Genomic DNA, 88,335 nt, shown 5'->3' with positions numbered 1-88,335 from the left:
CGAGGCTCTCGGGAAACAGGGCTGTTTGCGTCCGATCAGCCTCTCCGATGTATCGACCCATGGTTCTCTCCACGTCGTACGCCAGCAGCCGACATGATGCGGCCGTGCCGCGTTTTCACACAGCCTCAGCCTTAAGCGGCCCGTCGGTCTGCTTTGACAAAGGGCCGGGGATAACTGGGCAGCGGCACTCACAAGACCGACGCTGCCCAACCCGACGCGCTCAATGCGACGTGCACCACTCGATCGCCTCTTCCAGCCGATCGTCACCCCAGAAAATCTCGGTCCCGCATGCAAACGTAGGCGATCCAAAAATTCCCAATTTCCTCGCCTCACCTGTTTCAGACACGTATTTGCCACGCACGGCGTCGCCATTGGCCCGCGCGATGACGGCTGCCGGATCTTGCCCAATTCGCAGCAGGATGGCCGAGAGGTTTTCAATTTCGCCGGGGTCCTTGTTTTCAAGGAACCAGGTGGCGTAGGCGGCTTGGGTAAAAACTGGGCACCAGCCCTCCATCGCCGCCAGCGTCGCAACGCGGTTGGCAAGTTCGTCTGCGTCGATGGGATAGTGTGACGATGCCGCCTTGAATGGCACGCCGTGGCGCAAGGCCCGCCGCTCGATATCTCGCCACATGTACTTGAGCTTGGCCGGCTTGTTGGCAAACGGAATGTTGTTTTGTTCCCGCATGAGGGTGCGGACGCTGAAGGGACGCCAGCGCAGGATGACGTTGTGGCGCGCTGCAATGTCCTCGGCGCGGTTGACGGCCAAATAGGTGTACGTGCTTCCAAGGAAATAGAAGAAGTCCAGGTGGTTTCGCATGGCAGGGCCCTTTCGTGGTGGCAAGCGGGGCCGGGTCAGCCGGCTATCGCGTCGTAGCCGCTTTCGGTGAACTGCACCAGACAGAACCCGTGTCCGAACGGGTCGGCGAAGGTCGCCAGATGACCCCAGGCGAAACCGGTGACCGGTTGCTCCAGCGTGGCGCCGGCTGCCAGCGCCTGCTGCACGGCGGCCTGGATGTCGGCGACGACGAAGTCCAGGTGCACCGGCGTCCAGTGGCGCCGATAGTCGCGCCGCTGGGCGGTGCGGGGCGCGGGTACCGTGCCGGCGCTCTTGCGCAGCAGGTACAGCGGCGACGAGCCGCCCAGCAGTTCCACCACGTCCGGGCCCAGCCGGCGGCCGCGTGTCAAGCCGAAGGCGGCGCCGTAGAAGGCCGCGGCCCGCTGCAGGTCGTCCACGTCGATGTTGACCAGGATTTGCACGGCGGGTCCTCCTGAGGTCCGGGCCAGCGCGGTGCATCCGCTCGCGCTCGCCCACGGTTGAACAAGCCCTTCGCATTCTCGACACTCGGCACACGGGAGGTTCCTCACCAGCCTGAAAAGGGGAACTCATGAACGACCGCCTGCAACTGCTCTTCTTGGGAAGCGCCGGGGTTGGGGCCCGGGTGCGACGCGAACTCCCAGGTCCCGCCTGGGAGCTTCTGGCGCTGCGCGCGGTGGACGAGTTCGCGGCTGCGCTCGCGCGGGGCAGGCCGCCGCTCATCCTGCTGGAACATGCGCCGCCGGCATTCGACGGCATGTTGGCGCTCGCGCACGCCCGGGCGGCGTGCCCGGAGGTGCCTATCATCGTCCTGTCGTCCGACACGCTCGACGAAGGCGCCGTCGTCGCAGCGGTCAAGGCAGGGGCCACGGACTGCGTGTCCCTCGTTCATCCAGGGCGCCTCGCACAGGCTGTCCGGCAGGTGCTGGGCGGCGTGCCGCAGGCTTCCCTGCCACAGCCCGACGTGGCGCGGCCCCCTTCCGACGCCAGCCTGTTCCGGCTGTTCATGCGCCACCTGCCCGGGGTGGCGATGATCAAGGACGCCGAGGGTCGTTACGTCTTCGTCAATGACGTGTGGGAGACCGTCTACAAGCGCAGCCCGTCGCAAACCTTGGGGCGGCGCACTGACGAGGTGTGGCCCGCGGAGGTGGCGGCGCAGTATTGCGCCAACGACCGTCGCGTGTTCGAAGGCGAAAGACTGGTGCGGGAGATCGAAACCGTCCCCCATGACGACGGGCTTCACCATTGGCTGAGCCACAAGTTTCCGATCGTCGAGCCGGGCGGCACGGCAACCCTGCTGGGGTGCGTGGCGATCGACGTGACCGACCGTGTGCGCGCCGAAGAGAACCTGCGCCGGGCCAACCGCGTCCTTGGCATGCTGAGCGGCATCAACTCCGCCATCGTGCGCATCCGCGACCGTGACGCGCTGTTCCAGGAAGCCTGCCGAATTGCCGTCGAGCTGGGCCGGTTCAAATCGGCGTGGGTAGCGATCACCCATCGGCGCACGGGCGCGGTTGAAATTGCCGCGGCCGCGGAGCAGAACCTCACGGACGCTGCGCCTTGCCAACGCGTCCAGTCGGTCACGCGCAGCGCGCTGGTGGACAGGGCGTTGCGGGACAAAAGGCCGCTCGTGAGAAACGCGGACGAGCTTGCTGCCGATCCCGCCTTGCGTGAATGGGCCGCGGACGGCCGCTGCGCCGTCGTGCTGCCGCTGCTGGTGGCCGGGGAAGCGCTGGGCCTCATCGGGCTGCTGGCGTCCGAGGCCGATGTCTTCAACGACGAGGAGATGAAAATTCTCGCGGAGCTGGCCGGGGACGTGGCCTTCGGCCTGGACCACATCGACAAGGAGGAACGGCTCGCGTATCTGGCCTATTTCGATGCGCTGACCGAATTGCCCAACCGCACACTGTTTCTCGACCGACTGAACCAGCAGTTGCAGGCGCGCCAGGCGGGGCGGGACATGCTCGGCGTGGTGGTCTTCGACATCGAGCGTTTCAGCAGCCTCAACGACAGCCTGGGGCGCCATGCCGGCGATGTGCTCCTGCGCCAGTTCGCCGAGCGGCTCACGGCGGTCCAGCGCGCCGGCCAGGATGCCGACCATGTCGCCCGCATCAGCGCGGACAGCTTCGCCGCCCTCGTGACCCCGGTCCGGGAAGAAGGCGATATGGCCCGCATCCTGGAGCAGGATTTTCTGGGGGCGATCAGCAAGCCGTTCCTGGTCGGCGGGGAGGAATTGCGCATTTCCGTGAAGGCCGGCGTGTCCCTGTTTCCCAATGACGCAGAGGATGCCGAAACCCTGTTCAAGAACGCGGAAACCGCGCTCAAGCGCGCCGAGGCCAGCGACGAGCGCTACCTGTTTTACACGCCACAGATGCAGGCGCGAATCGTCCAGCGGCTGTCCGTCGAGAACCGCTTGCGCAAGGCGCTGTCGGCGGGGGAATTCGCATTGCACTACCAGCCGAAAATGAGCCTGGGCAATGGACGCCTGGCCGGGCTGGAGGCGCTGATCCGCTGGAACGATCCCGAACATGGCTTGCGGGCAGCGGGCGAGTTCGTGCCCATCCTGGAGGAAACGGGCATGGTCATGGAAGTGGGCGAATGGGTCTTGCAACAGGCCGTCGCCGACTATCTCGGTTGGGTGGCCAAAGGCCTGCACCCGCCTCGTATTGCGGTCAATGTGTCGCCGGCGCAACTCAGGCGCAAAAGGTTTCTGGCAGAGCTGGCGCAACTCATCAACGGCGGTGCGAACGGGTCGCCCCGCCTGGATCTGGAAGTCCTGGAAAGCACGGTGATGGAGGACGTGGATGAATGCGCCGCCATACTCAGATCCGTGCGGGATATGGGTGTGGGCGTGGCCATCGATGATTTCGGCACCGGCTACTCGTCGCTGGCCTATATCGCCAAGCTGCCCATGACCGCGATCAAGATTGACCGCTCCTTCATCAAGCCGATGGCCCACGACCCGGACGATGTCACGGTCGTGAACACCATCATCTCGCTGGCCCACGCCATGTCGGTGAAGGTGATTGCCGAAGGCGTCGATTCCGACCAGCAGTCCTACCTGCTGAAGCTCCTGCGCTGCGACGAGGCGCAAGGCTTCCTGTTCAGCCCGGCGCTGCCGCCGGAGCGGATCGAGACGATGCTGGCGGCGGCGTGAGCGGCCGCTCCGAAAGCACGACGGGCGCCCCAAGGCGCCCTGCAGCCATCACTGCGGAAAGGCTCACTTGATGAACCGCACCTCCTCGTTGATGCGCTGGAGGATGGGCTTCTTCTTCTCGTTGAAGCGTGCCTTGTTCTCGTCGATCAGGTTGCGGCCCTTGGTGTCGATGGAAATGATCAGCGGGCCGAACTCCTTGACGCGGTTGACCCACAGCGTTTCGGGCATGCCCAGGTCCTTCCACTGCGCGTCCTCGATCTTCTCGACCTTGGTGGCGGCCAGCACCGCGCAGCCGCCGGGGAAGATGGCGTGCACGGCCTTGTTCTCCACGCAGCCCGCGGCGGTTTCGGCGCCCATGCCGCCCTTGCCCACCACCAGCTTCACGCCGGTCTGCCGGATGAACTCCTTCTCGAACTTCTCCATGCGCATGCTGGTGGTCGGGCCGATGGAGACCATCTCGTAGCTGCCGTCCTCCTTCTGCTTCACGATCGGGCCGGCGTGGAAGATGGCGCCGCCCTTGAGATCCACCGGCAGCTCGCGGCCGAGCTCGATGAGGCGGCGGTGCGCCACGTCGCGGCAGGTGACGAGCGTGCCCGTGAGGTAGACCACGTCGCCCACGTTGAGCGCTTCGAGGTCTTCGTCCTTGATGGGCGTGGTCAGGATCTTGATTTGGCCGCTCACAGCACGACTCCTTGGTGCGAGATGATTTCGTGGGACAGGTCGGCGTTGACCTTGATGCGCCCGCGACGGTGCGCCCAGCAGCCGGTGGACACGGCCACGCCGATGGTGGAAGGGTGGCGCGCCGAGGACTCGATGTTCACGCCCATCACGCTGGCGTTGCCGGTGAGGCCCTGCGGGCCCAGGCCGACCTCGTTGAGGCCGTCCTCCAGCAGCTTCTCCATCTTGGCCGCGTTCGGGTTGGGGTGGCACGAGTCCACCGGGCGCAGGATCGCCTTCTTGGACAGCCGCGCCGCCGTCTCGGCCGAGGTGGACACGCCCACGCCGACCAGCATCGGCGGGCAGGCATTGACGCCGCGCGAGGTGATCACGTCGAACACGAACTCGGCCACGCCCTCGTACCCTTCGCCGGGCATCAGCACCTTGGCCGCCCCGGGCAGCGTGCAGCCGCCGCCGGCCATGTACACGTCGATGGTGACGCTGTCGCCCTGCGGGTCGATCTCCCAGTCCAGCCAGGGAATCTTCGAGCCGGTGTTGGTGCCGGTGTTCTTCTCGTCGAAGGTTTCAACCGCGTTGTGGCGCAGCGGGCCTTGGCGCGTGGCCTCCAGCGTGGCGTAGTTCAGGATCTCCTCCAGCTCGCCCAGCAGCGGAAAGCGCGCGCCGGCGTTGATGAAGTACTGGATCACGCCGGTGTCCTGGCAGCTGGGCCGGTCCAGCTTGTCGGCGGCCTCCTGGTTCTCCTTCATGGACTGGTACACGGCCTTGGCCAGCGGGTGGGTTTCCCGCTCGCGCAGGTCGGCCAGCTTGTGGGTCACGTCGGTGGGCAGCCGCTTGCCGATGTAGGACGTGAACTTCCACATCACGTCCTTGAGGTTGGCGACCGCGGTGTCCCGGTCTTCGATGTTCACCATGAATTGCTCCTGGGATAAGGGCACGGCGCTGCCCGCCTGGGCTGTCGGCGCGGTGCGAAAACGTTGAGTGCTTGACTTGCTTGCCCGAGCCGTGCGGGCTGCCGGCGCGGCGGGCCGGCTTACTCGATGACGACCTTGGCGTCCTTGACCAGCCTGGCGAACTTGGCCGTCTCGTCCTTGATCTGCTGGGCCATCGCTTCCTGGGTGTTGCCGATGGGCTCGGCACCGATCTCGTCCATGCGCCTGCGCAGCTCAGGCGCCTGCAGCGCCTTGACGATCTCGCTGTTCAGGCGCGCCGTGATGTCCTTGGGCGTGGCCGCGGGCGCCAGCACGCCGAACCAGGTGCCGATGTCGAAGCCCTTGAGGCCGGCCTCGTCCAGCGTCGGCACCTCGGGCAGGGCGCTGGAGCGCTTGGCGGTGGTCACGGCCAGGGCGCGCAGCTTGCCGCTCCTGATGTGCTGCAGCACGGGCGTGACGGTGTCGAAGGACAGGTTGATCTGGCCGCCCAGCAGGTCCGTGGTCAGCGGGCCGCTGCCCTTGTAGGGCACGTGCACCAGGTCCACGCCGGTGAGGGTCTGGAACTGCGTGCCGATGAGGTGCTGCGCGGTGCCGTTGCCGTTGGAGCCGTAGGTCATGCCCGGCTTGCTCTTGGCCAGGGCGACGAACTCCTTCACGCTCTTCGCCGGGGTGCTGGCATTGATCACCAGCACGTTGGGCACCAGCGCCACCGTGGACACCGGCGCGAAGTCCTTCTGGAAGTCGTAGGGCAGCTTCTTGTAGATGCTGGGCGCAATGGTGTGGTGCACCGCGCCCATGAGCAGCGTGTAGCCGTCGGGCCTGGACTTGGCCACCATGTCCGCGCCCAGCGTGGCGCCCGCGCCCGGCTTGCTCTCCACGATGACGGTCTGGCCCAGCGCCTGGGTCAGCCGCTCGGCCAGGGCCCGGGCGATGACGTCGGTGGTGCCGCCGGGCGGGAACGGCACGACCAGGGTCACGGGCCTGCTGGGCCAAGCCTGCGCCGAGGCCGCGTTGATGCACAGCCCAAGGGCCGCGGCACTGCAAGCCTTCATGAAGTGCCTGCGGGCGATTCCGGTGCTCATGCCTGTCTCCTGTCGTCTTGATGGAGACGGACTGTAGAAACCGCATGGGTCGCCGGATCGCCTTGGAATTCAAGGCATCGTTAACCTGAACTCAACAATGAGGTGATGGTGAGCGGCCGCGCGGCGGGCGTGAGTACGGCTTGACGCGCGGCGCCCTGCGCGGCACCGGCGTGCGAACCGGGCAGGGGCCTTCAGGCCGCGGCTTTTTCCAGCGCCATGCCGCCGGCGAAGTGGCGCAGCCGGCGCGCCTGGTCGGACGCGTCCCTGCGCCGAGCCGCGTACTCGCCCGCCTGCAGCGCCTGTTCGCTGCGCTGTGCCGCCTGGGGCAGCCCGAGGTCGGAGATGTCGGTATCGACCACCGCCTGCAGCATCTTTTTCGTGGCCGGGCTGAGCTGGCGCATGAGCTCGCTCAGGAACGGGCAGGCGGCAAACAGCGCCACGCGGTCGAAGCGCCGGCCGGCCAGCTCCTGCTCGAAGCGGCGGGCCACCAGGGCAGCGAACTGGCGCATGCGCCTGCGCAGGGGGTCCAGGGGCCGCGTGGGCGCATGGCCCTCGCCCAGGCCACCGTCCTCCCAGACGCTCTGGTTGGCCGCAAGTCGCTCCGGGCCGGGCATCGAGCGGCTCTCGGAGCGCAGCACGGTGTCGAGGACGACCAGCTCGTCCTGCGCATCGGTGCGGGCCAGCAACCGGGCTTCGCTGGCATTGGCAATCAGGATCAGGTCGCAATTCATGGTGTTTCTTGCAAGGAGGTATGCGGGAAATTCGTCAACCTCTGTCCCGGTGAGCAAAAGAGCTGCCCAGGCTCCCTCAGATGGGGCTGGCGGGCTGATCGACAAGGGTCGGGTACCGGGCTTGCGCAAGCCTCGCTTGCGACACGGGCGGCTCAGCCGCCTGGTGCCACCCCGATCTTGTCCTGGGTCCGCAGCTCGAAATCACGGGCGTCGTGGCGTTCATGGAGCTGCTCCTCGGGCGCACCCCAGGTGCGGTTCACCATCCGGCCGCGGCGCACCGCGGGCCGCTGGGCGACATCGTGTGCCCAGCGCAGCACGTGCGCGTAGGACTGCGCGTCCAGGAACTCCGCCGCCCCGTACACCTGGTTGGTGACGAGCGCCCCGTACCACGGCCAGATCGCCATGTCGGCAATGGTGTACTCCTCCCCGGCGACATGGGCATGTCCGCTCAGCTGGCGATCGAGCACGTCCAGCTGGCGCTTCACTTCCATGGCATAGCGGTTGATCGGGTACTCGTACTTCTCGGGGGCGTAGGCATAGAAGTGGCCGAAGCCGCCGCCCAGCAACGGAGCGCTTCCCATCTGCCAGAACAGCCACGACAGGCACTCGGTACGCCCGGCAATGTCCTTGGGAATGAAGGCGCCGAACTTCTCGGCCAGGTACAGCAGGATGGAGCCCGACTCGAAGACCCGGATGGCCGGATCGGTGCTGCGGTCGAGCAGCGCAGGAATCTTGGAGTTGGGATTCACCGCGACGAAGCCGCTGCCGAACTGGTCTCCCTCGTTGATCCGGATCAGGTGGGCGTCGTATTCCGCCCCTTCGAAGCCCAGCGCGAGCAGCTCCTCCAGCAGGATGGTGACTTTCACACCATTGGGCGTCGCCAGCGAGTAGAGCTGCAGGGGATGCCGGCCCACCGGCAGCGCCTTGTCGTGGGTGGGTCCGGCCATGGGCCGGTTGATATGGGCGAAGGCGCCGCCGCTGGGCGCTTCCCATTTCCATACCTTTGGCGGCGTGTACGCTGCGTCTGCCATCGCGAATCCTCGTTGGTTGAGCGGGTCAACCGAAGCCGGGTTCCTGCTCCCGGGCGTTCCTGACCGCTGGGGTGGTGCTGCAACCAGTATGCCGCTGCCTCGGAGCTGCCACTGTCGCGGGGCAGGAGGGGCGAGCAACGAGAATGCGGCCATGCCGGCCCGATGTCCTTCCAGTGCGTCGCGGCCGGCCAACGGCGCCCAGGCGCCCAAGACATCAGGACCCGCATGCAAGACAAGCAGACCCTCGTGCTCTACCACGGCAAGTGTGCCGACGGCTTCGGTGCGGCCTTCGCCGCCTGGCTCAAGCTGGGCGACTCGGCCGACTACCGGCCCTGCGTCTACGGCGACCCGACGCCGGAGGTGGCCGGCAAGGACGTGTTCATCCTGGACTATTCCTTCGACCCCGAGGTGCTGCAGGCGATGAGCACGCGGGCGCGCAGCATCACGCTGCTGGACCACCATGTCTCGGCGCAGAAGCGGCTGCAGGGCCTGAAGCTGGCCTGCTGCGGGCGGCTGCATTTCGACCTCAGCCGCTCCGGCGCCGTCATCGCCTGGGAGCATTTCCACCCGGGCGAGCCGGTGCCCTACCTGCTGCGCGCGGTGCAGGCGCGCGACCTGTGGCGCTGGGACGTGCCCGACGCGCGCCCCTTCCTGGCCGCGCTGGACCTGCTGCCCCTGAGCTTCGAGGCCTGGCGGTCGGTGCTGCAGCTCAGTGAGGAAGAACGAGCCCGGATGGTGGAGCGCGGCGCCGCGATGGAGGCCAAGTTCGAGGCGCTGTGCGCGTCCATCGCCGAGCAGCCGGCGCCGGTCCGCATCGACGGCGAGGCGGGGCTGATGGTCAACGCCCCTTCCGAGTTCGCCAGCACCGTGGGCAGCCTGCTGGCGCAGCGCAGCGGCACGTTTTGCCTGATCTGGCGCATCGACCACCAGGGCCGGCTCAAGTGCAGCCTGCGCTCGGTGCAGGGCTTCGACGTCGAGCGCCTGGCCGCGCGCTTCGGCGGCGGCGGGCATGCGCAGGCGGCGGCGTTCATGCTGCCGGGGGAGCGGGTGGTGGAGTTGCTGCGGGGCGAGCTGCGCTCGGCGCACGCGCTGCCCGCTGAAGCCGGCGTGGCCTGATTCAGTCAGTCCGCGCGCTGGCCTGCTCAGCTCCCGCGAGCGCCGGGGTCCAACCAACGCTGCATTAGATTCGGCCCATGCCGCTGACCAACCACCCCGTCTCTCCAGCGCCGCCCGCGCCGGCACGCAAGGCCCGCGTGCGGCCCGTCCGGGCGCCCCTGCCGGCCATCGATGCCGCCCGCTGCACCGGCTGCGGCCGCTGCATCGCCGTCTGCCCGGTGCACGTGCTGAGCTTCCACACCGAGCGGTGGACCAAGTTCGCGGTGCTGGTGGAGGCCGATCCCTGCACCGGCTGCAGCCTGTGCGAGGCCCGCTGCCCCTTCAACGCGATCACGATGCGCCCGGCGGGGGAGGTGCGTCCGCACGGCGCCTGAGCGGCTGGCCCGCGCCCCGGGCACAGCGGCTGCCGCGCCTCTGGTGGGTTCAACCGGGAGCACGCCATGCTGTGCAGCATCAAGGAGCTTGCCGGCCTCCCGCTGGCGGCGACCGATGGCGACATCGGCCACGCGACGGAGGCCTATTTCGACGACTTGCGCTGGGTCATCCGCCACCTGGTGGTGGACACCGGCGGCTGGCTGACGGGGCGCAAGGTGCTGATCGCGCCGCAGGCCATCCAGGGCATCGACCGCGCCCGGCACCGCATCGAGGTGGCGCTGGCGCGGGGGCAGATCGAAGCCGAGCCGGACATCGACACCGCGCGCCCGGTGTCGCGCCAGCACGAGATCGCCATCTACGACCACTACGGCTGGCCGTACTGGTGGCAGGGTGATTCGATGGTGGACACCACGGCCCATGCCCTGGCCGGCATGGTGCTGGCGCCGCCATCGCCCGGTGCCGGCCTGCCACCGGGGGCTGCTGCGCAAGTGGAGGCAGAGAGTGCCCAGGACGACCCGCACCTGCGCAGCAGCACCGAGGTCGTCGGCTACCACGTCGCGGCACGCGACGGCGACATCGGGCACATCGCGGACTTCCTGTTCGACGAGCGCACCTGGGCCATCGCCTTCGCGGTCGTGGACACCGGCCACTGGCTGGCCGGGCGGCAGGTGCTGATCGAGCCGCGCTGGATCGAACGCATCGACTGGGCCGGCAGGAAAGTCTGGGTGCAGCTCACGCGCGCGGCGGTGGAGTCCAGCCCGCGCTACCGGCACGGCGAGCCGCTGCAGGAGGAGCAGTTCCGCAAGGTGCAGCGGCACTTCGAGAGCTCGGAGTGAGCCTGAGCGCGTGCCGGTGCGGCCTGCCGGATCGGCATCAGGTGAGTTGCGGCAAGGCCCGCAACAGCGCCCAGGGGTAGATCCCGCGCTCATGTCCGTCGCTGAACCGCAACTGCAGCGCATAGAGGCCCACGGGCACGGCATCGGTGAGGCGCACGCCGGCGTCGGGCTCGACCAGATCGCCGCTGCGCGTCGCGACACGGCAACCGGCGCAGCAGCAGGCGGCGCGCAGGGCAGCGGCATCCAGCTCATGCACCGCGCCGTCGGGCCACTGCAGACGCAGCCGCTCGGGGCGCAGCTCGATGGCGCCGGGCACCAGCGGCTCGGCGCTCATCGCTCCGTTCCCGCCGGGGCGCCCAGCCGCTGCAGCGCCGAGCGCGCCGCCTTGCGCACCTCGGGGTCGGGATCGCCCGCTGCGACGTTCAACGCCGGCACCGCCTGCGCGTCGCCGATCTCGCCCAGGGCGATGGCGGCCTCCTTGCGCAGGTTGCCCGCCGGGTGCAGCAGCGCGGCGGTGAGCGGGCGCAGGGCCTCGCGATCGCGCAGCCGGCCCAGCGCCCGCGCGGCGCGCAGCCGCACCTGCCAGTAGTCGTCCTCCAGCGCCGCGCGCAGCGCCTGGGCGGCAGCCGGCTCCTCCAGACGCAGCTTGCCCAGCGTGGTGGCCGCCTCCTCGCGCACCGGCCAGGCGGCGTCGCGCAGCGCGGCGCACAGCGCCGGCAGCACGAACGGGATGTCCTGCGGGCCGGCCAGGCCCAGCGCGCCGGTGGCGGCGCGGCGGACCTCGGCGTCCTCGTCCTCCACGGCGGCCTGGGCCAGGGGCGGCAGCGCGGGCTGGTGCCGCAGCCAGCCCAGCACGCCCACGGCTTCGCGCCGCACCGAGGCTTCCGGTCGTTCCAAGGCCGCCAGCGCGGGCCCGGCGGCTTCGGCGACACGCAGCTCGCGCAGGCCGCGCAGCGCCGCGGCGCTGACGAAGGCATCGGCATGCGCGGCATGGCGCACCAGGCGCGCGCCGGAGTGCGGGTCCTTCAGCTCGGACAGCGCCAGCGCCGCGGCTTCGCGCACCTCGCGGACGTCGGAAAGCGCCTCGGCCAGCGCGTCCACCACGTCGGCGTCGCTCCAGGCGGCCAGGGCGCGCGCGGCCTCGGTGCGCAACGTGGGCTCGGGGTCGCGGCGTAGCACGGCGGTCAAGGCGGGCAGCAGCGCCTCGTCCTCCAGGTCGGCGGCTTCCAGCAGCGCGACGCGGCGCTCGGTGGCATCGGCGCTGGTGAGACGGCGCTGCAGCGCCGCCAGCTCGGAATCGGTGTCGGTGGGAAAGGCAGTCATGGGGTCGGGCGGCGTAACGGGATGCGCAGGCAGGTGGCGGCGGGCTGCCGTCGCTCAGCGCAGCAGGTAGGGGATGTCCACGTGCACGGCGCCGGTGGGGCAGTCCTTCTCGCAGGGCATGCAGTACCAGCACTCGTCGAACTTCATGTAGGCCGAGCCCTTGACGAGGTCGATGGCCAGCACGTCGAGCGGGCACATGTCCACGCAGACAGTGCAGCCCTTGTGGGCGATGCATTTGTCCGCATCGACGGTGACGGGCACTGCCGCGGGATGCAGCGCGATGGGGGCGATTTGCATGGAATTTCCTTGTTTCTTTTGCTCGTGAAATGACCCGTTCGTACTGAGGTATCGAAGTACGAATCCGTCAGGCTGCAGTGGCCGCGCCACGGCAGGGGCCGTTCACCCTTCGATACCTCAGGGCGAACGGAATACTTTGCTGACAAGCAGGAAATCGAATCAGGCGGCCACGGCTTCGGCGGCCGGGATGCGCAACTGGTGGTAGGCGTTCTTCTCCGTGTTGGCGATGGGCACGATGTAGGGCTCGATGGGGCGCTTGAAGCTGACCATGCGGCCCTGCTCGTCCTTGCGCAGCTGCGCATGGCAGAACCACTCGGCGTCGTTGCGCTCGGGGTGGTCCACGCGGGCGTGGTAGAGGCCCCAGCGGCTCTCGGTGCGGAACAGCGAGGCGCGCGCCGCCATCTCGGCGCAGTCGCGGATGGCGTGCACTTCGAGGGCGCGCATCAGCTCGTGCGCGTCGTTGGCCTTGAGCTCGTCGAGGTCGTGGCGGATGCCTTCGAAGCGCTCCAGGCCGATCTCCATCTTGCGCGTGACCTTGGGCGGCTGAAGGTAGTCGTTGACCATGCGCCGCAGCTTGTATTCGACCTGGTTGGGCGGCAGGCCGCGCTCGCGCTGCAGCGGTGCCCACACGCGCTGGCGCTCAAGGGCCACCTGGCCGGCATCGACGGCGGCGAAGTCGTGCTCGGCGCAGAAGCGCGCACTGCTCTCGCCCGCGAGCCGGCCGTACACGAAGGCGCCCAGCATGTAGTTGTGCGGCACGCAGGCCATGTCGCCCGCGGCATGCAGGCCCGCCACCGTGGTCTGCGCGTGCTCGTTGACCCACACGCCCGAGGCCGAATGCCCACTGCACAGGCCGATCTCGGAGATGTGCATCTCCACCATGCGCTCGCGGTAGTCGGTGCCGCGCCCGGCATGGAAGCGGCCGCGGCTGGGGCGCTCGTTGGTGTGCAGGATGGTTTCGATGGTGGAGATGGTCTCCTCGGCCAGGTGATCCAGCTTGAGGAACACCGGGCCCTTGCCGCCCTGCAGCTCCTGGAAGAACTCCCACATCATCTGGCCGCTCCAGTAGTCGCTCTCGATGAAGCGCTGGCCTTCGGCGTTGGCGGTGAAGCCGCCGAAGGGACCGGTGACGTAGGCGCAGGCCGGGCCGTTGTAGTCCTTGATCAGCGGGTTGATCTGGAAGCACTCGATGCCCGAGAGCTCGGCGCCGGCGTGGTAAGCCATCGAGTAGCCGTCGCCGGCATTGGCCGGGTTCTCGTAGGTACCGAACAGGTAGCCCGAGGCCGGCAGGCCCAGGCGCCCGGCCGCGCCGCAGCACAACACCACCGACTTGGCGCGAATGACGTGAAAGTCCGCCGTGCGGCAATCAAAGGCCATGGCGCCGGCGATGCGACCGTCTTCCGCCGTGAGCAGCCGCGTCGCCACCAGCCGGTTGGTGATCTCCACCCGCGTGCGCTTGAGTTGACGGTACAGCACCTTCTTGATGTCGTGCCCCTCCGGCATGGGCAGCACGTAGGTGCCCATGTGGTGCACCTTCTTGACGGCGTAGTCACCGGTCTCGTCGCGCTCGAAGCGCACGCCCCAGCGGTCCAGCTCCTCGATCATCGGGAAGCTGTTGCGCGCATAGGCCATCACCGTCTTCTGGTTGACGATGCCGTCGTTGGCGATGGTGATCTCGCGCACGTACTGCTCCGGCGTGGCATGGCCGGGGATGACGGCGTTGTTGAGGCCGTCCATGCCCATCGAGATCGCACCGCTGCGCTTGACGTTGGCCTTCTCCAGCAGCAGCACGCGCAGCGCCGGATTCGCCTGCTTGGCCTTGACGGCCGCCATCGGTCCGGCCGTGCCGCCGCCGATGACGAGCACGTCCACTTCCTGCTCAATCGTCTCCATATTGCTGTCTTTCCTTGGGTGTCAACGTCGTTGCAGCCGCATGCGGTACTGGAAGGTGTCCGAGCGGCAGTAGAGGTGTTCGTAGTCGATGGGCCGGCCCTCGCGGTCGTGCGTGAGGCGCTCGATGTGCAGCATGGGTGCGCCGGGGGGCAGGCCCAGCAGCGCGGCGGTCTGCGCGTCGGCGGACACGGCGTCCAGCGCCAAGTCGGCATGGCCCAGCGGCGTGGCGCAGTCGTTTTCCAGGATCAGGAAGATGTCGCGCGTGGCCAGCTCGTCGCTGCGCAGGCGCCGGCCCAGGTGCAGCGGAAGCCAGGTGACATCCAGCGACACCGGCCGGTGGTCCAGGTGGCGCACGCGCCGCACTTCCGTCACCGGCGTGCCGACGTCCAGCCGCAGCCGCTCGGCCACGCGCGCGTCGGCCGCCACGGTCTGCAGCGACAGCAGCCGGTTGAAGGTGTCGTGGCCCAGCGGGCCCATGGCCTCCGCGAAGCCCTGCAGCCGGCCCAGCTCCTGGAACGGCTTGCTCTGCGCGACGAAGGAGCCCTTGCCCGGCACCTTGAAGATCAGGCGCGCGCTTTCCAGGTCGCCCAGCGCCTGGCGCACCGTGATGCGGCTCACGCCGTACTGCGCCATCAGCGCGCTTTCGGACGGGAGGCGCTCGTGCGGCTGCCAGGCGCCGCACAGGATGCGCTCGCGCAGCTCCTCGCGGATGCGGCGGTGCAGCGTGGGCTGCGATGCGGCCGGCACGGCGGGTTCGGAGCGGACGGAACTGGTCATGACAGGTTGGGAGCAGCCGGGCGTCGTGTTGTCTGATGCCGAGGGACTGTAGGAGTCCGGACGGCGCCGGCCAACGAATGAATTCCATGCTGCATAGCCAGTGCCGGCATAAGCGGCATGGGCGTCGGAGTGATGTTGCCAAGGCAACAGAGCTGGGAATCGAGGGCACCCGCAAAGCAAAACGGCCCGCCGAAGAGGCGGGCCGTTGGCCGGTGAGGGTTAAAGTCAGGCGCTCAGCGCTGCACGCCCCAGCGCCGTACCGTGACGCGCTCCAGCGTCGAGAACACCAGGTTCTCGATCACCAGCCCGATGACGATGACGCAGGCCAGGCCGGCGAAGACGCGGTCGGTGTAGAGCTCGTTGCGATTCTGGAACACGTACCAGCCCAGGCCGCCCTGGCCGGAAGTGGCGCCGAACACCAGCTCGGCAGCGATCAGCGTGCGCCAGGCGAAGGCCCAGGCAATGCGCAGGCCCGACAGGATGGAGGGCAGCGCCGACGGAATCAGCACGTGCACCACCAGCCGCAGGCCCGTCAGCCCGTAGTTGCGCCCGGCCATGCGCAGCACCTCGGGCACGTTCTGGAAACCGGCGTGCGTGGCCAGCGCCAGCGGCCACAGCACCGCGTGCACCAGCACGAACAGCAAGCTCTGCCGGCCCAGCCCGAACCACAGCAGCGCCAGCGGCAGCAGCGCGATGGCCGGCAGCGGGTTGAACATGGCCGTGAGCGTGGACAGCAGGTCGCGCCCGAAGCGGGTCGAGGCCGCCAGCGCCGTCAGCGCAAAAGCGGCAGCGATACCCAGCACGTAGCCCTGCAGCAGCAGGCCGAGCGAGATGCCGGCCTTCTCCAGCAGCTCGCCGCTGGCCAGGCCCTCGGCGAAGGCGGCGGCGGTGGCGCCGAAGGTGGGCAGCAGCAGGTCGTTGTCGGTCCAGCGCGCCAGCGCCTCCCACAGCAGCGCCAGCAGCGCGAGGATGGCCGCGCGGCGCAGCAGCGTGTTCTGGCGCAGGCGCTGGGTCCAGGGCAGCGCGCGCTCCATCGGCGCGGCGGTGTAAGGGGCCAGCTCGAACTCCACCTCGGGGCGGATGGGCGCGTCGGCCGCGGCCGGGGTGGCGAAGGCGTTGTCGGCGGTGGTGTCGCCTTGTCCGACCGGACGCGGCAGGGATGTGAAAACTGCGCTCATGCCGCGGCTGTCTCGGGTTGTGCCGTCTCTTCGAACAGCAGGTGGTGGATGCGTTGCGCCTGGGCCTGGAAGGCCGGGCTGCCGACGCTGTCCAGATCGAACTCGTGCGCGTGCAATTCGGCCCGCACGCGGCCCGGGTGCGGCGACAGCAGCACGATGCGGTGGCCCACCACCAGCGCCTCCTCGATGGAGTGCGTGACGAAGACCAGCGAGCAGCGCACCTGCGCCCACAGCGCCAGCAGCTCCTGCTGCATGCGCCGGCGCGTGAGCGCGTCCAGCGCGGCGAAGGGCTCGTCCATGAGCAGGATGCGCGGCTGCATCGCCAGCGCGCGGGCGATGGCCACGCGCTGCTTCATGCCGCCGGAGAGCATGTGCGGGTGCGCGTCAGCGAAATGGGCCAGGCCCACCTGCTGCAGCACGCGCAGCGCGCGCTGCTCGGCCTCGGCCCGACCGGCGCGGCCCGAGGCCAGCAGCGGGAACATCACGTTGTGCTTGACGGTCTTCCAGGGCGGGAGCTGGTCGAACTCCTGGAACACCATCACGCGGTCGGGCCCGGGGCCGGTGACCGGCGCGCCGCCCAGCGTGATGTGGCCCTCCCGGGGTGCGAGGAAGCCGCCCATGGCCTTGAGCAGCGAGGACTTGCCGCAGCCCGAGGGGCCCAGCAGCACCAGGCGTTCGCCGGCGTGCAGGTCGAAGCTGACGCGGTGCGTGGCGCGCACCACGCGGCTGCCCGCGACGTATTCCAGGCTGACGCCGGCAACCTGCAGCAAAGGCGTCGTGTCCATGGCTGGGTCCTTCCTGAAGCTTCAGTTCGCGCCCGCGTTGTGCGGGTCGTCGAAGAAGTAGTCGCGCGCCGAGGCGGGCTTGTTCTTGATGGCGCCGACCCGGTGCATGAAGTCGGCCAGCGCGTACGTGTTCTGCGGCGCGAGCTTGAACTGCACCTCGGGGCTCTTGACGATGTCGAGCACGAGCTTGCGGTCCACCTTGCTCTTGTTGACGCGCAGGAACAGGTCCGCCGCGGCCTCGGGATTGGCACTGATCCACTGCGCGGCCTCGGCCAGCGCGGCGGTGAAGGCACGGTAGGTCTTGGGGTTCTCGGTGCGGAATTTTTCCGTGGTGTAGAGCACGGTGGCCGAGGCCGGGCCGCCCAGCACGTCGTAGCTCTTGAGCACCACCTTCGCGGCCGGGTTCGCGGCCAGTTCCTGCTCCTGGAACGGCGGGTTGGCAAAGTGCGCGTTGATCTCCGTGCCGCCCTTGGTGATGGCGGCGGTGGCCTCGGGGTGCGGCAGCGCCACGCTGATCTTGTCGAGCTTGTTGTGCTGCGCGTCGCCCCAGGTCTTGGCCGCGGCCATCTGCAGGATGCGCGACTGCACCGACACGCCCACCGCCGGCAGCGCGATGCGGTCCTTGTCGCTGAAGTCGGCGATGGTCTTCACCGCCGGGTTCGTGCTCACCAGGTAGTACGGGAAGTTGCCCAGCGAGGCCACGCCGCGCACGTTCTGCCGGCCCCGGGTGCGGTCCCACAGCGTGAGCATCGGGCCGACGCCGGCGGCGGCGATGTCGAGCGAGCCCGACAGCAGCGCGTCGTTCATGGCCGAGCCGCCGGAGAGCGTGACCTGCGACACCGTGATGTCCAGGCCATGGGCCTTGCCGTGCTTCTCGATAAGCTTCTGGTCCTTGGCGACATCGAGCAGCAGGTAGACGATGCCGAACTGGTCGGCGATGCGGATCTGGCCCTCGGCATGGGCGCCGGCGGCGGAGAAGCCCAGCAGGGCGGCGGTGCCCAGGGCGGCGAGGCGCTTGCGGATCGGTTGCATGGGAAACGGGTCGAAGTGGACGTGAGGATCGGTCTGGAGCGAGGCGGGACGTCAGACCGGCACGTCGCCTTCGATGGTGGTGCGGTGCAGCCGGCGGCGCAGGTGGTCGGGGCAGCCGGTGGCCAGGTGCACGACCGAGCGGTTGTCCCAGAACACCAGGTCGCCCGCGCGCCAGCGGTGGCGGTAGACGAACTCGGGCTGGGTGCTGTGGCGGAACAGCTCATCGAGCAGGGCGCGGCTCTCGTCCTCGGGCAGGTCCAGCACGCGCGTCGTGAAGTGCTCGCTGACGAAGAGCGCGGGGCGGCCGTTTTCCGGATGCGTGCGCACGACGGGGTGGACGGCCGGCGGCACCTCGGCGATCTGTTCAGGGCTCAGGTTGGGGCGCCAGGGGCTGCGCTGCTGCAGCTCGGCGTAGCGCGCCAGGTACCAGTGCTCGGCGAAGCGGCCGGTCACGGCCTGCTTCAGCGCCTGGGGCAGCGTCTCGTAGGCCAGGTGCTGGTTGGCGAACAGGGTGTCCCCGCCTTCGGACGGCAGCTCCTGGGCATGCAGGAACGAGCCCAGGCTGGGGCGAGGCTTGTAGGAGAGATCGGAATGCCAGAAATGGCCAGCGTCACCCAGGCCGATGGGCTGGCCGTTCTCGATGACGTTGGAAACGATCAGCACGTCCGGGTGGCCGGGCAGGGCGAACTGCTTGAGCACATGGCGCTGCAGTGGGCCGAAGCGTGCACTCAACGCCACCTGCTGTTCGGGCGTCAGCGAGTGCTGGTCGCGGAAGACCAGCACATGGTGGTCGAGGTGGGCGCGGTGCAGGCGCCGGAAGCCGTCGTCGGACAGCGGGCGTGACAGGTCCAGGCCCAGGACCTCGGCGCCCAGCGGGCCGGAGAAGGAGCGGATTTCGAATTCGGCGTGCAACGACATGAGGTGCATCAACAACTGCTTGGATGCGCCGCAGTCTAGGAATCGCCTTGCGTGCACGGAACGAAGCAAGACGAATGAGCTTCGTCGGTTTGCGCAGCAGGCCCATGACGGGAGGCGTCGCGCGCGGGGCGGGCCGGTTCAAACGACTTCCTACAGTCCGGTGTGCCGGTATTCAACATGAAAACAACATACACGTCTCTTCTGCAACACCATCAAAGGCACAGACTCCGTGAAACGCGGGCCCACCCATACAAGGAAAAATAAGGGCAAAACAGAGAAGGGAAGGCCGTAGTCAGGCTGGGAACGTCCCGCGGTGAACGAGCTGTATGGGGTTCAATATGCGTGTATGTTGTTGCTGTGGTTGCCAGCCTGCCCTCCTGCGTACGACTGGCGCGCCGATCGCGGAATGCTCAGTGGCCGAAGGCGAATGCGCCCGGAATACTCAGGCCACTTGGCAAAGACCGGCGGACCGCTTCACTTGTGCGGACGGCGTCTCTTCATGCCCCGTGCGGTATCCGTTGCCGCCGGCCCTAGCACACACGGCCCTCCGCTTCAGGGGGAATGCCCCGCATTTCCCTCTATTTGGGGTTGCCGCACGGCCCGGAACTGCGGTGTGGCTTTGACCGCAACGCGCCGGCACTCTTGCCTCTGGTGACGCACGGGCGGGGAGAAGGCATTTCAGGCGTCGGAACGGCAGGCCGCCCAGGCCGGTCCGCTCCAGGCCGCTGCATCACGACCAGCAGCGACCGCCGGCATCTTGGCCCGCCGGGTCCTCCATCCCTTCCTGTCCGCACGAGTTGTCAACCGACGGCGTCGCACGCACGACGGCGTTTTTCTCGGCTATTGGGCTGGAGCCACGCAAGGAGGGAATCATGACTGTGATCGCTGTGATCGGACTGGGGTACGTGGGCTTGCCGCTGGCGGTGGAGTTCGGCAAGCAGGCGCGCACGATCGGCTTCGACATCGCCACCGAGAAGGTGGCGGCCTGCCAGCGCGGCACCGACCCCTCGCGCGAGCTGCCCGACGCGGAGATGCAGGCGGCCAAGCATTGCGTCTTCACCAGCGACCCGACGCTGCTGGCCGAGGCCGACGTGATCATCATCGCCGTGCCCACGCCGGTGGACGAGGCCAAGATCCCCGACTTCGGCCCGCTGCTGGGCGCCAGCGCGGCCGCCGGGCGCCACATGAAGCGCGGTGCCATCGTGGTGTACGAGTCCACCGTCTACCCCGGCGCCACCGAGGAGGTGTGCATCCCGGTGCTCGAGCGCGAGTCGGGCATGAAGTGGAAGCAGGACTTCTTCGTCGGCTACAGCCCCGAGCGCATCAACCCCGGCGACCGCGAGCACACCCTCACCAAGATCGTGAAGATCGTCTCCGGCGACACGCCCGAGACGCTGGAGCACGTGGCGCAGATCTACGAGCGCATCGTCGTCCCGGGCGTGCACCGCGCCTCCTCGATCAAGGCCGCCGAGGCCGCCAAGGTGATCGAGAACACCCAGCGCGACCTCAACATCGCGCTAATGAACGAGTTGGCCATCATCTTCGACAAGATCGGCATCGATACGACCGAGGTGCTGGAGGCAGCCGGCACGAAATGGAACTTCCTGAAGTTCAAGCCCGGCCTGGTGGGCGGCCACTGCATCGGCGTGGACCCGTACTACCTCACGCACAAGGCCGACATGCTGGGCTACCACCCGCAGGTCATCCTGGCCGGGCGCCGCATCAACGACGGCATGGGCAAGTTCATCGCCGAGCAGACCATCAAGCAGATGATCGCCACGGGCAGCTACATCAAGGGCGCGCGCGTGAACGTGCTGGGCCTGACCTTCAAGGAAAACTGCGCCGACCTGCGCAACTCCAAGGTCGTGGACATCGTCCACGAGCTGCAGAGCTACGGCGTCGAGGTCTTCGTCACCGACCCGCAGGCCGACCCCGACGAGGCGCTGCACGAGTACGGCGTGCGGCTGCTGAAATGGAACGACCTGCCGCGCGCCGACGCCATCGTGGCGGCCGTGGCGCACCGCGAGTTCACCGAGCTGCAAATGGAAGACCTCAACCGCAAGCTCGTGCGCGGCGGCGCCTTCATCGACGTCAAGGCCTGCTTCGACACCAGCGCCCTCCAGTCCGCCGGCTACCGGCTGTGGCGGCTCTGAGCCTTGCGGGCAGGGGCGACGCCCGTACCGCGTTGCCCGTGCCCTTCAAGGCCGACGCCGCGGCTCAGCGGCAGGCCTGAAGGCTCTCGGGCGCCCGCCACGCGCCCGACGCCGCCCGGTCCGCCAGGACAGGCGCTTCACTGAACGACACCGCCGCCGCCACGCGCGCCGGCGCTTCCACGGGCCCCATGTGGCCCAGTCCCTGCAGCCGCTCCAGGCTGCCCCGCGGGCACAGCTCCGCCAGCCGCTCGGCAATGCGCAAGGCCGGCTCGGGCGAACGGGTGCCCACCAGCAGCCGCACCGGCATTTCCAGACGCCGCCACGCCCGCAGCGGCACCTCGTCCGTGAACAGCGCGCCGAACTCGGCGTCCACCTTGGGTATGTACGCCGCGATGGCCGCGCGCCGGCGCTCGCTGCAGGCGGCCCAGGCGCCGGCACCGCCCCAGTAGTCCACGAACAGCGCCGCGGCCTCGTCCACGCGCTGCGCGCGCACCAGCGCACCCACGCCGTAGCCGAAAGCCAGCACCGAGGTCCACAGGCGTTCCGTCCCGGGCGTGCGCAGCACGCCGAAACGCACCGGCTCATAGAGGGTCAGGCTGCGCACGCAGCCCGGTTTCATCAGCGCCAGCTCCAGCGCCACGGCGCCGCCATAGGAATGGCCCAGCAGGTGCACGCCGCCGGGCCGCTCCAGCAGCCCGGCCAGGCGCCGCGCCTCGTCGCCCAGACTCACCGGCTGCGCCGAGCGCCAGCCGCCGCTTTCTCCGTTGGCGCCATAGCCGATCAGCCCGGGCGCCACCAGCTCGACCGAAGGCGGCAGCTGCTCACGCCAGGCGTCCCACTGGCGTGCGCCGCTGGCGCTGCTGTGCAGGGCGAGGACCGTCGTCCGGGCATCGACGGTGGCGGAGGACGAAGCGGTGCGGGACATCGGGACGCTCCTTCAGGCGTGTACGGGTCCTGAGTTGCACCGGCGCGCGGCGCGGTTCACTGGCACGGCCGCGGCGCGCCGCCCAGGGCCGGTACGCCCGCACCGCGGCCGGGACAAAGGCGCGGCGGCCCCCATCGGCGGCACCATGCAGCCATGCGCTGGTTTCCATGGCTGCTTCTGGGGACGTGGCTGGCCGGGTCGGCCCAGGGCGCCGGCTTGCGCCGCATCGAGCTGCTGGACGCCGCCGGTGCACCGCTGGCCGCAGTGGTGGACGGCAACACCGTGCGGCTGCGCGCGGTGCTGGAGCAGCCGGCCCGGCGCGCCACGGCCGTGGCGTTCCGGCTCGATGGCGAACAATCCGTGGCGGCCTGCACCGTGCTGCGCGCCGCGCGCAGCTGCACCAGCGCCGGCGTGAGCACGCTGGGCTGGCATTGGTCGGGCGAGCAGCCGCGGCCGCGCCGCGTGCTCCAGGCTGAGTCGGCCGGCGGCGAGCGTGCCGAGCTGCCGGTACCGGTGGCGCCGCGGCCCGTGGTGCTGGTGCATGGCTTCATGTCCGACCACCAGACCTGGGAGGCCTACACCGCAGCCGACGGCTTCCTGGCGCGGCAGGGGCTGTCGGGTTTCGCCGTGGGCGACGGCCGCGCCGAGGGCGCGATGGACACCGGCGCCCTGGCCCGGCTGCGCAGCCCGACCCGGACGCTGCCCGAAAACGCCGCGGCGCTGCAGCGCTACATCGCCGGCGTGAAGCGTCGCACCGGCGCGGAGATGGTGGACCTGCTGGCGCACAGCATGGGCGGACTGGTGTCGCGCTACTACGTGGCGCGGTTGATGCAGGGGCGCGACGTGGCGCAGCTGCTCATGTTGGGCTCGCCCCATGGCGGCTCGGAATGCTCGGAGCTGGCCTCCGCCCTGGGCGTGCTGCAGCCCGCGGCGCTGGAGCTGCGGCCGGCCTTCCTGCGCCAGATCTTCAACCGCGGCGTGACGCGCCGCCACGGCGTGCCCTTTTACATGCTGGCCGGCGACCCCATCGCCGAGGGCTACCGCGCCCCCTGCAGCGGCGTGCCCAGCGACAGCGTGGTCAGCGTGGAAAGCGCCTCCGCCATACCGGGCCGGGTACAGCGCCTGCCGGTGCTGCACACCGAGATGACCGCCTCGCCGGAGCTGTTCACCCGCTTCGTGCTGCCGCTGCTGCGCCAGGGCCCCGGCGAGGCGGCCGCGCCGGAGGACGACACGCCGCCGGCCGCGGACGCCGCCGAGCCCGCGGCTCAGTTCACGCCGGTGGCGACCGGGCGGGTGAGCGCGGGCGGCAGCGTCGAGATCGAGGTGCAGCTCGACGCGGTGGCCGTGGCCGGCTTCGCGCTGTTCGACCCGAGCCGCTCGCTGCGCGTGACGGTGCGCGGCGCCAGCGGGCGCGTCATTGCGCTGACCGCGCAGGAGCATGGCCTGATGCGCGTGGACGACCCGTCCTCGCTGCTGACGCTGGGCTACGGCTTCCAGCGCCCGCGCCCCGGCCCCTGGCGCGTGACGCTGCACGCCCCGCGCGAGGCCACCGAGTACGCACTCTCGGCGCGCGTGACCGGCGGCGCGGTGCTGCGCGCCGGCGCCAGCCCGCTCACGCCCACGCGCGGGCAGGCGGTGACGCTATCGGCCACGCTGGAACATCCGCAGCGCGTGCCCGAAGGGGTGGCGATGCGCGCCGTCGTGCACCGCCCCGACGGCAGCACCGAGACGCTGGACATGCCCGGCGACGGCGCGCAGCGCAGCGTGCGCTGGCGGCCGGCACAGCCCGGGCTGCACGGCATCGACATCGCGGCCAGTGCCCGCGCCGGCGAGCTGCGCATCGAGCGCATGGGTTTCCTGGCCGTGGAGGTGCGGCCTTGAGGCCAGCCTGGCCGGCCGCCAACGAAAAAAAGCGGGCCCGAAGGCCCGCCAAGGAGAAGCTTCCGAGCCCGCTGCGGCGCGCTCAGAGCTTGGACACGCAGGAGGTGTAGGTCGTGGGGCAGGTGGAGACCAGCCCGCCGGTGGCGTCCTTGGGGAAGCCCGTGGACTTGAAGAACTCCTGCACGCGCGGCCAGGGCGTGGGCGTACCGGTCAGGGAGCGGGTCCAGAACAGGTAGTTGGCGTTCAGGCGGGTGCGGCCGAAGTTGTAGAGCGCGCTGATCGCGGGCGGGTTGTGCACGCCGTTCTGCGTGGTGGTCAGGTAGTTCTCGGGCTGCACCGACGGGCCCACCGGCACCTTGCCCTTGGCCAGGTCGTACAGCGGGAAGACGTTGTTGTTGAGGTCCCGGTCCTCCAGCAGGATGTCCGGCCCGCCCAGCGCCACCTTGTTGTTCACCATGCTGGTGATCAGCCCGGGCATGTAGGTGACCGGGAAGTTGATGAACTGCATCACCACCGTGTTGGGGAAGGCCTGCTTCGTGGCGGCGTCCACCTGCGCCAGGTTGCTGAAGAAGGTGCTGCGCTGCTCGCTGGTCAGCGGCACCGCCATCTGGCCCATCGCCGTCTCGTTGAAGGTGATGCCCTCGAAGGCGTTGTGCTTGTTGTAGCGCGCGCCCAGCGCGGCGGTCAGGGCGATGAGGCGGTCGCGCACCTTGGCGTTGTGCAGCGCGGCGTTCTCGCCGTAGCGCGCGTTGGCCCCCAGGGCGGTACGGGCGGCGATCAGGATCTTGTAGGCGCCGCCTTGATATTCCGGCGTGTACATGTAGGCCGGCACGGCGCGCCCGCCCGCGTTGAACGCCTTGGTGCCGACCATCACGAACAGGCGCTTGCCCTGCGCGGCCACCAGGCCCAGGTCACGGTCGATCTTGGTGAAGTCGTAGACGCCCTTGTCGGTTTCGAGCTGCGCCCAGTCATAGCGCAGCAGCAGGCCCTTGACCTGCGGGAAGGGCTTGATCTCCGCCAGGATCTTGGCAAGGGTCTGCGGGTCGCGCTTGCCGGAGGCGATGTAGTGGCCGGGGTTCCACTTCACGCGGGCGTCGGTGGCGAGTTCGCGCACCGCCATCGCGCTTTCCGTGGTGGCCTGGGGCTGCTGGCTGGCCAGGAAGGCCTGCGCCGTGGCGGCGTCGTACTCCGTTTCCCAGGCGTCCACGGCGGCCCGGCCGGCCATCAGGCTCTCGGCCGCCGCGTCGCCGCCCGTGGCCGGCGCCACGGCCTGCGCCGTTTCCGTGACGGCCAGGGAGGCCTCGGCGGCCGCGCCGGTGTCGTCATCCGCGCCGCCGCCGCAGGCGGACAGCATCACCGCCATTGAGAACAACGAGCCGGCCAGCGCGAAACGGGTGGGCAGGGAAAACTTCAGGATGTTCATGGCCGAAAGGACAAAATGTTTTCGCAGGGCGGCCTCCATCAAGCCGGAGTGATTTGCACCCCGGTCAGGATCTCGAAGCCGATATTGGTGAATTGGATTCCCGCTTGGCTTCACGCTGGAATCAGCGAGTTTTCAAGCGGCATGCCTGCTGTTTCGGCGACGTGCGTGGTGAGATAAGGCGACGCGATGTTAATGGATGTTTCTCAGGTAACTTGATGCGCCATTCATCACTGCTGTTGATTTCCATGGCGCCGGTCTCAGGGCGGCATATCGGCGCATCACGATGGATTTTCCAAAGACGCTTTTGCCCAGTTCTGACCTCGGCGGATACAAGAATTTCTTGATACCTGCGTAACAGCGGGGCTCGTGCAATCCATCACGAAATTCAGAATGTCCTTGAAACAGAATGAATTTCGATATCAAGCCACGCCCCGTGGCGGCGACCAGATCAGTAATCACCGCAGCCACGGTCGTGCAAAACATCGCTCGCGAGCCCGGCACGGCCTTGGCCGGCGAGTTCAATGGCAACGCCATGCGCCCGGCCCAACGCGCTGCCGGCACAGCCGACGCCACTGACACCCCGGATGCGGGGCGAGCCCTGCGCTGATGCTTGCACGCCACTGGGTCAAACCCTGGCATGACCGCCTCTGAAAATACCCAGGAGCGTTGATCAAAAACAAGCGCCCAATGGGAAGCAGGGAAAATCCCGAGAATTGTTGTTTTCCCACCAAACTTGACGCCGTTATCTGGGATTATTCAGCGATTGCCGCGTCCAAATACCTCAAAAAACCCCTCATGAAAGTAACAACCCGAAATTCAGTCCCGTACTGGACATTTTTTCACGCACCGTTACGCTGAACTCACGAACCAAGGACATGCATGAGGAGGCAGCATGAACCTGAAAGGCGCGGCGATTTCCCTGGCCAGCTTGGCCATTCTTCAAACCGCATGGGCGGCGCCCGACGAGGCGGAGCGCGCAAAAGCCCAGCGGGCTTATACGGTGCACGAGCTCGGTTCCGTGGAGGGAGGCTTGAGTGACGCGCGCAGCGTCAGCAGCAACGGCAAGGCGGCCGGATATGTCACCTTCAATATAGACGGCAGTTTCAGGCCGGCGCTGTTCGAATTGGGCCGCCTGCCTACGCCCATTTATACCGACGGCCCCGGCAAGGCCACCGGCGTGAATGCCGGCGGGGAGGTGGTCGGCTGGTACCAGCAGGGCGGATCGACGCAGGCCTTCCGCTGGAAGAACCAGAGCCTGACGACGCTGCCGGGCCTGGGCGGTGGCAGCAGCCACGCGGCGGCCATCAACAACCGTTCCGAGATCGTCGGCTGGTCCGAGGCCGCGCCGGGCGTGGTCCACGCCGCCTACTTCTACAACGGCAAGGTCCACGACCTGGGGCGCTGGGGTGGCGTGAACGCCCAGGCCACCGCCATCAACGAGAACGGCGACATCGTTGGCTTCCGCGAGGTGGTGGTGAACGGCGCGACGGTCCGGCAGGGCGTGCGCATGGTGCGCGGCCGGAAGCCGGTGCTGCTGCGTCCGCCCAAGGGCTTCGATGCGCTGGTGCCGCTGTCCATCAATGAAAAGGGCGACGTGGCCGGCTACCTGCACAAGGCCGGCGGGCTGGCCTTCGAAACCCAGGCCTTCACGCTCATCGGCGGCGACTTCGAGCGGCTGTCCACCGACCGCTGCTGCACCGGCTTCCCCTCGTCCGCCAACGCCATCAACAACGCGCGCCAGAGCGTGGGCCAGAAGTTCGACGGCAACGCCGACCCGCGCCAGCGCGCACGCTTGTGGACGGCGGACGGCCAGCCGGTGGCGCTCGACGCCCTGCCGGAGGCCTTGGCCTCGGGCTGGTACGCGCTGGGGGAGGCCACCTCCATCAACGACCGTGGCGTCATCGTCGGGGTGGGGCAGACGGACCAGCGCAACGTGCGTGCCTACATGCTGGTGCCCAAGAAGTAATCTGAAGCGAGTTCAGGCAAACCAAGAGCGCCGGCCAGCCGGCGCTTTTCTTTTCCCGGCCGGGAAATGGAACAGCACAAGAACGGGCCAATTCCTGCGGTCCAGGCTGCGTACCGTTCCTCGTTCAGCCGACTTTGGCTGGACAGGCAGTCTGCGGCCATGCCGAATTCCTGCCTGAAGGCGTGGCGATCCTGCCGCGATTCCTAATCTAGGCTTTCGTCGATGCATTCAGCTGCCCGGCCTATTCGTCGTCTCATTCGGCTTCTTGATCGACGCAGCAACATTTCCCCGTCATGCCCGCGCAGAGCCATCCCCCGCGCAGGCACGGGCGAGCATTCACGCCAACCGGGTGCCGCTCGGAATTCATGGACACCCGCCACCCGGCTGCGCAAGGGCAGGCTTTGCGGGTGTGACGAGCTTATTTCAGCAAGAAAAGCGAATTGGAATCGAGGTCCGGCATTTTGGAAGCCGGCCGGTGCACCCGTGGCGCGTGACACACGCTGTTCATGCATGCGGCCTGCAACAGCGTCATCACGCACGCGCCGCCGCGCGGCTTTGCTCCCGGCATGGTCCGTGCCCCGTTTTGCGCAAGGCCACCGGCCCCGCGCCGGACCTTGGGTTTCCCGTCTTCTCAACGCCGCACCCGCACCATGAGCGCATTGCCTTCCGATGAATCCCTCTGGCAGAAGCTGTCGCAGGACCTGATCGACGACTACGACGAAGAGCTCGAACTGGAGTGGGAGGACGAACGCGGCCTGCCCGCCGCGGAGCGCACGCCCGGCCAGCTGCCGCGCAAGCGCTACTTCACGGAGCTGTTCCGGCTGCAGCGCGAGCTGGTCAAGCTGCAGGACTGGGTCGTCGCCCACCGCCACAAGATGGTCATCCTCTTCGAGGGCCGCGATGCTGCGGGCAAGGGCGGCGTGATCAAGCGCATCACCCAGCGCCTGAATCCGCGCGTGGTGCGCACCGTGGCCCTGCCCGCGCCCAACGACCGCGAGAGCACCCAGTGGTACTTCCAGCGCTACGTCACGCACCTGCCGGCCTGCGGCGAGATCGTGCTGTTCGACCGCAGCTGGTACAACCGCGCCGGCGTCGAGCGGGTCATGGGCTTCTGCACCGAGGACGAGGTCGAGGAGTTCTTCCGCACCGTGCCGGAGTTCGAGCGCATGCTGGTGCGCTCGGGCATCCAGGTCGTGAAGTACTGGTTCTCCATCAGTGACGAGGAGCAGCACCGGCGCTTCCTGGCGCGCATCCACGACCCGCTCAAGCAGTGGAAGCTCTCGCCCATGGACCTGGAGTCGCGCCGGCGCTGGGAGGACTACACCAAGGCCAAGGAAGAGATGTTCGAGCGCACCCACATCGCCGAGGCGCCGTGGTGGGTGGTGCAGGCCGTGGACAAGAAGCGCGCGCGGCTGAACTGCATCCACCACCTGCTCAGTCTCGTGCCCTACCAGGAAGTGCCACGCGAGCCCATCGAGCTGCCCGCGCGTGAACGGCACGAGGATTATTTCCGCGTCCCCGTGCCGCCCGAAATGATCGTGCCCGAGGTGTACTGAAAAGCGTGAGGCCCGCCGGCCGTGCCCGGCCGGCGGCGAATCCTTGCTGCCGCCTGGCGGCGCTCGCAGTTTTTCAACCCAACATATGCCTAGAAAATGTTGAAAAATTGCCGTCGCAAATCCAGGATATATTCACGCCCGCGATGTTTCACATTGGCGCCACGGCGACGCATTCAATACCCGGCCACGCGGCTGGAAATCATTTCTGATTTCCTTTTCCCCAAAATGCCGTGGCGGTGCCATGCCAGCAACCAGTGACCACAGTGAGATTTTCTGATTTCAAGATCGGGCAGCGCCTGGGCGCTGCCTTCGGGCTGCTCGTGCTCATGACGATGGCCTGGGCCAAGCTGGGTTTGCAGCAGCTCCGGAAAATCCAGGACGACCTGGACACCGTGGTCAACGACAACCACGTCAAGAGCGAGCTCGCGCACCAGATGAACGAGTCCAGCTCAAGGGCGAGTCCAGCACGCTGGTGCAGCAGGGGCAACCGCTGCTCAAGGACAGCGTGAAGCTGCAGCAGGCGGCCGACGACCAGGCCTACCGGCCGGCGCAGGACCGGGTCACCCTGGTGCCGGCCGCAACGGCTGCCGCTGCGGCATCGGCACAGCGCGCCGCAGCCACCGTGCCCGAGGCCGTGCCCGCCTGAAGGGAACAATGGCACCCGGCCGACGGCCTGGGCCGCAAGCGCTGCGGCGGCGTGTCGGTGAGGACATGGGTGCGCGCACATGGATCTGGAGACGAGTCTTTTCAAGCTGGCGCTGGCGCTGGGCATCGGGCTGCTCATGGGGCTGCAGCGCCAGCGCGTCGATTCGCGGCTGGCGGGCATCCGCACCTTCCCGCTGATCGCGCTGTTCGGCGCGCTCATGGCGCTGTCGGCGCCGGCCTTCGGCCCCTGGCTGGTGGCGGCCGGGCTGATCGCGCTGGCGCTGCTGCTGCTCATTGCCAACCTCATCAAGCTGCGCACGCAGACCGATCCCGGGATGACCACCGAGGTGGCCGTGCTGCTGTGCTACGGGCTGGGCGCCTACCTCGTCATCGGCCACACCGAGGCGGCGGTGGCGGTGGCCGGCACCGCCGTGCTGCTGCTCTACATGAAGGACCCGCTGCACCGCGCCATCGGCGCGATGAGCGAGCGCGACGTCATGGCGGTGATGCAGTTCGCGCTGGTGACGCTGGTGGTGCTGCCGGTGCTGCCCGACCGCACCTACGGGCCGTACGACGTGCTCAACCCGTTCCGCATCTGGCTGATGGTGGTGTTGATCGTCACGATCAACCTCGCCGGCTTCGTCGCCCACAAGCTCAGCGCGGGCCAGACCGGCGCGCTGCTGGCCGGCGTGGTGGGCGGACTGGTCTCCAGCACCGCCACCACCGTGAGCTACGCGCGCCGCAGCCGCAGCGAGGCGAGCGACCCCGCGGCCGCCGCGCTGGCGGCGCTGGTGATCGTGGTCGCCTCGGCCGTGTCGCTGCTGCGCGTGACGCTCATGGTCGGCGTGCTGGCGTCGGGGCTGTTCCTGGACATCGCCTGGCCGCTGTGCGCGCTGCTGGGCGGGCTGGTGCTGCTGTCGGCGCTGGCCTGGTGGCGCGGCCGGCGCCGCGAGGCGGGCACGATGCCCGAGGCCGGGAACCCCGCCGAGCTCAAGCCGGCGCTGGTGTTCGGCGCGCTGTACGCGGTGGTGATTCTGGCCGTGGCCTTCGTCAAGGAGCGCTTCGGCGACGCCGCGCTGTACCCGGTGGCGCTGCTCAGCGGCCTGACCGACGTGGACGCCATCACCTTGTCCACCCTCAACCTGGCGCAGGCCGGGCGGCTGGAGGCCGAGGTGACCTCGCGCCTGATCCTGCTGGCCGTGCTGGCCAACATCGCCTTCAAGGGCGGCTGCGCGCTGCTGCTGGGCTCGCCGGCGCTGCGCCCGCGCATCGCGCTCTATTTCGGGCTGGCGCTGGCCGGCGGCGCGGCACTGCTGCCGCTCGGTCGCTGAGCGGCGCGCGCGAGCGGTTACGCTCTGCGCCCTTGGCGCGGCCCGCGGGCCGGCCGCCCCCGGCGCCGTGCCGCCGCCCACACGACTTCCACAAGCACCCCATTCCCGGCATGCCCATGCATCTCCTGCGCTTGCTCCCGGCCGCCCTGGCGACCGCCCTCACTCTCGGCTGCGCCGTCAAGGAGCCCGCCGTTGCACCGTCCACCATCACGGTGAAGGTCATCGGCTTCAACGACTACCACGGCCGCCTGCAATCGCCGGGCACCATGGGCGCCCACGCCGGCGTGCCGGCGGCGCAGCGCCCGCCGGTGGGCGGGGCCGACGCACTGGCCGCCTACGTGGCGCGCATGAAGGAGAGCAACCCGCTGCACGTGGTGGTGGGCGCGGGCGACGTCATCGGCGCCTCGCCGCTGATCTCGGCGCTGTTCTATGACGAGCCCTCGGTGGAGTCGCTCAACCACATCGGGCTGGACTTCAACGCCGTGGGCAACCACGAGTTCGACAAGGGCGCGGCCGAGCTGCTGCGCCTGCAGCGCGGCGACTGCAGGCTGCGCGACGGCGCGCCCGACCCGCGCAGCTGCCGCGGCCTGGGCTCGGCGGCGCCGGGGCGCTTCGACGGCGCCCGGTTCCAGTGGCTCTCGGCCAACGTGGTGGACAAGGCCAGCGGCCGCACGCTGCTGCCGGCCTACGGCATCAAGAATTTCAACGGCGTGCCGGTGGCCTTCATCGGCATGACGCTCAAGGAGACGCCGGCCGTGGTCACGCCCACCGGCATCGCCGGGCTGGAGTTCCGCGACGAGGCCGACACCGTCAACGCGCTGGTGCCGCAGCTGCGCGCGCAGGGCATCGAGGCCATCGTGGTGCTGGTGCACCAGGGCGGCGAGCAGCCCGAGGGCAGCCTCAAGGACATCAATGGCTGCGTGGACGACCTGCGCCAGCCCGACGGCGGCGACTCCGACCTCGGCCGCATCGTGCGGCGGCTCGATGACGCGGTGGACCTGGTCATCAGCGGCCACACCCATGCCGCCTACAACTGCTCGGCCCGCACCGTGGACCTCGCGGGCAGCCCTGCCAGCCCGGTGGCGACGCCGCGCCCCACCGGGCTGCCCAACCGCGCCGGGCGCCTCGTGCCCGTGACCAGCGCCGGCTCCTACGGCCGCGTGCTCACCGACATCGATGTGAGCCTGGACCCGCGCAGCCGCGACGTGGTGGCGGTGGCACCGCGCAACGTGCTGGTGGACCGCAGCGATGCGGCGATCCAGGCCCGCATCGAGTCCCGCCCGGCACTGCGCCAGGTGGTGCAGGCCTACGACGCGCTGGTGGCGCCGCTGGCGGCGCAGGTGGTGGGCAGCATCACCCGGGCGCTGCCCGCCGTGGCCAACGCCGCGGGCGAGATGCCCGCGGGCAACCTCATCGTCGATTCGCAGCTCGCCGCCACGCAGCCGGCGGCGCTGGGCGGCGCCGTCATCGCCTTCATGAACCCGGGCGGCGTGCGCGCTCCCGGCTTCGACTTCGCCGGCGCGCGCTATCCCTACGACGTGAGCTACGGCCAGGCCTTCACCACGCAGCCCTTCGGCAACACGCTCATGACGCTGGACCTCACGGCCCTGCAGCTCAAGAACCTGCTGGAGCAGCAGTTCGAAGGCTGCCTGGGCCAGACCACGCAGCGCGTCATGCAGGTCTCCAACGGCTTTGCCTACAGCTGGAAGGCCGGCAACCCGCCGTGCAGCAGGATCACCGAGGTGCGGCTCACCCGCATGGACCTCAACGCCACGCCGCCCGTGCCGCTGGCCGCGCCGGAAGTGATCGTGCGCGACGGCGTGGTGCAGCAGCCCGAGCGCGTCTACCGCGTCACGGTCAACAGCTACATGCAGGGCGGCGGCGACAACTTCAGCGTGCTGCGCGAGGGCCGCAACGTGCTGGGCGGCGGCCAGGACATCGACGCCCTGGTGGCCTACCTCAACGCCCACAAGGCGCCGCGTGCACCCTACGACCCGAGCATCCCGGCGCTGCGCGCGCCGCGCATCACGCGGCTGCCCTGAGCCCGGAGCGGGCTGGCGCGGGCCCGCCCACGCCGGCCCGCCGTTGCCGCGACGGCCGCAGGCCGTCCAGCGGCAAGGCCATGAAGCGCCCCGCAGAACAGTGCAGTAATGCACGGCGCGGGTCCGGCCGAAGCAGCCGGACGCTTCACCCTGCCGGGCAACGGCCGATGCGCCGTCCCATGAAGTTCCGCAGTCTGTCCATCCGGACAAAAATCATCCTCGCCTCCATGACGACCGTCGTGCTGTCGGTCTCGGCGCTCACCGCCGCCAACCTGTGGAGCGCGCGCAGCACGGCGCAGGCCACGGCGCAGCAGCATGTGCAGGCCCTCAGCGAGGGCTACGCCAAGGCCCTGGGCGACTGGGTCGCCGCCAAGACCGAGGTGGCGCGCGCCATGGAGCCGCTGCTGGCGGCCGAGGGCGCGCCGCTGCAGGCCGGCCTGGTACAGGCCCAGAAGTCCGGGGGCTTCGACACCGCCTACGTCGGCTGGAGCGACAAGCGCCACGCCTTTTCCAATCCGCAGAACCTGCCCGCCGACTACGACCCGACCGCGCGCCCCTGGTACCAGCAGGCCCGGGCCGCCGGCCGCCCCGTGCTGACCGCGCCCTATGCCGACGCCGGCACCGGGCGGCTGATCGTCACCTTCGCCGTCCCGGTGAGCCGCGACGGGCAGCTCGCCGGCGTGGCGGCGGGCGACATCTTCATCGACGGCGTGGTGGCCACCGTCAACGCCATCAGGCCCTCGGCCCGGAGCTTCGCCTACCTGGTGGACAGCCAGGGTCGCGTCATCGCCCATCCCGACAAGGCGCTGACCCTCAAGGACGCCGCGGCGGTCGCGCCCGGCGTGGACGGTGCCCGCATCGGCCGGATGCTCGGCAGCGGCGCGCAGGAGTCCGTGCAGTTGCCCGGCGGCGACTACTGGCTCAGCGCGCGCCAGGTGCCGCACACCGACTGGAGCCTGGTGCTGGCCCAGCACCAGGGCGATGCGCTGGCCGGCGTGGGCGCGGCCGCGCGCACGGCCCTGGGCCTGAGCGCGGTGCTGCTGACGGTGACGGCCGCGGCGATCGCCGCGCTGACCAGCCTGCTGCTGCGGCGCCTGACCAGCCTGCGTGAAGCGATGCAGGAAGTGGCCTCGGGCGACGGCGACCTCACGCGCCGGCTGGACACCCGCGGCGACGACGAGCTCTCGCATGTCGGGCAGTCGTTCAACCTGTTCGTCAGCAAGATCGCCGCCACGCTGGGCAGCATCCGCCAGACCACCGACTCCGTGAACACCGCCGCCCGCGAGATCGCGCACGGCAACCAGGACCTGTCGGAGCGGACCGAGCAGACCGCCTCGGAGCTGCAGCAGACCGCCAGCGCCATGGAGCAGCTGACGCAGGCCGTGCAGCAGACCGCCGCGGGCGCGGCCTCCGCGCACCAGCTGGCCGACGGCGCCACCGCCGCGGCGCGCCAGGGCGGCGAGCTGGTGTCGCAGGTGGTGGCCACGATGGGACGCATCAACGGCAGCTCGCAGCGCATCGCTGACATCATCGCGGTGATCGACGGCATCGCCTTCCAGACCAACATCCTGGCTCTCAATGCCGCCGTGGAGGCGGCGCGCGCGGGCGAGCAGGGCCGCGGCTTCGCCGTGGTGGCCGGCGAGGTGCGTGGCCTGGCGCAGCGCTCGGCCCAGGCCGCGCGCGAGATCCGCGGCCTGATCCACGACAGCGTCGAGCGGGTCGGCGACGGCAGCCGCCTGGTGCAGGAGGCCGGCGCGGCAATGGAGCAGATCGTGCAGTCGGTGGAGCGGGTTTCGCAGGTCATCGGCGAGATCACCGCGGCCACCAGCCACCAGAGCGGCGGCATCGGCCGCGTCAGCGCCACGGTGTCGCACCTGGACCAGATGACGCAGCAGAACTCCGCGCTGGTCGAGGAATCGGCCGCCGCCGCGGCCAGCCTGCGCGAGCAGGCGCATGCGCTGGCGGGGGCGGTGGCGGGGTTCAAGCTCTAGAAGGCACGGCCCGCAGGAGGGCGCGGTGGACGGCTAGGAGGAGCGCTCTTCCCGCGGCAGGCTGCTCACGCGCCGCAGCGGCTCCAGCAGGGCGCTGCCCGCGGGCGGCACGCACAGGCCGATGCCCACCGACAGCGCTTCGCCCTCGGCCAGCGGCCGGTACGCCACGCCCCGGCGGCGCAGCGTGCGGAAGGTGGAGGGGAGCAGGGCGATGCCCTTGCCCGCCGCCACCTCGGCCATCAGCACATGGTGGTCCACCGGCTCCTTCAGCCACTGGCGCGGCTGCAGCCCGCTGCGTGCGAACACCGCCCGGCAGTGATCGAAGAACGCGGGCTGCCGGCGCCGCTCGAACCAGAACAGCGCCTCGCCGCAGAGCTGCTCCAGCCGGATGCGCCGCCGGCGGCTCAGCGGGTGCGTGGCCGGCAGGGCCACGCACAGCGGGTAGCGCTCCAGCTCCTCCACCTGCAGCCCCGCGCACTCGGCCGGCAGGGCGATGAAGGCCGCCTGCAGCCGGCCGCCGCGCAGCTGCCGCACCAGCTGCGGCGAGCTGCCGAAGCACAGCTCGATGCGGGCCCCCGGCCATTGCGCCTGCAACCGGCCCTCCAGGTCATCGAACCAGGAAGGCGCGACGGCCGTGGTCAGGCCGATGCGCAGGGCGCTCACTTCCGCCGCCCCGGTCAGCGCATCCCGCGCCTCCTCCAGCAGGCGCAGGATGCGCAGCGCCCGCGGTAGCAGCAGGGCACCGGCTCGGGTCAAGGCCACCACGCGGGTGTTGCGCTCGAACAGGCTCACGCCCAGCCGCTGCTCCAGCTCGCGGATGCCGCGGCTCAAGGGCGGCTGCGACATGTGCAGCACCTCGGCGGCCTGCCGGAAATTCAGCGTCTGCGCCACCGCGACGAACAGGCGCAGTGCACGGGAATCGAGTGGGTTGCTCATACCGATCGGGTATCAACGAATCCGCAATTCTCTTTCCGAGACCGCGGCTCCACAGTGGGCGGCTTCCTGATCAACCATTTCGAATGGAGACCGCAATGGAGCTTGAAAACCCGCCCGGCACCGACCGCTACCAGGCCGGCCTGGACTGCCTGCAGCGCGTGGACGGCCCGCAGGGCCTGGCCGTGGTCGAGAGCCTGGCCCGGTCCTTTCCCGACTTCGCCCGCTACCTGGTCGAGTTCCCCTTCGGCGACATCTACGCGCGGCACCAGCTGGGCTTGCGGGAACGCGAGATCGCCACGGTGGCGGCCCTGACCGCGCTGGGCACGGCCGTGCCGCAGCTCAAGGTGCATGTGCATGCCGCGCTGCACGTGGGCTGCGACCCGGCCGAGATCGTGGAAGCCGTGATGCAGATGGCGGTCTACGCCGGCTTCCCGGCAGCCTTGAATGGCCTGGCGGTGGTCCGGGAGGTCTTCGCGGCACAAGGCATCGCGCTGCCCCTGGCCTGAGCGGTTGCCAGCGCAACATTGGACTGCCGCCACACCACGCCGGACATGCGGCGGCATGAGGTTGTACCGATTACAACTCTGATACGTACGAAGTGTTCTGAGCCGCTTTCTGACGCTGTCGTATCAAACCGCGCCCATCACACCCAAAATTCGGCTTCATCAATCCATAGATTCCCTCCCGTGCCGCTCCCGGGTCAGGCTAACCCGGTGATGCCCGTCAGAAAAGCGCGCCGGCGCAAGACGCCGGCGCATGCGTGCACAGGTGCCGCAGCCGGCCAAGGCCGCGCTTCGGTACCGGGGAAGGAATCGATGAAAGAGTTTTCCATCACCAACGGGGCGATGGTGGCCACAGCCGTGGCCCTCGTGCCGGCCGCGGCGCATGTCGCCGAGCCCATGCAGGGCACCGGACCGGCGCCATGGCAAGCAGGCCTGGCGCTGCCGCTGTTCTCGGGCCTGGGCTATGGCAGCGTGGCGTACCTGCAGGACCGCCTGGGTGCGTTGCGGCGGCAACCATGCGACACGGCCCACGAGGACGCGGCGCTGGATGCACTGCGCCAGGCCAAGGCCTGGCCGCGCCTGTGCGTGCTGGTGCCTTCACACAAGGAGGAGCTGCGCGCCATCCGCCAGACGGTGGTGTCGGCAGCGCTGGCCGAGTACCCGTCCAAGCGCATCGTCGTGCTGCTCGATGATCCGCGCTCGGGCCCATCCGCCGACCACGCGGCGCTGCAGGCCAGCCGGCAGTTCATAGAGGCGCTGCAGGCCCGCTTCCGCGACGCCGCCCTGGGCTATCAGCAGGAACTCTCGGCCTTCGTGGCGCGCGCCGACGCCGGCCGCCTGGATGGCGCCATCGAAACCCGCCGCCTTGCCGGGCTGTACGAGGGGTTGGCGGACTGGGTGTCGGCGCTGGCCGAGCCCGTGGGCGATGGGGCGCGTGCGCACGGGGATGCCTGCTCCGACCAGGCCGTCGTGGCCGCCGCGGCGCAGTCGCACCGCCGCCATGCGCGTCGCCTGCAGGCCGGCGCCCCGCTGGAGCGGGACGCGCTGTGGCATGAGTACCGCCGGCTGGCGGCGCTGCTGCAGCTGCGCATCACGGCCTTCGAGCGCAAGCGCTACGGCAACCTCTCGCACGCGCCCGGCAAGGCGATGAACCTCAACAGCTACATCGGCCTGCTGGGGTGCAGCTTCAGGGAACAGCTCGGCCCCCAGGGCTGCCGCCTGGTGGAGTGCGAGCCCGTGCAAGCCGACCTGATCGTCCCGGAGGAAGACCTCCTGCTGACGCTGGATGCCGGCTGCCTGGTGCGGCATGACCACCTGCTCAAGCTGGCGGACGTCATGGTCCGCGACGAGCGCATCGCCGTGGCGCAGACCGGCCTGCACGCGCTGCTGCGGGTCCGCGCGCTGCGCGACATCCGGCAGACGGTGAGCGAGCGGGGCTTCGAGGTGCCGGTGTTCATCCAGGACGCCACCGTGATCGAGGACACCGGCTCGACGCTGGCCCTGGCGGCGACGGGCGCGGCGCCCATGCCCGGCTCTTGACGCCGCACTTCCCTGCAGCGCTGACAGGCGCCGGAGCCCGATGTTGCCCCGGCCCTGTCAGGACCTGTCTTTGATTGGATTGAATTGATGCGTGATCTTTTCTCGCGCCTGGCATGGCGCGGTTCGATGTTGGGTACGGCCATGCTGCTGGCCGCCTGTGGCGGTGGAGAGGCCGAAAGCGACGACGCTGTCGCTGCCATGCCCGCATCGGCTCTGTCGGCGTCCGAGAACCGGCAGGCGCTCGCGACCGAAAGGCCGCAGGCCGCCACAGCCCAGGAGTCGGGCAGCGACGCCGTGATGTCCTTCGACCCCCAGCCCTGGGAGCTGGAGGAGGACGAGGCCACCTCGCAGGCCTTCCTGACCAGCCTGCAGCCGAGCAGGCAGGCCGCCGAGGCCGCGAGCTGGACGCGCGTGAAGTGGAATCCGGGGCACTACGTCGCGCTCAGCCGCCGGGGCGAGGCCGCGCTGCACGAGGCGCTGCGCGAGATTAAGCACCTGCCGCACGTGAAGGGACTGCTGCTGCGCTACGGCTGGCGCCAGCTGGAGCCGCGCAAGGGCGAATACCAGTTCGCGACCATCGACCGCGACCTGGCGCTGGCGCGCTCCTACGGCAAGCAGCTGTTCATCATGGTGGAGACCAAGGCCTTCAAGGCCGGCGTGCGCGCGGTGCCGGACTACATGCACACGGCCGAGTACAGCGGCGGCGCCTACAAGATCCGCATCAACGCCAAGTCCACGCTGGGCTCCCCCAAGACTTATGGCGAGAACGCGGCGCTGCACAACCCGAAGGTGCGCGACCGCCTCATCGCGCTGACCACCGCCCTGGGCCGGCGCTACAACTACAATAACAACTTCGAAGGCATCACCTTCAACGAGACGGCGATGGGCCAGATGCTCCAGCCCTTGAGCAAGCGCCAGACCACCGACTTCTTCACCCACCTCGCGCAGGTCAACAAGGCCACGAAGCGCGCCTTCCCGAACACGGTGGTGATGCAGTTCATCAACTTCCCGCAACCGTACATGGCCGGGCTGGTGAGCAACATGCTGTCGTCCTCGGTGGGCCTGGGCGGGCCGGACACCTTCCTCAACGACCATGACCTGAACCGGCTGACCTACCCGTTCTACGACAAGGCCCGGGGCAAGGTGCCCATCGGCCCGTCGGTGCAGCCGGAGAACTACTTCGCCCGCTCGCACAACGGTCCGCACGCGCCACCGCGGGTGCAGGAGCTGCACGCCTTTGCCCAGAACCGGCTGCACGCCAACTACCTGTTCTGGAGCAAGACGCTGATCCAGCCGCTGGTGCCCTACAGGAGCGTGCTGCGGATGTTCAACTCCGAAGCCTTCCCGCGCGGCCACACCGGCGGCCTGAACGCGGACTGCCCCGCGTCGTTTGGCACCTGCGTGCGCAAGCTCTGATACCGATTCCACTTTGGTCGTGAAATGACCCGTTCGTACTGAGGTATCGAAGTACGAACCCGGGAGGCTGCGATGGCGGCACCACGGCAGGGGCCGTTCATCCTTCGATCCGGCCAGAGGCCGGACCCGGCCCTGAGGTACCGAAGGGTCAGGACGAACGGAATTACTTCACTCAGAAGCGAGAAGTGGAATGAGAAATGGGCCCGCCTCAGCGCTGGCCCTTGCGCCAGGGCCCCTCGATCACCAGCGTGATGCCCGGCGTCTGGATGTTCACGAACATGAAGCGGCCGTTGTGCGAGAAACAGCCGCCGGCGAACTCGCTGCCGTTGAGGCGGTTCTCCGCGACGCGGAACAGCTCGCCCTGGGCGCTCACGCCGACGATGTTGTTGCCCCCGCTACCGTCTTCGAACATGTAGAGGCGGCCGTCCGGACCGACGGTGATGTTGTCCGGCGCCTCCAGCACCGTGCGGTCGGTGGACTCGACCACCAGCGTCAGCGTCTGCGCCGCGGGGTGGTAGGCCCAGATCTGGCCCGCGCCGGCATCGCCGCCGCTGGTGCAGCAGAAGTAGATCAGGCCCTGGCCGGTCCAGGCGCCTTCGCCGCGCACGAAGGTGGCCGCGCCCAAGGCCTGGCCCTGGGCCCGAGTGCTGTTGGCGAAGTCGTTGTTCACCGGGTCGGGCTCGGGAATGGTCACCCATTCCACCGGCAGCGGCTGGCCCAGGCGCTCCAGGAAGCCCTTGCCGGTGCTCACTGAACCGTTGGAGCCCTTGAGCTTCAGGGCCTGCAGCGTGCCGCCGGCCAGCAGCTGACCCGGCTGCCTGGGTACGTAGCGGTAGAACAGGCTGTCGCCCGTGTCCTCGGTCAGGTAGACGATGCCGGTGTGCGCGTCGGTGGCCGTGGCCTCGTGGCTGAAGCGGCCCATGCCCACGATGGGCACGGCCTTGGTCGGGCCGTCGGCCATGGCCGGCACCTCGAACACGTAGCCATGCCGCTGCTGGTAGGTGGTTGAGGCCGCGAGCGCCGTGGTCTCCTCGCAGCTCAGCCAGGTGCCCCAGGGCGTGGGGCCGCCGGCACAGTTGTTGTTGGTGCCGCCCAGCGAGGCGTAGTGGCGCAGCAGCCGGCCCTGCGCGTCGAGCACCAGCGTGGTGGTGCCGCCGTTGGCCCAGGGGTCGAACTTCAGCGCGTCGGGCACATCCACGCCGCGCGGGTTGCCGAACTTGCTCTCGCGGTTGCTGAGCTCGTGGTTGCGCACCAGGATCGTCGTGCCGTCGCTGCCGCGAAAGCAGGCCATGCCGTCGTGGTCACCGGGCACCAGCGTGCCGTCGCTCAGGGTCTGGCCGGTGCAGGAGATGGCCCAGTAGCGGAAGCCCTCGGGCAACGCCAGCAGCGGCTGGCCGCGCAGGTCCATGGTGCCGGGCACGAACAGCTCGGCGCTGTTGAGGGGCAGGGACGGCTTGAGCGCGCCAAAGCCCGGGCCGAAGGCCGGCGCCGCGCCGGCATTGCGGCCGTACAGGCTCGCCAGCGGCGCCACCATGGCGCCGGCACTGAGCAGCTTGAAGAAGTTGCGGCGGGAAGCAGTCATCCGGGAATCTCCATTGAACGCTGGGTCGCCGGGGCCACCGTGCCCCGTGCGCTTGACCCAAGTTAAGGAGCCCTCGTGACGTTGCCGTGACATCCCGGGCCGCGGTCACCGCCTGCAACAACCTGCGGCGCCGCGCCACTGCCGCCTTCCTTTCGCCATGGCTTCTTCTGGATCGGGCGCTTCCAATGACCCGCAGCGCGCGCGGCAAGTTGAAACTGCCCGCCGGCACCACGCTGCGGGACGGTTCCGACAGCGGCCGGTGCCGCCAACGACAGGAGGCCCGCCATGGCTGACGACTGGCTGATCCGCGATGCCCGCCCCGCCGACTTGCAAGGCATCGCCCGGCTCTACGAGAGCTCGGGGCTGGACGAGGTGGGCAGCACCGACATCGAGATCCTGCGCGTCAACCTGAAGCGGCTGATGGCGTGGCCCGGCGCCCGGGTGCTGGTGGCTGCCGGCAGCGACGGCACGCTGCTGGGCACGCTCACACTGTTCACGCTGCCGCTGCTGGCGCACGGCGGTGCGCCCGCCGCGCTGGTGGAGGACGTGGCGGTGCACCCGGCCGCGCAAGGCCGTGGCCTGGGCCGCGCGCTGGTGGCGCAGGCGCTGCGCCTCGCGCGCGCGGCCGGCTGCTACAAGCTGGCACTGAGCTCCAATGCCAGGCGCCAGGGTGCGCACGCCTTCTACGAGCGGCTGGGCTTCCAGCGCCATGGCGTGAGCTTCGTGATCGATCTCGAAGGCGGGGCCGCATGAGCCGGCCGCTGGTCGCAGGAACTACGGCCGCGCACGCTGGGATAGCGCTTCCAGAGAACCGGCCCGGATTGTTCATTCCAAGGCAACTTTTAGGCCCTTCACCGGCCACTTTCTGAAAGATCCGTTGACCCCAGGTTGACAATTTCCTGGATTCGCACGTTGCCGCCGCGGCAGGGCCCGGTACACCGTGCAGTCAGCGGCAACCGGGGCAGGCGCGCGAGCTTGCGCAGGCTGGCCGTCTCGAACGACTGGATGAACACCGGCCTCTCGCGACTCTGGCAGCTCCAGAGGAGACGGCCGGCATGGCCGCCTGCGTCATCACCTTGTCATCGGCCTGCACGACAAGGGCGGCGCCGACGCGGCGCGCCGGCCAGGAGAATCTCATGATGAAGAATCACGCCCATGACATCCCCCACGCTGCGCACGAGCACGGACCGCTCGACTACGAGCAGGCCTTCGAGGCGCTGTGGCAGCAGAGCTGTCTCGGCCGCTTCTCGGTGGCCGACGTGAAGGAAAGGCTGCACGACCTCAAGGAGCGCTACGGCACCCGCCGCGGACGGGCCGACGACGCGCCCGGGCCTTCACCACTGAACTGAGCCCCCGGGCGGGCCGCGCCCGCCCGAGCGCCGTGCGGCGAAGAACCGCCTCCGCCCCGGTACCGCACACCCCATCGGCCAGGCTGGTGTCAGCCAAGCATCAGCCCTGAGCTCCCCAGGGTTTCCCCGGGACGTTGTCCGTAAAATTGCCCCTTCTGGACAACAGGTCCTGGGGAGTCATCAAGGTGGAATCCAGCAAGATCACCGTTTACAGCTTCGATGTCTTTGACACCGAGGGCCGCAGCTACATGCCCTTCAAGGCCACGCGCGAGGACATCGCCCACCGCTACCGCGGTACGGTGATCGAGGGCACGGGCGAGCAGGTGCCGCTGTTGGCGCTTGACAAGGAGGGCCGCTACCGCCGCTGGCCCGAGGGCTGGGGCGAGCAACACCTGGAGCGCATCGCCTGATACGCCCGGCGGCGCCAGCCGGCCGCACGCAGCGCCCGGCACGGCGGCCGAAGATGGTTGCGAAGGTCACGGTCTCCTCTTCTGGTTACCCAGGCTTGACGGGAAGCCCGTCGATCTGAGCGAAACTGCCGGGTTGGCGTCCCACCGGGCGGTGGGCGAAGGCACCAGGAGAAGGAATGAAGGTATTGGTTACCGGCGCGGCCGGTTTCATCGGCATGGCCACAGCGCAGCGGCTGCTGGAGCGCGGCGACGAGGTCGTGGGCGTGGACAACCTCAACGACTACTACGACGTCAACCTCAAGCTGGCCCGTCTGCGGCTGCTGGAGCCGCATGCCAGGTTCCGCTTCGTCAAGCTCGATATCGCCGACCGCGCGGGCATGGAAGCGCTGTTCGCGGCTGAAGGTTTCGACCGCGTGGTGCACCTGGCCGCGCAGGCCGGCGTGCGCTATTCGCTGGTCAACCCCCATGCCTACGTCGAGAGCAACCTCGTAGGCTTCATGAACGTGCTGGAGGGCTGCCGCCACCACCAAGTGCAGCACCTGGTCTACGCCTCCAGCTCCAGCGTCTACGGCGGCAACGTCAAGATGCCGTTCTCGGAGTCGGACGGCGTGGATCACCCGGTGAGCCTGTACGCCGCCACCAAGAAGTCCAACGAGCTGATGGCGCACACCTACAGCCATCTCTACGGCCTGCCCACCACCGGGCTGCGCTTCTTCACGGTGTACGGCCCCTGGGGCCGGCCCGACATGGCGATGTTCCTGTTCACCAAGGCCATCCTGGAGAACCGTCCCATCGACGTGTTCAACCATGGCCAGATGCGGCGCGACTTCACCTACGTGGACGACATCGTCGAGGGCGTGATCCGCGTGCTGGACCGCGTGGCCACACCGGATGAGGCCTTCGACCCCGCGCAGCCGCACCCGGGCCGCAGCCACGCGCCGTACCGCGTCTTCAACATCGGCAACCACGAGCCGGTGCCGCTGCTGGAGTTCATCGGCTGCATCGAAGAGGCGCTGGGCCGCCAGGCCGAGAAGCGGCTGCTGCCCATGCAGGACGGCGACGTGCCGGCCACCTACGCCGACGCGGACGCGCTGCGCGAGTGGGTGGGCTTCGCGCCGCGCACCAGCATCCGCGAGGGCGTCGGGCGCTTCGTGGCCTGGTATCGCGAGTTCTACGGCGCCTGACACGCCCGCAGAACTGCGCCGCCTGCGACGGCGGCCGGGGCCTCAGCCCACCGTCCCTGGATTCGTCACCAGCAGCGACTGCCCCATCGAGGGCACGCCATGCTCGTCGAACACAAACAGCAGGTAGTAGCCCGGCAGCAGCCGGTTGACGTCGGCCGGCAGCGTGGCGCGCAACTCGGCGCCGCTTTGCTTGAACTCCAGCGCCATGAAGCGCTGTTCGTGGTTGAAGCTGTGCGTGACCGAGCCGCTGCGCACCAGCGTCAGCCGCGTGGCCTGCACGCCCGGGGCCAGCTCTACGCGCAACTCGCTGCCGGCGGCAAGCTGGGTGGGTGAACGCGCCACCGCCGGGCGCGGCGCGAAGCGGCCGGAACCGTCGCGTTGGAACAGATAGGGCGGGAACCAGATCTCGCCGTTGAGCTGGATCAGCGGCCCGGGCGCGCCGCCGCCGCCGGTGAGCACGCTGCCGTCGGGCAACAGCATTGCGGCGGAGTGGTAGAGGCGGGGCTGCGCGGCGTCGGCCGTGCGCGTCCAGCGGCCGGTGGCCGGGTTCCACAACTCGGAGTGGTAGTGCTCGTCGCCCAGCTGGTTGGCGGTGACGGAGCCGCCACTGAGCCACACCTGCCCGTCGGCCAGCAGCGTGGCATTGCCCCACTCGCGGTGCGCGCTAGGCGCCTCGGCGGGCTGCACCACCGGCTCGCGGCCGTTGATGTCCACCACCACCGCCTGCCGCTCCCCGCGCAGGGCCAGGATACGGCCGGGCTCGAACATCACGGCCGGCATGCGCTCGTTGGCCTCGGGGACGGTGTCGCGCAGCTGCCTGAGCTTGCCCTGGCCGCGCGGATCGAGCCGGAACATGCGCCCGTCGTGGCCCACGATGAACACGTCGCCCTGCGGCGCCACCCAGGCGCGTGGGTAGTAATAGCTCTCCGCGCGGCTGCCATAGGCGCGGTGGCTGCGCGCGGCCGTGAGGCTGCGCCAACCGCTGCCGGGCGTGTAAACCTCGGGGGTGTTGGCGACGCTGCGCTCGTAGAAGGTCCAGCGGCTGCTGGCGTTCTTGATCAACCCGCCCAGCACCAGCCGGTCGCCCGAGGGCATGACCACCAGCGTCGGATACCAGCGCCGGAAGGCCATGCCTTCGGCCTTGCGCATCTCGTTGCTGCGTGGATCGAACACGTTGACATCGGCGTTGCCGTTGTTGAGCGGCCGGCCGCCGACCTGCTCGTCGCCGCCCAGCAGCGTCACCGTGCCGTCGGCCAGCAGCGACTGGGCCGAGCAGAAGATGTCCGTGCCGGTGACGTTGGGCAGCGTCAGGAAGGCCTCCGGCCCGCCGCCGGCCTTCGGGTCCCAGACGGCGTAGTGCAGCGCCGCGCCCTGGCGGCCATTGCGGTCCGTGCCGTAGGCCAGCACCCGGTGGTCGGGCAGCAGCACCATGTGGATCGGGATCACCGGCCAGGCGAAAGCCGGCCCGAAGGCGCCTTCCACATGGGCGCGGGCGCTGCCCTCGGCCGGCAGCACCGGCCCGTGCGTGGCCACGGCACCGTGCGGCACGGCATGCGTTTCCTGCCGCTCGGCATTGCCGTAGCAACCGGCCAGCGCCGCCGTCAGCACCGCCAGCAGACCGTGGCCCAGGGCACGGCGGGACAAGGCGTTCATCGATCGCGGGTTCATGGCTGTGCCTGCATGAATGAATACCTGTGAATCAGCACCGCAACGGTGCCAACCGAGATTCGCCAGCCGTCCGTGACAATTTCTTACCAACCTAATTGAGCCCGGACTACTGAATTCGCGACTGCTGCGGAGATTTACCGATTTTTGCCCGCGCACTGCCCAGGGCCCTCAGTTTTCTCCGCGGCCAGACGATCAACCCGTATCCATGCTGGAACCCCTCCGGCAACGGCCCGCACTGCGGACGCTGCCATCCCCATTCGTGCCAGGCACGGATTCACACGCGACTGTCGACGTGAATAACCCGTGCCCTGCCAAAGATAGCAAACTGGAAAACACCGGATCGTGAAAGCCACGGCATTTCTCGGCAGGCTGATTTTTACTGCCTCGCTGATTGCATCCCAGAACTTCGCTTTGGCCCAAATCCAGGAAAATTTCAATACCTGGACTCAAATTGCGGCCGGGAAAAATCTCACCCCCGCCGTGGCCCAGGCCGGCGACCTGGTGCGCGACTGGGCCGCTCCCGATGGGCGCCGGGTCCGGGTGGTGGTGCAGTCGCCCCGCGTGCCCGCCGCGCCGGTGACCGTGGTGCTGCCGACCGTGCCCGCCGAGCAGGACGCGCGGCCGTACTTCGAGGCCGCGCTGGCGCAGGTGCGGGCCACCAAGGCCTCGCGCCTGGTCGTGCCCCCGGGCCGCTACGTGTTCCGCACCACGGTGCAAACGCCCTCGACAGCGCCGGCGCCCGTCACCGGCCACCTGCTGCTGCAGGACCAGGACGACCTGACCATCGACGGCGCTGGCGCCACGCTGGTGTTCATGCAGGACGCCCACGGCCTGATCGTGCGCGGCAGCCGCAGGTTGAAACTCTCGAAGCTGACGCTGGACTACGGGCTGCGCACGGCCTCGCTGGGCACCGTGGTGAGTGAGGGCAGCGCGAAGCGTGTGCGCATCGATTCGCGCTTTCCGGTGACCGCCGCCAACGCGGTGCACTACGTGATGGAGCGCGACGCCGCCACGGGCCTGTGGCCGGCCGGGGCGCCGCGCGCCATCCTGCCGCCCGACAGCGCCACGCCGGCGGTCTACGTCGGCAACCAGACCTACGCCTCCAGCGCTTTCAGCGCGCTCACCGTTGGCAAGCAGGTCGTGGTGCTGCACCAGTACTACGGCGGCACGGCGCTGCGCATCGACGACACGCCCCAGGCGCGCCAGGCAGAGGACATCACCCTCGACGGCCTGACCGTGCACTCCGCGCCGGGCATGGGCATCGTGGCCTACGGCCTCAAGCGCGGGCTGGCGATCCTCAATTCGCGCATCGTCCCGCGCGCCGACGGCAGCAACCCGGTGAGCACCAGCTACGACGCCGTGCACGTGATCCAGAGCGGCGGCGACGTGGTCATCAACGGCAACACCATCGCCGGCCAGGGCGACGATGCCATCAACCTCAACAGCCCCATCCACCCGAGCGTGCGCATCGACGCGGGCGCGGGCAGCCTGGTGCTGGGCAAGTACTCGCGCTTCATCTCCGCAGGAGACACCCTGGCCTTCTTCGATGACCAGGCGCGCTACCTCGGCCAGCGGCGAGTGGCTGTCAAGCCCACGGCCCTGGGCGGGCTGGACTACCGGGTGAGCCTGGACGCGCCGCTGGACGCGGCCTGGAACGTGAGCGTGGCGCGCGACCTGTCGCTGCTGGGATCGCGCTACGTGGTCGCCAACAACGTCATCGAGCGCTGCCACTGCCACGGCCTGCTGGCGCAGTGGCCCAACGGCCTGGTGGAGCGCAACACCTTCCGCGACCTCAGCGCCAACGCCATCCGGCTGCTGACCGACGTGGGGACGTGGAACGAGGGCGTGGGCGCGATCAACGTCATCGTCCACCACAACACCATCACCCGCTCCGGGGCGGACCTGTCCGCCACCGTGCCGTCCTGGGGTGCGATCACGGCCTACGGCGGGACCGCCGGTGGCCAGCTGGCCACCTCGGCGGTCAACCGCCACCTGCGCATCAGCAACAACACCATCGAGCAGTCGCAGCAGGGCTGCATCACCGTGGCAAGCAGCCAGTCGGTGGTCGTCAACGACAACCGCTGCATCGATACCAACCTGCGCAACCCGGGCACGCCCAGTGTGGTCGTCACCAGTTCGACCAGCGTGCGCCTGTTCAACAACACGCGCAGCGGCAGCAGCACCGGCGCACAGACGGTCGCGCCAACGAGCAGCAACGTGACGGCGCAGGTAGGGTATTGAGGCCGAGCCTTTCCGGGTAATGGGAGGAAACGAAATCACGACCGTGCCTCGTACAAGGCACGGCCCATGGAGTGGAGCGCCCTGCGCGCCATAACCCGAAAGGCCGAGACGCCACGCTTCTCCTCGTCCGCGAAGCGGGAGAGGGGCAGGGGTAAGGGTTGCCGCAACCACAGTGGCACGGCCACGGCCGTGGGAGCTCAGCCGTACCTCGTGCTCCAGCTCCGTGCCGTCCGTACCGGCGACATGGGTGAAGATCGTGGCCTGGCAAGGCCGCTGATTTGCACCGATGGAGAACAGGAACGACATTGCCCGGCTGCTCCTCAGTAATCCACCTGCGCGCTGACCCCAGCCGCCGTGGATTCCACGCGCAGCCCCCCGCTGGACTTACCCTCACGCCGGTTACCGCGCAGCACCACCTCGCCCGCCTGCAGCACCTGCAGGCTGGGCTTGCCCGGCGACTGGCGGTTGGTGGCCTCGCAACGGTTGCCTTCGACCCTCACGTCGCGCGCGCTGGCCACCGTCACGCAGCCCTGTTCCGCGCCGCGGATGCGGTTGTCCACGATCTCGATGTGCCGGTTCACCGGCTCGGTGGCGAGCCGCCCGCCGCGCGCCCCGCCGTACACCGTGATGGCGCCCCAGGGCAGCAGCGGCGCGGTGTCCAGGCCGATGTCCGTGAACTCGTTGCCACGCACGCTGACGTTGAAGGCGCCGATGCCTTCCTTCCACTGGCCCACGTCGGTCAGCAGCCGGATGGCGTTGGCGCGCAAGTGACGAAACGTGTTGCCCTCGATACGGCCGTTGGGCCACTGCGCCAGCAGGCCGTGGCAGTGGCAGTCCTCGATGGTGTTGCCGGAGACGTCGAAGCGGGCACTCAGCAGCGCCAGATCACGCACCGTGCTGCCGGACGCCACGTCCACTGGCCGCTCCAGCACGACTCGGTGGTCGAGCCCGCCCAGCGGCTTCGGCGCCTCGCCGACGCGCACCTGCTCGCTCAGCTGCCCCTGCCCATCGAAGAAGGCCAGCATGTCGCCCTGGCGGATGAAGCGCGAGTAGGCGCCCAACACCAGCGCCCGGCCGCCATCCTCGCTGCGGACGACCGGGCTGACCGGGTTGTTCAGGTTGATGCCGTCGTCGCCCTGGCGCCGGATGCGGTTGCCGGCGATCAGCACGTCGCCGCCGCCGAGCTGCACATGGATCGCGTCGTAGCTGGTACTCACCGGGCTGCTGCCGTCGGCGCGCGGCTCGATGCGCGAATCGACGATCGCCAGTCCGCGCCTGAGGCCGTAGGCCAGGATGCCCATGCCCGGCGCCGAATGGATGGTGACGCCTTCGATGACGATGTCCTCGGACTGCTGCGGCCCCGGCACGTCCTCGATGCGGATGGCCTGCCCGCCGTACCAATGGTGGAACACGGTGTAGCGCTGGCCCGGCTGCAGGGTCTTGAACGCGGGCGAGGCCCAAGCCTGCTCGCCCAGGTAGCGCGCGCTGTCGGCATGGCCGGGCGGCAGCAGCACGCGCTTCCCGCCCGGCACCCAGCGCTGGGCGGCGGCGTCGTACTCCGAGACGTAGCGCACCGCGTCGGCGCCCGTCACCAGGTAGCGCGGGTCGATGACCAGGACGTTCTCGCCGTCGCGGCGCTCGGCCCGGGCCACGGAAACAGTGCGCAGCGCGTAGTCCAGCGTCACGCCGCTGAGGCGCACGCGGCGCGCGCGCTGCAGGAACAGGCCATGCAGGTCGCGCGTGAACACCAGCGTTGCGCCGTCGCCCTCGATGCTGAGGTCACTCAGGTCGCGCAGCAGCAAGTGCCCGGGCGCGTTCTTCTCGGCCAGGCTCTTGAAGACATAGGTACCGCGCGGGATCAGCAGCCGGCCCGCCTTGCGCTCGCGCACCTCGGCCAGCGCGCGCTGGAAGTAAGGCTGCGCATCCTCTCCGTCAGGCACCGGCGGCAACCGGACGACGGGAGCGTCGGCCGCCGGCCGTGGACGCTTGACGACAAGGCGGATTTCGCGGCCATCGGGGCCACGCCACTGGCGCACGAAGTCGCCCTCGGCAGCGCGGGCCGGGCTGACGGACTCCGCGGAGGCGAGCGTGGACCAGGTTTCAAAAGCGTCCGGCTCTGGCGCCGCGCGCCCGGCGTCCTCAGCCACCGACGCCGACAGCGCGCAGGCCAGCGTGCTGCACAGCAACCCGATGCAAGCGGCGTGCAGTGTCCTCATCGGTCCTCCGCTACCGCGCTTGCGCCGCCGCGCGGGTGGGCAGCCGGCCGGGCCGCAGCAGCGGCTTGAGCCTGCGCCTGAGCAGCAACTGGGCGTCGTGCGCGGCATGCAGCAGCCGCACCATGCGGCTGGAGCCGGTCAAGCTCCAGACGGCGCCGCGCGGCCACACGTTGCCCGGCACCGGCCGGCACAGCAGACGGGCCAGCCAGGAGGTGCCGCCGCCGTCCACCAGGCTGGCCGCGTCCGAGGCGTCGCTGCGCGTGGCCACCGCCCAGGTACGCAGCGCCGTGGCCGTGGCCGCGTCCGGGTAGGCACACACGCGCGCCACCGCCTCGCGCCGCAGCGCGCCCGGGTCGGGCGCGCGGCCGCGCGGCGCGCCCTCCAGCAGCAGGCCCAGGCTCTCGCGCAGTTCCCGGCAGTAGTCGGCCGGCGCCACGTCATCGAGCCGGCTCCGCAGCCGTGGCAACAGCGTCCCGTCAGTGGCCTGCGCGAAACCTTCGCAGGAGGCCTCGCGGAACCCGGCCAGCGCCTCGACCACGGCCTGGTTGAACACCTGCGGATTCCAGGGCAGGAAGGTGCTGCCGTTGACCTGCGCCTCCACCTCGGCCCCGGGCTCCAGCGAGAAGTAGAAGCCCGACACCCGCACCTGCGGCAGCGCGGCGGCGATGGCGGCCTGCAGCCGGCCCTTCCAGCCCATGTCCACCAGCAGCACATGCCGGGTCTGAGGCCGCAACTGCGCGCCGTAGTAGGCAATGGCGCTCTCGCCCGCAGCCACGTCGGCGGGCGTGGCGGCGCGGCCTGTCCAGCGCGCGAAGCGGGCGTCCTGCCGCGCCGCCATGACGGGGTAGCCGCTGGCCCGCGAGCACAGTACGTAGCGGCCGTGCCGGTCATCGAAGAAGCCCGGAAGACTCGACACGGCCTGCCATATCGACTCGCAGTCGCGCGACAGGAACCAGATGTCGGTCGCGCCAACGCGCCGGGCCTCCTCGCGCAGCGCCAGAGTGAAATCCGCCAGCACCACGGCCCAGCGCTGCGCCAGCGTCGCGCGCGCCACCGAAGCCGAATCGGCCTCACCCGGCGCAGCGTCGTGCGGCGTACGCCAGGCACACAGGCCGCGCGCATGGGCGTACTGCGCCAGCCAGGCGTGCTCCTGGGACCAGCGCTGCCGCGCCCACAGCGTCTGCACCCCGCGCACGCCCACGCGCCGCGCGCGACGCACGTCCACGTTGAGGTTGTCGCCCACATGCAGCACGCCCCGCGGCCCGTAGCGGCGCAGCAGCTCTTGGAATGCCAGGCCGGTGCGCTTGGGCGCCTGCGTCTCGGAGGAGCACAGCACGGTGGCCGGGCAGCGCAGCAGCTTGCCGATCACGTCACGGATAAAAGCCGGGGGGAGGTACGTGTCCGTCAGTACCACCACCTCGACGCCCGCGCGCCGGATCTGCGCCAGCGCGTCCACGACCTCCTCGTAGGGCGCAATCACGCTGCGCTCGATGTCGAGCTCCAGCGCCAGCAGCGCCGCGGCGGCCTCGTCGGAAAGGCCGAGCCGGCGCTGGATGTCAGCGTAGACCTCAGCCAGCTGGATCTCGTGCGGCGCCGCGGCCCGGGCCAGCCGGTGTTCGGTATCCTTGCGCTCGCGCAGCCAGTCCGCCTCGGACATCGCCCCGAGCAGGCCCCGGCCGGCCCCCTGGCGGTACTGCAGCCGGAACACGTCCGTGGGGTCGTTCACGCGGCGGTAGACCAGCGTGTCGAACAGGTCGATCGACAGGACGCGCAGGGACGGCAAGCGCCGCACCAGGCGCAGCAAGTCACTGGCGTGGGTTAGTCGCATCGGCGGCTCCGGCAATGACGGGCGCGCGGCCCTTGAGCGGCAGCGCGGGTGCGGCCGAGCGCACGCGCTCGGGCGGCATCTGGTAGATCGTCAGGTAGTCATCGACCACGGCAGCCGGCCGCACCCGGGCCAGCAGCCGCTCCAGCGGCTCCGCCGCCAGGGGCCGCACCCCCTGCGCGATGAGCGCGGACATCCGCTGCGCCAGTGCCTGGGCATCATTGGGCCTCACCAGCGCCGCGGGATCGACGGCACCGATGAGCTCCGTGATGCCGCCGATGTCCGAGCCCAGCACCGGCACGCCTTGCGTGTAGGCCTCGACGATGGTGAGGCCGAAGGGCTCCTGCCACACCGAGGGCACGACCAGCGTGTCCACCTCCGCCAGGAACGAGGCGGCATCGACATAGCCCAGCCATTCCACGGGCAGGCCGCGCGCCGCCTCGCGCCAGGGGCTGTCCTCGGGCAAGCGGCCCGCCACGCGCAGCCGCCAGCCTCCCGGCGGCAGGCGCCGGCAGGCGTCGAGCAGCACCTGCAAACCCTTTTCCTCCACCAGCCGGCCCATGAAGCCGAAGGTCAGCGGCACGCCGGGCTGGCGCACGGCGCGCACCGGGCGCTGCGCCCCGCGCACCGGGTTCCACACCACGTGACGCTGCGTGGGCAGCAGCGCGTCGAAACAGCCCTGGGCCAGGTGGATGTCCAGGATGGCCTGCGACACGCCCACCACGTGGTCGATGTGGCGGTGGAAATGCCGCTTGACCTGCGAGAACAGCCGGCAGGCCAGGTGCTGGCGCTCGCAGGCTCGGCCGTGGTGGAACAGCGCGGCGCGGATGCACAGCAGGTCGTAGTCGTGCAGGGTGTGCACCAGCGTCGCGCCGTGGCGGCGCGCCAGGGCCCACATCGCCGGCGTCAGTTCCACCATGGAATGGGTGTGCACGACATCGGGCCGCAGCTCGCGCAGCACGCGCTCGAAGTCCCAGGCCGTGAGCACGTTGCACAGGGTGGCGACCTTGTTGAGGTTGCGCACCGGGCCGGGGTAGCGGGCCGAATCCTGGATCCACAGCGGGTTGCGGTGCGCCAGCGGACGTACCGCCACGCCGTGGCGCTGCGCCGCCGGGGCCGGCTGCGGCACCAGGTGGGCGACGCTGACTTCGTGGCCCAGCGCCGCGGCCCCCTCGGCCAGCACCTCGACCACCTTTTCCGCGCCACCCACCGCGTGCGGGGCGTAGACCGAACTGAGGTGCAAGATCTTCATGTCGGGCTCCAGTGAGAGCTCATGCGCGGGCCTCCACGCGGCGCACCAGCGGCGCCGGACGCAAGCGGCGCAGCAGCGGCTGTTCAATGAAGCGGTAGGACAGCGCGGCCAGCAGCAGCGAGCCCAGCGGCAGCAGCGCGCCCAGCATCCACCACGGCAGTTGCTGATGCAACGCCAGGCGTTCCCAGGCCTTGACCGTGGCCAGCAGTGCAAAGGGGTGCATCAGGTACAGCGAGTAAGACCAGTCGCCCAGCCGCGCCAGCGCTTGGCCCACGCGGCCCAGGCTCAGGGTGACACCATGCCGCTCCAGCCACAGCGCCGCAGCCAGCAGCGCCGCCGCGGGCAGGCCCCAGCCGATGACGCGCACCAGGTCGTTGGGCGTGGAACCGCCGGCCGGCTTGATGGACAGCCCGAAGGGGTCCAGCGCCAGGGCCACCAGCGCGGCACTGCCAAAGCCAAGTACCGCAGCCGACGCAGCCGGCGCGCCGCGCAGCCACCATAGGCCCAGCAGGCAGCCCAGGCCGAACTCCAGCAGGATCGGCCTGCTCCAGAAGTGCAGCGCCATGGTGTGGGGCGTTACCAGGGAGCCGGCCAGCACGATGGCAGCGAGGGCCGCGACGGTGCAGGCCACCGCGCGCCGCGTCGGCAAGGCAATGAAGACGGCAAACAGCGCGTAGAAGAAGACCTCGTAGTTCAGCGACCAGCCCAGCGTCAGCAGCGGAAAGGGCTGCGCCGCGTCGCCGTACACCGGGTAGGGCAAGAACAGCAGCGAGGCGAGCAGGTCATTCCACGAGGTCCGTTCCAGGCCGTGGCGGCCCACCAGAAGCGCCAGCACGCTCAGGCCAGTGGCCAGCCAGTACAGCGGCACCAGCCGCAGCGCGCGGCGGCGCAGGAAAGCGCCGGCCGCCCCGGGCTGCCCGTACAGCGGGCGCGAGGCCACGACCATGATCAGGCCCGAGATGCAGAAGAACAGGTCCACGCCGAAGCCGCCCGGCGGCAAGGGCAGGCGCTGCAGCGCCTGCCCTTGCCGGGCTGCGGCGTCCAGCAGCACGCCCTGGGCATGCCCGGCCAGCACCAGCAGTGCCGCCACGCCGCGCAGCACCTGTACCCACAACAGCCGCTCGCCCTGGTGGGACGCCGGCATGCCGAGATCGTTCATCGCGCAACTCCCTTGGCAGTGGACAGGCTCAACGGGTCGCGCGCGCCTCGGCCCACACCCAGCCGAGCATTGAGCACCCGGGTCATGGGCCGTTCCACGGCCCGGTAGAACAGCAGTGCGACAGCCACGCAGGCGGCGTAGGCCACCAGCACGAACGCTTCGGGCACCTGCGGCCCGCCCAGCCGCCACGCCACGCCCACGGCGCCGAGCACGAAGGGATGCGACAGGTACAGCGCGTAGGAAGCGTCGCCGGCCGCGGCGCCGGCACGCTCCCAGCGGCCCGGATGCGGGTCTTGCGGCACCAGCGTGGCCGCGGCACAGATCGCCAAGGCCGGCAGTCCCATCCACAGTACCCGGGCCGGGTCCAGCGGCTCGGAGGCGCCAAAATGGCCGACCAGGATCAGCGCCGCGAAGCCGGCCAGCACTAGCAGCCAGCCCGCGCCGCCGGGCAGGCGCCAGCCGCGCTGGCGCAGCCAGCCCAGCAGCACGCCGAACAGGAATTCCAGCACGATGGGCTGAGCCCAAAAGGCAAAAGGCGCGGCTTGCAGCGGCCACATCCAGCCGACCAGTGCGAGCGTGCCGACCAAGGCCGCAATCAGCGCCAACCCGGCCGGGCGGGGCAGGCACAGGCCCAGGGCGAACACCGCGTAGAACAGCATCTCGAAGTTCAGCGTCCAGCCCAGCATCAGCACCGGGTAGAGCGTGCCCTGGGCGTCGTGGTGCGGCAGGAACAGCAGCGAGGCCAGGATCTCGCCCGGCCCGGGCGGCGTGCCGTTGACCTTGTGCGACAGCCCCCACGCCACCACCGCCATCAGCAGCGTGAACAGCCAGTACGCGGGCACGATGCGCGTGAGCCGGCGCACCAGGAAGCGGGCGCTGGCGCCGCCGCGGCCGAACTCGTGCGCCGAGATCGTGAACATGATGAAGCCGCTGATCACGAAGAAGATGTCCACGCCGCCGGCAAACAGCGCCGTCGGCGCAAAGCTCCAGGGCGTGGTGCCCTCAATGCCCAGCGCCTTGGTAGCCTCGTGCCGGGCATGTCCCAGCACCACCAGCGTCGCGGCCACGAAGCGCAGCACCTGCACGCGCGTGAGGACTTCAGCGGGGGAGTTCATGTGCTTCAGGTTTTGCATGGAAAGCCTTACTACGGAGCCGCCACGCGCGTGTGCATCAGCACCTTCAGCGAGGCCAGCAGGCTGCCGCGTTGCAGCACGCACACGGCGGCGACCGCGAGCAGATAAGCCAGCGTGGACGCCAGCCACGCAACCGTGCCCTGCGCTTGAAAACCGCCGCTCAGGCCGAAGACGGCCACGCCGGCACCCGTCGCCAGTACTCCGGGCCACAGGCAGGCGGCGAAGCGGCGCGCGCCGATGCCGGCCGAGCGGCACGCGCAGACCAGCGACAGCGCCGACAGCAGCGCCGAGGCCACGGCGTAGCCCAGCACCAGCGCCTGCAGTCCCGACCACACCGTCACCGCGAACACCGCGCACACGCCCAGCCCGTTGACCAGGCCCAGCATGAAGTTCAGCCGCACGCGGCCCTGCTCGACCAGCACCGAGCCGGCGTAGACGGCCAGCGATTGCACCGCGCCCACCGGTGCCAGCACGGCCACGATGTCGGCCAGCCCGTCCCACTGGTGAGCGAGAAAGGTGCCGATGGGAAGGCGAGCGCCAAAGCTCAGGAAGGCCATCAGCGGCAGGCTTAGCGTGGCGGTGGCGGTGAACACCGCGCACACCACGCCGGCCTTGGCTTCCTGGTGGTCGGCGCCCATGCGCGCCAGCGTGGCCAGCAGCACGCCGCTGGCGGGCCAGGCGATGAGCATCAGCGGCAGGGTCATGAACTGGTAGGCCAAACCGTACAGGCCCAGCGCCGCCGCGCCCAGCACCGCGCCGATGAGGAAGCGGTCCAGATTGCGCGCCGCGAAGGCCAGCAGATTGGTGAGAAACACCCAACCGCCCACCTTCACCAGCGGTGCGATGTCCGCCAGCCGGCCGCCGCGAGTCGTGAGACCGTACGCCATCCCGGCAAATGCCAGCGCCCTGATGCCCTGCAGCAACACGTGGAAGGCAACGAGGGCCAGGATGCCCAACTCCATCATCAGCGCGATGCAAAAGCCCGCCAGCGCCGCCAGCAACGCGCCCCCTTCGACCAGCGCAATGCGCTGGTAGGCCAGGTGCCGCTCCAGCAGCGCCCGCGGCACGGTGGCCCAGATCGAGCAGGCCGTGACGGCGGCGAAGCCCAGCAGCACCGGTGCCAGGCCCGGCATCGCCAGCACGCGCTCCGTGGGCGCCGCCGCGGCGGTGACCAGGGCGCCGCCGGCCGCGCCGATGAGCGCCATGAGCCGCAGCGTCACGCCGGCCTGGGCAGGGTCCAGTGCGGGGTGCCTCACGATGGCGCTGGACAGGCCCAGATCGGTGAGCAGCATCACCAGCGTCATCAGCGGGATGGCAAAGGACACCAGCCCGTATTCATGCGGCGGCACCGCGCCGGCAATGAGCACCGAGATCAGCAGCGTCGCGCCGGCCTTGCTCAGGTTCAGGCCGGTCATGACCACCATGTTGCGCAGGATCACTGCCAGGCCTCCGCTTCAGGCTGAGGCCGCGGCCCGCGGCGCCGTGACGCGGCGGCCCCGTGTCGCCACCACGGCCCGCACCTCGTCGTAGAGGTCGAGGTAGCGCCGCGCCACCTTGTCGGGCGTGGTGGCCTGCACCACCGGCGCAAAGGCCGCGCGCCCAGGCAGGGCCGCGCGACCCTGGGCCAGCACGCGCGCCATGGCGCGCGCCAGCGCCGCGTCGTCGCCGGGTGGGTACAGCCAGTCGCGGTTGTGGGCGCCGATGAGGTCCGGGATGCCACCGGAATCGGCACCGATCACCGGCACGCCGGCGGCGTAGGCTTCCAGGATGGTGCGCGGCAGCGGCTCGGCCCAGATCGACGGCACCACCAGCACATCAATGCGGTCGAAGAACTCGCGCGGCGGCACGAAACCGACGAAGTCCACCGGCAGGCCCGCAGCCTTGGGCTTGAGCGAACCGTCCTCGGATGCCTCCTTACCCGCCACCAGCAGCCGCCAGCCGCCCACGGGCAGCCGCGCGCAAGCGTCCAGCAGCGTGCCCACGCCCTTCTCAACGTTGATGCGTCCCAGGTAGCCGAAGGTCAGCGGCTCGCCGGCCAGCGAGGGCTTGACGTAGCCGGCGCCAATGCCCTCGACCACGGCTGGATTCCAGATCACGCGCCGCAGCCCCTCGGGCACATGGCCGAAGTAGCCCATGTCCAGGTGCGACTGCAGGATGCCCGCGCCCACGCCCACTACCGCATCCACAGCGCGGTGGTGCCGCGCCTTCATGAAGGTGAAGCCGCGGCACTCCAGACAGCGCTTTTCGCAGCGCTGGCCGTCTTTGAACATCGCGGCGGTGCCGCAGGCAAGGTCGAAGTCGCGCAGCGTGTGCACCACTGGCCGCCGCCGCGCCTTGGCCGCGAGCCAAACGCGCGTGGACACGTCCAGCAGCGAGTGCGTGTGCACCACGTCGGGCCTGAACTCGTCAATGACGCGGCCGAAGTGGTCCTCAATCCGATGGTTGAACTGCTGCTTGAAGCGCCGCACGCCGCGCGCCAGCTTGTTGTGCTGCGGCCACTCCTCGGGCCAGAAGTCCGTCTCGTGCGGCATGCGGAACACTTCCACGCCGTGGCGCGTCTCCACCTGCCAGCCCGTGGGCGTGATGCAGGCAGCAGCCACCTTGTGGCCCGCGGCCACCTGCGCCTCGGCCAGCAGCGCCACCGAGCGTTCGGCGCCTCCCATGATGTGAGGCGGGTACAGCATGCTCAGGTGCAGGATCCGGGTCATGAACAGCCTTTGTCTAGTCGTTGAGAGTGCATCAGCCCATCGCGGCCAGCGCTTCGAGCAAGCGCTGCGCGCTGCGCTGCCAGGAGAACATCGCCACGCGCTGCTCCCCGCGCTCCACCAGCAGCTGTAGCAGGGCGGTCTCGTCCAGCGCCTGGCGCATGCGGCGGCACAGCGCATCGGCGTTGCTGGGGTCGAAATACAGCACCGCGTCGCCGCAGACCTCGCGCACCGGCGGGATGTCGGAGGCGATGACGGGGCAACGGTGCAGCATCGCCTCCAGCGGCGGAATGCCGAAACCTTCGTAAAGGCTCGGGAACACAAGCGCCCGGGCATGGCACAGCAGCGCTGCAATCTGCGCGTCGCTGAGCCGTCCGGCTATCACCACGCCCGGCGGCACCAGCTGCAGGCCCTGGCCGAACACGGCAGCGTCCACCGCGCCCACGAGCACGAAGCAGACGTCCGGCACGCCCAGCCGGGCAAAAGCGGCCATGGCCGTGGACAGGTTCTTGTTGGGTACCGGCGAGCCGATGAACAGGAAGAAGCGCTGCGGCTGCAGCCGCAGCTCCTGCAGCACCGAAGCATCGGGGTCCACGCCGCGCAGGTGCTCGCTGCCGTTGGGCACCACGGCGATGCGCCCAGCCGGAATGCTCAGCACCTCGGACAGCTCCTGCCGCGAGAAGTGCGATACCGTGGCGATGTGCGAACGCAGCGCCAGCAGCCGACCCAGCAGCTGGTGGAAGCTGCGGTAGCCGCGCGTGAAGTTTAGCGGCGTGCGATAGACCGCAGCGTCGTGAATCACGGACAAGCTGCACCCGCGCAGCACCGGCCCGCCGTTGGTGAGATTGACCAGAAGGTCGTTGCGGCCGCAATGCCAGCGCAGCAGCTGGTCCCAGACATGGCCGCCACCCCGGCCTACCTGGCGCACACGGATGCACTGCAGCGCCGGCAGTTCCTCCACACCCGGCGGCACCAGCAGTTGCCAGTGCTCGGCAATGTGGCTGCCGTGGCCCCGTGCCAGCTCGGCGTCCAGCGCCTTGACCAGCTCGCCGGCGAAGCGCTGCACGCCGCTGGCGCGCTGGGTTAGGAAGCGGCCGTTGATGCACACGCTGCGTGCCGCGGCACGACGCTGCGTGCGCAGCGCATCCTCCAGGCGGCCGGAGTCAAACGGTTGTGGCCGGGCGCTCATTGGATCTCTCCTGCGATTTCAGGTCGGGCCGCCGCGGACGGCGCCAGTTGCAGCACATCCGCGTACAGGCGCAGCAGCGCCTGGTGGGTACGGTCGCTGGTGTAGTGCGCGAGAAAGCGCTCCCGGCCGGCGGCGCCCATGCGGCGCAGCGCAGCGCGGTCGGCCTGGCGCAGCAGCGTGCGCAGCGCCGCCGCGTCGCCCACCGGGAACAGCCGGCCGGTGAAGCCGTCGGCCACCACCTCGCGCAGCCCGCCCACCGCCGAGGCCCACACCGGCTTGCCGGCGCGCATGGCTTCCACCGCGACGAGGCCGAAGCCTTCCCAGCGCGAAGGCATGACCACCACGTCGCAGGCGTTGATCTGGGCCGCCACGCCGGCGCTGTCCATCCAGCCCAGGAACTCGATGTGGCGCGCGTCGCCGTTGGGGGCGGGCCGCCCGCCGGCCACCACCGCGTCCCCGACGATGCGCACTGATACCTTGTCGCCCAGGTCACGGGCCGCCTCGATAAGCACATCCACGCCCTTTTGCCGGTCCAGCCGGCCGACGAAGAGCACACGCAGCCGTGGCATCGGCCACACCGCCCGCTGCATCGGCGCCTTGGCATGTATGCCGTTGGGCACCACCACCAGCCGTTCGGCCGGGATGCCGGCGGCCTCGCCGCGGCGGCGCTCGGCGTCGGAGATGGCGACGATGCGTGCGCTGCGCGGCGCCATCAGCCGCTCCGCGCTTTCGGTGGCCCAGCGCATCAGCCGGGGCTGCTCTACGTCGAACACCCAGCCGTGCGGGCAGTAGACGATCGGCGGCAGGCGCCGCGCCACCGACAGCGCCCGGCTGACGGCACCGGCAAAGGTGGAATGGGCATGGATCAGGTCCGGTTGCCACTCGTCCACCAGCCGCGTCAGTTCGCGCGCCAGCCGCGGCAGCCCGGCGGCACGGCCGGGCCGGCCAAAGGTGCGCACCAAGCCGGGCTCGACCCGTGGCAACTGCGCCGCATGCTCGCGCGGCACAAGGCAGCGCACCTGCCGCTCGCCCAGCGCCTGCACCTGCAGCGGCACGATCTCGTCGAGGTATGTGCCGCAGCCGCCCTTGATCGACTCCGCGACGTGAAGCACCTTCATCAGGGACGTCCCTCCGTGTTGGCTTGGCGCCCCGCGTAGCTCGCCTCGCCGGCGCGCCGCGTGGCGTGCCAGGCGGCGATGCGCGACATCAGGCGCTTGCCCGCCGCGATGCCGGGCATCTCCAGCCAGCGCTGCACCACGGCGGCCGCCAGGAAGGACAGCGCCAGGGTCAGCGCCGCCAGCGTCACGACGCTCCAAGGCCAGGACGGGGACCAGCGCAGCGCCGCCGTCTGCGCCAGGTCCAGCGCCAGCGGGTGAAACAGGTACAGCGCGTAGCTCAGCGCGCCCAGGCGCACCAGCAGCGGCGATGCGAAGCGGCGACGCAACACGCACCAGAAGAACAGCGCCAGCCCGGCATAGAAGGCCGTGATCACGGCCAGCACCGACTCGCGGTGCGAGTGATCGTCATAGGCAGTGGACCAAGCCACTGGGAACAGCACCAGCAGCAGCGGCAGCACCAGCAGGCAGCAGTGGCCGGCGCCGGGCAGCTTCTCCAGCAACCACAGCCGCAGGCCGGCGCTGAACCACATGATCGCCAGGTACAGCGGCACGCCCACCGGCGCCAGGGCGTATCCGCGCGCGCGCAGCACGCTGCCCACCAGCGCGACGGCCAACAGCGCGCAGACCATGCCCGCGCACCAGGCCGGCGAGCGCAGCCGGCCCAGGCTGAACACCACCAGGCAGCTGGCGTAAAACACCAGCTCGACCAGCAGCGTCCAGTACACGCTCAGCACATCCTCGTGCCCCAGCAGCAGCTGCACCATGCTCAAGTTGGCCACCAGCTGCGAGGCGTTGAAGCTGGCCACGCCCAGCGCCGGCAGCAGCAATGCCGTCACTCCCAGCGACAGCCAGTAGGCCGGATAGAGCCGGAACAGGCGCGACAGCGTGAAACCCAGCCGCGGCAGCGCCTGCGTGCCGAAGCTGAACGGCACGACGAAGCCACTGATGGCGAAGAAGGCAATCACGCCGGCCTTGCCTAGGTCGATGACCGTCAGCAGCTGTGCCAGATGCGCCGCCACCCAGCTGCCCACTGGGGCCATACCGCCGGCGTACTCCACCAGGTGCTGGTAGACCACCAGCAGCGCGGCGATGCCGCGCAGCCCGTCGAGATGGCTCAGGCGCTGCATCGCTCAGGCTTTCCGTGGCGCCGCGGCGCAATGCCTGAGCACCGCCCGCACCAGCGTCTGCAGCACGAAGAAGGCGGCGTAGGCCTTGAACGCGCTCAGGCTCAGCAGCGAGTGCAGCGTGCCCTGCGACATCAGCACGATGGTCTGGAACATCGCGAAGGAGGGCAGCAGCACATCGGCCGGGTTGCCGCCGGCCATGGCGCGGGCCAGGTGGTGTGCGAGCCAACCCGTCCAGACCCCGGCCAGCAGCAGCGCCAACGCCAGCCCCGCGTAGCCCACCATCACCAGCGAGTAGGCTTCGAACACCATGGTCGGCGTGACCATGCCGCCGTTGTTCACGAAGGACAGGAACAGCACCGTGGGCGCATAGCGCTCTACGAAGTAGAAGGGCGCCAGCCGGTGCTGGAAGGTGAAGTCCGCCGGCGGACGCGCCACCAAGTTCTGCAGGTTCAGTGCGATGTGGTGAGTGTCCAGATTGAACAGGACCGACGCATCGCGCACGGCCAAGTACCAGAGCTGGCCCTGGCCGGCGATGCGCTCGCCCAGCCGCTCCAGCGTCTGCGCGGCGCCGAGCTGGCCGTACCCGGAGTAGATGAACAGCGTCACCGCCGAGGCGCAGCCGAACATCAGCAGCGCCAGCGGCGCAGCGGCACGCACGCGCGCCACCAGCTCGGCGGGCCGGCTCACGAAGAAGGGCATGGCATAGAAGCAGGCCGCCATCAGCACGATGAAGAACTTGTCGCCGAACAGGAACGACACCATCACGTAACCGCCGAACACGGCGTGGTGGGCGCGGCGCCACCAGGGCCCCGGCGCGAACACTGCGCTGGTGCCCGTCACCGCCGCCAGGACGTACTTGAGGATCAGCAGGTTGAGCGTGATGACGTCGGCACTGGCAGCGCGGAAGGCGAAGCGATCGGTGCCGGTGAGCAGCGGAAAGCCGGCGCGCGCGCCCTTGAATGCCAGCCAAGCCACCACGAGCGCCGCGCCGCCCAGCACGGATGCGCACAGCAACAGGCGCGGTCCGCGCGCCATGGCAATCGGGGTCGATACTTGCGGCTGCCGGCGGCCGCGCAGCCGCGTGAAGGTGAACGCCGCCGTGCCCAGGAACAGCGCCGAGCACAGCGCGAAGGCCGCACCAGCCGGGGAGGGTTGGCCGAATTGGCCCATCTCCTTCATGTAGGCCCCACCCTCGATGGCCTGCAGCGACACCAGCACCGAGCCGTGCACCACCACGAAAGGCGCCAGCATCACGGCCGCCACCGGCGCCATGGAGAACAGCCGCGCCGCACCAGCCAGGAACAGCACCAGCCCAAGGGCTGGCCAGACGGGATGCGGCGCCGCCACGGCCAGCGCGGCGTTGGACACCATCAGGGCAACCAGGCCCAGAACGCCCAGCGACAGCTCCAGCGGCCGGGCCGGTGGCCAAGCGGCCGGACCGGCAGTCAGAGGATGCGTGCTCAATTGCGCGTCAGCGTTCGTTGATCAGCACCCCGGCCAGGTAGACCGGCCGCCGCTTGAGTTCGCCCAGCAGCGCCTGCATTTCCGCCAGCCGGCAGGCATGGCGGCGTGCCACCACCAGCGCGGCACCGGCCTTGTCGGCGATCACGGCGCTGTCGGCGCCATGACTGGCCGCCGGCGTGTCCACGATGACGTGGTCGAAGGCAACGGCCATCTCCTGCAGCAGCGCGTCCAGCGTGCCGCGCTGCACCAGGTCCGCCGGGTTGGGTGGCAGCGTGCCCGAAGGCATGATGAAAAGGTGGGGCAGGCCTTCCACGGCGAGGATGGACGGGCTGCCCTGCTGACGCCGCGCCAGCACGTTGCTCAGGCCGCTGCCGTTTGGTAGGCCGAACAACCGGTGCAGCCGCGGCGTGCGCAGGTCGGCATCGATGAGCAGCGTGCGCGCGCCGACCTGGCTCAGCGCAATGGCGAGGTTGGCGGCGAAGTAGCTCTTGCCTTCGCCCACGCCCACGCTCGCCACTGCTAGGGCACGCCGCACCGGCGACGGGGCTAGCGCGCCGATGAGCAGCCGACTGCGCAGGGTGCGGAAATGCTCGGCCTGGCGGCTGAAGGGCTCACGCGCCATCACCAGGTCGGCATGCAGCGCCGGGCCGCCTTCCTCCATGGCGTGGGCATAGGCGTAAGGGTGGCTGTGCTGCTGCGACAAGGCCCACAGCACGTCCTGCTGCGAGGCCATACGCAGCGCCACGGCCGCCTCGCCGAAGCGCAAGTTGCGCTCGCGCTGCACGGCCAGGATCTGCTCGACCTGCTCGTCGCTCAGAGCATGCAGCCTGCGCAGGAACTCGCCAATGCTCTGGGTCTCGGGCAGCAGTTCCGCGTCATTGACCGCCTGCGCCGCGGCCGGATCGCCGTTGACGCGCCGCAGGAACTCGCCGGCCTGCGAAGCCAAGATCGAACCTTCACGCTTACCCATGGCGGCCTCCCATGCCGATCTGCGGCGGCGCGACCAGGCGCCGCCAATGGTCCGAGGGGCCGCGCAGGGCGTCGTGGTTGGGCAGCCGGCCCAGCGCCACGTGGCCCAGCACGCGTTCGATGTCCCCTTCGTCACGCAGGCGCGGATCGCGCACCTCGCGCACCACCACGGTGACCAGTGCCGCCACCACACCCAGCACCAGCGTCACCGCCAGATTGAGGAACACCCGCGGGCGCGAGGGCAGCGGCGGCGGCGTGGCTTCCTTGATACGCGAGACGTTGTTGAGCGTGGCCTGGCCCTCCATGCTGGCCGTGTCCGAGCGCTTGAACACCGCACCGTAGGCCTGCACGGCGTTGTCCAGGTCGCGCTGCAGCACCTCGGCCCGCTCGCGCTTGAGCTTCAGGTCCAGCACCTTGGCGCGCTGCGTGTCCACGGCCGCCTGCAACTGCGCCACGCGGCTCTCGCCCACGGCCCGGCTCACGCCCATGCTCGCCGTGACGGTGGCGCGCTGCGCCTCGATCTCGCGGCGCAGGTTATCGATGGTGGTACGCGCCTCGATGACGGAAGGGTGCGCGGACTGCAGCCGCGTTTCCAGCTCGCGCAGTCGCACCTGCTGTCGCGCCAGCTCGCCCATCAGACTCGAAACCAGTGGATTGCCCAGCACGTCGGGCGAGTGCTCGGGCTGCCGGTTGGCCTGGCTGAGGCGCGCGGCGGAGTCCTGCACCGCGTTGCGCGCCGCCAGCAACTGCGAGGACAGGTCCGACAGCCGTGCGTTCTCGATGTCCAGGCGCTCGTCGTTGGCCACCAAGCCGGCCTGGCGCTGATGTTCGGACAAGGCGGCCTGCGCGCGCTGCACCGCCTCGCGCAGCGCCTTGGCGCGCTGGTCAAAGAAGGTGTCCTGCTGGCGCGCGCCTTCGGCGCGCAGTTCCACCGTGGTGGCGATGTAGGACTCGACGATGGCGTTGACCACCTCGGCGGCGCGCTGGTCCGTGCGGTCGGTGTAGCGCAGCGTGATGACGTTGGACTCGCGCGCGGGCACCACCTCAGCGTTCTTGAGCACGCCATCGGACAGCCAGCTCAGCTTGTCGCCGCGGCCCTGCGTGGCCTTGAGCCAGCGCTCATGCAGTTCGGCGTCCTGGTCCAGCCCAGTGCGCTTGAGCGCGCCGCGCAGCACGCGCTCGCTGAGCAGCAGGTCCACCTGCGTGGCCATGTAATTGGTGACGGCCAGCGGCTGCATCGGGGTACCGGCAATGGGATCTGCGGTGCGCACGTCCAGCATCACTGCGGCCTCGGCCGTGTACTGGCGTGGCAGCCAGGCATTGAGGGCCACGCCCGCGGCCAGCACCAGCGCGAAGGCCAGCAGGCCCTCGCGCCAGCGCGCGCGCAGCGTGGTCAGCAAGCGGGAGAGGGTCATGTTCATGCCGCCTCCACCACTGGACGCCCCACCGCGTGGTACTCCAGCCCGGCGTCCGCCATCAGCACCGGGTCGTAGAGGTTGCGGCCGTCAAAAACCACCGGCTGGCGCAGCAGGCCGCGCAGCTGCGCGAAGTCTGGGCTGCGGAACTGCAGCCACTCGGTGGCGACCAGCAGAGCGTCACAGCCCTTGGCAGCCTCGTCTGCCGTGGTCGCGAAGCTTAGGCCCGAGGTCGCGCCCAGCCGGCGCCGCGCCTCAGCCATCGCCACCGGGTCGTAAGCCTTGAGGCGGGCGCCGCGGCGCAGCAGCTCGGCGATCAGCACCAGGCTGGGCGCCTCGCGCATGTCGTCGGTATTGGGCTTGAAGGCCAGGCCCCACAGGCCAAACTGCAGCCCGTCCAAACTCTCGCCGAAGCGGGCCACGATCTTGTCCACCAGCACGCGCTTCTGGCGCTCATTGGCATTCTCCACCGCGGCCAGCACCTCCAGCGGCACGCTCTGCTCGTGCGCGGTGCGCAGCAGCGCCTTCACGTCCTTGGGGAAGCAGGAGCCGCCGTAGCCGATGCCGGCGTAGAGGAAGTGCGTGCCGATGCGCGGGTCGCTGCCCATGCCATGACGCACGGCCTCGATGTCGGCACCCACGCGCTCCGCCAGCGCGGCCAACTCGTTCATGAAGCTGATGCGCGTGGCCAGCATGGCGTTGGCGGCGTACTTGGTGAGCTCGGCGCTGCGCCGGTCCATCAGTACCAGCCGCTCGCGGTTGCGGCAGAAGGGCGCGTACAGCGCTCGCAGCAGCAGCAGGGCACGCTCGTCGTTGGCGCCGACAATGACGCGGTCGGGCTTCATGAAGTCCTCGACCGCGTTGCCCTCCTTCAGGAACTCAGGATTGGAGGCCACCGCGAACTCGACCTCGATGCCGCGCGAAGCGAGCTCCTCACGCACCACCGCTTCCACCCGATCCGCCGTGCCCACCGGCACCGTGCTCTTGTTGACAATGACCTTGTAGTCCGTCATGTGCCGGCCGATGCCGCGCGCGGCCTCCAGCACGTATTGCAGGTCGGCCGAACCGTCTTCGTCGGGCGGCGTGCCTACGCCGATAAACTGCAAGGTGCCGTGGCGCACCGCCGCTGGCGTGTCGGTGGTGAAATGCAACCGCCCGGCCTCGACGTTGCGGCGGATCACCGGTTCCAGGCCCGGCTCGTGGATGGGGACCTTGCCGTCGTTGAGCGAGGCGATCTTGCGGGCGTCCACGTCCAGGCACATCACGTCGTTACCCATTTCGGCCAGGCATGCGCCTGAAACCAGCCCGACATAACCGCTGCCGATGATGGTGATTTTCAAGATTGACCTTTCAAGCTCAGTCCGTTGGGGGCCATGGAACTCAGTGAATAGGCCGCAAACAGCCGCCTGCCAAAACTTTCCGCATTGAAACGCTGCACCGCCTGCTCACGCGCGGCCGAACCAATGCGGGCGCGCAATGCCGCGTCATCGAGCAGCATGGAAATGCAGTCCAGGAAATCCTCGATACCACCACACAGGTATCCGGTTTCACCGTGAGTGATGACAGCGCGGTGCTGGTCACAATCCAAGGCCACGCACGGCAGGCCCATTGCCATGGCACTAAGCAGCGCCACCGGAAAACCCGCCGTTTCCTCGACCCCCGCATACAGCCAGCTCGTCGTCAGATGCAGGGCATGGTCATGATCGTCGGCACCCAATACACGCACCCCCGCCGCGCTCAAGTGCCGCGCTTCATTCCCGCTGACCGGACCGATCCACTCGAAACCGATATGCGTTTCTCCGCCACTCAGGAGTACCGCCAACTGCGAGAAGGTTTCAATACCGCGAAAACCCTGACCATGACCACCGGAAATAATTAATGGATGAGCAGCCTCATGCCGCCCGGTCGAACCTTGCGCCGGCGTTTCCGTCGCAAAGGGCATGCCTGAATCACTCCATATCTGCAACGCGTGCTTTTCCTGCGGCACATAGGTGATGGGGGCTGGGGGCGCCTTCTGAAAAATTTTCCGCAGCGCCAACAGCACACGGGCCGCCGACATGCCCAGGGCATTTAGGGTGCGAAATCCATGCAGCGAAAAATAAACCGGCACCCCAATACCCGCCCGATGCAGCGCCAATACGCCGACCGCACAGGGCAACAGGCCATGCAAATGCACGGCATGGGGTTTGTCAGCGTGCAGCAGGCTGTCAATGGTCCGAGCCACGGCACGCCATTGCGACAACGGATTTCGCGCCGGTGCCACCAGGAACAATTCGGCCGACTGGTCCAGCTGCACGAGGCAGTGACGGTGCTCTTGCTTGTCGATGAGCACCACGCAGGTTTCGAAGCCATGGGCCGCGCAGGCCTGAAGCGAGGAGCGCAAGAAGCTCAGCACCTCGTCCGTAGCGCGGCCCACCACGTGCACTACTTTCTGCGGCGCCGGCAACGGGTCCCAGGCCGGGGCAGGTGGAGCATGCTCCGACTCGGCATTGACGATGGCCAGAATCTCGATCGTGGTTTCCCGGTTCATCACTGGGCTCCATGACCGCTGATCACAACACCCAGGGTCCTGAACAGGATGCAAATATCCAGCCATTCACTACGCTTTTCCACGTAATTCCGGTCCAGTTCGACCCGCTCCTCGTAGCTCGTGCTGTTACGCCCGCTAACCTGCCAAAGCCCCGTCATACCGGGTTTCACGCTCAGGTAATGCCAGCGTACTTGGCCATAACGCGGCAACTCACACAGCATAATGGGGCGAGGGCCGACTAGATTCATCTCTCCGCGTAATACGTTGAACAGCTGCGGCAATTCATCAAGACTCAGCTTGCGCAATATCCGGCCGATGGGCGTAATGCGCGGATCGTTAGAAAGTTTTTGCTCCCGAATCCACTCGTCGCGCGCTGCTGGATCGCTGCGGAGCAGCTCCTGCAATACCTGCTCCGAATTGCGCACCATCGAGCGGAATTTCAGGCAGGGAAACACCTTGCCGCCCATGCCGACTCGGTAATGGGCGAATACGATTGGCGCACCGTCCACGCGCCAGATGCAGATGGCGATGACAGCCATCAGCGGCGAAAACAGCAACAGCAGCAGAGCTGCAACGACTTGGTTGAAGACCTTCCACGCCACTGCCCGGTATGGCTCATCTCGCGGCCCAAAAGCCACAGGCAAGCCTGCAACGAACGATGCTGTATGCACGCCCAATCCTCCCGGGGTGATGTGAATCAAACTCCGCCGCATTGCAGCATGAGCCCCCGGGAAGTCGCCTTCCCCTGTTTACGGGTTTGTTCTTATTGGATGGAAACGTATGAGCAAGCACATCCGTCAGCGCATCGTAAGCCTTTTGCCAGAAACGCGCTTATTCGCATCACGAGAGTGCATCCTCGTTTTACGGTGCTCGCCCTTGGTGCGCTCAATCAAATGACAAGCTCTACCCTCCATTGCTAAAAAACAAATGCCCACGGCTATGCAACCCGAACTCGGGAACGCAGTCACGAATTTCGGGCAGCACAACCCATACCCCAAGGCTATGGCCGGAGGCAGCATGGATCTCGATCAGGACGAGGCGCGGGCGCCCGGTCTGCACTGTTTAGGTGCATGCGCTGAAGCGGCGAGTGCCGCTGCGCAACCGGCGTGCCCGCGACGCGACGATGCAGTCTAAGAGGGCCATCGTGGCCTTCCGGTGACGGGCAGCGCTGCCCCCCCGAAACGGGCGGGCATTGGGTGGAGAAGCAACCACCGCTCGGCACCCGCGCCGCATCGCCGCACAGCGTCGGCAATGCTTGCGCATGCAACCCGGTTCGCGCCGTGCACAGCACCGTGCTTCGGCTGTCCGATTTCGGCAGTTGGCCCTGCCAATCGGTGATCACGCTCCACCCACGGCGGCGCTCACGCACGCTGTCACGCGCCTGCCATGGACGCCGGCGAGCATGCGCGCATGATCACCTCGCCTCTCAAGCATCTGATGCCCATGCGCTCCCTGGTCTGTGCCACGACCGCGCTGCTGGCCCTGTCCGCCACCGCGCAGGACGACCGCACGCCGCAGCCGCGCGAGTTCCCTGCCACGCTGGCCGGCCATGCGCTGCTGCCCGCGCGCAGCTTCATCGCCGCGCCCAAGGATGGGCCGGCCGACCTGCACGTGAGCGGCAAGTTCACCACCGGCCAACGCGTGGAGGCCCTGAGCACGGTGGAGGGCACTTCGGCCGGGCGGCCCACCGGCGTGGCACTGCCCTTCCAGGGCCAGCCGGCGCAGGGGCACTCGGGCATCAAGCACATGGCGGACGGCAGCTATTGGCTGCTCACCGACAACGGCTTCGGCGCCAAGGCCAACTCGGCCGACGCGATGCTGTTCCTCAACCACTACCGAGTGGACTTCAAGCAGGGCCGCCTCACGCGGCTGCAGACCGTCTTCCTGCACGACCCGGACAAGAAGGTCCCGTTCCGCATCGTTCACGAGGGCACGAAGCGGCGCTATCTCACCGGCGCCGACTTCGACCCCGAGAGCTTTCAGTTTGCCGGCGGCGCGCTGTGGATCGGCGACGAATTCGGGCCGTACCTGATCAAGGCGGACCTGAGCGGCAAGGTGCTGGCAGTGTTCGACACCCTGGTGGACGGCAAGCCTATCCGCTCACCCGACCATCCAGCAGTGACCACGCCGCCCACACCCGACGGCAAAGTGACATTCCAGCTGCGCCGCTCCAAGGGCTTCGAGGGCATGGCGGCCTCGCCCGACGGCGGCAAGCTCTATGCTCTGCTCGAAGGCCCGCTCTGGGACGAGTCCAGCAGCGCCTATGAGACCCTGGACGGCAAGACCGTGCTGCGCGTGCTGGAGTTCGACGTCAAGGCCGGGCGGTGGACGGGCCGCCACTGGAAGTACCCGCTGGAGGACGGCCAGCACGCCATCGGCGACTTCAACATGATCGACGCCACCACCGGCCTGGTCATCGAGCGCGACAACGGCGAGGGCATCGCTGACAAGGCCTGCCCGGAAGGCACCCGGCGCAACGACTGCTTCCACGACCGGGCCCGGTTCAAGCGCGTCTACAAGGTGGAGCTGAGCGACGCCAACGCCGGCGGCGTGCTGCGCAAGGTGGGCTACATCGACCTGCTCAAGATCGCCGACCCGCGCCGCCTGGCGCGCAAGCCGCTCACCGACGGCGTGCTGGCCTTCCCCTTCTTCACCATCGAGAACGTGGACGTGGCCGATGCGCGCCACATCGTGGTGGGCAACGACAACAACCTGCCGTTCTCCAGCAGCCGCGAGCCCAACCGGGCCGACGACAACGAGTTGATATTGCTGGAGGTGGGGGAGCTGCTCGGCGCGCGCTGAAGTCCGGCTGGCCGGGGCACGGCGCCCTCACTGCTCCTCGGCCCAGCTGAACCCGTCTCTGGCCACCAGCGCGCTGGCGCCGGCCGGGCCCCAGCTGCCCGCGGCGTAGGGGCGCGGGCCCAGCCCGGCGGCGTCGTCCTCGCGCCAGGCCTGCAGCACGGGCTCGACCCAGCGCCAGGCCTCCTCCTGCTCGTCGCTGCGCACGAACAGGTTGAGCCGGCCGTGGATGGCCTCCAGCAGCAGCCGCTCGTAGGCGCCGACGCGGTCCTCGAGGAAGGCCTTGTCGAAGTCCAGGTCCAGGCTCACCGGCGCCAGCGTCTCCAAGCCCGAAGCGCCCTTGGCGGCGAGCAGGTGCAGCTCCAGCCCGTCCTCGGGCTGCAACTTGATGACGAGCTTGTTGGCCGGGTGCGGGCCCGGAAAGATCGGGTGCGGCACGGCGCGGAAGTTCACGACGATGTACGCGCTGCCCGCGGCCAGGCGCTTGCCGGTGCGCAGGTAGAAGGGCACGCCGGCCCAGCGCCAGTTCCGCACCTCGGTGCGCAGCGCCACGAAGGTTTCGCACCTGCTGTGCGCGGGCACGCTGCCCTCCTCGGTGTAGCCGGGCACGGCGCGGCCCTGGCACACGCCGGCGCGGTACTGGCCGCGCACCACGTCGCGCCGGGCGCTGTGGGCGTCAAAAGGCTTGAGCGCCTGCAGCACCTTGAGCTTTTCGTTGCGGATGGCATCGGCCTCGTGGCGCGCCGGGGGCTCCATCGCGATCATGGTCAGCAGCTGCAGCGCGTGGTTCTGGACCATGTCCCGCAAAGCGCCGGTGCGGTCGTAGAAGTCGCCGCGCGTGCCCACGCCCAGCGACTCGGCCAGCGTGATCTCGATGCTGGCAATGCTCTCGCGCCGCCACAGCGGCTCGAACAGCGCGTTGCCGAAGCGCAGCGCGGTGAGGTTCTGCACCGCGGACTTGCCCAGGTAGTGGTCGATGCGCAGCGCCTGGCTCTCGCTGAACACGGCGCCCACGGCGCGGTTGATGGCGCGCGCGCTCTCCAGGTCGTGGCCCAGGGGCTTTTCCAGCACCACGCGCACCTCGGGACCGTTGAGGCCCACGGCGCCCAACTGCTCGCAGATCTGCGGGAACAGGTGCGGGCTGGTGGCCAGGTACAGCACCACGGTGTCGGCCGCGGCGGCGCGGCCTTCCTCTGCCTTGGGCTGCTTGAGCCAGCGCTGCAGGCGCCGGTAGTGCGCGGGCTGCGTCAGGTCCAGCTGCAGGTAGTGCAGTTGCGCGGCGAAGTCGCTGAAGGCCTCGGCCGAGGGCCGTGTCGGGCCGGACAGGTCGTTGAAGCGCTGCTGCAGCCAGTCGCGGTAGCCGGCCGCGTCCAGGGCGTTGCGGCCGACGGCCAGGATGCGCCCGCCCGCGGGCAGCTTGCCGTGGCGCCAGGCCTGGAACAGCGCCGGCATGAGCTTGCGCCAGGCCAGGTCGCCGGTGCCGCCGAAGAGGACCAGATCGAAGGACATGGCGCTCACCACCAGGCTTCGAGCTGCACGCCGAACAGCGTGGCCGAGGTGCGTCCGCCGGCGCCGAAGGAGCCGGCATTGGCCGCGGCAGCCGCGTCGTTCCAGTTCACACGCGTGGCGTAGAAGCGCAGCTCCGGGCGCGAGAACAGGTCCGGTCCCAGCGACAGCGTCGGCGCGATGGTGAACTTGTGCAGGCGCTGGCGCGGCTGGCCGTCAATGTCGCGGCTGGTCGTGCCGGCATCAAGCAGCAGCTTCACGTGGTCGGTGAAGGCCCAGGACACCCGGCCGCCAATGGACACGTCCTTGGTGACGGTGCCGTTGCTGGGCCCGCCGTCGGCCTTGGCATGCTGGTAGGCCAGGATGGTCTGGCCGCCGAAGCGGCCCGATTGCCAGCTCAACGAGTCCACCACGCGCCAGGCCTTCTGGCCCGGATTCGGCGTGGGCGCACTGGTCACGGGCGTGACCACGCCGCCGGGGCCGACGATCAGGCTGGTGCTGCCGGCGCTGTCCAGGCCGTAGAACTGGCCGTTGAGCCCGGCGTGGCCGCGGGCCGCCTGCACGAACAGGGCGTGCTTCAGCCCCGGCGTCAGGAAGTCGGCCTGGTTGTGCACCAGCGACAGGCCGGCGCCGTCCTTGCCGTAGGCGAAGTCGCCGCGCACGAAGGTGCCGGTCATGCGCAGCGTGCCGCCAGGATTGGTGGCGATGTCGTAGACGTCGATGTTGAGGCGGCGCGCGCGGTTGGGGTCGGACGCCTTGTTGTCGATGCTGTCGCCCGTGAACAGGCCCACGCCCAGCTTGACCGGCCCGATCTTCCAGTCGGTGAAGCCCACGCCGAAGTTGTCGCCGTAGTCGGCGAAGAACTTGTCCACGATGTGCACGTCTTGCAGGCGCAGGCGGCGCTGCCCACCCCAGAACACCGCCTCGGGCGCGAAGGACAGGCCCGAGAAGGTGGCGTAGGCCTCGGCCGTGCTGCTGTCGCCGTCCCAGACGATGGGCATGTAGTAGGCGCCAAACTTCAGCCCGTTGCCGGCCTCAAACTGCTTGCCGATGCCGAACTCGATGCCGTTGTCGCCCTCGTTGCCCAGGCGGAACTTCTGCGCGTCGCCGCCCAGGGTGTAGCCGCCGCGCGGCGCGTCGCCGTTGCTCGAATAGAAGCCGCCACGGGTGTAGCCGTAGAGCTCGACACCGCCAACTTCCGCGGCCTGCGCCGCCAGGCCCGCCAGGGCCGCCGCGGCGATGGCGAGCGGGCGCAGGCGCGGGTGGTGAATGGCTTTCATGCTGTGGTCTCCTCTCTCTGTGTGAATGGACGCGGGGGTCCTCTTCCCGGCCGGTGGCGCGGAAGTTCTTCTTGGGCGAAGCCCATCCCGCCACGGCGCGCGGCCGTGGGAGAAGGCGTCCATGGGGATGCGCCGCGCGGCGGCGCGGGCGCTCAGGCCACGCGGGCTTCGGTGCGCGCGTCGAACAGGTGCGCGTGCTGCGGCTGCCAGCGCAGATGCACGTTCTCGCCGACACCGGCGTGCAGCACGCCGGGCACGCGCGCGGTGAGCTGGCCCAGCGGCGTGTCCACCGTGACGTAGGTGTCGGGGCCGGTGGGCTCGATGATGGCCAGGCGGCCCGGCACGCCGTTGTCGGCCAGGCTCAGGTGCTCGGGGCGCAGGCCGTAGAGCAGGTTATTGGCGCCGGCGCGCAGCGCTGAGCGCTGCGCCTCGGTGGTGGGCAGCTCGATGCTGCCGGCGACCGGCCCGGCGACGCCGCGCGAGGCCGCCACCATGTTCATCACCGGCGAGCCGATGAACTCGGCCACGAAGCGGTTCACGGGCCGGGCGTAGATGTCCTCGGGCGTGCCGAACTGCTGTACCACGCCGTCCTTCATCACCGCGATGCGGTCGCCCAGCGTCATGGCCTCGACCTGGTCGTGCGTGACGTACACCGTGGTCGTGCGCGTGCGCTGGTGCAGCAGCTTAATCTCGGCACGCATCTCCACGCGCAGCTTGGCGTCGAGGTTGGACAGCGGCTCGTCGAAGAGGAAGAGCTTGGGGTTGCGCGCCAGCGCCCGGCCCATGGCCACGCGCTGGCGCTGGCCGCCGGAGAGCTGGCCGGGCTTGCGGTCCAGCAGGTGGCCGATCTGCAGCATCTTCGCCACGCGCTCCACCGCGGCCTCACGCTCGGCCTTGGGCACCTTGCGGATCTCCAGGCCGAAGGCGATGTTCTGTGCCACGGTCATGTTCGGGTAGAGCGCGTAGCTCTGGAACACCATGGCGATGTCGCGGTCCTTGCTGGGCAGGTGCGTGACGTCGCGCTCGCCGATGTGGATGCTGCCGGCCGTGGGCGTGTCCAGGCCCGCGATCATGCTCAGCAGCGTGGACTTGCCGCAGCCCGAGGGGCCGACCAGGATCAGGAACTCGCCGGCGTCGATGTCGATGTCGATGCCCTTGAGGATGCGGATGTTGCCCGCGTAGGTCTTCTCGACCTGGCGAATGGAAAGTGCGCCCATGATGTTCAGCCTTTCACCGCGCCGGCCGTGAGGCCGCGCACGAAGTACTTGCCCGCGATGACGTAGACCAGCAGCGTCGGCAGCGCGGCAATGAGCGCGGCAGCCATGTCCACGTTGTATTCCTTGACCGAGCTGGAGGTGTTGACCAGGTTGTTGAGGCCCACCGTGATGGGCTTGCTGTCGGCGCCGGAGAACACGACGCCATAGAGAAAGTCGTTCCAGATCTGCGTGAACTGCCAGATCAGCGTCACGACCAGGATCGGCGTGCTCAACGGCAGCACGATGCGCCTGAAGATCTGCCAGAACGAGGCGCCATCGAGCATGGCGGCCTTGATGAGCTCGTCGGGCAGGCCGACGTAGTAGTTGCGGAAGAACAGGGTGGTGGAGGGCAGGCCGGCGAGCACGTGCACCAGCACCAGGCCGCTGATCGAGCTGGCCAGGCCCAGCCAGCCCAGCACCTGGCTCATCGGCAGCAGCACCACCTGCATCGGCATGAACACGCCGAACAGCATCAGCGCGAACATCAGCTCGCTGCCGCGGAAGCGCCACTTGCTCAGCACGTAGCCGTTGAGCGCGCCGATGGCGGTGGAGATCAGCACCGCCGGCACCACCAGCAGCACCGAGTTCATGAAGAAGGGCCGCAGGCCGTTGCAGTCGGTGCCGGTGCAGGCGCTGCTCCAGGCCCGCGACCAGGCTTCCAGGCTCGGGCTGGTGGGCAGCGACAGCAGGCTGCCCTCGCGGATCTGCGCCATGTCCTTGAGCGAGGTCACCACCATCACGTACAGCGGCGCCAGGAACCAGGCGGCAAACAGCAGCAGGGCGCCCCACAGCACGAGGCGGTGCAGGTGCAGACGCCGCGGCTTCACGGCGGGGGCGGCGGACAGGCGGGCGTGCGGCAGTCCGGCGGCGAGCGGGCGGGTCATCGCTTGCTCCTGAGTTCGGAGTAGAGGTAGGGCACGACGATGGCGGCCACGGTGGCCAGCATCACGGTGGCGCTGGCGGCGCCCAGGCCGATCTGGCCTCGGGTGAAGGCCATCGCGTACATGAAGGTGGCGGGCAGGTCGGTCGCATAGCCGGGGCCGCCGGCGGTGAGCGCCATCACCAGGTCGAAACTCTTGATGGCGAGGTGGCTGACCACCATCAGGGTGCTGAAGAACACCGGGCGCAGGCTGGGGACGATGATGCGCAGGTAGATGCGCGGCAGCGTGGCGCCGTCGACCTGCGCGGCCTTGATGATGGAGTCGTCGATACCGCGCAGCGCCGCCAGGAACAGCGCCATCACGAAGCCCGCGGCCTGCCACACGCCGGCGATGGCGATGCAGTAGATGGCCTTGTCCGGGTCCACCAGCCAGCCGAAGCTGAAGTCCTCGAAGCCCCACTGCTGCACCAGGTGCTCCAGGCCCAGCCCCGGATTGAGCATCCACTTCCAGGCCGTGCCGGTGACGATGAAGGAGATCGCCATCGGGTACAGGTAGACGGTGCGCAGCACGCCCTCGGCCCGCACCTTCTGGTCCAGCAGGATGGCCAGCAGCAGCCCCAGCCCCATGGCGCCGCCGATGAAGAGCGTGCCGAACAGCGCCATGTTGGACAGCGCCACGCGGAAGCGCTCGTTGGCGAACAGGGCGATGTACTGGTCGAAGCCGACGAATTCGTAGTTGGGCAGCAGCCGCGAGGCGGTCAGCGACAAGTACCCGTTCCAGGCCATGAAGCCATAGATGAAGATGAAGCAGAGCACGAACCCAGGGGCCACGACGAGCTTGGGCAGCCAGGGTGTTCGCAGGGTCGAGGGAGCGGACATGTCGGTCCTTTCGCCAGGCGTGAGCAGGCCTCACCCGTCGCGCGCGGCGCGGGGTCCGGGAGCCGCGAGTGCGGCCGGGTGAGGAGCGGGAGAGCGGGCCGGGGCGGCGCGGGGCCGCCGCGGCTTCAGCTGGCCTTGGCGGCCGAGACGAGGCGCGTCATGGCGTCCTTGGCCGTCATGCGCTCGTTGTTCCAGAACTGGCTGATGACGTCCTTGATGGCGCCTTCCACCGCCGCCGGCACGGCCATGCCGTGGGCGATGCTGGGCACCAGCGTGCCGGCCTGGGCGCTGGCGGCGAAATCCTTGGCCGAGGCCTTGGCGCAGTCGTCGAACTTCGACAGGTCCATGTTCATGCGCACCGGGATGGAGCCCTTGTTGAGATTGAAGGTCTCCTGGAACTGCGGCGACATCACGGCCGCGGCGAGGTCCTTCTGCGCCTTGACCTTGTCCTCGCCCTTGACCTTGAACATGGCCAGCGAATCGACGTTGAAGGTGAAGGCCGAGGCGCTGCCCGGCGCGGCGACGCAGACGAAATCCTTGCCCGGCTGCTTGCCCGCCGCCACGAACTCGCCCTTGGCCCAGTCGCCCATGATCTGCATGCCGGCCTCGCCCTTGACCACCATGCCGGTGGCCAGGTTCCAGTCGCGGCCCGGGGCGTTCTTGTCGGTGTAGGCCTTGACGCGGCGGAAGGTGGTGAGCACCTTCTCCATGGTCGCTCCGTTGAGCGCCGCGGGGTCGAGCTGCACCAGCGCCTTGCGGTAGAAGTCCACCCCGCCCAGGCCCAACGCCACGCTCTCGAACACGGTGAAGTCCTGCCAGTTCTGGCCGCCATGCGCCACCGGGATCACGCCGGCCTTCTTCAGCGCCTCGGCGGCGGCGAAGAACTCGTCCCAGTTGCCCGGCACCTTGGCGCCGGCCTTGCGGAACACCTCCGGGTTGGCATAGAGCCAGTTGACGCGGTGCACGTTCAGCGGCGCGGCGATGTAGCTGCCCTTGTACTTCATGACGTCGCTGATCGGCCTAGGCAGCAGGCTGTCCCACTTCTCGGCCTTGGCGACGTCATCGATGCTCGCCAGCACGCCCTCGGCGGCCCATTCCTGCAGCGACGGGCCCTTGATCTGCGCCGCGGCCGGCGCATTGCCCGAGACCACGCGCGACTTCAGCACCGTCATGGCCGAGTCGCCGCCGCCGCCCGCCACCGCGAAGTCGCGCCAAGTGTGGCCCTTGGCCTGCAGCGTGGCCTTCAGCGCCGCGGCGGCCTTGGCCTCGCCGCCGCTGGTCCAGTAATGCAGCACCTCGACCTCGCCGGCCTGCGCCGCGCCGGCCAGGACAGTGGTTGCGGCGGCAGCCAGCAGGGCGCGCGCGAGCTTCGGGCGGGACTTGTTCATGCTCTTGTCTCCTGGAGAGTGCCGGGCCCGGCCCGGCTTGATGATCCTGTCGGCAGAACGCCTGGCCATCCATGCATTCCACCGCCTGCGCCGACGGCCTTGACAAGCCATCGGTTGCGATGGAATGGAATATTAATGTTGCGTTAAGACATTAATATGCGGTTAAACCCTGTCTTGCACCACCGCAGAGGAAACGGGACACGGGCGGCGTTAAGGGTTGAAGACACCGTTAAGCTTCGGCCATGCGACTCCTGCTTGCGGAAGACGATGCCCTGTTGGCCGACGCGCTCTCGACCCAGCTGCGCCAGGCCGGCTTCGAGGTCGAACACGTGGAGAACGGGGCGGTGGCCGAGTACCTGCTGCTGCGCCAGTCCTTTGACCTGGCGATCCTCGACCTGGGCCTGCCCATGCTCGACGGCCTGAGCGTGCTCAAGCGCGTGCACGCGGCCAAGCCGGGCTTCCCGATCCTGGTGCTCACCGCGCTGGACGACCTGGAAAGCCGCGTCACCACGCTCAACGCCGGCGCCGACGACTACCTCACGAAGCCCTTCGACTTCCCGGAGCTGGAGGCGCGGCTGCGCGTGCTGCTGCGGCGCGCGCAGACGGCGCAGCCGGCCCACGGCGGGGGAGCCTCGTCCAGCACGCTGGGCCGCCTGGTGCTGGAGCCGCAGGCCCGGCGCGCCAGCGTGGCCGGCGAGGCGCTGGAGCTCAGCCCGCGCGAATGGACGCTGCTGGAGCTGTTGAGCACGCAGCGGGACCAGGTCGTGACCAAGGAGCAGATCAACCAGGCCTGGAGCGGCGAGGGCGATGCCGCCGGCGCCGCGGGGGCCGGCGGCGGCAACTCCATCGAGGTCTACATCCACCGCCTGCGCCGCAAGCTCGAAGGCTCGGGGCTGAGCATCCGCACCGTGCGCGGCCTGGGCTACCTGCTCGAAACCGGGGACGCGGCGCGCGGCTGAGGCCCCGCCCGCGCCACGTGAGCCGCGCCGGAGCGCCAGGGTGCCGTCCCGCCTGACCCGGATGCTGCGCGGCGTGGGCGCCGGCGGCCTGTCGCTGCAGCGCCAGCTGCTGCTGTGGCTGCTGCTGCCCCAGCTGGTGCTGTGGCTGGCCGGGGGCTTCGCCACCTACCGCCTGGCCGCCGGCTACGCCAACCGCGCCATCGACGACAGCCTGTCGCAGGCCTCGCGCGCGCTGGCGCGGCAGATCAAGCCGTTGGAGAGCGGCCTGCTCATCGACTTCCCGCGCGCCGCGCAGGACGTGCTGGAGGCCGACCCCGAGGATCGGCTCTACTACATGGTCAGCACGCCGCCGGGCCGGTTCATCCTGGGCAGCCGCACGCTGCCGCCGCCGCCGGCCATCGCGCAGCCGCGGCTGAACGTGCCGTACTTCTACGACGGCAGCATGGCCGTCGCCGAGGCGGACCAGGAGCTGCCGCGGCAGCAGCGCGTGCGCGTGGCGGCGCTGTACCTCGCCTACGGCGGCGCGGACAGTGCGCGCCAGCTGCTGCTGGTGCAGGTGGCGCGCAGCAGCGCCAACCGCGAGGAGCTGGCGCGCGGCATCCTGGTGGACACGCTGCTGCCGCTGTCCGGGCTGATCGTGCTGATGACCATGATCGTGTGGGCCGGCATCCGCGCCGGCCTGGCGCCGCTGGCGCGGCTGCGGCGCGAGGTGGAGAACCGCGCGCCCACCGACCTGGCGCCGCTGCACATCGAGCAGGCGCCGCGCGAGCTGCAGTCGCTGGCGCGCGCGCTCAACGAGCTGCTGGGCGCGGCGCGGCGCAACGTGGCGGCGCAGAAACGCTTCATCGGCGACGCCGCCCACCAGCTGCGCACGCCGCTGGCCGGGCTCAAGAGCCAGACCGAGCTGGCGCTGCAGGGCTGCGCCGATGCCGAGCTGCGCGCGCGGCTCGAGCGCGTACACCAGAGCGCCACGCGCAGCGCGCACCTGGTCAACCAACTGCTGACGCTGGCGCGCGCCGAGCCCGAATCGGCCCTGGTGCAGGATCGCAGCCCCGTGGACCTGCGCCAGCTCGCGCGCGAGCTCACCGCCGAGATGGTCCCGCGCGCGCTGCGCGCCGGCGTGGACCTGGGCCTGGACGAGAGTGAGGCCGAAGGGGACGCCGGTACCGTGCCGGTGCGCGCCAACGGGCTGCTGCTGCGCGAGGCGCTGAGCAACCTGATCGACAACGCCATCCGCTACGCCGGCCGCGGCGCCGAAGTGACGCTGCGCGCACGGCGCGAAGGCATGCAGGCCGTGGTGGAGGTGGAAGACAACGGCCCCGGCATCCCCGTGACGGAGCGCGAGCGCGTCTTCGAGCGCTTCGTGCGCGGCACGCACGGCGGCGACGGCTGCGGCCTGGGCCTGGCCATCGTCAGGGAGATCGTGGAGCGCCACGCCGGCACGGCCAGCCTGGAGGACGGCGCCGCGGGCGGGCTGCGCGTGGTGCTGCGGCTGCCGCTGGATCTGGCTGCTGCGGCCTGAAAGCGCTCCCGCCGATGCCGGCGCTGCGGGTTTAACCCGTGTTCATTTATTAATGACTCATTAATACTCATTGCATCACTGTCATGCTGCCGCGTGCGAGTGCGGCCCCGTTCCGATGCACCACCTGCCCCCGGCCCCGCAGCCCGAGGCCGCCGCGGCGGCCCAGCCCGCCCCGCTGTCCGACCCCACTGCCCTGCGCCTCGTCGGCGACATCGGCGGCACGCATGCGCGCTTCGCGCTGGTCCGGGGGCCGCAGGGCCGGCCGGCGGCGCAGCACACACTGTCCACCGGCGCGTATCCCGACCTGGCCTCGGCCGTGGCGGCCTACCTGCAAGCCGTCGGGGCCCGGCCGGTCGAGGCGGCCATCGCCATCGCCTGCGCCATCGAGGGCGACGAGCTGCGCATGACCAACAACCGCTGGCAGTTCTCCGTCGAAGCGACGCGGCGCCGCCTGGGCCTGCAGCGGCTGCTGATGCTCAACGACTGGGAAGCCATGGCCTACGCGGTGCCGGCCTTCCAGCCGCCGGACCTGCTGCACCTGGGCGGCGGCGCGCCCGTGGCCGGCGCGCCTTGCGCGCTGCTCGGTCCCGGCACCGGGCTGGGCGTGTCCTCGCTGGTGCGCTCGCGCGGCGGCGAGTGGGTTGCCATCGCCGGGGAGGGAGGCCATGTCAGCGTCGCGCCCGGCAACGAGCGCGAGGCGGACATCCTGCGCGTGCTGTGGACGGAGCACGCGCATGTGTCGGCCGAACGGCTGGTGTCGGGCATGGGGCTGGAGAACCTGTACCGCGCCATCGCCCGGCTCGACGGCGTGGCGCCGCAGCCGCTGGCCGCCGCCGAGGTGTGCGCTCGCGCCCTGGCGCGCGCGGACGCGCAATGCGAGGAGGCCCTGCTGAGCTTCTGCAGCCTGCTGGGCAACGTCGCGGGCAACCTGGCGCTGACGCTGGGCGCGCGCGGCGGGGTGTACTTCGGCGGCGGCATCCTGGGCCGCATCGGTGCCGATTACCTGCTGGAGCGCTCGCCGCTGCGCCGCAGCTTCGAGGCCAAGGGCCGCTTCGCGCCGTACCTGCAACGCGTGCCGACGTACCTGATCCGGGCCGAGCAGCCGGCGCTGCTGGGCGCGGCCATCGCGCTGGGCGTGCAGCCCGGCGAGGCGGGGCCGGACAAGGACTGAACGGGGCCGCGCCCGCCGCTCAATGCAGCTTCACGCGCGGCACCGTGCGCCGCGCCAGGAAGCGCGAGGCGGTGCCGAGCGAGGTCTTCCACAGGCCGTGCAGCGCCAGCTCGTGCATCTTGTAGAGCGACTGGTACATCCAGCGCGCGAACAGGCCCTCGATCCAGAAGTTGCCGCCCACGAGCTGGCCCATGAGGTTGCCCACCGTGGTGTAGGTGCCCAGCGACACCAGCGAGCCGAAGTCGCGGTAGCGCCAGGGCTGCAGCGGCTGGCCGCGCAGGCGCCGGCGCATCTGCTTGACCAGATGCGCGGCCTGCTGGTGCGCCGCCTGCGCGCGCGGCGGCACGGTCTTGCCCTCGTGGCCCAGCCAGGGCACCTCGGCGCAGTCGCCGATGGCGAAGACGGTGTCATCCAGCGTGGTCTGCAGCGTGGGACGCGCGCGCAGCTGGTTGATGCGGTTCACCTCCAGCCCGTCGAGGCGGGAGAGGAAGTCCGGCGCCTTCACGCCCGCGGCCCAGACGACGAGCTCCGCCGGGATGGTTTCGCCGCTGGCGAGCTGCACGCCGTTGGGCGTCACGGCCGTGACCTTGGCGTTGGTGCGCACGCGCACGTGCAGCTTTTCCAGCAGCTGCCGCGCCGACACCGACATGCGCTCCGGCAGCGCCGCCAGGATGCGCGGGCCGGCCTCGACCAGGTTGATGCGGATGTCGCGCTCGGGGTCGATGCGGTCCAGCCCGTAGGACACCAGCGTGCGCGTGGTGTGGTGCAGCTCGGCGGCCAGCTCCACCCCGGTGGCACCGGCGCCGATGATCGCCACGTGCAGCTGCTCGGGCCGCAACGGCGCCGCCTGCGCGTGCGCGCGCAGGCAGGCGTTGACCAGGCGGCGGTGGAAGCGCTCGGCCTGCGCCGGCGTCTCCAGCAGCAGCGCGTGCTCCTGCACCCCGGGCGTGCCGAAGTCGTTGTTGAGGCTGCCCACGGCGATGACCAGCGTGTCGTAGGGAAAGATGCGCTCCGCCGTGACCTGCTCGCCCTCGTCGAAGTCGATGTAGGGCGCCACGTGCACCTCGCGCCGCGTGCGGTCCAGCCCCGTCATCTCGCCGATGCGGTAGCGGAAGCAGTGCCAGTGCGACTGCGCCAGGTAGTCCACGGCGTGGGTGTGCAGGTCCACGGTGCCGGCGGCAATCTCGTGCAGGTGCGGCTTCCAGAAGTGGGTGCGCGCCTTCTCGATGAGCGTGACCTGGGCCAGCCCGCGCTTGCCCAGCGTGTCGCCCAGCCGCGTGGCCAGCTCCAGGCCGCCGGCGCCGCCGCCGACGATGACGATGCGGTGCGGGGGGTGCGCGTCGTGGCCGGCCCGGGCGGTGCGGGCGGATGTGTCGGTGGAGGTATCGATGGCGGGACTCCGGTTGCAGCCTCGAACCCATCCTGGCGGGCCGAGCCCGCCGGGACACCGGGCCGCCGCGGCCCGCGGGCCGGGCGTCCCCAGGGCGGGGGTGAGCAGATGCCATGCCGCCACGCGGGCGGCGGCGCCACCAGCGGCCGCAAGCCGCCGTCATGGCGGACAGCCAAGCAGGGATGTCCGCGCTTGGCCCGCCCCTGCTGCCGCAGGGGCGGGCATGACGGGACGACGGCAATCCCGGTCAGACGGTCGGCTCAGGCCGCCGCCAGCTGAAAACGCCGGGCGATGCCTTCCAGCCGCTGCGCCTGCTCGCGCAGCGTCTCCGAGGTCGAGGCCGACTGCTGCACCAGCGCCGCGTTCTGCGCGGTGCTTTCCTCCACGTCGTTGACGTTGCCGCTGAGCTCCAGGATCTGGCCGCTCTGGCCGGCGGCGGCCTGCTGCAGCGTCTTCATGGCGGCGGCCACCTCGCGCACCGAGCCGATGATGCGTTCCATGCGGGCCCCGGCGTCGCGCGCGGCCTGGGTGCCCTGGCCGATGTGCTCCACCGACTCGCCCACCAGCGCGGCGATCTCGTCCGAGGCGCGGGACGCGCGCGCGGCCAGCTCGCCCACCTCCTGCGCCACCACCGAGAAGCCCCGGCCCTGCACCCCGGCGCGCGCGGCTTCCACCGCGGCATTGAGCGCCAGCAGCCGCGTCTGCAGCGCGATCTGGTGAATGGTGGTCGTGATCTCGCTGATGCGGCCGGCGCTGCGGTCGAGCTGCTCCATGGCGTGGGCCACGGCGGCCACGGCCTGGTTGCCGTCCTCGGCGGCCCGGGTGGCGGAGTGGGCCAGGCCGGTCACGGTGCTGGCCGTGGTCTCGGTCGCGGCCACGCTGCGGGCCAGCAGCTGCATCTCCGAGGCGGTGCGCTGCAGCTCGGCCGCGGTGCGGTCGGTGCGCAGCGACAGGTCGCCATTGCCGGCGGCGATCTGCGCGCTGGCCGTGGCCACCGCGTGGCTGGAGTGCTGCATGTGGTGCAGCATCTCGCGCAGGCTCGCCTGCATGGTGGCCATGGCCTGCAGCAGGTCGGCGCATTCCTGCGGGCCCGAGGGCTGGATGTGGTGCGAGAGGTCGCCTTGGGCCATGCGCCGCGCCTCGGCCACGGCGCGCGCCAGCGGCCGGCCCACGGCCCGCACCGACAGCCACGCCATCACGACGAAGACCGCCACCGCCGCCGCGCTGATGCCGAAGATGGCCAGCAGCCAGGCCTGCGAGCGCGCCAGCGTCTCGCTGCGGCGCGCCTCGCCCCGGGCCACCACCGCCGAGGACACCTTGCCCACGACCTGCGCGATGGCGGCGCTGTGCTCATGCGCACCGGACAGCGTCTGGAAAGCCTCGGTGGCGGTGACGATGCGGCCGTTGAGGGTGTCCTGGATCACCGCGCCGGCCGCGCTCTCGTAGGCGCCGAGCAGCGCCTCCAGCCGGTCCACGTCGGCTGCGTCGCCCCCGTTGCGCAGTTGCGGCAGGCTCTTGCGCGCCTCGCCCAGCGCCTCGCGCCAATGCGCCTGCGCAGCCTTGGCCACCGCCACGTCGTCGATGTTGATCAGCGCCTCGCTCTCGAAGCGCAGCATGTCGCCCACATGCTGGCGCAGCCCGGCCACGTCGGCCTGGGCCACGAACTCCGTGTCCGTGAAGTCCGTGAATTCCCGGTTCACGTCGCGCAGTGCCAAGGTCGCGGCGGAGCCCACGACCAGCAACGTCAGCGTGGAAGCGGCGGCACCGGCGATAAGGCGGGCGCGGATGGAGGTGCGGAATAAAGCGTTCATGGATCGAGTCGGGGTACACGAGCACCGCGGGCCGGTGCGGAACATCACGCCCGCGCGCCTGGAAGGCGCCCTGGCCGGCGTGGTGAGGTCGGCCACGGACCGGTCGCCATGACCGGCCGGCAGCAGGAGTCGGCGCCACCGTTGCCTTCGCATCGGCCGCAATGTTCGGGCAAACCCGGACACTTCCATCACATGTCGTTACGAACCACAAGGCCTTCCGGGGATGTCACAGAGCAGTCACGAAGGGCCGCTATCAATGGCAGTCCTGGCGCTGCGGCCCCGGCGGCGGGACGGCTCCAGGCGCGACGCTTGCCACACCCCGGGGGCCATGCCCATGCCACCCTGCATCCAGTTGATCCGCCATGCCGAGGAGCCCGATGCCTACGCGGACATCCGCGGCGTGGACGAGCGCGGCCACCCCGATAACGACGCGCTGTCGGTGCGCGGCTGGCAGCGCGCGGGTGCGCTGGTGCACCTGTTTGCGCCCGCAACCGGCTGGCCGTCACGGCCGCCGCTGGCCCGGCCCGCGGCGCTGTTTGCCGCCACCGACGCGGGCAAGAGCCGGCGCCCGTGGTGCACGCTGCAGCCCCTGGCGCAGCAGCTGAAGCTGCCCGTGGACGCGCGCTTCGGCTCCGAGGGCGACCCGTCCGCCTTGCTCGATGCGGTGCGGGCCTGCGACGGTCCTGTGCTGATCGCCTGGCGCCACCAGTCCATGGCCGACATCGCGCGGGCGCTGGCCGGCGAGCAGGCGCCACGCGCCTGGGACGCCGATCGCTACGACCTGGTGTGGGTCTTCGAGCCTCAGGAGTCGGCTTGGCGCTTCACCGAGCTGTCGCAGCGGCTGCTGGCCGGCGATCACTGAGGCGGCGGGCAGGGGCCTGCCGCAAACCAGGGGCTTTTCCGGGGCGCCGTCACGGCGCAGCAGGAGGATCAGCGTGCACGAGGTCGAACTGAAGCTGCAGGTCCCGGGCGAGGCGCGCGCCGCGCTGGAAGCGGCGCTGGACGTGGCCCACTGGCAGCGCACGGCGCTGGAGGCGCACTACTTCGACACCGCCGGGGGGCAGTTGGCGGCGCATGGCTTCTCCTGGCGGCTGCGCAAGGAGAACGGGCGCTGGAAGCAGACGCTCAAGGGCGATGGCGGCCACCTGCTGCAGCGCCTGGAGGACGAGCTGGAGGTCGAGGCCGAAGCCGGCCGCGCCGTGCCCCGGCCCGATGTGACACGGCACCGCGACAGCCCGGCCGGCCGGGCGCTGGCCGCGGCGCTGGGGGGCTCGCTGGACGACCTGTCCACGCTGGTGGTCGAGCAGTTCCACACCCGCATCGAGCGCCGCACGCGCCTGATGAACCACGGTGACGCGCAGGTCGAGGTGGCTTTCGATGCCGGCTCCGTCCACGCCAAGGGCCAGACGGCCCCAGTGTGCGAGCTGGAGCTGGAGCTCAAGGCCGGCGCTCCGGAAGGCCTGTTCGCGCTGGCGCGGCCCTGGGTGGCGGCGCACGGGCTGTGGCTGTCCACCATCTCCAAGTCGCAGCGCGGCGCCCTGCTGGCCGCGGGCCACACGCACGGCCCGGTGGTGAAGGCCGGCGTGCCGGCGCTGGACTGGTCCATGTCGCCGCCGGCGCTGCTGCGCGCCATCGTGGCGAGCTGCCTGGCGCAGATCCTGCCCAATGCCAGCGAGATCGCCGCGGGCAGCGTCGATGCCGACCACGTGCACCAGGCGCGCGTGGGCCTGCGCCGGCTGCGCACCGCGCTGCGCGAGCTCGGCGAGCTGGCCCCGGTGCTGGACCCTGAGCGGCAGGAGGTGCTGGCCACGGCCTTCTCGCGCCTGGGCGAGGTGCGCGACCAGGAGGCCGTGAGCCGCACCGTGCTGTCGCGCCTGGCCGAAGCCGGCGCCCCCGAGGAGCTGCAGTGGCCCAGGCCCGAAGGCGAGGTGCACCAGCCGGGACCGGCCGTGCGCGACGCCGCCTTCCAGGCCGTGCTGCTGGAACTGCTGGAGTTCTCGCTGAGCGAGCCGCCGCCGCAGCCCGGCTGCAAGCGGGACGGCGCCTGCCGCAAGGGGCTGCGCCGGCGCCTGGCCCGGCTGCACAAGCAGGTGGTGCACGACGGCGAGCGCTTCACCGAGCTCAGCGTCGAGCACCAGCACCGTGTGCGCAAGCGCCTCAAGCGGCTGCGCTACCTCAGCGAGTTCCTGTCCTCGCTGTACGGCACGCACGCGGTCGAGCGCTACGTCGAGGCGCTGCGCCCGGCGCAGGACGCGCTGGGCCTGCACAACGACGATGCCGTGGGCCTGGAAGCCTTCAATCGCGCCAAGGACACCCAGCCGCAGGCCTGGTTCGCCGTGGGCTGGCTCAGCGCCCAGCAGCGCGAGACCGCGCGCGAATGCCGGCGCGCGCTGCGCAAGGTGGCCGACGCGCCGAGGTTCTGGAAGAAGAAGGGCAAGCATTGAGGCCAGGCCTCAACGCGCGCGCCTGAGCCTGCGCACCACCATCAGTGCCAGCACCGCGGTGAAGGCCGTGATCAACGCCACCATGATCCAGAAGCCGTGGCCATGGCCGGCCAGCGGAATGCCGCCCACGTTCATGCCCATCAGGCCCGCGGCCAGGTTGATGGGCAGCGCCAGCACCGTGACCATGGTCAGCGTGAACAGGCTGCGGTTGTTCTGCTCGGCCACGTGCGTGGCGGTCTCGTCCTGCAGCAGCTTGATGCGCTCCTGCAGCGCCAGCACGTCGCGCAGCACCACGGCGAAATCCTCGCCGGCATGGCGCAGCAGCTCGCGCTCCTCGGCCGACATCCAGCGCGGCGGCGCTGACAGCAGGCGCAGCAGCGCGGTGGGCTCGGGCGCCAGCAGCCGTTGCAGCCGCACCGTCAGCCGCCGCAGCCGTGCCAGCTCGCCGGCGTGGCGCGGGCCGCGGTGCGCCAGCAGCTCGTCCTCGATCTCGTCCACGCGGTCGGCGGCGGCGCGGTGGATGCGCTGCAGCTCGTCGGCCTGGTCGCCCAGCAGTTGCTCCAGCAACGCCACGGTGGAGGCGACGGGCTCGCCGCGGTTGACGTCCGCGCGCAGCCGGTCCACCGCGCGCAGCGGCTGGCGCCGCGCGCTCACCACCAGCCGCGGCCCCAGGTGCACCCACAGCGTGGCCACGTCGTTGGGATCGAAGGAGAAGTCGAAAGTGACGTCGTTGAGCACGGCCAGCAGGTTGTGGCCGTCGCGCTCGATGCGCGTGGAGCGCGAGCCCAGCGCGTGCAGCGCCTCGAACCAGCTTTCCGGCAGCCCGGCATGCGCGCGCAGCCAGGGCAGGGCCTTGGCATGCGAGAGGTTGAAGTGCAGCCAGACGAAGCCTTCGCCGGCCTCGCCTGCCGGGCGCTGGAGCCAGGGCAGCGCCTCCTCGCTGCCCAGCGGCACGCCGGGCTGGCCCGGCATGAAGCGGTAGCCGCACACCAGCCCGTTGGCGTCGGTGCCGTAGCCGGCCAGGGCCTGGCGGTACAGCAGCTCAGGGCGGGGCAGGGCGCGGGCGGCGGGATGGAAGGGCGCTTGGCCTGTCGCGGCCTCGCTGCCGCTGCCCTCCGGCGCCATGCGCTCAGCTCGACTTTGGCCATCACGCGGCATAGCAAGCCGCCTCGTGCAGGCGGCGGAACACACTGCGCGGGACTTTGATGATGTCGCGTTCGCGCCGGGACGTTGCTAAACCGATGGCCCGCCACCA

Annotated in this window: 74 protein-coding genes; 27 read left to right on the top strand and 47 right to left on the bottom strand. The window is 69.8% G+C overall.

Annotated features, from left to right (window positions below):
- Positions 1-220 precede the first annotated feature (220 nt).
- Positions 221-817: a 2-hydroxychromene-2-carboxylate isomerase gene (locus HHL10_RS22880; RefSeq protein WP_169162718.1), complete on the bottom strand. Its 597-nt coding sequence runs from the start codon at positions 815-817 to the stop codon at positions 221-223.
- A gap of 35 nt (positions 818-852) precedes the next feature.
- Positions 853-1,257: a VOC family protein gene (locus HHL10_RS22875; protein ID WP_169162717.1), complete on the bottom strand. Its 405-nt coding sequence runs from the start codon at positions 1,255-1,257 to the stop codon at positions 853-855.
- A 128-nt stretch (positions 1,258-1,385) separates the two neighbouring features.
- Here HHL10_RS22875 and HHL10_RS22870 point away from each other — a divergent pair, with 128 nt between their 5' ends.
- Complete coding sequence (locus tag HHL10_RS22870; RefSeq protein ID WP_169162716.1) at positions 1,386-3,971, top strand: putative bifunctional diguanylate cyclase/phosphodiesterase; 2,586 nt, start codon at positions 1,386-1,388, stop codon at positions 3,969-3,971.
- 63 nt (positions 3,972-4,034) lie between these two features.
- Here the strand turns inward: HHL10_RS22870 and ttdB are convergent, their stop codons facing one another.
- The 5 genes from ttdB to yghU form a co-directional block, all read right to left on the bottom strand.
- Positions 4,035-4,652 (bottom strand): L(+)-tartrate dehydratase subunit beta, encoded by a 618-nt coding sequence (ttdB, locus tag HHL10_RS22865; RefSeq protein WP_310734656.1) that lies wholly within the window; start codon positions 4,650-4,652, stop codon positions 4,035-4,037.
- Positions 4,649-5,560 (bottom strand): L(+)-tartrate dehydratase subunit alpha, encoded by a 912-nt coding sequence (gene ttdA / locus HHL10_RS22860; protein WP_169162715.1) that lies wholly within the window; start codon positions 5,558-5,560, stop codon positions 4,649-4,651. Before ttdA ends, ttdB begins: the two co-directional genes overlap by 4 nt.
- Before the next feature lie 119 nt (positions 5,561-5,679).
- Entirely contained in the window at positions 5,680-6,660 is a 981-nt protein-coding gene (locus HHL10_RS22855; RefSeq protein ID WP_169162714.1) for a Bug family tripartite tricarboxylate transporter substrate binding protein, read from the bottom strand.
- Between the two features lie 191 nt (positions 6,661-6,851).
- Positions 6,852-7,391: a host attachment protein gene (locus HHL10_RS22850; RefSeq protein ID WP_169162713.1), complete on the bottom strand. Its 540-nt coding sequence runs from the start codon at positions 7,389-7,391 to the stop codon at positions 6,852-6,854.
- 152 nt (positions 7,392-7,543) lie between these two features.
- On the bottom strand, positions 7,544-8,422 hold the full coding sequence (gene yghU / locus HHL10_RS22845; RefSeq protein ID WP_169162712.1) for a glutathione-dependent disulfide-bond oxidoreductase: 879 nt from the start codon (positions 8,420-8,422) through the stop codon (positions 7,544-7,546).
- Positions 8,423-8,647: 225 nt separating this feature from the next.
- Between yghU and HHL10_RS22840 the strand changes: the two genes are divergently transcribed.
- The 3 genes from HHL10_RS22840 to HHL10_RS22830 all read left to right on the top strand — a co-directional run bounded on the left by HHL10_RS22840 (position 8,648) and on the right by HHL10_RS22830 (position 10,749).
- Entirely contained in the window at positions 8,648-9,538 is an 891-nt protein-coding gene (locus tag HHL10_RS22840; protein WP_169162711.1) for a DHHA1 domain-containing protein, read from the top strand.
- A gap of 77 nt (positions 9,539-9,615) precedes the next feature.
- Positions 9,616-9,912 (top strand): ATP-binding protein, encoded by a 297-nt coding sequence (locus HHL10_RS22835; protein ID WP_169162710.1) that lies wholly within the window; start codon positions 9,616-9,618, stop codon positions 9,910-9,912.
- Positions 9,913-9,978: 66 nt separating this feature from the next.
- Positions 9,979-10,749: a PRC-barrel domain-containing protein gene (locus HHL10_RS22830; protein ID WP_169162709.1), complete on the top strand. Its 771-nt coding sequence runs from the start codon at positions 9,979-9,981 to the stop codon at positions 10,747-10,749.
- A 37-nt stretch (positions 10,750-10,786) separates the two neighbouring features.
- On the opposite strand, the gene HHL10_RS22825 is transcribed toward HHL10_RS22830, so the two are convergent.
- The 9 genes from HHL10_RS22825 to HHL10_RS22785 all read right to left on the bottom strand — a co-directional run bounded on the left by HHL10_RS22825 (position 10,787) and on the right by HHL10_RS22785 (position 18,952).
- Complete coding sequence (locus HHL10_RS22825) at positions 10,787-11,083, bottom strand: gamma-butyrobetaine hydroxylase-like domain-containing protein (RefSeq protein ID WP_169162708.1); 297 nt, start codon at positions 11,081-11,083, stop codon at positions 10,787-10,789.
- On the bottom strand, positions 11,080-12,072 hold the full coding sequence (locus tag HHL10_RS22820) for a HEAT repeat domain-containing protein (protein ID WP_169162707.1): 993 nt from the start codon (positions 12,070-12,072) through the stop codon (positions 11,080-11,082). The genes HHL10_RS22825 and HHL10_RS22820 overlap by 4 nt, the downstream gene beginning before the upstream one ends.
- Positions 12,073-12,126: 54 nt before the next feature.
- Positions 12,127-12,369, bottom strand: a complete 243-nt coding sequence (locus HHL10_RS22815; RefSeq protein ID WP_169162706.1) for a 4Fe-4S dicluster domain-containing protein — start codon at positions 12,367-12,369, stop codon at positions 12,127-12,129.
- Between the two features lie 159 nt (positions 12,370-12,528).
- Complete coding sequence (locus HHL10_RS22810) at positions 12,529-14,262, bottom strand: fumarate reductase/succinate dehydrogenase flavoprotein subunit (protein ID WP_169162705.1); 1,734 nt, start codon at positions 14,260-14,262, stop codon at positions 12,529-12,531.
- Positions 14,263-14,283: 21 nt separating this feature from the next.
- Positions 14,284-15,039, bottom strand: a complete 756-nt coding sequence (locus HHL10_RS22805; RefSeq protein WP_169162704.1) for a GntR family transcriptional regulator — start codon at positions 15,037-15,039, stop codon at positions 14,284-14,286.
- A 233-nt stretch (positions 15,040-15,272) separates the two neighbouring features.
- Positions 15,273-16,217, bottom strand: a complete 945-nt coding sequence (locus HHL10_RS22800) for an ABC transporter permease (RefSeq protein ID WP_169162703.1) — start codon at positions 16,215-16,217, stop codon at positions 15,273-15,275.
- Positions 16,214-17,002, bottom strand: coding sequence for an ABC transporter ATP-binding protein (locus HHL10_RS22795; RefSeq protein WP_169162702.1), 789 nt, complete (start codon positions 17,000-17,002; stop codon positions 16,214-16,216). The genes HHL10_RS22800 and HHL10_RS22795 overlap by 4 nt, the downstream gene beginning before the upstream one ends.
- Before the next feature lie 21 nt (positions 17,003-17,023).
- Positions 17,024-18,034: an ABC transporter substrate-binding protein gene (locus tag HHL10_RS22790; protein WP_169162701.1), complete on the bottom strand. Its 1,011-nt coding sequence runs from the start codon at positions 18,032-18,034 to the stop codon at positions 17,024-17,026.
- A 51-nt stretch (positions 18,035-18,085) separates the two neighbouring features.
- On the bottom strand, positions 18,086-18,952 hold the full coding sequence (locus HHL10_RS22785) for a TauD/TfdA dioxygenase family protein (RefSeq protein ID WP_235971730.1): 867 nt from the start codon (positions 18,950-18,952) through the stop codon (positions 18,086-18,088).
- Positions 18,953-19,824: 872 nt separating this feature from the next.
- On the opposite strand from HHL10_RS22785, the gene HHL10_RS22780 reads away from it, so the two are divergent.
- Positions 19,825-21,105 carry a nucleotide sugar dehydrogenase gene (locus HHL10_RS22780; RefSeq protein ID WP_169162699.1) on the top strand — a complete coding sequence of 427 codons (1,281 nt, stop codon included), beginning with the start codon at positions 19,825-19,827 and terminating at the stop codon, positions 21,103-21,105.
- A gap of 64 nt (positions 21,106-21,169) precedes the next feature.
- Here HHL10_RS22780 and HHL10_RS22775 read toward each other — a convergent pair whose 3' ends face one another.
- Entirely contained in the window at positions 21,170-22,030 is an 861-nt protein-coding gene (locus tag HHL10_RS22775) for an alpha/beta fold hydrolase (RefSeq protein ID WP_169162698.1), read from the bottom strand.
- Positions 22,031-22,183: 153 nt separating this feature from the next.
- Here HHL10_RS22775 and HHL10_RS22770 point away from each other — a divergent pair, with 153 nt between their 5' ends.
- The gene (locus tag HHL10_RS22770; RefSeq protein ID WP_169162697.1) at positions 22,184-23,911 is read left to right on the top strand and encodes a PGAP1-like alpha/beta domain-containing protein; all 1,728 of its coding nucleotides are present in this window, start codon (positions 22,184-22,186) and stop codon (positions 23,909-23,911) included.
- A gap of 82 nt (positions 23,912-23,993) precedes the next feature.
- Here the strand turns inward: HHL10_RS22770 and HHL10_RS22765 are convergent, their stop codons facing one another.
- On the bottom strand, positions 23,994-25,334 hold the full coding sequence (locus HHL10_RS22765; RefSeq protein WP_169162696.1) for a hypothetical protein: 1,341 nt from the start codon (positions 25,332-25,334) through the stop codon (positions 23,994-23,996).
- Positions 25,335-25,740: 406 nt separating this feature from the next.
- Between HHL10_RS22765 and HHL10_RS22760 the strand changes: the two genes are divergently transcribed.
- The 3 genes from HHL10_RS22760 (at position 25,741) to ppk2 (ending at position 28,856) form a co-directional block, all read left to right on the top strand.
- Entirely contained in the window at positions 25,741-25,941 is a 201-nt protein-coding gene (locus HHL10_RS22760; protein WP_169162695.1) for a hypothetical protein, read from the top strand.
- Between the two features lie 423 nt (positions 25,942-26,364).
- Positions 26,365-27,300 carry a hypothetical protein gene (locus tag HHL10_RS22755; protein ID WP_169162694.1) on the top strand — a complete coding sequence of 312 codons (936 nt, stop codon included), beginning with the start codon at positions 26,365-26,367 and terminating at the stop codon, positions 27,298-27,300.
- A gap of 650 nt (positions 27,301-27,950) precedes the next feature.
- On the top strand, positions 27,951-28,856 hold the full coding sequence (gene ppk2, locus HHL10_RS22750) for a polyphosphate kinase 2 (protein ID WP_169162693.1): 906 nt from the start codon (positions 27,951-27,953) through the stop codon (positions 28,854-28,856).
- Positions 28,857-29,029: 173 nt separating this feature from the next.
- On the opposite strand, the gene HHL10_RS30705 is transcribed toward ppk2, so the two are convergent.
- The gene (locus HHL10_RS30705; protein WP_235971729.1) at positions 29,030-29,287 is read right to left on the bottom strand and encodes a hypothetical protein; all 258 of its coding nucleotides are present in this window, start codon (positions 29,285-29,287) and stop codon (positions 29,030-29,032) included.
- A 41-nt stretch (positions 29,288-29,328) separates the two neighbouring features.
- Here HHL10_RS30705 and HHL10_RS22740 point away from each other — a divergent pair, with 41 nt between their 5' ends.
- From HHL10_RS22740 to HHL10_RS22725, 4 genes are all read left to right on the top strand, one after another.
- Positions 29,329-29,502 carry a hypothetical protein gene (locus tag HHL10_RS22740; protein ID WP_169162652.1) on the top strand — a complete coding sequence of 58 codons (174 nt, stop codon included), beginning with the start codon at positions 29,329-29,331 and terminating at the stop codon, positions 29,500-29,502.
- A 79-nt stretch (positions 29,503-29,581) separates the two neighbouring features.
- Complete coding sequence (locus HHL10_RS22735) at positions 29,582-30,832, top strand: MgtC/SapB family protein (RefSeq protein WP_205833166.1); 1,251 nt, start codon at positions 29,582-29,584, stop codon at positions 30,830-30,832.
- 110 nt (positions 30,833-30,942) lie between these two features.
- Positions 30,943-32,874, top strand: coding sequence for a bifunctional metallophosphatase/5'-nucleotidase (locus HHL10_RS22730; protein WP_235971728.1), 1,932 nt, complete (start codon positions 30,943-30,945; stop codon positions 32,872-32,874).
- Positions 32,875-33,053: 179 nt separating this feature from the next.
- Entirely contained in the window at positions 33,054-34,865 is a 1,812-nt protein-coding gene (locus HHL10_RS22725; RefSeq protein ID WP_169162690.1) for a methyl-accepting chemotaxis protein, read from the top strand.
- A 33-nt stretch (positions 34,866-34,898) separates the two neighbouring features.
- On the opposite strand, the gene HHL10_RS22720 is transcribed toward HHL10_RS22725, so the two are convergent.
- Entirely contained in the window at positions 34,899-35,801 is a 903-nt protein-coding gene (locus tag HHL10_RS22720) for a LysR family transcriptional regulator (protein WP_169162689.1), read from the bottom strand.
- Positions 35,802-35,896: 95 nt separating this feature from the next.
- Between HHL10_RS22720 and HHL10_RS22715 the strand changes: the two genes are divergently transcribed.
- From HHL10_RS22715 to HHL10_RS22705, 3 genes are all read left to right on the top strand, one after another.
- Positions 35,897-36,307: a carboxymuconolactone decarboxylase family protein gene (locus HHL10_RS22715; RefSeq protein ID WP_205833165.1), complete on the top strand. Its 411-nt coding sequence runs from the start codon at positions 35,897-35,899 to the stop codon at positions 36,305-36,307.
- A gap of 309 nt (positions 36,308-36,616) precedes the next feature.
- Positions 36,617-37,843: a hypothetical protein gene (locus tag HHL10_RS22710; protein ID WP_169162687.1), complete on the top strand. Its 1,227-nt coding sequence runs from the start codon at positions 36,617-36,619 to the stop codon at positions 37,841-37,843.
- Between the two features lie 87 nt (positions 37,844-37,930).
- The gene (locus HHL10_RS22705; RefSeq protein ID WP_169162686.1) at positions 37,931-39,259 is read left to right on the top strand and encodes a glycoside hydrolase; all 1,329 of its coding nucleotides are present in this window, start codon (positions 37,931-37,933) and stop codon (positions 39,257-39,259) included.
- A gap of 208 nt (positions 39,260-39,467) precedes the next feature.
- On the opposite strand, the gene HHL10_RS22700 is transcribed toward HHL10_RS22705, so the two are convergent.
- Positions 39,468-40,841: an alkaline phosphatase PhoX gene (locus tag HHL10_RS22700; protein ID WP_169162685.1), complete on the bottom strand. Its 1,374-nt coding sequence runs from the start codon at positions 40,839-40,841 to the stop codon at positions 39,468-39,470.
- A gap of 285 nt (positions 40,842-41,126) precedes the next feature.
- Here HHL10_RS22700 and HHL10_RS22695 point away from each other — a divergent pair, with 285 nt between their 5' ends.
- The 4 genes from HHL10_RS22695 (at position 41,127) to HHL10_RS22680 (ending at position 43,784) form a co-directional block, all read left to right on the top strand.
- On the top strand, positions 41,127-41,594 hold the full coding sequence (locus tag HHL10_RS22695; RefSeq protein ID WP_169162684.1) for a GNAT family N-acetyltransferase: 468 nt from the start codon (positions 41,127-41,129) through the stop codon (positions 41,592-41,594).
- Positions 41,595-41,896: 302 nt separating this feature from the next.
- Positions 41,897-42,190 (top strand): hypothetical protein, encoded by a 294-nt coding sequence (locus HHL10_RS22690; protein ID WP_169162683.1) that lies wholly within the window; start codon positions 41,897-41,899, stop codon positions 42,188-42,190.
- Positions 42,191-42,375: 185 nt separating this feature from the next.
- The gene (locus HHL10_RS22685; RefSeq protein WP_169162682.1) at positions 42,376-42,600 is read left to right on the top strand and encodes a hypothetical protein; all 225 of its coding nucleotides are present in this window, start codon (positions 42,376-42,378) and stop codon (positions 42,598-42,600) included.
- Between the two features lie 176 nt (positions 42,601-42,776).
- The gene (locus HHL10_RS22680; protein ID WP_169162681.1) at positions 42,777-43,784 is read left to right on the top strand and encodes an NAD-dependent epimerase; all 1,008 of its coding nucleotides are present in this window, start codon (positions 42,777-42,779) and stop codon (positions 43,782-43,784) included.
- Positions 43,785-43,826: 42 nt separating this feature from the next.
- Here HHL10_RS22680 and HHL10_RS22675 read toward each other — a convergent pair whose 3' ends face one another.
- Positions 43,827-45,452 (bottom strand): galactose oxidase early set domain-containing protein, encoded by a 1,626-nt coding sequence (locus tag HHL10_RS22675; RefSeq protein ID WP_205833164.1) that lies wholly within the window; start codon positions 45,450-45,452, stop codon positions 43,827-43,829.
- Between the two features lie 480 nt (positions 45,453-45,932).
- Here HHL10_RS22675 and HHL10_RS31250 point away from each other — a divergent pair, with 480 nt between their 5' ends.
- On the top strand, positions 45,933-47,693 hold the full coding sequence (locus HHL10_RS31250; RefSeq protein ID WP_169162679.1) for a right-handed parallel beta-helix repeat-containing protein: 1,761 nt from the start codon (positions 45,933-45,935) through the stop codon (positions 47,691-47,693).
- Between the two features lie 320 nt (positions 47,694-48,013).
- Here HHL10_RS31250 and HHL10_RS22665 read toward each other — a convergent pair whose 3' ends face one another.
- Genes HHL10_RS22665 through HHL10_RS22590 form a run of 16 tightly spaced genes read right to left on the bottom strand, consistent with a single transcriptional unit; the run spans position 48,014 to position 68,496 of the window.
- Positions 48,014-49,909 (bottom strand): right-handed parallel beta-helix repeat-containing protein, encoded by a 1,896-nt coding sequence (locus HHL10_RS22665; RefSeq protein ID WP_169162678.1) that lies wholly within the window; start codon positions 49,907-49,909, stop codon positions 48,014-48,016.
- 10 nt (positions 49,910-49,919) lie between these two features.
- A complete protein-coding gene (locus HHL10_RS22660; RefSeq protein WP_169162677.1) occupies positions 49,920-51,737 on the bottom strand; it encodes an HAD family hydrolase in 1,818 nt (605 codons plus the stop codon).
- The gene (locus tag HHL10_RS22655) at positions 51,715-52,986 is read right to left on the bottom strand and encodes a glycosyltransferase family 4 protein (RefSeq protein WP_169162676.1); all 1,272 of its coding nucleotides are present in this window, start codon (positions 52,984-52,986) and stop codon (positions 51,715-51,717) included. Before HHL10_RS22655 ends, HHL10_RS22660 begins: the two co-directional genes overlap by 23 nt.
- 19 nt (positions 52,987-53,005) lie before the next feature.
- On the bottom strand, positions 53,006-54,145 hold the full coding sequence (locus tag HHL10_RS22650) for an acyltransferase family protein (RefSeq protein ID WP_169162675.1): 1,140 nt from the start codon (positions 54,143-54,145) through the stop codon (positions 53,006-53,008).
- Complete coding sequence (locus HHL10_RS22645) at positions 54,142-55,260, bottom strand: acyltransferase family protein (RefSeq protein ID WP_169162674.1); 1,119 nt, start codon at positions 55,258-55,260, stop codon at positions 54,142-54,144. The genes HHL10_RS22650 and HHL10_RS22645 overlap by 4 nt, the downstream gene beginning before the upstream one ends.
- A gap of 29 nt (positions 55,261-55,289) precedes the next feature.
- Entirely contained in the window at positions 55,290-56,717 is a 1,428-nt protein-coding gene (locus HHL10_RS22640; RefSeq protein WP_169162673.1) for an oligosaccharide flippase family protein, read from the bottom strand.
- A gap of 15 nt (positions 56,718-56,732) precedes the next feature.
- On the bottom strand, positions 56,733-57,986 hold the full coding sequence (locus tag HHL10_RS22635) for a glycosyltransferase family 4 protein (protein ID WP_169162672.1): 1,254 nt from the start codon (positions 57,984-57,986) through the stop codon (positions 56,733-56,735).
- A 31-nt stretch (positions 57,987-58,017) separates the two neighbouring features.
- Positions 58,018-59,172 carry a glycosyltransferase family 4 protein gene (locus tag HHL10_RS22630; protein WP_169162671.1) on the bottom strand — a complete coding sequence of 385 codons (1,155 nt, stop codon included), beginning with the start codon at positions 59,170-59,172 and terminating at the stop codon, positions 58,018-58,020.
- A complete protein-coding gene (locus HHL10_RS22625; RefSeq protein WP_169162670.1) occupies positions 59,169-60,290 on the bottom strand; it encodes a glycosyltransferase in 1,122 nt (373 codons plus the stop codon). The genes HHL10_RS22630 and HHL10_RS22625 overlap by 4 nt, the downstream gene beginning before the upstream one ends.
- The gene (locus HHL10_RS22620; protein ID WP_169162669.1) at positions 60,290-61,417 is read right to left on the bottom strand and encodes an acyltransferase family protein; all 1,128 of its coding nucleotides are present in this window, start codon (positions 61,415-61,417) and stop codon (positions 60,290-60,292) included. The genes HHL10_RS22625 and HHL10_RS22620 overlap by 1 nt, the downstream gene beginning before the upstream one ends.
- 3 nt (positions 61,418-61,420) lie before the next feature.
- The gene (locus HHL10_RS22615; protein WP_169162668.1) at positions 61,421-62,881 is read right to left on the bottom strand and encodes a DUF6418 domain-containing protein; all 1,461 of its coding nucleotides are present in this window, start codon (positions 62,879-62,881) and stop codon (positions 61,421-61,423) included.
- A gap of 7 nt (positions 62,882-62,888) precedes the next feature.
- On the bottom strand, positions 62,889-63,851 hold the full coding sequence (locus tag HHL10_RS22610) for a polysaccharide biosynthesis tyrosine autokinase (protein ID WP_169162667.1): 963 nt from the start codon (positions 63,849-63,851) through the stop codon (positions 62,889-62,891).
- On the bottom strand, positions 63,844-65,271 hold the full coding sequence (locus HHL10_RS22605; protein ID WP_169162666.1) for a GNVR domain-containing protein: 1,428 nt from the start codon (positions 65,269-65,271) through the stop codon (positions 63,844-63,846). The genes HHL10_RS22610 and HHL10_RS22605 overlap by 8 nt, the downstream gene beginning before the upstream one ends.
- Entirely contained in the window at positions 65,268-66,605 is a 1,338-nt protein-coding gene (locus HHL10_RS22600) for a UDP-glucose dehydrogenase family protein (protein ID WP_169162665.1), read from the bottom strand. Before HHL10_RS22600 ends, HHL10_RS22605 begins: the two co-directional genes overlap by 4 nt.
- Positions 66,602-67,795: a glycosyltransferase gene (locus HHL10_RS22595; protein ID WP_169162664.1), complete on the bottom strand. Its 1,194-nt coding sequence runs from the start codon at positions 67,793-67,795 to the stop codon at positions 66,602-66,604. The genes HHL10_RS22600 and HHL10_RS22595 overlap by 4 nt, the downstream gene beginning before the upstream one ends.
- Positions 67,795-68,496, bottom strand: a complete 702-nt coding sequence (locus HHL10_RS22590) for a sugar transferase (RefSeq protein ID WP_235971727.1) — start codon at positions 68,494-68,496, stop codon at positions 67,795-67,797. Before HHL10_RS22590 ends, HHL10_RS22595 begins: the two co-directional genes overlap by 1 nt.
- 709 nt (positions 68,497-69,205) lie before the next feature.
- Here HHL10_RS22590 and HHL10_RS22585 point away from each other — a divergent pair.
- Complete coding sequence (locus HHL10_RS22585; RefSeq protein ID WP_235971726.1) at positions 69,206-70,597, top strand: esterase-like activity of phytase family protein; 1,392 nt, start codon at positions 69,206-69,208, stop codon at positions 70,595-70,597.
- A gap of 27 nt (positions 70,598-70,624) precedes the next feature.
- On the opposite strand, the gene zwf is transcribed toward HHL10_RS22585, so the two are convergent.
- From zwf to HHL10_RS22555, 6 genes are all read right to left on the bottom strand, one after another.
- Positions 70,625-72,103 carry a glucose-6-phosphate dehydrogenase gene (gene zwf / locus HHL10_RS22580; RefSeq protein ID WP_169162662.1) on the bottom strand — a complete coding sequence of 493 codons (1,479 nt, stop codon included), beginning with the start codon at positions 72,101-72,103 and terminating at the stop codon, positions 70,625-70,627.
- Positions 72,104-72,108: 5 nt separating this feature from the next.
- Positions 72,109-73,380, bottom strand: a complete 1,272-nt coding sequence (locus HHL10_RS22575) for a carbohydrate porin (RefSeq protein ID WP_169162661.1) — start codon at positions 73,378-73,380, stop codon at positions 72,109-72,111.
- A 152-nt stretch (positions 73,381-73,532) separates the two neighbouring features.
- A complete protein-coding gene (locus HHL10_RS22570) occupies positions 73,533-74,597 on the bottom strand; it encodes an ABC transporter ATP-binding protein (protein ID WP_169162660.1) in 1,065 nt (354 codons plus the stop codon).
- 5 nt (positions 74,598-74,602) lie between these two features.
- Entirely contained in the window at positions 74,603-75,481 is an 879-nt protein-coding gene (locus HHL10_RS22565) for a carbohydrate ABC transporter permease (RefSeq protein ID WP_169162722.1), read from the bottom strand.
- A 35-nt stretch (positions 75,482-75,516) separates the two neighbouring features.
- The gene (locus tag HHL10_RS22560) at positions 75,517-76,395 is read right to left on the bottom strand and encodes a carbohydrate ABC transporter permease (protein WP_169162659.1); all 879 of its coding nucleotides are present in this window, start codon (positions 76,393-76,395) and stop codon (positions 75,517-75,519) included.
- A 125-nt stretch (positions 76,396-76,520) separates the two neighbouring features.
- On the bottom strand, positions 76,521-77,783 hold the full coding sequence (locus HHL10_RS22555) for an ABC transporter substrate-binding protein (RefSeq protein ID WP_169162658.1): 1,263 nt from the start codon (positions 77,781-77,783) through the stop codon (positions 76,521-76,523).
- Between the two features lie 242 nt (positions 77,784-78,025).
- Here HHL10_RS22555 and HHL10_RS22550 point away from each other — a divergent pair, with 242 nt between their 5' ends.
- The 3 genes from HHL10_RS22550 (at position 78,026) to glk (ending at position 81,435) form a co-directional block, all read left to right on the top strand.
- A complete protein-coding gene (locus HHL10_RS22550) occupies positions 78,026-78,742 on the top strand; it encodes a response regulator transcription factor (protein WP_169162657.1) in 717 nt (238 codons plus the stop codon).
- A 40-nt stretch (positions 78,743-78,782) separates the two neighbouring features.
- Positions 78,783-80,264 (top strand): sensor histidine kinase, encoded by a 1,482-nt coding sequence (locus tag HHL10_RS22545; RefSeq protein ID WP_310734653.1) that lies wholly within the window; start codon positions 78,783-78,785, stop codon positions 80,262-80,264.
- A 115-nt stretch (positions 80,265-80,379) separates the two neighbouring features.
- On the top strand, positions 80,380-81,435 hold the full coding sequence (glk, locus tag HHL10_RS22540; protein WP_169162656.1) for a glucokinase: 1,056 nt from the start codon (positions 80,380-80,382) through the stop codon (positions 81,433-81,435).
- A 19-nt stretch (positions 81,436-81,454) separates the two neighbouring features.
- Here the strand turns inward: glk and HHL10_RS22535 are convergent, their stop codons facing one another.
- Both HHL10_RS22535 and HHL10_RS22530 read right to left on the bottom strand, forming a co-directional pair.
- The gene (locus tag HHL10_RS22535) at positions 81,455-82,756 is read right to left on the bottom strand and encodes an NAD(P)/FAD-dependent oxidoreductase (RefSeq protein WP_310734657.1); all 1,302 of its coding nucleotides are present in this window, start codon (positions 82,754-82,756) and stop codon (positions 81,455-81,457) included.
- A gap of 329 nt (positions 82,757-83,085) precedes the next feature.
- On the bottom strand, positions 83,086-84,636 hold the full coding sequence (locus tag HHL10_RS22530) for a methyl-accepting chemotaxis protein (protein WP_169162655.1): 1,551 nt from the start codon (positions 84,634-84,636) through the stop codon (positions 83,086-83,088).
- Positions 84,637-84,970: 334 nt separating this feature from the next.
- Between HHL10_RS22530 and HHL10_RS22525 the strand changes: the two genes are divergently transcribed.
- Positions 84,971-85,498, top strand: a complete 528-nt coding sequence (locus tag HHL10_RS22525) for a histidine phosphatase family protein (RefSeq protein ID WP_169162654.1) — start codon at positions 84,971-84,973, stop codon at positions 85,496-85,498.
- Positions 85,499-85,571: 73 nt separating this feature from the next.
- Positions 85,572-87,080, top strand: coding sequence for a CYTH and CHAD domain-containing protein (locus tag HHL10_RS22520; protein WP_310734652.1), 1,509 nt, complete (start codon positions 85,572-85,574; stop codon positions 87,078-87,080).
- Positions 87,081-87,089: 9 nt separating this feature from the next.
- Here the strand turns inward: HHL10_RS22520 and HHL10_RS22515 are convergent, their stop codons facing one another.
- On the bottom strand, positions 87,090-88,205 hold the full coding sequence (locus HHL10_RS22515; RefSeq protein ID WP_169162653.1) for a transporter: 1,116 nt from the start codon (positions 88,203-88,205) through the stop codon (positions 87,090-87,092).
- Positions 88,206-88,335: the final 130 nt, after the last annotated feature.

Source organism: Azohydromonas caseinilytica, from assembly GCF_012927045.1.
GTDB lineage: Bacteria > Pseudomonadota > Gammaproteobacteria > Burkholderiales > Burkholderiaceae_C > Azohydromonas > Azohydromonas caseinilytica.
Note: the sequence above shows the minus strand (reverse complement) of the source record. Positions and strands in the feature narration are given on the sequence as shown.

Coding starts and splice junctions, on each gene's coding strand:
- HHL10_RS22880 (WP_169162718.1), bottom strand. CDS start 817: ATGCGAAACCACCTGGACTTCTTCTATTTCCTTGGAAGCACGTACACC.
- HHL10_RS22870 (WP_169162716.1), top strand. CDS start 1,386: ATGAACGACCGCCTGCAACTGCTCTTCTTGGGAAGCGCCGGGGTTGGG.
- ttdA (WP_169162715.1), bottom strand. CDS start 5,560: ATGGTGAACATCGAAGACCGGGACACCGCGGTCGCCAACCTCAAGGAC.
- HHL10_RS22855 (WP_169162714.1), bottom strand. CDS start 6,660: ATGAGCACCGGAATCGCCCGCAGGCACTTCATGAAGGCTTGCAGTGCC.
- HHL10_RS22850 (WP_169162713.1), bottom strand. CDS start 7,391: ATGAATTGCGACCTGATCCTGATTGCCAATGCCAGCGAAGCCCGGTTG.
- yghU (WP_169162712.1), bottom strand. CDS start 8,422: ATGGCAGACGCAGCGTACACGCCGCCAAAGGTATGGAAATGGGAAGCG.
- HHL10_RS22840 (WP_169162711.1), top strand. CDS start 8,648: ATGCAAGACAAGCAGACCCTCGTGCTCTACCACGGCAAGTGTGCCGAC.
- HHL10_RS22835 (WP_169162710.1), top strand. CDS start 9,616: ATGCCGCTGACCAACCACCCCGTCTCTCCAGCGCCGCCCGCGCCGGCA.
- HHL10_RS22830 (WP_169162709.1), top strand. CDS start 9,979: ATGCTGTGCAGCATCAAGGAGCTTGCCGGCCTCCCGCTGGCGGCGACC.
- HHL10_RS22825 (WP_169162708.1), bottom strand. CDS start 11,083: ATGAGCGCCGAGCCGCTGGTGCCCGGCGCCATCGAGCTGCGCCCCGAG.
- HHL10_RS22820 (WP_169162707.1), bottom strand. CDS start 12,072: ATGACTGCCTTTCCCACCGACACCGATTCCGAGCTGGCGGCGCTGCAG.
- HHL10_RS22815 (WP_169162706.1), bottom strand. CDS start 12,369: ATGCAAATCGCCCCCATCGCGCTGCATCCCGCGGCAGTGCCCGTCACC.
- HHL10_RS22810 (WP_169162705.1), bottom strand. CDS start 14,262: ATGGAGACGATTGAGCAGGAAGTGGACGTGCTCGTCATCGGCGGCGGC.
- HHL10_RS22805 (WP_169162704.1), bottom strand. CDS start 15,039: ATGACCAGTTCCGTCCGCTCCGAACCCGCCGTGCCGGCCGCATCGCAG.
- HHL10_RS22800 (WP_169162703.1), bottom strand. CDS start 16,217: ATGAGCGCAGTTTTCACATCCCTGCCGCGTCCGGTCGGACAAGGCGAC.
- HHL10_RS22795 (WP_169162702.1), bottom strand. CDS start 17,002: ATGGACACGACGCCTTTGCTGCAGGTTGCCGGCGTCAGCCTGGAATAC.
- HHL10_RS22790 (WP_169162701.1), bottom strand. CDS start 18,034: ATGCAACCGATCCGCAAGCGCCTCGCCGCCCTGGGCACCGCCGCCCTG.
- HHL10_RS22785 (WP_235971730.1), bottom strand. CDS start 18,952: ATGTCGTTGCACGCCGAATTCGAAATCCGCTCCTTCTCCGGCCCGCTG.
- HHL10_RS22780 (WP_169162699.1), top strand. CDS start 19,825: ATGACTGTGATCGCTGTGATCGGACTGGGGTACGTGGGCTTGCCGCTG.
- HHL10_RS22775 (WP_169162698.1), bottom strand. CDS start 22,030: ATGTCCCGCACCGCTTCGTCCTCCGCCACCGTCGATGCCCGGACGACG.
- HHL10_RS22770 (WP_169162697.1), top strand. CDS start 22,184: ATGCGCTGGTTTCCATGGCTGCTTCTGGGGACGTGGCTGGCCGGGTCG.
- HHL10_RS22765 (WP_169162696.1), bottom strand. CDS start 25,334: ATGAACATCCTGAAGTTTTCCCTGCCCACCCGTTTCGCGCTGGCCGGC.
- HHL10_RS22760 (WP_169162695.1), top strand. CDS start 25,741: ATGAATTTCGATATCAAGCCACGCCCCGTGGCGGCGACCAGATCAGTA.
- ppk2 (WP_169162693.1), top strand. CDS start 27,951: ATGAGCGCATTGCCTTCCGATGAATCCCTCTGGCAGAAGCTGTCGCAG.
- HHL10_RS22735 (WP_205833166.1), top strand. CDS start 29,582: ATGGATCTGGAGACGAGTCTTTTCAAGCTGGCGCTGGCGCTGGGCATC.
- HHL10_RS22730 (WP_235971728.1), top strand. CDS start 30,943: ATGCCCATGCATCTCCTGCGCTTGCTCCCGGCCGCCCTGGCGACCGCC.
- HHL10_RS22725 (WP_169162690.1), top strand. CDS start 33,054: ATGAAGTTCCGCAGTCTGTCCATCCGGACAAAAATCATCCTCGCCTCC.
- HHL10_RS22720 (WP_169162689.1), bottom strand. CDS start 35,801: ATGAGCAACCCACTCGATTCCCGTGCACTGCGCCTGTTCGTCGCGGTG.
- HHL10_RS22715 (WP_205833165.1), top strand. CDS start 35,897: ATGGAGCTTGAAAACCCGCCCGGCACCGACCGCTACCAGGCCGGCCTG.
- HHL10_RS22710 (WP_169162687.1), top strand. CDS start 36,617: ATGAAAGAGTTTTCCATCACCAACGGGGCGATGGTGGCCACAGCCGTG.
- HHL10_RS22705 (WP_169162686.1), top strand. CDS start 37,931: ATGCGTGATCTTTTCTCGCGCCTGGCATGGCGCGGTTCGATGTTGGGT.
- HHL10_RS22700 (WP_169162685.1), bottom strand. CDS start 40,841: ATGACTGCTTCCCGCCGCAACTTCTTCAAGCTGCTCAGTGCCGGCGCC.
- HHL10_RS22695 (WP_169162684.1), top strand. CDS start 41,127: ATGGCTGACGACTGGCTGATCCGCGATGCCCGCCCCGCCGACTTGCAA.
- HHL10_RS22690 (WP_169162683.1), top strand. CDS start 41,897: ATGGCCGCCTGCGTCATCACCTTGTCATCGGCCTGCACGACAAGGGCG.
- HHL10_RS22680 (WP_169162681.1), top strand. CDS start 42,777: ATGAAGGTATTGGTTACCGGCGCGGCCGGTTTCATCGGCATGGCCACA.
- HHL10_RS22675 (WP_205833164.1), bottom strand. CDS start 45,452: ATGAACCCGCGATCGATGAACGCCTTGTCCCGCCGTGCCCTGGGCCAC.
- HHL10_RS22665 (WP_169162678.1), bottom strand. CDS start 49,909: ATGAGGACACTGCACGCCGCTTGCATCGGGTTGCTGTGCAGCACGCTG.
- HHL10_RS22660 (WP_169162677.1), bottom strand. CDS start 51,737: ATGCGACTAACCCACGCCAGTGACTTGCTGCGCCTGGTGCGGCGCTTG.
- HHL10_RS22655 (WP_169162676.1), bottom strand. CDS start 52,986: ATGAAGATCTTGCACCTCAGTTCGGTCTACGCCCCGCACGCGGTGGGT.
- HHL10_RS22650 (WP_169162675.1), bottom strand. CDS start 54,145: ATGAACGATCTCGGCATGCCGGCGTCCCACCAGGGCGAGCGGCTGTTG.
- HHL10_RS22645 (WP_169162674.1), bottom strand. CDS start 55,260: ATGAACTCCCCCGCTGAAGTCCTCACGCGCGTGCAGGTGCTGCGCTTC.
- HHL10_RS22635 (WP_169162672.1), bottom strand. CDS start 57,986: ATGACCCGGATCCTGCACCTGAGCATGCTGTACCCGCCTCACATCATG.
- HHL10_RS22630 (WP_169162671.1), bottom strand. CDS start 59,172: ATGAGCGCCCGGCCACAACCGTTTGACTCCGGCCGCCTGGAGGATGCG.
- HHL10_RS22625 (WP_169162670.1), bottom strand. CDS start 60,290: ATGAAGGTGCTTCACGTCGCGGAGTCGATCAAGGGCGGCTGCGGCACA.
- HHL10_RS22620 (WP_169162669.1), bottom strand. CDS start 61,417: ATGCAGCGCCTGAGCCATCTCGACGGGCTGCGCGGCATCGCCGCGCTG.
- HHL10_RS22610 (WP_169162667.1), bottom strand. CDS start 63,851: ATGGGTAAGCGTGAAGGTTCGATCTTGGCTTCGCAGGCCGGCGAGTTC.
- HHL10_RS22605 (WP_169162666.1), bottom strand. CDS start 65,271: ATGAACATGACCCTCTCCCGCTTGCTGACCACGCTGCGCGCGCGCTGG.
- HHL10_RS22595 (WP_169162664.1), bottom strand. CDS start 67,795: ATGAACCGGGAAACCACGATCGAGATTCTGGCCATCGTCAATGCCGAG.
- HHL10_RS22585 (WP_235971726.1), top strand. CDS start 69,206: ATGATCACCTCGCCTCTCAAGCATCTGATGCCCATGCGCTCCCTGGTC.
- zwf (WP_169162662.1), bottom strand. CDS start 72,103: ATGTCCTTCGATCTGGTCCTCTTCGGCGGCACCGGCGACCTGGCCTGG.
- HHL10_RS22575 (WP_169162661.1), bottom strand. CDS start 73,380: ATGAAAGCCATTCACCACCCGCGCCTGCGCCCGCTCGCCATCGCCGCG.
- HHL10_RS22570 (WP_169162660.1), bottom strand. CDS start 74,597: ATGGGCGCACTTTCCATTCGCCAGGTCGAGAAGACCTACGCGGGCAAC.
- HHL10_RS22560 (WP_169162659.1), bottom strand. CDS start 76,395: ATGTCCGCTCCCTCGACCCTGCGAACACCCTGGCTGCCCAAGCTCGTC.
- HHL10_RS22555 (WP_169162658.1), bottom strand. CDS start 77,783: ATGAACAAGTCCCGCCCGAAGCTCGCGCGCGCCCTGCTGGCTGCCGCC.
- HHL10_RS22550 (WP_169162657.1), top strand. CDS start 78,026: ATGCGACTCCTGCTTGCGGAAGACGATGCCCTGTTGGCCGACGCGCTC.
- glk (WP_169162656.1), top strand. CDS start 80,380: ATGCACCACCTGCCCCCGGCCCCGCAGCCCGAGGCCGCCGCGGCGGCC.
- HHL10_RS22530 (WP_169162655.1), bottom strand. CDS start 84,636: ATGAACGCTTTATTCCGCACCTCCATCCGCGCCCGCCTTATCGCCGGT.
- HHL10_RS22525 (WP_169162654.1), top strand. CDS start 84,971: ATGCCACCCTGCATCCAGTTGATCCGCCATGCCGAGGAGCCCGATGCC.
- HHL10_RS22515 (WP_169162653.1), bottom strand. CDS start 88,205: ATGGCGCCGGAGGGCAGCGGCAGCGAGGCCGCGACAGGCCAAGCGCCC.